110 protein-coding genes, 4 pseudogenes and 1 other annotated feature (2 of these 115 cut by a window edge) are annotated in these 115343 nt (G+C 39.9%); of the genes and pseudogenes, 80 read left to right on the forward strand and 34 right to left on the reverse strand.

Features of this window, described 5'->3' with window-relative positions:
• The 5 genes in view from AAHB15_RS14680 to AAHB15_RS14700 are tightly spaced (at most 15 nt apart) and all read left to right on the forward strand, a layout consistent with a single transcriptional unit that may run on beyond the window.
• A protein-coding gene (locus AAHB15_RS14680; RefSeq protein ID WP_342042680.1) for a carbohydrate ABC transporter permease crosses the window boundary here: on the forward strand, positions 1-772 show its 3' portion. It extends 152 nt beyond the left edge of the window; the window shows 772 of its 924 coding nt (coding positions 153-924); the start codon falls outside the window, past its left edge; its stop codon occupies positions 770-772.
• Between the two features lie 15 nt (positions 773-787).
• Positions 788-1633 carry a carbohydrate ABC transporter permease gene (locus tag AAHB15_RS14685; protein WP_335573079.1) on the forward strand — a complete coding sequence of 282 codons (846 nt, stop codon included), beginning with the start codon at positions 788-790 and terminating at the stop codon, positions 1631-1633.
• The gene (locus tag AAHB15_RS14690; RefSeq protein ID WP_342042681.1) at positions 1633-2619 is read left to right on the forward strand and encodes a carbohydrate kinase family protein; all 987 of its coding nucleotides are present in this window, start codon (positions 1633-1635) and stop codon (positions 2617-2619) included. The genes AAHB15_RS14685 and AAHB15_RS14690 overlap by 1 nt, the downstream gene beginning before the upstream one ends.
• Positions 2612-4033 carry a glycoside hydrolase family 32 protein gene (locus AAHB15_RS14695; protein ID WP_342042682.1) on the forward strand — a complete coding sequence of 474 codons (1422 nt, stop codon included), beginning with the start codon at positions 2612-2614 and terminating at the stop codon, positions 4031-4033. The genes AAHB15_RS14690 and AAHB15_RS14695 overlap by 8 nt, the downstream gene beginning before the upstream one ends.
• A 15-nt stretch (positions 4034-4048) precedes the next feature.
• Positions 4049-4699 carry a YesL family protein gene (locus tag AAHB15_RS14700; RefSeq protein WP_342042683.1) on the forward strand — a complete coding sequence of 217 codons (651 nt, stop codon included), beginning with the start codon at positions 4049-4051 and terminating at the stop codon, positions 4697-4699.
• Between the two features lie 130 nt (positions 4700-4829).
• On the opposite strand, the gene AAHB15_RS14705 is transcribed toward AAHB15_RS14700, so the two are convergent.
• Entirely contained in the window at positions 4830-4964 is a 135-nt protein-coding gene (locus tag AAHB15_RS14705) for a BA3454 family stress response protein (RefSeq protein ID WP_098531297.1), read from the reverse strand.
• Positions 4965-5082: 118 nt separating this feature from the next.
• Positions 5083-5172, reverse strand: a pseudogene (locus AAHB15_RS14710) (HPF/RaiA family ribosome-associated protein); the annotation flags it as partial.
• 321 nt (positions 5173-5493) lie between these two features.
• Between AAHB15_RS14710 and AAHB15_RS14715 the strand changes: the two are divergent.
• From AAHB15_RS14715 to tatC, 4 genes are all read left to right on the forward strand, one after another.
• Entirely contained in the window at positions 5494-6414 is a 921-nt protein-coding gene (locus AAHB15_RS14715; protein WP_335571777.1) for a LysM peptidoglycan-binding domain-containing protein, read from the forward strand.
• A 799-nt stretch (positions 6415-7213) separates the two neighbouring features.
• Positions 7214-8962 (forward strand): alkaline phosphatase D family protein, encoded by a 1749-nt coding sequence (locus tag AAHB15_RS14720; protein WP_335571776.1) that lies wholly within the window; start codon positions 7214-7216, stop codon positions 8960-8962.
• Positions 8963-9000: 38 nt separating this feature from the next.
• On the forward strand, positions 9001-9207 hold the full coding sequence (locus tag AAHB15_RS14725) for a twin-arginine translocase TatA/TatE family subunit (RefSeq protein ID WP_144565837.1): 207 nt from the start codon (positions 9001-9003) through the stop codon (positions 9205-9207).
• Positions 9208-9281: 74 nt separating this feature from the next.
• On the forward strand, positions 9282-10010 hold the full coding sequence (tatC, locus tag AAHB15_RS14730) for a twin-arginine translocase subunit TatC (RefSeq protein WP_342042684.1): 729 nt from the start codon (positions 9282-9284) through the stop codon (positions 10008-10010).
• Positions 10011-10070: 60 nt separating this feature from the next.
• On the opposite strand, the gene AAHB15_RS14735 is transcribed toward tatC, so the two are convergent.
• Positions 10071-10742 carry a hypothetical protein gene (locus AAHB15_RS14735; protein ID WP_342042685.1) on the reverse strand — a complete coding sequence of 224 codons (672 nt, stop codon included), beginning with the start codon at positions 10740-10742 and terminating at the stop codon, positions 10071-10073.
• A gap of 487 nt (positions 10743-11229) precedes the next feature.
• Between AAHB15_RS14735 and AAHB15_RS14740 the strand changes: the two genes are divergently transcribed.
• Positions 11230-11364 carry a hypothetical protein gene (locus tag AAHB15_RS14740; protein WP_335571771.1) on the forward strand — a complete coding sequence of 45 codons (135 nt, stop codon included), beginning with the start codon at positions 11230-11232 and terminating at the stop codon, positions 11362-11364.
• Between the two features lie 96 nt (positions 11365-11460).
• Here the strand turns inward: AAHB15_RS14740 and AAHB15_RS14745 are convergent, their stop codons facing one another.
• Together AAHB15_RS14745 and AAHB15_RS14750 are read right to left on the reverse strand one after the other, a co-directional pair.
• Complete coding sequence (locus tag AAHB15_RS14745) at positions 11461-12273, reverse strand: alpha/beta fold hydrolase (RefSeq protein WP_342042686.1); 813 nt, start codon at positions 12271-12273, stop codon at positions 11461-11463.
• 177 nt (positions 12274-12450) lie between these two features.
• Positions 12451-13038 (reverse strand): AAA family ATPase, encoded by a 588-nt coding sequence (locus AAHB15_RS14750; protein WP_335571769.1) that lies wholly within the window; start codon positions 13036-13038, stop codon positions 12451-12453.
• Positions 13039-13293: 255 nt separating this feature from the next.
• Between AAHB15_RS14750 and AAHB15_RS14755 the strand changes: the two genes are divergently transcribed.
• The 16 genes and pseudogenes from AAHB15_RS14755 (at position 13294) to AAHB15_RS14830 (ending at position 28849) form a co-directional block, all read left to right on the forward strand.
• Complete coding sequence (locus AAHB15_RS14755; RefSeq protein ID WP_144565821.1) at positions 13294-14085, forward strand: IclR family transcriptional regulator; 792 nt, start codon at positions 13294-13296, stop codon at positions 14083-14085.
• A gap of 38 nt (positions 14086-14123) precedes the next feature.
• Positions 14124-14780: a bifunctional 2-keto-4-hydroxyglutarate aldolase/2-keto-3-deoxy-6-phosphogluconate aldolase gene (locus AAHB15_RS14760; protein WP_335571767.1), complete on the forward strand. Its 657-nt coding sequence runs from the start codon at positions 14124-14126 to the stop codon at positions 14778-14780.
• A gap of 210 nt (positions 14781-14990) precedes the next feature.
• A complete protein-coding gene (locus AAHB15_RS14765; RefSeq protein ID WP_342042687.1) occupies positions 14991-16280 on the forward strand; it encodes an MFS transporter in 1290 nt (429 codons plus the stop codon).
• 312 nt (positions 16281-16592) lie between these two features.
• Positions 16593-17072: pseudogene (locus AAHB15_RS14770) on the forward strand (cupin domain-containing protein); the annotation flags it as partial.
• Between the two features lie 99 nt (positions 17073-17171).
• The gene (locus AAHB15_RS14775) at positions 17172-17735 is read left to right on the forward strand and encodes a cupin domain-containing protein (protein ID WP_446715869.1); all 564 of its coding nucleotides are present in this window, start codon (positions 17172-17174) and stop codon (positions 17733-17735) included.
• Positions 17736-17952: 217 nt separating this feature from the next.
• Positions 17953-18300 carry a hypothetical protein gene (locus tag AAHB15_RS14780; protein ID WP_342042688.1) on the forward strand — a complete coding sequence of 116 codons (348 nt, stop codon included), beginning with the start codon at positions 17953-17955 and terminating at the stop codon, positions 18298-18300.
• Positions 18301-18367: 67 nt separating this feature from the next.
• A complete protein-coding gene (locus AAHB15_RS14785) occupies positions 18368-19246 on the forward strand; it encodes an FAD:protein FMN transferase (protein ID WP_342042689.1) in 879 nt (292 codons plus the stop codon).
• A gap of 1 nt (position 19247) precedes the next feature.
• On the forward strand, positions 19248-19784 hold the full coding sequence (locus AAHB15_RS14790; RefSeq protein WP_342042690.1) for a ferric reductase-like transmembrane domain-containing protein: 537 nt from the start codon (positions 19248-19250) through the stop codon (positions 19782-19784).
• A 144-nt stretch (positions 19785-19928) separates the two neighbouring features.
• The gene (locus AAHB15_RS14795; protein ID WP_335571762.1) at positions 19929-20657 is read left to right on the forward strand and encodes a GntR family transcriptional regulator; all 729 of its coding nucleotides are present in this window, start codon (positions 19929-19931) and stop codon (positions 20655-20657) included.
• Between the two features lie 390 nt (positions 20658-21047).
• Positions 21048-22439: a purine-cytosine permease family protein gene (locus tag AAHB15_RS14800; RefSeq protein WP_342042691.1), complete on the forward strand. Its 1392-nt coding sequence runs from the start codon at positions 21048-21050 to the stop codon at positions 22437-22439.
• A gap of 83 nt (positions 22440-22522) precedes the next feature.
• On the forward strand, positions 22523-23536 hold the full coding sequence (locus AAHB15_RS14805; RefSeq protein WP_335571760.1) for an SIS domain-containing protein: 1014 nt from the start codon (positions 22523-22525) through the stop codon (positions 23534-23536).
• Positions 23537-23623: 87 nt separating this feature from the next.
• On the forward strand, positions 23624-24484 hold the full coding sequence (locus AAHB15_RS14810; protein WP_342042692.1) for a PfkB family carbohydrate kinase: 861 nt from the start codon (positions 23624-23626) through the stop codon (positions 24482-24484).
• A gap of 99 nt (positions 24485-24583) precedes the next feature.
• Complete coding sequence (locus AAHB15_RS14815) at positions 24584-26014, forward strand: ethanolamine ammonia-lyase reactivating factor EutA (protein ID WP_342042693.1); 1431 nt, start codon at positions 24584-24586, stop codon at positions 26012-26014.
• Positions 26015-26026: 12 nt separating this feature from the next.
• Positions 26027-27391 carry an ethanolamine ammonia-lyase subunit EutB gene (locus AAHB15_RS14820; RefSeq protein WP_342042694.1) on the forward strand — a complete coding sequence of 455 codons (1365 nt, stop codon included), beginning with the start codon at positions 26027-26029 and terminating at the stop codon, positions 27389-27391.
• Positions 27391-28086 (forward strand): ethanolamine ammonia-lyase subunit EutC, encoded by a 696-nt coding sequence (gene eutC / locus AAHB15_RS14825; RefSeq protein ID WP_342042695.1) that lies wholly within the window; start codon positions 27391-27393, stop codon positions 28084-28086. The genes AAHB15_RS14820 and eutC overlap by 1 nt, the downstream gene beginning before the upstream one ends.
• A gap of 223 nt (positions 28087-28309) precedes the next feature.
• Positions 28310-28849 (forward strand): CBO0543 family protein, encoded by a 540-nt coding sequence (locus tag AAHB15_RS14830; protein WP_342042696.1) that lies wholly within the window; start codon positions 28310-28312, stop codon positions 28847-28849.
• 93 nt (positions 28850-28942) lie between these two features.
• Here AAHB15_RS14830 and AAHB15_RS14835 read toward each other — a convergent pair whose 3' ends face one another.
• Positions 28943-30046 (reverse strand): 5-methyltetrahydropteroyltriglutamate--homocysteine S-methyltransferase, encoded by a 1104-nt coding sequence (locus AAHB15_RS14835; RefSeq protein WP_342042697.1) that lies wholly within the window; start codon positions 30044-30046, stop codon positions 28943-28945.
• Between the two features lie 235 nt (positions 30047-30281).
• Here AAHB15_RS14835 and AAHB15_RS14840 point away from each other — a divergent pair, with 235 nt between their 5' ends.
• The gene (locus AAHB15_RS14840) at positions 30282-31244 is read left to right on the forward strand and encodes a bile acid:sodium symporter family protein (protein WP_335571753.1); all 963 of its coding nucleotides are present in this window, start codon (positions 30282-30284) and stop codon (positions 31242-31244) included.
• Positions 31245-31540: 296 nt separating this feature from the next.
• The gene (locus AAHB15_RS14845) at positions 31541-31966 is read left to right on the forward strand and encodes a CBS domain-containing protein (RefSeq protein ID WP_144565798.1); all 426 of its coding nucleotides are present in this window, start codon (positions 31541-31543) and stop codon (positions 31964-31966) included.
• A gap of 443 nt (positions 31967-32409) precedes the next feature.
• Here the strand turns inward: AAHB15_RS14845 and AAHB15_RS14850 are convergent, their stop codons facing one another.
• The 4 genes from AAHB15_RS14850 to AAHB15_RS14865 form a co-directional block, all read right to left on the reverse strand.
• The gene (locus tag AAHB15_RS14850; protein ID WP_342042698.1) at positions 32410-33072 is read right to left on the reverse strand and encodes an amino acid ABC transporter permease; all 663 of its coding nucleotides are present in this window, start codon (positions 33070-33072) and stop codon (positions 32410-32412) included.
• A 12-nt stretch (positions 33073-33084) separates the two neighbouring features.
• Complete coding sequence (locus AAHB15_RS14855; protein WP_335575314.1) at positions 33085-33723, reverse strand: amino acid ABC transporter permease; 639 nt, start codon at positions 33721-33723, stop codon at positions 33085-33087.
• 79 nt (positions 33724-33802) lie between these two features.
• Complete coding sequence (locus AAHB15_RS14860; protein WP_335575313.1) at positions 33803-34609, reverse strand: transporter substrate-binding domain-containing protein; 807 nt, start codon at positions 34607-34609, stop codon at positions 33803-33805.
• A 14-nt stretch (positions 34610-34623) separates the two neighbouring features.
• Positions 34624-35352, reverse strand: a complete 729-nt coding sequence (locus AAHB15_RS14865; RefSeq protein ID WP_335575312.1) for an amino acid ABC transporter ATP-binding protein — start codon at positions 35350-35352, stop codon at positions 34624-34626.
• A 333-nt stretch (positions 35353-35685) separates the two neighbouring features.
• Between AAHB15_RS14865 and AAHB15_RS14870 the strand changes: the two genes are divergently transcribed.
• From AAHB15_RS14870 to AAHB15_RS14890, 5 genes are all read left to right on the forward strand, one after another.
• Positions 35686-36450 (forward strand): sulfite exporter TauE/SafE family protein, encoded by a 765-nt coding sequence (locus AAHB15_RS14870; RefSeq protein ID WP_098531266.1) that lies wholly within the window; start codon positions 35686-35688, stop codon positions 36448-36450.
• A 145-nt stretch (positions 36451-36595) separates the two neighbouring features.
• Entirely contained in the window at positions 36596-37003 is a 408-nt protein-coding gene (locus AAHB15_RS14875; protein WP_335575311.1) for a hypothetical protein, read from the forward strand.
• A 2-nt stretch (positions 37004-37005) separates the two neighbouring features.
• Positions 37006-37683 (forward strand): PspA/IM30 family protein, encoded by a 678-nt coding sequence (locus AAHB15_RS14880; RefSeq protein WP_342042699.1) that lies wholly within the window; start codon positions 37006-37008, stop codon positions 37681-37683.
• A gap of 28 nt (positions 37684-37711) precedes the next feature.
• A complete protein-coding gene (locus tag AAHB15_RS14885) occupies positions 37712-38005 on the forward strand; it encodes a hypothetical protein (protein ID WP_342042700.1) in 294 nt (97 codons plus the stop codon).
• The gene (locus AAHB15_RS14890) at positions 38006-38383 is read left to right on the forward strand and encodes a hypothetical protein (protein WP_342042701.1); all 378 of its coding nucleotides are present in this window, start codon (positions 38006-38008) and stop codon (positions 38381-38383) included.
• 574 nt (positions 38384-38957) lie between these two features.
• Here the strand turns inward: AAHB15_RS14890 and AAHB15_RS14895 are convergent.
• Positions 38958-39872, reverse strand: a complete 915-nt coding sequence (locus tag AAHB15_RS14895) for a nuclease-related domain-containing protein (RefSeq protein WP_342042702.1) — start codon at positions 39870-39872, stop codon at positions 38958-38960.
• Between the two features lie 245 nt (positions 39873-40117).
• On the opposite strand from AAHB15_RS14895, the gene AAHB15_RS14900 reads away from it, so the two are divergent.
• From AAHB15_RS14900 to rpiB, 11 genes are all read left to right on the forward strand, one after another.
• The gene (locus AAHB15_RS14900; RefSeq protein ID WP_342042703.1) at positions 40118-40807 is read left to right on the forward strand and encodes a FadR/GntR family transcriptional regulator; all 690 of its coding nucleotides are present in this window, start codon (positions 40118-40120) and stop codon (positions 40805-40807) included.
• A 215-nt stretch (positions 40808-41022) separates the two neighbouring features.
• Positions 41023-42048, forward strand: coding sequence for a zinc-dependent alcohol dehydrogenase (locus AAHB15_RS14905; protein ID WP_342042704.1), 1026 nt, complete (start codon positions 41023-41025; stop codon positions 42046-42048).
• A gap of 119 nt (positions 42049-42167) precedes the next feature.
• Positions 42168-43499: an MFS transporter gene (locus AAHB15_RS14910; protein WP_342042705.1), complete on the forward strand. Its 1332-nt coding sequence runs from the start codon at positions 42168-42170 to the stop codon at positions 43497-43499.
• A gap of 225 nt (positions 43500-43724) precedes the next feature.
• Entirely contained in the window at positions 43725-44576 is an 852-nt protein-coding gene (locus tag AAHB15_RS14915; RefSeq protein ID WP_335573381.1) for a transketolase, read from the forward strand.
• On the forward strand, positions 44576-45529 hold the full coding sequence (locus AAHB15_RS14920) for a transketolase family protein (protein WP_342042706.1): 954 nt from the start codon (positions 44576-44578) through the stop codon (positions 45527-45529). Before AAHB15_RS14915 ends, AAHB15_RS14920 begins: the two co-directional genes overlap by 1 nt.
• Before the next feature lie 24 nt (positions 45530-45553).
• Entirely contained in the window at positions 45554-46312 is a 759-nt protein-coding gene (locus AAHB15_RS14925) for an SDR family NAD(P)-dependent oxidoreductase (RefSeq protein ID WP_342042707.1), read from the forward strand.
• Between the two features lie 68 nt (positions 46313-46380).
• Positions 46381-47091, forward strand: coding sequence for a FadR/GntR family transcriptional regulator (locus AAHB15_RS14930; RefSeq protein WP_342042708.1), 711 nt, complete (start codon positions 46381-46383; stop codon positions 47089-47091).
• A gap of 355 nt (positions 47092-47446) precedes the next feature.
• Positions 47447-48778: an MFS transporter gene (locus tag AAHB15_RS14935; protein WP_342042709.1), complete on the forward strand. Its 1332-nt coding sequence runs from the start codon at positions 47447-47449 to the stop codon at positions 48776-48778.
• 65 nt (positions 48779-48843) lie between these two features.
• The gene (pfkA, locus tag AAHB15_RS14940; protein WP_335573376.1) at positions 48844-49800 is read left to right on the forward strand and encodes a 6-phosphofructokinase; all 957 of its coding nucleotides are present in this window, start codon (positions 48844-48846) and stop codon (positions 49798-49800) included.
• A gap of 69 nt (positions 49801-49869) precedes the next feature.
• On the forward strand, positions 49870-50016 hold the full coding sequence (locus tag AAHB15_RS14945; protein WP_342042710.1) for a GapA-binding peptide SR1P: 147 nt from the start codon (positions 49870-49872) through the stop codon (positions 50014-50016).
• A gap of 28 nt (positions 50017-50044) precedes the next feature.
• The gene (gene rpiB, locus AAHB15_RS14950; protein ID WP_335573374.1) at positions 50045-50512 is read left to right on the forward strand and encodes a ribose 5-phosphate isomerase B; all 468 of its coding nucleotides are present in this window, start codon (positions 50045-50047) and stop codon (positions 50510-50512) included.
• A gap of 111 nt (positions 50513-50623) precedes the next feature.
• On the opposite strand, the gene AAHB15_RS14955 is transcribed toward rpiB, so the two are convergent.
• From AAHB15_RS14955 to AAHB15_RS14965, 3 genes are all read right to left on the reverse strand, one after another.
• Positions 50624-51865, reverse strand: coding sequence for an MFS transporter (locus AAHB15_RS14955; protein WP_335573373.1), 1242 nt, complete (start codon positions 51863-51865; stop codon positions 50624-50626).
• A 30-nt stretch (positions 51866-51895) separates the two neighbouring features.
• Positions 51896-52843: an L-lactate dehydrogenase gene (locus AAHB15_RS14960; protein WP_098531249.1), complete on the reverse strand. Its 948-nt coding sequence runs from the start codon at positions 52841-52843 to the stop codon at positions 51896-51898.
• Positions 52844-53087: 244 nt separating this feature from the next.
• Positions 53088-53804, reverse strand: a complete 717-nt coding sequence (locus AAHB15_RS14965) for a HoxN/HupN/NixA family nickel/cobalt transporter (protein WP_342042711.1) — start codon at positions 53802-53804, stop codon at positions 53088-53090.
• Between the two features lie 269 nt (positions 53805-54073).
• Between AAHB15_RS14965 and AAHB15_RS14970 the strand changes: the two genes are divergently transcribed.
• From AAHB15_RS14970 to AAHB15_RS14995, 6 genes are all read left to right on the forward strand, one after another.
• Positions 54074-54559: a hypothetical protein gene (locus tag AAHB15_RS14970; RefSeq protein ID WP_342042712.1), complete on the forward strand. Its 486-nt coding sequence runs from the start codon at positions 54074-54076 to the stop codon at positions 54557-54559.
• A 699-nt stretch (positions 54560-55258) separates the two neighbouring features.
• Positions 55259-55960, forward strand: coding sequence for a GntR family transcriptional regulator (locus AAHB15_RS14975; RefSeq protein WP_342042713.1), 702 nt, complete (start codon positions 55259-55261; stop codon positions 55958-55960).
• A gap of 165 nt (positions 55961-56125) precedes the next feature.
• A complete protein-coding gene (locus AAHB15_RS14980; protein WP_335573369.1) occupies positions 56126-57145 on the forward strand; it encodes a zinc-binding alcohol dehydrogenase family protein in 1020 nt (339 codons plus the stop codon).
• 15 nt (positions 57146-57160) lie between these two features.
• Positions 57161-58261: a mannonate dehydratase gene (gene uxuA / locus AAHB15_RS14985; RefSeq protein ID WP_342042714.1), complete on the forward strand. Its 1101-nt coding sequence runs from the start codon at positions 57161-57163 to the stop codon at positions 58259-58261.
• Complete coding sequence (locus tag AAHB15_RS14990; protein ID WP_342042715.1) at positions 58237-59070, forward strand: SDR family oxidoreductase; 834 nt, start codon at positions 58237-58239, stop codon at positions 59068-59070. Before uxuA ends, AAHB15_RS14990 begins: the two co-directional genes overlap by 25 nt.
• 126 nt (positions 59071-59196) lie before the next feature.
• On the forward strand, positions 59197-60462 hold the full coding sequence (locus AAHB15_RS14995; RefSeq protein WP_342042754.1) for an MFS transporter: 1266 nt from the start codon (positions 59197-59199) through the stop codon (positions 60460-60462).
• Between the two features lie 27 nt (positions 60463-60489).
• Here AAHB15_RS14995 and AAHB15_RS15000 read toward each other — a convergent pair whose 3' ends face one another.
• A complete protein-coding gene (locus AAHB15_RS15000) occupies positions 60490-61905 on the reverse strand; it encodes an aminotransferase-like domain-containing protein (RefSeq protein ID WP_342042716.1) in 1416 nt (471 codons plus the stop codon).
• A 228-nt stretch (positions 61906-62133) separates the two neighbouring features.
• Here AAHB15_RS15000 and AAHB15_RS15005 point away from each other — a divergent pair, with 228 nt between their 5' ends.
• Positions 62134-64413: an EAL domain-containing protein gene (locus AAHB15_RS15005; RefSeq protein WP_342042717.1), complete on the forward strand. Its 2280-nt coding sequence runs from the start codon at positions 62134-62136 to the stop codon at positions 64411-64413.
• 88 nt (positions 64414-64501) lie between these two features.
• Entirely contained in the window at positions 64502-65422 is a 921-nt protein-coding gene (locus AAHB15_RS15010; protein WP_335573388.1) for a DMT family transporter, read from the forward strand.
• Between the two features lie 66 nt (positions 65423-65488).
• Here AAHB15_RS15010 and AAHB15_RS15015 read toward each other — a convergent pair whose 3' ends face one another.
• The 4 genes from AAHB15_RS15015 to AAHB15_RS15030 all read right to left on the reverse strand — a co-directional run bounded on the left by AAHB15_RS15015 (position 65489) and on the right by AAHB15_RS15030 (position 68823).
• Positions 65489-66949: an alpha-amylase gene (locus tag AAHB15_RS15015; RefSeq protein ID WP_342042718.1), complete on the reverse strand. Its 1461-nt coding sequence runs from the start codon at positions 66947-66949 to the stop codon at positions 65489-65491.
• 137 nt (positions 66950-67086) lie between these two features.
• The gene (locus AAHB15_RS15020; RefSeq protein ID WP_342042719.1) at positions 67087-68223 is read right to left on the reverse strand and encodes a zinc-dependent alcohol dehydrogenase; all 1137 of its coding nucleotides are present in this window, start codon (positions 68221-68223) and stop codon (positions 67087-67089) included.
• A gap of 15 nt (positions 68224-68238) precedes the next feature.
• A complete protein-coding gene (locus AAHB15_RS15025) occupies positions 68239-68598 on the reverse strand; it encodes a spore coat protein (protein ID WP_335573362.1) in 360 nt (119 codons plus the stop codon).
• Between the two features lie 15 nt (positions 68599-68613).
• Positions 68614-68823, reverse strand: coding sequence for a spore coat protein (locus AAHB15_RS15030; RefSeq protein ID WP_205180216.1), 210 nt, complete (start codon positions 68821-68823; stop codon positions 68614-68616).
• A gap of 133 nt (positions 68824-68956) precedes the next feature.
• Between AAHB15_RS15030 and AAHB15_RS15035 the strand changes: the two genes are divergently transcribed.
• Together AAHB15_RS15035 and AAHB15_RS15040 are read left to right on the forward strand one after the other, a co-directional pair.
• Complete coding sequence (locus AAHB15_RS15035; protein WP_335573361.1) at positions 68957-69160, forward strand: hypothetical protein; 204 nt, start codon at positions 68957-68959, stop codon at positions 69158-69160.
• Entirely contained in the window at positions 69160-69471 is a 312-nt protein-coding gene (locus AAHB15_RS15040) for a spore coat protein (RefSeq protein WP_342042720.1), read from the forward strand. The genes AAHB15_RS15035 and AAHB15_RS15040 overlap by 1 nt, the downstream gene beginning before the upstream one ends.
• Positions 69472-69899: 428 nt before the next feature.
• On the opposite strand, the gene brnQ is transcribed toward AAHB15_RS15040, so the two are convergent.
• A complete protein-coding gene (gene brnQ, locus AAHB15_RS15045) occupies positions 69900-71252 on the reverse strand; it encodes a branched-chain amino acid transport system II carrier protein (protein ID WP_335573359.1) in 1353 nt (450 codons plus the stop codon).
• 184 nt (positions 71253-71436) lie between these two features.
• Positions 71437-71664: a binding site (T-box leader), on the forward strand.
• A gap of 167 nt (positions 71665-71831) precedes the next feature.
• On the opposite strand from brnQ, the gene AAHB15_RS15050 reads away from it, so the two are divergent.
• The gene (locus AAHB15_RS15050) at positions 71832-73127 is read left to right on the forward strand and encodes an amino acid permease (protein WP_335573387.1); all 1296 of its coding nucleotides are present in this window, start codon (positions 71832-71834) and stop codon (positions 73125-73127) included.
• A gap of 164 nt (positions 73128-73291) precedes the next feature.
• On the opposite strand, the gene AAHB15_RS15055 is transcribed toward AAHB15_RS15050, so the two are convergent.
• Genes AAHB15_RS15055 through AAHB15_RS15070 form a run of 4 tightly spaced genes read right to left on the reverse strand, consistent with a single transcriptional unit; the run spans position 73292 to position 76693 of the window.
• Positions 73292-74728 carry a glycoside hydrolase family 1 protein gene (locus tag AAHB15_RS15055; protein WP_335573358.1) on the reverse strand — a complete coding sequence of 479 codons (1437 nt, stop codon included), beginning with the start codon at positions 74726-74728 and terminating at the stop codon, positions 73292-73294.
• On the reverse strand, positions 74721-75083 hold the full coding sequence (locus tag AAHB15_RS15060) for a PTS lactose/cellobiose transporter subunit IIA (protein WP_335573357.1): 363 nt from the start codon (positions 75081-75083) through the stop codon (positions 74721-74723). Before AAHB15_RS15060 ends, AAHB15_RS15055 begins: the two co-directional genes overlap by 8 nt.
• Positions 75084-75106: 23 nt before the next feature.
• Positions 75107-76357: a PTS sugar transporter subunit IIC gene (locus tag AAHB15_RS15065; protein WP_335573356.1), complete on the reverse strand. Its 1251-nt coding sequence runs from the start codon at positions 76355-76357 to the stop codon at positions 75107-75109.
• Positions 76358-76384: 27 nt separating this feature from the next.
• Positions 76385-76693, reverse strand: coding sequence for a PTS sugar transporter subunit IIB (locus AAHB15_RS15070; RefSeq protein ID WP_144565697.1), 309 nt, complete (start codon positions 76691-76693; stop codon positions 76385-76387).
• Between the two features lie 161 nt (positions 76694-76854).
• Between AAHB15_RS15070 and AAHB15_RS15075 the strand changes: the two genes are divergently transcribed.
• Positions 76855-78756, forward strand: coding sequence for a BglG family transcription antiterminator (locus tag AAHB15_RS15075; protein ID WP_342042721.1), 1902 nt, complete (start codon positions 76855-76857; stop codon positions 78754-78756).
• A 102-nt stretch (positions 78757-78858) separates the two neighbouring features.
• On the opposite strand, the gene AAHB15_RS15080 is transcribed toward AAHB15_RS15075, so the two are convergent.
• From AAHB15_RS15080 to AAHB15_RS15095, 4 genes are all read right to left on the reverse strand, one after another.
• Entirely contained in the window at positions 78859-79560 is a 702-nt protein-coding gene (locus AAHB15_RS15080; protein WP_342042722.1) for an HAD family hydrolase, read from the reverse strand.
• 70 nt (positions 79561-79630) lie between these two features.
• Positions 79631-80446 (reverse strand): hypothetical protein, encoded by an 816-nt coding sequence (locus tag AAHB15_RS15085; RefSeq protein WP_342042723.1) that lies wholly within the window; start codon positions 80444-80446, stop codon positions 79631-79633.
• A gap of 216 nt (positions 80447-80662) precedes the next feature.
• A complete protein-coding gene (locus AAHB15_RS15090) occupies positions 80663-80881 on the reverse strand; it encodes a hypothetical protein (protein ID WP_335575474.1) in 219 nt (72 codons plus the stop codon).
• A 96-nt stretch (positions 80882-80977) separates the two neighbouring features.
• Complete coding sequence (locus AAHB15_RS15095) at positions 80978-81178, reverse strand: hypothetical protein (RefSeq protein ID WP_335575473.1); 201 nt, start codon at positions 81176-81178, stop codon at positions 80978-80980.
• A 381-nt stretch (positions 81179-81559) separates the two neighbouring features.
• Between AAHB15_RS15095 and AAHB15_RS15100 the strand changes: the two genes are divergently transcribed.
• On the forward strand, positions 81560-82804 hold the full coding sequence (locus tag AAHB15_RS15100; RefSeq protein WP_342042724.1) for a cation:dicarboxylate symporter family transporter: 1245 nt from the start codon (positions 81560-81562) through the stop codon (positions 82802-82804).
• A 187-nt stretch (positions 82805-82991) separates the two neighbouring features.
• Here AAHB15_RS15100 and AAHB15_RS15105 read toward each other — a convergent pair whose 3' ends face one another.
• The gene (locus tag AAHB15_RS15105) at positions 82992-83819 is read right to left on the reverse strand and encodes a TetR/AcrR family transcriptional regulator (protein WP_335575471.1); all 828 of its coding nucleotides are present in this window, start codon (positions 83817-83819) and stop codon (positions 82992-82994) included.
• 95 nt (positions 83820-83914) lie between these two features.
• Between AAHB15_RS15105 and AAHB15_RS15110 the strand changes: the two genes are divergently transcribed.
• The 8 genes and pseudogenes from AAHB15_RS15110 (at position 83915) to AAHB15_RS15140 (ending at position 94326) form a co-directional block, all read left to right on the forward strand.
• Positions 83915-86998, forward strand: a complete 3084-nt coding sequence (locus AAHB15_RS15110) for an efflux RND transporter permease subunit (RefSeq protein WP_342042725.1) — start codon at positions 83915-83917, stop codon at positions 86996-86998.
• A gap of 1960 nt (positions 86999-88958) precedes the next feature.
• Positions 88959-89049: pseudogene (locus AAHB15_RS30200) on the forward strand (NlpC/P60 family protein); the annotation flags it as partial.
• A pseudogene (locus AAHB15_RS30205) lies at positions 89043-89297 on the forward strand (C40 family peptidase); the annotation flags it as partial. The pseudogenes AAHB15_RS30200 and AAHB15_RS30205, both read left to right, overlap by 7 nt.
• Before the next feature lie 446 nt (positions 89298-89743).
• Complete coding sequence (locus AAHB15_RS15120) at positions 89744-90088, forward strand: lmo0954 family membrane protein (protein ID WP_342042727.1); 345 nt, start codon at positions 89744-89746, stop codon at positions 90086-90088.
• 25 nt (positions 90089-90113) lie between these two features.
• Complete coding sequence (locus AAHB15_RS15125) at positions 90114-90740, forward strand: PspA/IM30 family protein (protein WP_342042728.1); 627 nt, start codon at positions 90114-90116, stop codon at positions 90738-90740.
• A 101-nt stretch (positions 90741-90841) separates the two neighbouring features.
• Entirely contained in the window at positions 90842-92113 is a 1272-nt protein-coding gene (locus tag AAHB15_RS15130; RefSeq protein ID WP_342042729.1) for a LysM peptidoglycan-binding domain-containing protein, read from the forward strand.
• A 52-nt stretch (positions 92114-92165) separates the two neighbouring features.
• Complete coding sequence (locus tag AAHB15_RS15135; RefSeq protein WP_335575261.1) at positions 92166-93377, forward strand: chromate transporter; 1212 nt, start codon at positions 92166-92168, stop codon at positions 93375-93377.
• A 133-nt stretch (positions 93378-93510) separates the two neighbouring features.
• Positions 93511-94326, forward strand: a complete 816-nt coding sequence (locus AAHB15_RS15140; RefSeq protein ID WP_342042730.1) for an EcsC family protein — start codon at positions 93511-93513, stop codon at positions 94324-94326.
• A gap of 127 nt (positions 94327-94453) precedes the next feature.
• Here AAHB15_RS15140 and AAHB15_RS15145 read toward each other — a convergent pair whose 3' ends face one another.
• Both AAHB15_RS15145 and AAHB15_RS15150 read right to left on the reverse strand, forming a co-directional pair.
• The gene (locus AAHB15_RS15145) at positions 94454-95683 is read right to left on the reverse strand and encodes an NAD(P)/FAD-dependent oxidoreductase (RefSeq protein WP_335575263.1); all 1230 of its coding nucleotides are present in this window, start codon (positions 95681-95683) and stop codon (positions 94454-94456) included.
• 132 nt (positions 95684-95815) lie between these two features.
• Positions 95816-97258: a L,D-transpeptidase family protein gene (locus AAHB15_RS15150; protein WP_342042731.1), complete on the reverse strand. Its 1443-nt coding sequence runs from the start codon at positions 97256-97258 to the stop codon at positions 95816-95818.
• A 414-nt stretch (positions 97259-97672) separates the two neighbouring features.
• Between AAHB15_RS15150 and AAHB15_RS15155 the strand changes: the two genes are divergently transcribed.
• The 4 genes from AAHB15_RS15155 to AAHB15_RS15170 all read left to right on the forward strand — a co-directional run bounded on the left by AAHB15_RS15155 (position 97673) and on the right by AAHB15_RS15170 (position 102664).
• Positions 97673-100006, forward strand: a complete 2334-nt coding sequence (locus AAHB15_RS15155) for a YhgE/Pip domain-containing protein (RefSeq protein ID WP_335575265.1) — start codon at positions 97673-97675, stop codon at positions 100004-100006.
• 154 nt (positions 100007-100160) lie between these two features.
• Positions 100161-101471, forward strand: coding sequence for a S8 family peptidase (locus AAHB15_RS15160; RefSeq protein WP_335575266.1), 1311 nt, complete (start codon positions 100161-100163; stop codon positions 101469-101471).
• 129 nt (positions 101472-101600) lie between these two features.
• Positions 101601-102446, forward strand: a complete 846-nt coding sequence (locus AAHB15_RS15165; RefSeq protein ID WP_342042732.1) for a tellurite resistance/C4-dicarboxylate transporter family protein — start codon at positions 101601-101603, stop codon at positions 102444-102446.
• Between the two features lie 35 nt (positions 102447-102481).
• Entirely contained in the window at positions 102482-102664 is a 183-nt protein-coding gene (locus AAHB15_RS15170; protein ID WP_342042755.1) for a hypothetical protein, read from the forward strand.
• A gap of 190 nt (positions 102665-102854) precedes the next feature.
• Here the strand turns inward: AAHB15_RS15170 and AAHB15_RS15175 are convergent, their stop codons facing one another.
• On the reverse strand, positions 102855-103202 hold the full coding sequence (locus AAHB15_RS15175; RefSeq protein WP_335575268.1) for a helix-turn-helix domain-containing protein: 348 nt from the start codon (positions 103200-103202) through the stop codon (positions 102855-102857).
• Positions 103203-103387: 185 nt separating this feature from the next.
• On the opposite strand from AAHB15_RS15175, the gene AAHB15_RS15180 reads away from it, so the two are divergent.
• The 7 genes from AAHB15_RS15180 (at position 103388) to AAHB15_RS15210 (ending at position 110342) form a co-directional block, all read left to right on the forward strand.
• Positions 103388-104389, forward strand: coding sequence for an asparaginase (locus tag AAHB15_RS15180; RefSeq protein WP_335575269.1), 1002 nt, complete (start codon positions 103388-103390; stop codon positions 104387-104389).
• Between the two features lie 132 nt (positions 104390-104521).
• On the forward strand, positions 104522-105319 hold the full coding sequence (locus tag AAHB15_RS15185) for a fumarylacetoacetate hydrolase family protein (protein ID WP_335575270.1): 798 nt from the start codon (positions 104522-104524) through the stop codon (positions 105317-105319).
• Positions 105320-105741: 422 nt separating this feature from the next.
• Positions 105742-107043 (forward strand): pyrimidine-nucleoside phosphorylase, encoded by a 1302-nt coding sequence (locus AAHB15_RS15190; RefSeq protein WP_342042733.1) that lies wholly within the window; start codon positions 105742-105744, stop codon positions 107041-107043.
• A gap of 145 nt (positions 107044-107188) precedes the next feature.
• Positions 107189-107587 carry a cytidine deaminase gene (locus AAHB15_RS15195; RefSeq protein WP_335575272.1) on the forward strand — a complete coding sequence of 133 codons (399 nt, stop codon included), beginning with the start codon at positions 107189-107191 and terminating at the stop codon, positions 107585-107587.
• Positions 107588-107637: 50 nt separating this feature from the next.
• Positions 107638-108819 (forward strand): NupC/NupG family nucleoside CNT transporter, encoded by a 1182-nt coding sequence (locus tag AAHB15_RS15200; protein ID WP_335575273.1) that lies wholly within the window; start codon positions 107638-107640, stop codon positions 108817-108819.
• A gap of 101 nt (positions 108820-108920) precedes the next feature.
• On the forward strand, positions 108921-109559 hold the full coding sequence (locus AAHB15_RS15205) for an AmiS/UreI family transporter (protein WP_335575274.1): 639 nt from the start codon (positions 108921-108923) through the stop codon (positions 109557-109559).
• 117 nt (positions 109560-109676) lie between these two features.
• Entirely contained in the window at positions 109677-110342 is a 666-nt protein-coding gene (locus AAHB15_RS15210; protein ID WP_335575275.1) for an SDR family NAD(P)-dependent oxidoreductase, read from the forward strand.
• A 223-nt stretch (positions 110343-110565) separates the two neighbouring features.
• On the opposite strand, the gene AAHB15_RS15215 is transcribed toward AAHB15_RS15210, so the two are convergent.
• Both AAHB15_RS15215 and AAHB15_RS15220 read right to left on the reverse strand, forming a co-directional pair.
• Positions 110566-110742 carry a hypothetical protein gene (locus AAHB15_RS15215; RefSeq protein WP_342042734.1) on the reverse strand — a complete coding sequence of 59 codons (177 nt, stop codon included), beginning with the start codon at positions 110740-110742 and terminating at the stop codon, positions 110566-110568.
• 25 nt (positions 110743-110767) lie between these two features.
• Entirely contained in the window at positions 110768-111808 is a 1041-nt protein-coding gene (locus AAHB15_RS15220; RefSeq protein ID WP_335575277.1) for a YeiH family protein, read from the reverse strand.
• 149 nt (positions 111809-111957) lie between these two features.
• On the opposite strand from AAHB15_RS15220, the gene AAHB15_RS15225 reads away from it, so the two are divergent.
• The 4 genes from AAHB15_RS15225 to AAHB15_RS15240 form a co-directional block, all read left to right on the forward strand.
• Positions 111958-112833: a LysR family transcriptional regulator gene (locus tag AAHB15_RS15225; protein ID WP_335575278.1), complete on the forward strand. Its 876-nt coding sequence runs from the start codon at positions 111958-111960 to the stop codon at positions 112831-112833.
• 128 nt (positions 112834-112961) lie between these two features.
• On the forward strand, positions 112962-113489 hold the full coding sequence (locus AAHB15_RS15230) for a DUF3231 family protein (RefSeq protein WP_335575279.1): 528 nt from the start codon (positions 112962-112964) through the stop codon (positions 113487-113489).
• Between the two features lie 388 nt (positions 113490-113877).
• Positions 113878-114177, forward strand: a complete 300-nt coding sequence (locus AAHB15_RS15235; RefSeq protein ID WP_342042735.1) for a hypothetical protein — start codon at positions 113878-113880, stop codon at positions 114175-114177.
• A gap of 32 nt (positions 114178-114209) precedes the next feature.
• Positions 114210-115343 carry the 5' portion of a DUF4153 domain-containing protein gene (locus tag AAHB15_RS15240; RefSeq protein WP_446715870.1) on the forward strand. Its footprint extends 279 nt past the window's final position, so 1134 of the gene's 1413 nt are visible here — the first part of the coding sequence; it begins with the start codon at positions 114210-114212; its stop codon lies off the right edge, out of view.

Here is a 115343-nt window from a genome sequence, read left to right on the forward strand (position 1 = left end):
AGCATTTGTTTATAGCTTTATGAATTACAATATGTTAAACCCCGATGAAAAGGTGTTTACTGGTTTAGATAACTATGTAAGGCTTTTCCAAGATGCCATCTTTTTCACGGCATTAAAAAATACGTTATATTTTACCGCTCTTGTTGTTCCTCTTCAATGTGGGGTTGCCCTTTTTCTAGCCATTCTCGTTAATAAAAAGGTAAAGGTGGCTTCCTTAGGACGGGTATTCTTCTTCAGTCCGGTTGTTACCTCCATGGTGGTCGTCGCGATTTTATGGACCTTTTTGTACAACGTGGATAATGGACTCATCAATCATACCTTGAACTTTTTTGGAATCAAAAACCAGCCGTTTTTGTTAAGTCCTAACCAGGCGATGAACAGCATTATCTTTATGTCAATCTGGCAGGCGGCCGGATTTCAAATGATGATTTTCCTCGCTGGATTAAAGGATGTGCCTGAGGAATTGTACGAAGCAGCTGAAATCGACGGGGCCAATGTATGGCAGAAATTTAGAAATGTTACCTTGCCGTCTATCCAACATGTCACCGGCTTTGTCTTGATCATCACAACGATTCAAGCGTTTCGCTTATTCATCCAGCCATATGTTATGACTAACGGCGGACCTAGCGATTCAACTAAAACACTTGTCTTTATGCTTTATGAAAACGGGTTCCAATTCCGGGATGTTGGTTATTCATCTGCGATTGCCGTTGTCTTTTTCCTAGTGGTACTTATTACATCCATGGTTCTTAAGAAACTATTAAAACAATAAAGGGGTGGACTACTGATGACAAACCGTACGAAAAAAAGAATGGGAAAAATAGGGATTACGATAAGCATCCTTGTACTTGGGTTTTTGTTTATCTCGCCGCTCCTTTGGATGATTATTGCTTCAATCAAACCTGAAACCTTAATTTTTAAAGATATGGGATTTGAAGCGTTTATTCCTAAACAAATGACGTTTGATAACTATTCAAAAATTTTATTCTCCGATAATATTAATTTCTTTCATTATATGGGTAATAGTTTATTTACAGTTGGTATGATTGTGCTATTTGGTACCATTGTGAATTCGATTTGTGCCTATGCGCTCGTAAAGTTGAAATTCCCTGGCAGTGACTATGTATTACTTATTATCATTGCTTTGTATGTCGTTCCGTTTGAGAGTGTCTTGATTCCCCTCTATATTGTCGTCAATAAATTTGGGTGGATTAATCAATATCCGGCACTGATTGTTCCGTTTATCGCCAGCGCCTTTAATATCTTTTTGTTCAGGCAGTTTTTCATTGGCTTTCCAAAAGAATTGGAAGAAGCGGCCCAAATTGATGGGGCTTCCCCATGGCAGACTTTTATTAAGATTGTTGTTCCTAACTCGAAACCTGTCTTTGCGACAGCTGCTATTTTAACCTTTGTCACCCATTGGAGTGACTTTATGTGGCCGCTGATTGTGGCAACCGACCAGTCGATTCAAACGGTACAAATAGGGATTCAATATTTGTTCACCGATAACAACATTCAATATGGTCAGATCATGGCTGCCCTTACGTTAACAACTATTCCGGTCATTTTGATTTTCTTATTTTTCCAACGTTATTATGTCCAAGGAATTACGTCTAGTGGGGTGAAAGGATAATGAAAGAGGAAAATGGCAAGTGCGAAGTTGTATCCTTAGGGGAATTACTGATTGATTTAATTCCCCATCATGATTATACCGCTGATGCCCCTTCCTATGAAGCAAAGGTCGGCGGTGCGCCGATTAATGTATTGTCTGGATTAGCCAAGTGGGGACATACGACTGCTTATATTTCAAAGGTAGGGAACGATGCTTTTGGCGGCTATCTGAGGAAACAAGTAAAAGGTGCAAATATCAATGTCGATTATGTGCTGACTGAAAGATCAGCCCCAACAACAGTAGCGATTGTATCTTTGGATGAGGAAAAGAATCGGACCTTCGATTTTATCCGTAATCCCGGGGCAGACCAGCTTTTAACAAAGGATGAGATTCAATGGGGTCTAATTCGAGAGGCTGAGGTCTTTCATTTTGGTTCTTTGTCCTTAACCCATCATCCGTCAAGAGAAGCGACATTGGCAGCATTGAAATATGCCAAAGAGAACCATAAAACCATTAGCTATGATCCAAACTATCGACCGTTATTATGGGAGAATCAAGATGAGGCAAAATGGTGGATGGTCGAAGGATTAAAGTGGGCGGATATCGTCAAGATTTCGGATGAGGAAGTACAATTTATTACGAATGAAGAAGATGCCTTGATGGCTGCTCAAGTGCTGGCAGAAACCCACAATATTCCGTTGTTGGTTATGACAAAAGGGAAAGAAGGTGCGTTGGTCGTTTGTAACGGACACGTCCTTGAAGAAGACGGACATACGGTACAGCCTGTGGATACGACAGGGGCTGGGGATTGCTTTATGGCATCGGTGCTGCATCAGTTTTTAGTTAAAAATAAATCAATTCATGAATTAACGGAACAGGATTTAGCGGATATGCTGCAATTTGCCAATCGTGTAGCCGCTTATTCGACTACGGTAAAGGGCGGGTTCAGTGTCGTACCTCCTTTGGATGAATTAGAAAAAATAATTAGAGGTGTTCAGCATGTATGATGAGCAATATCGGCCCCAGCTTCACTTCAGCCCGAAAGAAAATTGGATGAATGACCCGAATGGATTGGTGTATTACAAGGGTGAGTACCATCTCCTTTACCAATATCATCCGCACAGTATGGTATGGGGGCCCATGCATTGGGGGCATGCCGTAAGTAAAGATTTGCTGCATTGGGAGGAGCTGCCGATTGCACTCTATCCAGATGAGTTAGGGCAAATTTTTTCAGGCAGTGCGGTCGTTGACACGCAGAACACAAGCGGCTTAAAGACGTCGGATGAAGATGTGATGGTCGCGATTTTCACCCATCATGGTGAGGATAATGAAAAGCAAAGTATTGCTTATTCCAATGATAGAGGAAGGACTTGGGTTAAATATGAAGGAAACCCAGTGATTCCGAATCCAGGACAAAAGGATTTCCGTGATCCGAAAGTATTTTGGCATGAAGAGTCAGAAAAATGGGTGATGTCGCTTGCGAGCGGCGACTGCATTCGTTTTTATGGCTCACCCAATCTGATTGATTGGGAGCTTCTATCGGCGTTTGGAAGTGAATACGGTGCGCATGGTGGAGTTTGGGAGTGCCCGGATTTAATTCAATTGCCGGTTGAAGGGGAGGACCAAAAGAAATGGATCTTGATCGTCAGTATTAATCCAGGCGGGCCGAATGGTGGTTCTGTTGTCCAGTATTTTGTTGGGGAATTCGATGGCGTAGAGTTTGTTTGTGATGATCGTCCGGAGGTTGTGAAATGGGCGGATTTTGGACGTGATTTATATGCTGCCGTTACATGGAGTAATTTTCCTGAACCGATTTGGATTGGCTGGATGAGTAACTGGCAATACGCTAATCAAGTTCCATCTGAGCCGTTTAGGAGTGCGATGTCGATACCAAGGAAGTTAGGACTGCGTCGGGTTGATGGAGAGTTCACCTTGGTTCAATCCCCTATTGATCTTTCTTCATTATTTAAGAAAGCGGTAGTATCAAATGAAACGATCACTCTAAGGCCTAGTGAGACATATCAGGTTAAATTGGATAACCGCCAATTATTTGCAAAAGCGAATGTGTTGAACAGTACCGCTTCCGAGTTTTTGATTACTTTTAGAGGAGAACAGGAACGGCTGGAGATTGTCTTTGATCAAGAGAGAAAAGAAGTACGGATCGACCGCAGGGATAGTGGTCAGATATCCTTTTCTGAGCTTTTTGCCAGCATTGATCGGATGCCGTTGGCAAGATTGAATGATTTTACCTTGATACTCGATAAAACCTCCATTGAGCTCTTTGTCAATCAGGGTAATCGTGTAATGACAGAGTTATTCTTTCCATTAGAGTCCGAATTTACCTTAGACTTCAGGGCTTTGGATGGGGAAGTTATTTTAGAAAATGTTGAGTTACGTCATCTTGAATCTACTTGGAAATAAGAAAGGGTGTTAACCATGAATCCTTGGGAAGGAAAGACCTCTATATTCTTGAAAACTGTTACGAACATCGTCATCCTAAATTTCTTATGGGTGATTTGTTCGCTGCCCGTATTGACGATTGGACCTTCCACTGCCGCGATGTATGGAGTAATTAGAAAGTGGCATTTGTATAAGGATGAAAGCGTCATTCGGAGCTTTATCCATGAATATCGGTTATTTTTTAAACAAGGATTTCTGGTGGGCAATCTATGGCTATTCCTTGGGATGCTGCTTTTGCTAGATGTTTACTTTTTCTTGCAGGTGCCTGGTACCGTAAAAGTGGTACTGATTGTGGTAACAGTGACAACGTTTATTCTTTATATGTTGACTTGTGCTATGTTGTTTCCGATTATGGTTCATTATCAGACAAAAAGACTTGAACTGATTAAACAGGCGTTTACATTTTCTATTATTGATGGGAAGACAACTTTTGCCATTATCCTGATGTGGATTGGGGCAGGTATGGTACTTTTTTATGCGCCATTAATGGTTCTTGTTATTGTTGTTCCTGTTTCGATGATCTCATTCCGGTTTTCGATGCTGGCGTTTGATAAGGTTGGGAAGCTGCCAAGGATACAATCGAGGTATATTCCTTTCACTACGGGATCTGATCCACGTTCTAGTTAATATTAGAGTGTTGGGGGGATTTGGTTGAAGACATTCTTTGCTAAACAAAAAGAACCCATTCTAACTTTAGAATGGGTTCCACTATTTAATCCACTAAGGGTTCTGTGGACTCTTTAAATCATATTATTATTTAATTTGCCCATTGTTTCAATACTTGCTCTTTTCCAATCCTGTGAATTTCTTCTTGTGTCAGGTTTTTATCAGCTATAACGTTAGTTTGATATAATTTTCCCTTGAAGGGTACATAGATGGTATACATGCACATGATGTTCTTTCTCCTTTTAGATAAGTTAATATTTTTTCATAGTTTGTTTACCCATATATCAATTTCCTAATCCTCTTAATAAGGGTTATATTAACGCGATTCGGTTATTCTTGATTAAATGACGATCTAGCTTTGATACTTTCTTTTCAACATATTCACGAATTGCAAAAGTTACCTCAATGTTCTCTCCCCGGATGTTAAATTTCATTTATGAATTCCTCCTAATTATTTATCAATTAATCGTTAGTAGAAATATAAGTTGATAATGTTTCTTTAACCATGTCTGTATTGTGCACGACTAACCTGAATGTTTCCTTAACTTTTAATAGGAATAGGAATGCAATTTTAAAAACATGAGGACTATTTGAATTCAAGGAATGGAGAAGCAATGTGTGGAAAGCAATCAAAAGTATTGTGCTAACATAAACATAAGTAAGAAGGTACAACATAGCAGATAGATTAATTAATTTAAAGTAGGACACGGCAGGAATGGAAATTCAAAATACTCTTAAAATTGGAGGGAATTCATATGAGGGAATTAAACGGAGTGGACTGTGCAACAAAGCTTAATAATAGATTACTAGCTGGACTTAAATCCAATGGTATTCAGTATGTAGCACGCTACCTCGGAAACAGTTGGAAATCAATGGACAAACCAGAGGCAGATGCCATTTTAGTTGCAGGGTTAAAGATCGTAAGTATATGGGAAACCAATCCGACGAACGTGGCTTATTTTACAAAGGACAAAGGGATTTCTGATGCAAAAGAAGCATCTTCTTATGCGAACACAATTGAACAGACAGAAGGAAGCGCCATTTACTTTGCGGTTGATTATGATGCTCAACCATCTGACATGGCCTCCATTTTAAACTATTTTTCGGGTGTGCGAGACGGAATGGACAAAAGTTATAAAGTGGGAGTTTATGGTTCCTATTCTGTGCTCCAATCGCTTTTTCGTTACCATGCCGTTGATTTTTATTGGCAGACAACTTCATGGTCCCGTGGCAATGTAGCTGATTTTATCCATATTCTTCAATATCAGCATAATACAACACTAGCAGGTATCCAAGTTGATTATAATGAATTTTCGAATAGTGCTGGATCGTGGAGCAGAACTGTCGCGGCTGCAGGTTCGCTCCAGCCTGCTATAACCACCTATACAGTTCAACCAGGTGATACATTAAGCGGAATTGCGACGAGATTTAATAAAACGGTTGATGAGTTGGTAAAAATAAATAAAATCGATAATCCTAACATCATTTATGCTGGTCAGATTTTGCGCCTTTCTATTAAAAAATCACCAGAACCTGCTTTTTACATCATAAAAGCGGGCGATACTTTGTCTCAAATAGCATTGGTTTTCGAAACTACAGTCGCCCAGCTGCAAGCTTGGAATCGTATTAGCGACCCGAATGTTATCCGGGCCGGTCAAAAAATACGTGTGAAATAATCCCGCGGTTCTCGACATTTCTTTTAAACGTTTGGATAGTGAAATACACTATTGATGCGGCTCATCTCATTTTTAAACAATCGTTTGGTTAGTGGTGAATAATCGGAAAAAGAAGAGAACGATGTCAGTCCAAACGAATAAAGGAGAATTTTCCGGGAAATTAAGTTTTTTTCTGTGAAATGTTCGACAAATTTTTTTAATAGTTTATAAGAGGAATTCTTGAAGGACGACCATTTTGGCTTTTTCAACCAAACGTTTAATTAGTAAAGCATATAGGGATTATGGTCGAATATATGTCGTTTTAAAGCATTAAATCGGCTAATTCTTTCTTTGATTATCACGTTCCTACCAGAGCTTGTTTTAAAATTGCACGTACCTGGAAGCATCGGCATCTGCTTTAAAACCATGTACTAATAGTGAACTACAATATTTAATTGAATTGTTTAGAAACGACTCTCAAAGATAAAGATGAAAATCGTTTTTTTTGCATTAAATATGGAAGTATGGGGAGGGTTCTTTTTATTCATAATGGAAGCACGAGAACCGTCCCCATGCTCCCATTTGTTTGATTTTTATGAAAGAAATATGAAGAAAGATAGGCTATTTGCAGTGGAAATAAAGCTAGGAGAAAAAGATTGAGTTTGATTTTATGAGTCTCTAAGTTTATTTTCCTATTAAATAATACCTAAAAATAGTAAAACACTAGATTTCCCCCTTTACATTTCTTTACATTCAATTAAAATTTCCCCTCTATAATGGAGACCAAGATTAAAATTTGATTAAAAAAGAGGGGATAAACATGGTGCGTGAGATACCTTTGAATGAGTGGATGAAGAACCTTGGAATGGATAGATTAGAAAAAAATATCGACCGCCGGAGTTTTTTACAGGGGGCAAGTAAAGTTGCAGGACTTTCACTGGGACTAGCCCTCGCTCAATCAATCGGTGGATTTGAAGTGAACGCGGATCCGTCCTTCAGTGACTATCCATTTACACTAGGTGTTGCCTCTGGTGACCCGATGCCCGATAGCGTCGTTCTGTGGACAAGACTTGCTCCAGATCCATTAAATGGTGGAGGGATGCCGCCGCATAGTGTCCCGGTCAAATGGGAGCTGGCAACCGATCAGAATTTCCGAAATATCATCCAACGGGGAACGGAACTGGCGAGACCTGATCTCGGGCACTCTATCCATGTGGAAGTGAATGGATTAAAAGCAAACGCAGTCTATTATTACCGTTTTAAATGTGGTAATGAATTAAGCCCGGTTGGAAAAACAAAAACCCTGCCGTCAGCTGGGACAAGTGTTTCTTCTCTCAACTTTGCATTTGTATCCTGCCAGCAATTTGAACACGGATACTACACTGCTTACCAGCACTTAGCGAAAGAGGATTTAGACCTCGTTTTCCACCTTGGAGACTACATATATGAATACGGACCAAATGAATACATCGCTTCAACTGGAAATGTGCGCACCCACAGTGGTCCCGAGATTAAAACCATTAATGATTACCGAAACCGCTATGCTCAATACCGTTCCGACGAGCATCTAAAAGCCGCTCATGCCGCTTTTCCATGGATCGTTACATGGGATGACCATGAGGTCGAGAACAATTACGCTAACGTGATACCGGAAAAGGGTCAGTCGGTGGAGGAATTCATTGTCCGCAGAGCCGCAGCCTACCAGGCTTATTATGAGCATATGCCGCTTCGAAAATCTACTATGCCGCAAGGGGCAGATATGAAAATCTACCGTGATTTCGAATACGGAGATCTCGCTTCCTTCTTTGTCCTCGATACACGTCAGTATCGTGATGACCAGGCAAACGGGGATACAAGCTCCCCTCAGACTGCTGAGTCGCTTGATCCAAAGCGGACATTGATGGGAACCGAACAAGAACAATGGTTATTTAATAAACTTGATCAGTCCAAGGCGGGTTGGAATGTGCTTGCCCAGCAAATTTTCTTTGCGCAGAGAAATTATGGAACGGCTGCTAAACCTAAATACAGCATGGATGCATGGGACGGTTATCCTGCAGCGCGTCAGCATGTGTTGGATTACGCTAAATCTAAACAATTAAATAACATGATGGTTTTAACAGGAGATGTTCATGCGAGTTGGGCAGCAAACTTAATAGAAGATTTCAATGATCCAACCTCAAGGATCTTTGGTGCTGAATTCGTCGGCACGTCGATCACTTCAGGTGGTGACGGTGCTGATAAGCGGGCAGATACGGACAAAATTCTAGGCTTGAATCCACATATTAAATTCTTTAATGACTATCGAGGTTATGTTCGCTGCCGGGTTACCCCTGAACGCTGGCAGGCAGACTACCGTGTGGTTCCTTATGTGTCAGTAACTGGTGCTGATATATCGACACGAGCATCGTTCGTTTTTGAAAAAGATGAGCAGGGGTTGAAACAGGTTTCAACCACGCAAGTACCATTAGGCATACAGCTTTCAACTGAGGTGGAAGAGGATCGAAATAAGGCTCATAGCCGTGCCCATCTAAAGCAATTAGAGAAAAAAGGAGCTAAGGTTCCCAATTAAGCACTAACAAATGACTATTATTAAGGAGTTGGCCTTTGATGTTTTCTAATATTGGTATTCCCGGTTTAATCCTTATCCTTGTGATTGCGCTGATCATTTTTGGACCGTCTAAGCTGCCGGAAATTGGCCGCGCCTTTGGCCGGACGCTGTCCGAGTTCAAAACGGCGACAAAGGAATTAGTTTCAAGTGATGAAAAAGAGGAAGAGAAAAAGCCTGCTTTAACAGCTGTAAAAAAAGAAGGATAACAGGGGTTTCGTTTTAATGTGTGGACGGGGAAACTCGTCCTCTTTTTTTTATAATCGAAAAGGGGGGCATAAGAATGGACCGAAAAGAGCTGAATGTTATGGAGCATTTAGAAGAGTTACGGGGAAGAATGATTAAAACCTTGTTAGCCTTTCTCCTTTTTTTTATTATCAGTTTTATTTATGTCGAACATATTTATCAATGGCTGATTAAAGACCTGGACCAGAAACTGGCGGTACTTGGCCCAAGTGATATTTTATGGGTTTACATGATGATCGCTGCTGTTTTTTCGCTGGCAGGAGTGATTCCGGTAGCTGCCTATCAAATATGGAGGTATATTGCGCCTGCCTTGAACCGCGAGGAACGAAGGGTGACTTTGGGCTTCATTCCCTTTCTTTTTCTGTTATTTATGATTGGGGTTGCGTTTGGCTATTTTGTGTTGTTTCCTACTGTATTAGGATTTCTGACCTCCTTATCCCAGGGGCAATTTGAAACCTTATTTACGGCAGAAAAATATTTTCGGTTTATGCTGAATCTTACTCTTCCGTTCGGATTGCTGTTTGAAATGCCGTTAGTGGTGATTTTTTTAACGAAATTAGGAATCTTAAATCCTTTGAGACTAGCTAAAGCGCGGAAGATTTCCTATTTTGTTCTGATTGTCATATCGATTTTGGTGACACCGCCGGATTTTATGTCGGATATTCTTGTGACGGTGCCTTTGCTCATTCTGTATGAGTTGAGTGTCACCTTATCAAAAATCGTCTATCGAAGACGGCTGGTGAATGAGGGCCTTTCGGTTACATAATGAAACAAAGGATACCGTTTTATTATGGTATCCTTTGGGAGTTTTAGAAGGATATTATTCTTAAAACTTAAGTGACATTTTAATATCATATGAATAAATGGTACCTATACCTTGTATAAATATCACGTAAGAAAAAGTACCTCTACCGTAAGCTGTTCCACCAGTTTTGCTAGAATTTAAGATAGCATAGGCATTCTTTTCATCCCAAGCAAATCCTAATGTAATTCCTGTAAGAGTTGTCCATACATCGGTATCAGTAACTTTCCCTTTTGAATTACGGTTTACATCTGCATAAAGATTTAATTTAGATGCTCCATGCCATTCACTGTACTTATATGTTTTCATTGCTGCGTCTGCTGTTTTTATACCAAATAAAGATGCAAAAAGCTGATCATTTTCTGATTTATGTTCATTAATTTCAATTTCAGTAGGTTTATTAGTATCTTCTAAGAATTTCTTAAATTCTTCAACACTATCAAAATTAACAACTGGTGTATTAGCAGGTAACTCTGTTGTTAATGGTTCAAGACTATATTCTTCAAATAATTGTTCAATTTGTTTTTCTTCTTTTTTTGTTGCAACTTCTTTATCAGCTTTAGCTTCTGTAGTAACTTCATAATTTGCATCAGTTATGCCATCTAATATATCTGATTCTTCAGCCTTAAATGGTGACACTAGTGATAAAAACATTAAGCTAAATACAAGACAAAACGAGATAATATATTTTTTCATATGATGTAACGCCAGCCTCTGCTATTTTTTAGATTTTTTAATTTTCTTAGCTACATAAACAATTAAACTAATAATTGCTATAAGGCCCACAAAGTTTAAAATTTGCCATAAAATATCACCCATTTGACTACCCCTTTTTTTATTTTTAACTTTACTTGGATAATTTAACATAATATTACTATTTATTTCAATGAGAAATTTTTTTATAGGCATAGGCATGGAGCATCTTTTTGCATTTTGTTAATCGGCTTTGCTAGAGGGGAATCATGGGGACGGTTCTCCTGCTTCCGAAGCAAGAAAACCGTCCCCATGATTCCAAATGAAAAACGAAGAAAAACAGCGAAATAGTGAGAAAACATTATAAAATGTGCGCTTACATTGGAAATGTACCCGTTTTTATGAGGAATGTTTCCGTTTTCTAGATCTTTGCCAAAATACACCATTCTGTTTGATAATCAATATATAAATTATGGAAGGTGGTAATAAAATGAAAAAAGCAATGGAAAACTTTATGAATGTTTATGGAAAATACATGGCAGCATCCGCTTTCGCTTTAAAACCATGCACTAAAAGTGAACTACAATATGTGGTTGAATTATTTAAAAACGACTCTCAAAGATAAAGATGAGAATCGTTTTTTTTTTGCACTAATATGGAAGTATGGGGAGAGTTCCCGCTATTCAAAATGGAAGCACGAGAACCGTCCCCATGCTCCCATCTATCCAATAAAGTGCGCCAACTCTCGATTGAGTTTATCCCGTTCATCCCAGAATAGTCCGTGGCCGCTGTTTTGAAATGGTACCAGTTTGGAATTTCTGATTCCTTGTTTTTGTGCTTCAGCTAAGGGGAAGAGGCAAACTTGGTCATGGACACCATGGAGAATGAGTGTCGGAACGTGAATCTGTGCTAAATCATAAAATAGTTTTTCTTCGTATAGCCAAGTGTTTGCGATGGCCGCAGTCGACCAGCTTGCGGCCTGCAATCCTAATTGGAAAAACCAATCCGAGAATGCTTGGGTGGTATGCTGGAAGAAAAATGTGTCTCCAAATCCTCGCAGCATGTTGGGACGGTCATTATAGGTTCCTTTAATGATGTTGAGTACATCTTCTTTTTTTATGCCGTGTGGAAAGTAGGGACGTTGGATCAAACTTGGAGCTGCCGCGGCCATTAGGGCGAGCTTGGAAACCCCATAACCACCGTGGCGGGCCATATATCTGATGGCAATCGCTCCTCCGGTGGAGTGTCCTGCTAGCGTGATATTTTGTAAATGAAGTGCTTCGATAACAGCCCTCAAATCGTCCGCAAGTCTGTCGTAGTCATATCCTACCCATGGTTTATCTGATTTCCCGAATCCTCTTTGATCCCAGCCAATACAACGATAGCCCATTTTTGGCAGTTGGTTAAACTGGTATTCAAACAACTGAAGGTTTCCCGGCCAGCCATGAAGGAACAAAATGGTCTTATTGCTCCCTGGATTAATGTCTTCTACATAAATGGACACGTTTGCTTCCACTTGAATATAGTAGCCCATACAGATTCCTCCATTAGTTGAGTAGTCTTTTAGACTATATTCCAGATGGCAAAATAATATATCCATGGATTGATCAAGGAACGTTCCATTAATAAATTAATTTAAACGTTTAATTAGTTAGCAGATATCTTAGATTTACTGCTTTTTAGTGTGAAGACTAATCTTTTTGTGTCTAGCTCAAAAAGCTAAGCAGCTCTCTAATTGCATAGTTTGAAATAGTTTCTCAGCATCAACTGTATCACTGCTATTATCAAAAGGGGTAATCTGAATATTCTCCCATAGACACTGTTTTTCCTGGATGCTTTGTACATAGGTATCCCAGTTGGCCAATTTCCAGGTGTCTCTTTCTAGCCCTCTAGCTTGCATCCTATGTTTTAAAATGGAAAAATCAATCGTAACCTGAAGGACCCGTTTGTTTACAGCTTGCCAGTTATATTTTTCTATCAATCCATTTATGTAATGCTTGTTTGAAAAATAACCAAGGAATGGAGCGTCCAGTATGACGGAATTTCCTAACTGGAGGTTGTCATCTGCGATGTCTAGTAAGGTTTGATATTCAAGATCCATTACAACATCAGTATAAAAGGAACAGCCGTCACGGTCATGAGGGGAATATCCATTGGATTCTAGTAATTTACCTGTAAACTTGTTACAAATGATATCTTTATCTAAATAGCACCAATTATAAGTAGATGCCAGCAATTTTCCGACCGTTGACTTTCCAGAAGACGGGGTTCCGATTAAAAAAATAACAGTGGGTTCCATGACAATTTCCTCCTAGTTAATAGCTAAAACGTTTACAATTTAGTTCGCATATACGAACCACGTTCCGAATGACGAATTATATTTTTAGAATATCTCACCTTTTCATTCATTTCAATCCCCATTTTTATAAAAAACTTTTTAGAATAAATTTTCAAAAAACTATTGTGTTTATTTTTTTTGCTCACTATACTTGAGCTATAAATTCGATATGTTGAATGCGGTTCGTATATGCGAACTTAAAGCGAAGGAGTCATTATGGAAAAGATTCGTATCAATAAATCAGCAGAGCGAGCCTTAGATCTTCTCGTATTGCTTGCTAAAACAAGTTCCCCCTTAACACTGAATGAAATCTGTAAAGAGATGGACATGCCGAAAAGCAGCGGGTTTGAATTGGTACAGACATTACTATATAAGGGATTCATAGAAATGGATGATCCCCGTCTTAAAACGTACCGATTAGGTTTATCCGCTTTTGAAACGGGGATGGCGTATCAATCAAATATGGAGATTACCCAATTAGCCAGACCTTTGCTATTAGAGTTGAATAAACAAACTGGAAGTACCGTGTTTTTAGGAGTAGAAGATAAAGGTAAAGTCGTTTATCTAGATAAAGCCGAAAACTTCTCGGTGATGCGTCCGACTGCCAAGCTTGGTTCTCGCCGGTTTTTACATACTACTGGTGTGGGAAAAGCGCTTCTCGCCGCTATGCCTGATGAAAAAATTGAATATTTGTATAGTGATGGTGAGATTCCAAGAAAAACACCTTTCTCCTTGGTAACCATGTCCGATATTTTACTAGATATGAAGGAAATCCGTGAACGAGGTTACTCGATTGATGACCGTGAAGACAATGAGGAAATGTATTGTATGGGATCTGCGATCTTTGACCAAGCGAATCAGCCAGTAGCTGCCATCAGTATTGCCAGCGTTTATTCGAGTTTGACAGCTGAGAGAAAAGAACTGGTGAGTAATTTAATTACTGAAACCGCATTGAAACTATCTAATCAACTTGGATATAGCGGGAAAAGGTTATATGTGAATATTTAGAGATTCTAAATAGATAAAACAAAATAGGGAGGGATTCCATGCCTAGGAAACTAGAAAATTTAAAAAAGATCTATGAAAGCGGTATCGTCTTGATCATCCGTTCAGAAAGCGAAGAAGAGGCATTGGCCGTTTCTGAAGCAGCCATAAAAGGAGGAATCAAAGCATTAGAGATTACAATGAGTGTCCCTAACGCTTTAAATGTCATCCGCATCCTATCGGATAAGTATAGGAGCGAAGGGATTTTAATCGGGGCAGGTACAATCTTAGATGGTGAAACGGCTAGAGCAGCTATTCTAGCAGGGGCAGAACTATTAGTCAGTCCACAGTTGAACCCAGAGATGATCAAAATGGCTAACCGCTATCAAGCGATCACCATTAGTGGGGCCTTTACTCCAAGGGATGTGATCGAAACGTTAGAGGCTGGTGCTGACATTGTTAAATTATTCCCGGCCGAAGTAGTAGGGCCCAAATATGTAAGTGCGATTATGGCTCCAGTTCCAGAGGCACCGATTGTCCCAACGGGCGGCGTTACACCAGAGAATGTTCATGAGTGGCTCAAGGCCGGCTGTATTGGTGTTGGAGTGGGAAGCTATATTTCAAAAGCAGCCCAAAAGGATGGGGATTATCAAAAGGTTACTACTGCCGCAAAAGAATTTATTCAAGCAGTAGCTAATGCGCAATATACCTTGGTTTAACCACTTGTAGGATTGGGTTCATAGCACTCATTCCTACTGACCGTCGTGGTTGGACATACTTTGCAGAAAACATCACAGAGATATCCACAACTATTACAAGAAATGCAAACGCGTTCAAAAGTGTGGGTCGGTCAGGCTAAATAAGGCGAGACCATTTTGTTTGGTTATGTAAGGGTATTCACATGTTTATTTGAAAGAGGGGGTTATATTATGGCTAAATTACAGCAAGAAGTCCTTCAAGGCACTAAAAAGGTAAAAAGTATTAATCAATTCCGTTGGACTTTTGTTTTTATTATCTTAATTGGAGCAGTGGTAAACTACTTGGACCGAGCGAATCTAAGTGTAGCGAATCCTTTGATATCTAAGGAGTTTGGTTTATCTCCATTGCAAATGGGTGTACTATTGTCCGCGTTCCTCTGGCCATATGCTCTGGCAAACCTCCCAGCAGGCTGGCTTGTCGATAAAATTGGTCCGAAAAAAATGTTTACAGGGGCGATTGGCTCATGGTCTATTGTTTCATTGCTGACCGCTTTTACTAGCAGCTATTCTATTTTTTATACTTTACGCGTATTGCTTGGTATTTCGGAATCACCGTTTTTTCCATCGGCTACAAAGGCTATTAATACTTGGTTTTCTAAAAAAGACCGCGGAACACCGCTTGCCGTTGTTAATACCGGTTCACAAATTGCGAACGGGATTGCACCTCCACTGCTAACAGCGTTGATGCTCGCTTTTTCTTGGAAGATTATGTTTTTCGTCATCGGTGCAGCTGGGCTTGTGGTCATGGTTGTATGGTGGTTCATTTATCGTGATCCAAGTAAATTTGAATTAATTGAAATCAATAAAGATGAGCAGGAAGAAGTCCAAGTTCATTCTACAGAAAAGCAAATTGGCTGGGGAAGTTTATTTAAATATAAATCAACATGGTTTATGATTTTCGGTAACTTTGGACTTGTGTATACAATGTGGACATTCTTAACCTGGCTGCCAGGTTACTTAGTGGCTGACCGTGGGTTAACTATTTTAAAAACAGGCTGGGTTGCTTCCATTCCGTTCTTAATGGGGATTATTGGTGTACCTCTTGGCGGCATCATCTCTGACTACTTTATTCGTAAAGGCTATCAACCAATTAAGGCGCGCAAAATTCCTCTTGTATGCGGAGCAATTCTTGCAGCGTGTGCAGTGATTCCAATTCCATATGTATCAGGGGTTAATGCGGCGATTACCTTAATTACAATTGCTTATTTCGCTTCTTCTGTACCGACCGGTGTCATCTGGACACTTGCCACCGATGTTGCACCGAAAAACATGGTCGCATCATTAGGGTCCATCCAAAATTTTGGCGGCTTTATTGGAGCGGCGTTAGCACCAATCGTTACGGGTGCGATTGTACAAGCAACAGGATCGTTTGAATTTGTCTTCCTTATTGGGGCTGTATTATTGATTGTTTCGGCTGTTAGCTATGGTATCTTCTTGAAAAAGCCGATTGAGGTGAAGTAAAATGTTATCTTTTAAAAAAAGAAAACCACCCTATACTTTGGCGAGCAAAAGGATGGTCCTTTAAAGATATTTGAATAAACAACCATACTTGGCGGTAGTGGTTGCAAAGAGAAGTGTTCACAGCACTTCTCTTTTTATTATACAATAGATTCCCTTTTAAAAGTAAGTTTCTATAAATCGTAGGAGGTAACAGTAACACTAATTGTTCCCGGGCAGTTAACCAGTCAAATGGTTCCAGCTAGCATATGTATACATAGCGGGTCTATTAGGAAGAAAGCCTTAATACCTGTATTTTGGGACAGGAGGTTAAAAATGAAAAATAACCAAATTAGTAACACAAAATCATTGACAGGGAAAAAGACAACAAAATCCTCTAATCTTTTCTTCGATTCAAGAGAAAGCGTATTTTTTAAAAGAAATTCTGAAAATATTATTTTCCAAGTTACCTCAGCACAACTACCGGTCTTGAGGAATATTGGTTTGGATAACATCTTTCTTAGTAGGGACCACATTCTAGAACCACATTGGCATCCAAATGCGGCTGAGCTGGATTATGTCGTTAGTGGGGAAGCCATTATCTCTGTTCTTGATCCTTTCACACCACAATTGCTTACTTATCGTGTGAAACCGGGAGACGTTGTTTTTATCCCAATTAACTGGTGGCATTGGATCATATCCATTACGGAAGAAGCCCATATTGTTGCGATATATGACAATGAACAGCGTGAAAATATCTTTGGCTCCGATATCCTGCGAAAAACTCCTCCAGAGGTTTTCCAACTAGCATATGGTGTAAATGCGGAAAAATTAGCAAAGGTATTGGCACCAATTACAGAGACAGTAGTAATCGGACCGAAAAATGCTGCACCATTAAAAGATTTGTTTAGGGAAATGTTTATACCCATGAATAGAAGAAGGGAAGGAATGTGGTGGGGTTCCACGACTTCTCCAGAACTATTTTTTGATGTTAGCGACAATGTGGGCTTTCGAAGGAATCCCGAAAACGTTCTATACGAAGTTACCACTGCTCAAATCCCGGAGATGCAGGATTTAGCTTTAGGGGACCTCTTTCTAAGCCGGGCTCATATTCGCGAGCCACACTGGCATCCAAATGCGGATGAACTTGATTTCATTATCTCTGGAGAAGTAATTATTTCGATTCTTAATCCGTCTACCTTAGAGTTGCAGACCTATCATGTTAAGCCTGGTCAGGTCACATTCCTGCCAAAGGGATGGTGGCACTGGATTACTTGTGTTACCGAGGAAGCACATCTTTTAGTTGCCTTTAATGATGGTCAAATCCAATCGATTGAGGGTTCAGACGTATTAAGATTAACGCCGCCAGATGTTTTTGAACTCGCCTATGATGTTAATGCAAGGAAATTAGTCAAAGTATTATCCCCGATTGATGAAACTGTTGTCATTGGACCTCCTGACTCTGACGATTCTAACTGAAATCGAAGCATGGGGACGGTTCTCTTGCTTCCGAAGCAGAAGAACCGTCCCCATGCTTCTTCTAAAGCCACTTCCTCGATAACAGGAATTGGCTTTTTTCAATATAAACACATTATTTATCTTTTTTAACTCCTGTTAAGACTTAATTAAGGTTGGAGTATCATAATGCAGACATGGACTTAAAGAAAGCATCTAAAAATTGAAAGGAGTCATTCAAATGGCCAAAAAGAAATTTACCTCTTGGGGAGTGAGCTTTGCGAGTCTTGCTCTCGTCGCTGGAATGATGTCATATATGGGAATTAAAAAAGATACAACAACCAATACAACTGCAGTCGCGACAACACAATCATCTCAAAGTGGGAGTAGCCAAAATTCATCGATCACCTACGAGGTCCCTAGTCAATCTACAGGTACCACTGGATCTACAAATACCAGCGGTTCTACTGATACTAGCGGGACTACAGACACAAGTGGAACTGGGCAGTCAGATGATCAATCTGTTTCACAAGACAATTCGTTTCCAAGTCAACATGGGGGCTTTGATACTACAACCGGGGGAACCTGATGAAGTATAAGTATCATTTCAATAATTACGATAGTGCATTTGATACTACTACAGGAGGAGCCTTAACATGTATAAGTATAACTTCAATTCAATGAGTACAATGGTACAAATATTGATAAATAAAGAATTGTTTGTCAATGATCTCATGCCCGTTTATAAATTATTCGCATCTGTCGAAGACACCTGCAGCCGGTTTAAAGAAGATAGTGAGTTATCCAAATTAAATCAGCAGCTAGAAAAAGAAGTCGAGGTATCGGATCAATTTTTTAGCATTTTAAAAGAGGCACTTAGATTTTACGAAGAAACAAATGGAGTGTTTAATCCTGGTATATTGTCAGCAATTGAAAACAGCGGCTATACAAAATCAATTGAATTTATCAAAGGGCAGGAGTTAGCGACTCCCTCCCTTACAGCTCCAGTGTTTACGAAACTCAGACCTTATCAATTAGATGAGGATAGACAAACGGTGGTTTTGCACACTGGTATTGATCTAGGTGGAATCGCTAAGGGCTGGGTGGTTGATTGTGCAGCTGATATCTTATCGCAATATGGCTATGGGTTTGTTAATGTCGGCGGAGATATTCGGATTTTTGGAAGACTGCCGCGGCCCTTAAATATTGGCATTGAGGATCCCCTTGATTCATCAAAAATGCTCTCTTCCATCCAGGTATCCGAAGGGGCTGTAGCTACTTCTACTTCGATGAAAAGAAGGTGGAAGGTGAATGGCAGAAGTAAACATCATCTTATTGATGCGACAACAGGCGAGCCATCTGCGAGCACCATTATCTCTTCTACTGTAACGGCACCAACGGCTGTAGAAGCGGATGTATTAGCAAAAGTGGTTCTTTTATTGGGAGAAGAGCGCGGGAAGGCCTTGCTTTCTGTCAAAAAAAATCCAGCGGTTATCATAAATGAAGCAAAAGAAATCTGGAGAGGTGGCGAATAAAATGGAGTCATTAGAATGGTACGCAATCCGGGCGACTGGGGTTGTGGCATATCTATTATTATATTTGGCGGCATTAACAGGACTATATTCCGCTGTACAGAAGAAACGGAAAAAGAAAGTGAATAATCTCCTGCATTTTCATGAGGTCGTGTCAGACTGGTCATTGATTATGACGGCCGGTCATTTAGGAATTTTATTGATTGATGCATACATGAAATTTAGTTGGTCTGATATACTGATTCCATTTAGCAGCAGCTATGAAACCATTTCTATGGGATTAGGATCTATCGGCTTTTATTTCTTAATTTTAACGATTGTCACATCGAAATTCCGTAAGAAAATTGGTTATCAAAGATGGCAAAAACTGCATGCCCTTAATCCTATTCTGTATATTTTAGTAACAGCACACGGGTTAATGAGTGGTACGGACTTCCAAGGGACGGTTTTGGCTGTTGTTAATATCGTGCCAGTTGTTCTTATTTTGGGCATGTTTCCTTCTGATAAGAAGAAGCTAACTGATGGGAATCCTGTAACTTAGGGTTTCTATGGGTTTGATAGGTTCAAGGCTGCCAATGTTGACAGCCTTTTTATCTCTTGCTTTCAATAAACAGTAACATTGAGCTATTCCATTTTTTATACTATAATTTTAAAACAATAGTTTTTAAGATGGAGTGAAGTCTTGATGGAGAAAACAAGCGGTACGCCTTATTATGAGCAGATCAAGAGTTATTTTATCGAGGAAATCGAAAGTAAAAACTTGAAGCATGGTGATAAGCTTCCATCAGAGAGAGAACTTGCGGAAAGATTTAACATTAGCCGGATGACCGCAAGGCATGCGATTTCCATTCTGGAGCGGGAAGGGTTTGTTGAAAGAATTGTTGGGGCAGGAACGTTTGTGACCAATAAACGAATTCAAATGGACTTTATAACCTTTAGCAGTTTTACCAATGTATTACTGAACAAGGGTTTAGTTCCTTCCACCAAAATGCTTGAAATCAGCAAGGAAAAAGCAAAGGCTTCTGTGGCAAAGGCCTTAGAAATTAATACTGATGAGGAGATTATTATTATTAAAAGGTTAAGGCTGGCAGATGGAATGCCAATTTCGATTCAAGTTTCCCATATTCCTTATAAGTATTGTGATGGAATTGAAAAGCACATGGAAGAAAACGCTTCCGTCTATGAAGTCCTTGAGAAGTACTACGGAATTAAACTAGTGAAGACAAAGCAGTTTATGCGCGTATCACTGAGTAATGAGGCGGAGAGCAAACTATTAAACATTCGAAATGAGAGCCCGTGTATCTTCTTTGAAGAAACGACTTCAGATTCTCTTGGAAGGATCATTGAATTTTCCCAGTTAACGACTCGATCGGATATTGTAAACTATTATTCAGAACAAACCTTATCAGACTAAACTAGTTAGACCCCGTTTCCATTGAAAGAAATTTTTGTTAAAAAGTTGTTGAATTTTTAGAATTTATAATTTATTATATATTTTAAGTAAGGGCTTTCAAAAAAGAAGGGGGGGAGAATCTAGTTTAGTTAATAAGCTTAGTTATAATGGTATATACCATTTATGTTTTCTAACAACATCATCCTTGTTTAATACCCCTATAGAAGCGGATTTACGCAAAATCTATTAGTTGTTTTTTACCATTCGAAAATATGTCAGAGAATCTTACAAAAAATGAGAAAAGATTGATAAAGTGAATTATAATCACATTATAAATGGTATATACCACTAAGGCTCGAGTGGAAAGCTTTTGAATGATCATTCAACTATTAAAAATAGGGAGGTATTGCGATGAATGTTGAACAACGAAGTATTGAGTTTATTCCGCATAATGAAAGACATGGAAACGTAAGAAATTTGTTTTCGATTTGGTTCAGTGCAAACACAAACGTTATGCCATTACTCAACGGTTGTATGGGAATCGTGTTGGGTCTCAACATCTTTTGGACGTTAATTGCAATGATTCTAGGAAACTTAATTGGCGGCCTTTTTATGGCATTCCATTCCGCCCAAGGACCTAAGCTTGGGATCCCGCAGATGATCTCGAGCCGGGTACAATTTGGGGTTATCGGGGCAGCGATTCCGATCATTATGGTTTTTGTGGGCTGTCCGCTATTTGGTGCTGCTGAATCACTATTAGTAGTTGACGCGATTAAGTCCGTAGTGTCTGTACCAGAAGTAATTGGATTAGTGATTTTTGGTGTTTCCACCATCTTTATCACCTTTTTTGGCTATGATTTTATTCATAAGTTTAGTAACGTTATGACCATCCTATCATTAATTACCTTTGCTCTTACAACCGTTTTTGCTCTTCAACTTGATTTACCTGCTGGTGCATGGTCCGCTTCCCAAGGATTTAATCTAGGGGCCTTTTTAGTGGTCATGGGTCTCGGGGCATCTTGGCAAATCGGCTATGGCCCATGTGTAGCGGATTACTCTCGATATCTTCCAGCCCATACATCGACTGCCTCTACTTTCTGGTATACGTACACGGGCACGGTATTATCTGGTATCTGGATGCCATTGGTAGGAGCAATTATTGCAGCCGGTATTCCAAATGCAGCGGATCATATTAATACTAGTATTGCTACTCTTTTTGGACCATTTGCACCATTAGCCTACATTTCTCTCATCTTAGGAATTATCATCATGAATACCGTTATTACTTATAGTGGATACATGTCATTAGTAACTTGTTTTTCCTACAATAAGCAGCATATATCAAAAAACAGCAAGTTTTGGATTATTACGTTTATTGTAGCGCTTGGAACCATTATCGCAATCACGACAAAAGATCATTTCAACGATTATTTTGGTGATATCATGGTTTTCCAAATGTATTATCTAATCCCTTGGACTTCTGTCAATCTGATTGACTTTTATTTCTTCCGTAAGGGTAAATACAATATTCCGGAAGTTTATGATGTGAATGGAGTCTATGGTAAGTATAATTGGTCTACCATGGCAGTCTATATTGTAAGTTTCTTCATTCAAATCCCGTTTATGAGCTTTTCCTTCTACAAAGGGCCTATGTTTACAGCACTTGGCGGAGCTGATATTACTTGGATTGTTGGGTTAGCCGCTTCAGGCATACTTTATTATTTCTTCATGGGATCAAAGGTTAAAAACCGATTAAGTAAAGAATTTAATGTAGAGAACGATGAAAAGAGAGTGGCTCAGTAAATTCCATTAATTGGGTGCTTTGTGATTTGTTAAATAAAAAATATAAATAAAATGGTATATACCATTAATCAGGAGGAATTCAAATGTTAAATTTTAATGAAGAAAACTATCTAAGTGTATTAAATGGAGCTGTTCATGTAAGAAGTCAGATTGAAAAAATTGCGGATGAAGTTTCTGCGGCTGGATATAAGAATGTCTTTTTAATTGGATCAGGCGGTACGATTGCCCTGAAGTATCCTTTAGAGTACATTTTAAAAACAAATTCAGATATCCCTGTTTACGCAGAAATTGCTGCTGAATTTATTGTAATGGATCATCAACGCCTTAATGAAAAATCATTGGTTGTTTTGTCTTCTTTATCGGGTACCACAGAGGAAACCGTAGCGGCCGCAAAGTTTGCCAAGAAACAAGGGGCAACAACGATTGGTTTTGTTGGAGAAGAGAATACACCACTTGCCAATGAAACGAAATATACGGTCATCAACCATGCGGCAAACGATACTCTTTGTGAGGAAATGCATATCCAGTTGTATACGTTGATTTTCCGCTTAATGCATCTTCGCGGAGAATTCCCTGAGTATGAGGCATTGATGGAAGATTTAGAGAAGCTACCTTACGAGTTACTTTTAGTAAAAGAAAGAACCGAGCGAAGGGCAGAGGAATTTGCCCTTAAATATAAGGACGAGACTTACCACATGATCGTTGGCTCGGGGAATCTATGGGGAGAAACCTACCTATATGGCATGTGTGTATTAGAGGAAATGCAATGGATCCGGACAAAAACCATTCATGCGGCGGAATTTTTCCATGGCACGATTGAATTAGTGGAAGAGGATACAAGTGTGATCTTATTGTATGGTGAAGATTCTACCCGTCCATTAATGGATAGAGTGGAAAATTTCGTTAATCGTTATACAAAGGAAATTACCATCTTTGATACGAAGGATTATGAGCTAAATGGTATTAGAGAACAATTCAGAGGATTCTTCTCTCCAATCGTCATGGCTGCGTTACTGGAACGAGTAAGTGTTCATTTAGAAGAAAAGCGAAACCATCCATTAACAACCAGAAGATACTATCGTGTGGTTCAATATTAAAACAGAATAGATTTATAGGTGCTGCTTAAGTAAACTAAAACTTAAGCAGTACCAGTTTTAAGCCACAGAATGGCAGGAGGATCTGAGATGAAAGTGATCGGCTTTGGAGATAATGTCGTAGATAAATATGTTCATATCGATACCATCTACCCTGGTGGAAATTGTGTTAATTTTGCTGTAAATGCGAAAAAGCTAGGTGTGGATTCTGCTTACATGGGCGTTTTTGGTAATGATGAGGCAGCCAAGCATATCATAGACACGTTAACGGAAATAGGGATCGATCTATCTCAATGTGTTCAGTATCCAGGGGAGAATGGTTGTTCAGAAGTAGGGTTAATAGATGGAGACCGTGTCTTATTAGGCTGGAATAATGGCGGAGTTGCCAATGAAAAGCCGATGGTTTTAGAGAAAAGCGAACTGGACTATTTTGGCGAATTTCAACTGATCCACTCAAGCTGTTACTCCAAGACAGAACTAGAATTAGCAAAGCTTAGGAGCCTGGATTCGATCGTAAGCTTTGATTTTTCTGAAGATGAGATGTTCCGTCAGGAGGATTATTTAAAAAGGGTTTGTCCAAACATTGATTTTGCCTTGTTTTCAGGAGGCGGCTCATCAGTGGATCAAATTAAAGAGCTAATGATGAAAATTGTAAGTCATGGTACTTGTTATGTTCTAGCTACTCGAGGAACTCAGGGGTCACTCTTTTTTGATGGAGAAACCTTTTATGAGGGAACAGCGAAAATTGTCAAACCGATTGATACGATGGGATGCGGCGACTCTTTTTTGACGGCGTTTCTTATTCACCTACTGCAGCATGGATGGAGTAAAACGGAACCACCTAATGAGGAAACAATTCGGGAAGGTTTGAAAAGGGCAGCAGACTTTTCCGCAGAGAATTGCTTTATTGAAGGTGCATTTGGATACGGAAAAAAATATACAGCCGTTTAACCGAGGAAGCAAGGGGACGGTTCTCATGCTTCTGAAGCATAAGAACCGTCCCCTTGCTCATACCTTTTTCATATATAATCTTGATTTAGGGGGGCGAGGATGAAGGAATACTGGATTAAGAGTATCGGGCTTGATATCGGAACAAGTTCAACGAAGTTCGTTGTCAGCCGCTTGCAGGTAAAGGAGATAGGAGGGCAGTTTAGTTTACCGAGCTGCCAGATTGTTGACCGCAAAGTACAGTATGCTAGCCGCATTTATACCACTCCTTTAAAGAATCACTATGAGATTAATATCGAACAATTAAAGGATATTTTGAACTATGAATACGAGAAGTCGGGAATTGACCTGCATGATATAAAGGCAGGTGCCGTGATAATCACAGGGGAAACGGCAAGAAAAGATAATGCCGAAGCGATTATTCATTATTTAGCAGAACGTGCTGGTGATTTCGTGGTAGCGGCTGCCGGTCCGGATTTAGAGGGGATTTTAGCTGGAAAAGGCTCCGGGGCGATGAACCGTTCGAAAGAAATAAAGGGTGTGGTGGCCAATGTCGATATTGGCGGAGGTACGGCTAATATCGCCTTATTTCAACAGGGGAAAGTCCTGCAAACCCTGACTTTCCATATTGGAGGGAGACTTATTCGCCTACAGAAGGATGGAATGATTGACTATATTTCAGACCATATCGTGCCGTGGTTAACTGCCAACCATTTTCACCTGGGAACAGGAATGTCCGTTGATTATGATTGTATTCAACGAATTTGTCACCGGATGAGTGAAGCCTTACTTTCCTTATTATGTGGTTCTCCTGAATATGCACCAGAATTATTACTCCTTCAACCAACCTCTATTTCCCTTCCTCCCATTGATGAAGTTATTTTTTCAGGAGGGATTGGGCAGATGCTGACGGAAGAGCCTCCTGAGTTTTTGGAAGAGGTAACTAGGCATGGGGATATCGGGCCATTGCTTGCCGCTGCATTAAAAATAGTTGCTGATTCCTGTCCTGTACGAGTTGGAGTTGCAAGTGAAACCACAAGAGCGACCGTGATTGGAGCGGGAATGCAGAATACGGAGATTTGTGGCGCAACCGTTTATGTGAAGGAATCGCTTTTACCAAAACGAAATGTTCCGATTGTCAAAGTGAAGGTTGATCCTTTGGCAGATCTTCGTTTACGGATTAGTGAGGCAATGAAACAGGCGAGAAACTCCTTTGATACGAAACAAGAAACTCCGCTTGCACTTGGTTTAACCAGAGTTGAAGAGTGTACGTATGCTATTTTACAAGATATTGCGGACTCGATTTATTACCCATTTATTCAGCATTTCCCAGAGGCGCAATGCTTGATTGTCATCTGTGAAAGCGATATGGCCAAAGCACTTGGTCAAGCTTTAGCTAAACGCTGTAAGGAGCGGTTGGAAGTCCTATGTATTGATCAGATTGATTTTACGTATGGTGATTATATTGATTTGGGCTTGCCTGTTGCAGGGGAGGCGATTCCGGTCTCCATTAAAACTCTAGCTTTTGTCTAACGAGGTGTTCAAATGGATAAGAAAACAACGATATTAGGGAAAACGTATCAATTTCGTAGTTTAAAAGAAATTATGGCGAAAGCAAATGAAGAACGGTCTGGTGATGAGCTGGCTGGGATTAGTGCTGAAAATATGAAGGAACGCATGGCAGCAAAAATGGTATTGGCTGATTTAACCTTGGCGGATTTTCGGAATCATCCTTTATTACCGGCAGAGGAGGATGAGGTTTCAAGGGTAATCGAAGAAAGTATCGACGAGAGTATATATAGAAGGATTAAGAATTGGTCGGTAGCGGAGTTGCGGGAATATATCCTAAGTGATGGTCCGGATTTATTGGGTATTAGTAAGGGTTTAACGAGTGAAATGATTGCAGCGGCTGCAAAAATTATGTCCAATTTAGATTTAATCCAAGCCGCTTCAAAAATTAAGGTGGAAACCCATTGTCAAACAACGATTGGACAGCCGGGCGTTTTGGCGTCAAGGGCGCAGCCTAATCACCCCGCTGACCATCTTCAGGGTATGCGGGCATCTTTATATGAAGCTTTAAGCTATGGGATTGGGGATGCGGTTATTGGGATCAACCCAGTTATTGATACGACCGATAATATTTATACTTTATTAAAAGAAACGAAACAGATCATTAACGATTTTTCGATTCCGACACAAAATTGTGTGTTGTCTCACGTGACAAGTCAAATGCGAGCCATTGTGAAAGGAGCGCCAGCGGATTTGATTTTTCAAAGCTTAGCTGGAACACAAAAGGGAAATGAATCATTTGGGATTTCTGTATCCTTGCTGAATGAAGCTAATGCTCTAATCAATGAACTTGGTACAGCAACAGGGGAAAACAGATGGTATTTTGAAACAGGTCAAGGATCAGAGTTATCGTCTGAGTCTCATTTTGGGATTGACCAGGTCACGTTAGAAGCAAGATGCTATGGACTTGCAAGGATCTATAAACCGTTTTTGGTAAACACGGTTGTTGGGTTTATTGGACCTGAGTACTTATATGACAGCAAACAAGTGATTAGGGCTGGTTTGGAAGATCATTTTATGGGGAAGATGCACGGACTGCCAATGGGTGTGGATGTTTGTTATACAAACCATATGAAGGTCGACCAAAATGATATGGATAACCTGAGCGCCCTGTTAGGCGCAGCTGGTGTGAACTTTGTGATTGGTGTCCCGATGGGGGATGATTGTATGTTGAACTACCAATCGTTAAGCTACCATGATATTGCGACATTGCGCAGTGTGTTGAGGTTGAAGCCTGCTCCTGAATTTGAATGCTGGCTGGAGAAAGTAGGGATTATGGAAAGTGGCAAGTTAACGACTTTAGCCGGTAATCCAGCTCTTTTTATGGGAGGGAAATCGTGATGAATGAATTAGATTTTTTAAAACAACATACTCCTGCCCGGATTGGAGTTGGCCGCACGGGGACAAGGCCGTTAACAAAGGATTCTTTATCATTTCGGATTGACCATGCGGCCGCGGTGGATGCCGTGTATGGTGAGGTATCGCAAGACCTGTTAGATCAAATGGGTTTATTTACGGTTGAAACGCGTTATGGTTCGAAGGAGCGGTATTTGAAAAGACCAGATCAGGGGCGGCTCTTATCCGAAGAAGGGGAGAAGCTGATTATTGAGAAGTGTATATTGCGTCCCCAGGTTCAAATAGTGATTTCGGACGGGTTAAGTGCGAGTGCGATTCAAAAAAATATTCTGGATGTGTACCCGACGTTACTGGATTCCTTATCGGTCTATAATCTTTCAGCCGGTACGGCTTTCTTTTTAAAAGGAGGAAGGGTTGGGTGTATGGATGCGATTGGTGAGCTTTTGCAGCCAGAAGCCTTTGTTCTTTTGATTGGGGAGAGACCTGGGTTGGTTAGTGCGGAATCCCTAAGTGCCTATATGTGTTACAGGCCTCAAAAGGGGACGAAGGAATCGGACCGGATGGTAATCTCTAATATTCATCAAAGAGGGACGCCTCCTGTTGAGGCTGCCGCTCATATCGGAACAATGATTCATAAGATGCTTGAGCAAAAAACGAGTGGGGTCGGTCTAGATATTTAGGATGAAGGGAAGGGGAAAACTCCAGTTTTTGGACTGGGGTTTTATTCTGTGGAATCATTGGGTCAACCTCTAAGCATTTGCTACTTGTTAGTCCCGTATCAGCCGTGGATTCGGGATTTTTTAGCATGAAGATTAAGACAGTTATTTTTCAAAGAGTTTAAACCTTCTCATAATGAATAATAATAATAGTTGAAAGAAATTAGGTTATGGGAGGGGAGACATCATGTTACATACAGTTGTATCGTACTTAAGAATGGTGCTTCCCTTTATCTATATAATTAGCACTTGGCGGTTTGCTGATTGGAGAAATTGGAGGAAATACTATCCCACCATCCTTTTCATTATAAGCGTTGATTTTTTTATTTCTGTCCTTATGTACGAATACCCATTATGGACTTTTCGTGGTTCATTAATTATAACCAACCATACTATTGCTGATTTCTTTTTAACATTTATCATCTTCCCCAACCTGACCTTACTGTACTTATCCTTATACCCGTATCAATCACATCTGCCTAAGCAAGCTTTATATATTGGCAGCTGGTTTATTTTTGAGACGATCATGGAGTATCTGTTTATGAATGCGAAACTTATCACCTATCATCATGGTTGGCATTTTGGCTGGTCTTGCGTGGTTTGGCTATTTCTGTTTATTGGACTGCGCCTCCACTATACGAGGCCGCTTTGGGCATGGTTACTATGTTTTGTTTGTACCTCGTTTTTAATCCTATATTTTCACATTCCGGTTACGAAGTTTAGATGAACTAATTGAAATTCTCGGAAGCGTGGGGAAGCGTGGGGACGGTTCTCATGCTCCGGGATCAATCCGGAAGCAAAAGAACCGTCCCCGCGTCTCTTATTTCCACACATCATTCGCAATAGAAATCACATGTCTAACTTTATCCCATTGCTGTTCTTCTGTTAGCAGGTTGCCTTCTTCAGTGGAAGAGAATCCACATTGCGGGCTTAGGCAGAGTTGATCTAAATCTACATATTTAGCAGCTTCTGCAATACGTGCTTTGATTAATTCTGGATCTTCTAATTCACCGAACTTCGATGTAATCAGTCCAAGAACAATTTGTAAATCCTTGCGATTTACGTGCTGAAGAGGAGCAAAGCCGCCAGAGCGCTCATCATCAAATTCTAAGAATAAGCCATCTACCTTTAATTCACCAAAGATATATTCAGATGCATTATCGTAACCGCCGCTTGCTGTATAAGTAGATTTAAAGTTACCGCGGCAGATATGCATGGTGATGACCATATCTTCTGGTTTGTTGGCAATCGATTCGTTGATGGCACGAGTGAAAATTTTAATTAACTCTTCAGGTGTATAGCCTTTGTCGGCAATTTGCTGCTGGCCTTTCTCTGAGAAGAAAACTGCCCAAGATGTATCATCTAATTGCAAATAACGGCAGCCTGCATCATAAAATGCCTGAATAGCTTTTTGGTAGGCTTTAATTAAATCATCAAAGAACTCATCTTTGTTTGGATATGCCGATTCCTCGATCACCCCTCTAAAGAAGAGCATATTTGGACTTGGAATCGTGAATTTCGCAACATGGTCACCTTTGATGCTGTCCAAAAATTTATAGTCTTCGATAAATGGATGCTGACCGAAGTCTAATTTGCCCGTTACTTTTACTCCGTGTGCTCTTGTTTGAACCCCATTAAATTGAATACCTGACTCAGCTTCATAAAGCTCAACGCCCTCTAGTCCTGCTAGGAAGTCGAAATGCCACCAAGCACGGCGCAATTCTCCATCTGTTACAGCTGAAAGACCTACTTCTTTTTGTTTTTCTACTAATCTAATGATTTCTTCATCTTCGATGGCACGAAGCTGTTCCGCTGTGATTTCTCCGTTTTCTTTTTGAAGACGTGCTTGCTTAAGTCGTTCCGGACGCAGGAAGCTTCCGACATGGTCGGCCTTGAAGGGTGCTCTAGTAAGTGTTTTTGTCATTATTTGTATGCTCCTTTTAAAATATAATTTTAATTATATATAAAATTTTCAAAAAATGCACAATTGAAATATCTACTAAAAATCCTCTTAAAAGCTGTAAGCCTTTGCATTTCGCAGTGATTTTTCAAAAAATAATTATTGTATGGAAAATATTGATTTTTTTAAATATTTATTCTAATATATTAAAATACTGATTATTTGGAAAAACGAAATAATTTCGAGGGGGTATTATATTATGGGAGTCATCGAGAAAATCAGCGGATTTGCCGGAAAGACCTTTACCTTATGGGTATTAATCTTTGCTGTTGTTGCTTTTAATTTTCCAACTCACTTTGTGTGGCTGGGAGGATATATTGTTCCTTTATTAGGAATTGTTATGTTCGGCATGGGGCTGACACTGGAGTTATCGGATTTTAAAGAAGTTTTTAGAAGACCAAAAGAAGTGGCGTTAGGGGTCATCGGTCACTTTATCATCATGCCGCTGTTGGCCTTTTTATTGGCGGTCGGTCTTGATTTACCAAAAGAAGTTGCGGTTGGGGTTATTTTAGTAGGATGCTGCCCGAGCGGAACGGCTTCGAATGTTATGGTGTTTCTAGCAAGAGGAAATGTAGCGCTGGCAGTTGCGATTGCCTCTGTTTCTACGATTCTAGCACCAATTGTCACACCCTTGCTAATTCTTCTGTTTGCGAGTAAATGGGTGGATGTTAGTGTGGCGTCTTTATTCCTATCGATTGTACAAGTTGTCATTGTTCCATTGGCGCTTGGCTTTATTATTAAAAAGTTCTTTGGAAAGCAGGCACAGGCTGGTGCAAAAGTATTGCCGCTAGTTTCTGTTATTGCGATTGTGCTAATTGTTTCCGCGGTTGTTGCAGGCAGTGCGGCGAAGATTGCTGAAACTGGTTTACTAATTTTTGGCGTTGTCATTCTTCACAATCTGTTAGGATTCTTGATTGGATTCTTCTTTGCCCGTTTATGCGGGATGGACCTTGCGAAACAGAAGGCTGTCGCAATGGAAGTCGGCATGCAGAACTCAGGTTTGGGAGTGGCTATCGCCACGGCTCACTTCTCGCCATTAGCAGCTGTACCTAGTGCGATTTTTAGTGTGTGGCATAATTTATCTGGTTCGGTTTTGGCGAATATTTTTAGCCGGATGAAAGATAAAGGTCAAACCGATCAAAGTATCAAACACGTCGGTTAATTCTGATCACCTCTCAGCCTAATTGGGCTGGGGGTTTTTTTGTTTTGGGATTTTGTTTCCAATTTTTGTGGAATTAGTTCTGATTTTCGTAGAATACTCACCTACTTTTGTAGAATTCTTCCTTTATTGCGTAGAATCCGCTCGTACTTCTGTAGATCCATAGCTAAATTACGTAGAATACCCCTTGTTTTCCTACTCTTAAAAGAGTATCGCGGCCTGTACCGATTATGTCCAATGTTTAACAATAAAATAGCACGGGTATGAAACAAATAAGAAGTAATAAAGGAGGAATTAAAGTGAATGTTGCTAGTGTAATGACAACCGACGTTGATAGCTGTACTCCTGAAAGTACTTGTAAAGAAGTAGCGATTAAGATGAAAGAACTTGATGTAGGAGTGATTCCAATTTGTGAAAATGAAAAATTAGTGGGAATCATTACCGACCGCGATTTAGTGATAAAGGGATTAGCAAACGACCTTTCGGAAGAGTCACCCGTTTCTGAATTAATCACAAATTTGGTAGTAAAAGGTACCAAAGACATGTCCATTGAGGAAGCTGCAAAAATTATGTCCCACGAACAAATTCGCCGCCTTCCTATAGTGGAAAATGAAAAATTGGTGGGAATGGTCTCTCTTGGTGATTTAGCTGTAAATAATCAGTCGAGTGAAAAGGCCGGGGAAGCCCTTAAAGATATTTCGGTTCCATCCGAACCTAATAAATAAAGCGCTTCTTAGAAAGTTCAAAGTATTCATTTAAAGTGAAAGAAATCCGGCTCAATTAAGGAGCCGGATTTCTTATCAGGTAAGAAGGTATAAAAGTTTTACATAGAGAATTGTCCAGCTCCAGCGCCTAGCCCCTCGAGGTCACAAGCCTATCCAGTTGCGGCTCCTTGGGACTAAAGTCATAAGCCATCCCCTGAAGAAGGCAAAAAGCGCCTTCTTACAGGGGCCGTCTTAGCCTAGAGTCCCAGGGCAGTCGCCTCCACATTTAGGCCAATCCGTCCAAAAGGTTAAAGAGCAACCTTTCGGCCGGCTCGTCTTGTGCTTGGCTACAGAAAGCTATTGCTTTCTGTACGCATTAAGGGCGACTAGTCTCTGGCCTTGCTTTTGCTGGCCAGTCGACAAGTCGCCCTATATCGGGGCTGACCAAGGCGCTTGCGCTTTTCTTACGTCTGCTTTATTTCTAACCTTCGTGCAACTAGTGACAAAGCATAATTCACGATAAAATACATGAACGCTACAATGACAAAAACAGGTATCACATACGATCCCTTTTGCGCGTAAATAATTTGTCCATTGTGCAATAAATCCGGCAATGCAATGACGACAGCTAACGATGTATCTTTAAGCAGAGAAATAAATTGACTGACAATAGGTGGAACCATTCTTCTCAGAGCTTGGGGCAAGATGATATAGCGTAAGGTCTGGATGTAGTTCAGTCCAGACGCACGTGCTGATTCAATTTGTCCCTTTTCGATCGAGTTTAAACCGCTTCGGATAATTTCCGACAGCATGGCTGATTCAAAAACCGTCAATGCTGCGATGGCTGCAGTTGTTATTTCCATTTCAATCCCGATCTCAGGCAATGCAAAATAGGCGAAGAAAATGATCAGCAGCAAAGGAAGATTCCGAATCGTCTCGACTAGCACGGCAAGTAATGGAGATACAACAGGAATCCGCGCATATCTGAGAGTGCCAATAAGACCGCCAATCATGAAGCTTAGCACAATTGAAATGGCAGCGACCTTAAGGGTGACCCCAAATCCTTCGAGCAAAAATTTAAAATTGTCCAGTTTATATACTTCAATGAACGGTGCTAGAAAATCCATCTAAGCACCTCCTCAATTACTTCTAGCCATTCGTTTTTCTAAAAATCCTACACCAAGACTTAACGGGATGGTTAAAACTAAATAAAATAAGGCAACAAAAACATAGGTATCAAAAGTTACGTATGTCTTTGCAGAAATTAGGTCCCCCTGATACATTAAATCCCCACCTGCGACCACTGCTAACAATGATGAATTTTTAACTAAATTGATAAATTGGTTGCCAAGAGGAGGGATGACGATCTTGATGGCCTGGGGGAGTATAACCAATCTCATTGCTTGGCCGTAACCTAGTCCTGTGGAGCGGGCTGCTTCCATTTGCCCGCTTGGAACCGACATGATTCCGGCACGGATTGCTTCAGCTATGAAAGCCGCTGTATAGATGGTCAATCCGATTGTTCCTGCAGCCATCCCGCCAAAGTTTCCAGACAAATAAGTGAAAAACACAATAACGAGTACAGGTATATTCCGAATAAATTCTACATATGCCGTACCAATCCAGTTAAGAGATTTAAACGGGGCGATCCGCATGACAGCAAGAAGTGTTCCCAAAATAAAGCTGCATAATAAAGCGATTAAACTGGAAATAATGGTTATTTTTAATCCTTGCAAAAACGAATCTATATTAGTTGTTAGTATCGAGAAATCGAGCAAGTGATCTCCTCCTCATGAATCAGGATGAGCAGGTCTGTAAACCCTCTGCCCATCCTGACGAGAAACCCGGTATCAATCCTTAATTTTTAATCCATTTATTCTTAATTTCATCATACTTTCCTGAATCCTTCAGGCTTTTTAATGCTTTATTCAGCGCATCGACAAGTTCTTTATTGCCTTTTTTAACAGCGATTCCATAAGGCTCTTCTGTGAACGTTCCTCCGACCAGTTCAAATGACGGATCTTCTTCTGCCATTCCATATAGGATGGCATCATCTGTTGTCAGGGCATCACCCTTACCTGCCTTTAAGGCTGTAAAGGCTTCAGCATAGTTTTCGTATTCCAGTACGGTTGTTTCAGGCGCTTTCTCACGAATATTGATCGCAGAGGTCGAGCCTTTAACCGCAAGCACCTTCGTTCCTTTTTTCAAATCTTTAATGCTCTGAATCTTGCTGCCTTTTTTCACAAGTAAGGATTGCCCAGCTTGAAAATAAACATCCGTAAAATCGACTTCTTTTTTACGTTCATCCGTGATGGTCATTGTAGCGACGACCGCATCAACCTTACCATTATTGAGGAGGCCAACCCTGGTTTTTGAAGTAACCTCAACGTACTCAGGCTTTACATCCTTGCCAAACATTTCTTCTGCCAATGCCTTCGAAAGATCAATATCGAACCCTTCCACCTCACCTGTCGAAGGATTTTTCAATCCAAACAAACGAGTGTCATTTTTTACTCCAAACACGATTTTTTTATGTTCCTTGATTTGGGCAAGAACATCCTTGCTGTTGCCCTTAGAGTCCTTGTCCCCGCCGCAGCCAGCAAGAAAAATGACAGCCATTATTGATACTACTGCCATTTTTACGAAAGTTTTTGTTTTGAACATTCCATTACCTCCAATTAATGATTTAATATACGACTGAGAAATAAACGAGCCCGTTCATCACGCGGATTCTCATAAAACTCAGCCGGAACTGCTTCTTCTAAAATTCGCCCCTCATCCATAAATACGATTCGGTCTGCCACCTCTCTGGCAAAGCCCATCTCGTGGGTTACCACGACCATCGTCATACCTTCTTTGGCCAGGGCTTTCATCACATCTAGAACCTCCCCGATCATTTCGGGATCAAGAGCCGAGGTTGGTTCGTCGAAAAGCATGATTTTTGGTTTCATTGCAAGGCCGCGGGCTATGGCTACACGCTGCTGCTGGCCTCCGGAAAGCTGAGAAGGATAAGCTTCAGCCTTATCTAAAATCCCAACCTTATCGAGAAAATGCCTGGCTGTATCCTTAGCCTCTGATTCGGATTGGCCCAATACTTTCATAGGAGCGAGAATGATATTTTCAAGGACGGTTTTGTGTGGATATAAATTAAAATGCTGAAAAACCATTCCTATATTGCGTCTTAGCAGATTGATATCTGTTTTTTTATCCCTGACAGATACCCCATCGACGGTGAGTGTCCCATCAGAGATGGTTTCCAGATGGTTGATACAGCGGAGCAAGGTACTTTTTCCTGAACCAGAAGGGCCTATTACTACTACGACTTCCCCTTGATGGATTGTTAGATTAATATCTTTTAAGACATGAAAATCTCCATAGAACTTATTTACGTGATTAAATACGATCATTTTGACCTCCTAATAAAAACTTATAATATATGGAAAATCCGGGATTCGTTAATTTATATTCTTACCTTGTCTTATTTAAACTAGGCCTAATTTACTTGTTTTTTTAGAAGGTCAGATTGGCACTGAGAATAAGTTCTAAGTGGCAGCGGATGAAATGGAGACGAGGGCAGACTGTGTTCCTTTTTTATTGTTCGAAAAAATGCAAACCGAAAAATGTGCGTTCATTAGGGAGGAATAATCAGAATCTAGTAAAAAGTTTGTATTTACAAGATGACAATTAAACTATATAATCCTATATAAATACTTGGAATTAAGAATGGGCGTGAGATAGATATGAGTATAGGGATTGCATTAATGGGTTTATTGGTCGGCTTTTTGGTAGGGTTAACGGGAGTAGGCGGGGCAGCACTTCTAACCCCTGTGCTAATTTTAATAGGGGTTAATCCTTCGATTGCGGTTGGGACAGACCTTGTTTATAACTCGATTACAAAATTGTTCGGTGTGTTTGGACATTGGAGACAAAAAACCGTGAATCTCCAGATGGTTAAGTATTTAGCGATTGGAAGTATCCCGAGTGCCGCGATTGCAATAGGGGCCCTTCATTTCTTTGAAGCGTCTTACCACAATCAAGAACAGATCATTCGCAATGCCCTTGGATATGTTCTCATATTTGTTTCAGTCGCTATCATCATCAAAACGTTTTTTGAAAAAAGATTACGACCTAATCGCATACAAGCCAAACCTTTGAGTGAGAAAAAGGGGCTAACAATCCTTATTGGCTGTATCTTTGGATTTATTGTTGGACTTACTTCATTAGGATCAGGTTCTTTGTTCGCTGTGGCGATGATTTATCTTTATAAAATGAAGACATCCGAGATGGTTGGTACGGATATTACGCATGCCTTTTTTCTAGTTACAGTCGCAGGATTGCTGCACATTGGTTTTGGTACGGTTAACTATATGCTTGTAGGGAATTTACTTATGGGCTCGATTCCTGGAGTGCTAGTAGGCAGTACGATTTCTGCTAAGGTTCCGACAAGACCGCTGCGGGCGGTGGTGGCGGTATTGATTTTTGTTAGTGGGATAAAGTTAATCTAATAGGTGCAAGGGGACGGTTCTTATGCTTCGGAAGCATAAGAACCGTCCCCTTGCTTTTTTTTGAAATCTTTTTCTCTTTTCACCAAGTTTTCACCATTCTCTATTAATATTCATTACATCAGGTAACGAAAGGAGGATAAAAGAGATGAATACAAAAGCAAAAAAGGGTATTTTCTGGGGAGTCATCATTGCTTCCACGGTGCTAGTAATCAATGTACTCCACTTTCTATTAGGAGGCAGCAGCGCATTTGTTGCTAGAGGTCCACATGGTGGACATGGTCTTGGTGGAATGGGGCACGGCGGCGGATTTGGCGGCCACCAAATGATGAATGGTGCTCACCATGGTGGCGGATTCCCTTGGCTCTTCCTTATTATTGGACTAGCAGTTCTAGTTCTTCTAGTAAGATGGCTAAGAAAGAAATCGAAAGCTTCTTCGATGCAACAGTTTATTGACACATCACTTGTAGGTTCACATATACCGGTAACAAACCAAAATGCTAACATTTTGGACCAATGGGAAAAAACTATTTTAACTAAAAAGGAGAATGAATAAAAATGGGTATTTTTAAACGATTAAAAACAATTACAATGGCAGAAATTAACGGATTACTAGATGGGATTGAAGATCCAATTGCAATGCTGAATGAGTACTCAAGGGAAATGGAACAAGAAATTGTCAAAGGTCAGAATGCGTTAGCTCGACAAATTTTTGTGGAGAAAAAACAAGCGGCACTCATTTCTGAGACCAGATCATTAGTGGACAAGCGTACTCGTCAGGCGAAGCTGGCACTTGAGCAAGGCGACGAGGCAATGGCAAAACTAGCTGTACAAGAAAAGCTCAGCAAAGAAAACCAGTTACAACTATACGTAGACCTATTAGCTTCTATTAAGGGACAAACCCAAATCCTTGTTGAAAAATTGGACCAGCTCAAGGAAACCTATAACCAAATGCAGCAAAAGAAAATTTTACTAGCATCACGTGCGAATGTGGCTCAGTCGATGAAGCAAATCCAGAAAGTAACGGTTTCTTTCAATACGGATGATATTGCTAGAGGAGTGGCTCGTGCCGAAGAAAAAATCCTCATGATGGAAGCGGAAGTGCAGGCGGGTAATCAGTTTTCGACTCCATTAGCTCAGTTTGATGCAGCATATGACAATTATGTGAGCGATGAAGAGTTAAATAAGGAACTTGAAAAGCTGAAGGGCGAAAAGGAAAAAGTGGCCGCATTATAATTCAAGGGAGGAGCACCGCCTTATAGGGTTGGTGCTTTTCTTTCTATCTGGTAAAGAGAGGAGGATTTACATTGAATACTACAACCTTGATTTTGATTTATTTAGGTGTAGCGTTGGTTGGGAGCGTGCTTCCTTTTTAGGGTCCTATTTTGCCCACTTCCATAACTTAGTTAACCTCGTAATCAGTGCTTGCCTAGAAGGTGGTAAAATTCATCTTTATCGGGATGGTTCAGGACAGACAACGGGGAGTGCTGCATCACCGTTTAAAAGAGCGCTTATCTCGTATGCCGGTTATACAGGCGCTTCAGTGGCAGCGATTTGATTGCTTTATTTAGTATTGAAAGGCCACTATGATTTGGTGATTTATTTGTATTTAGGGCTTAGTGTTGTTGCCTTATTGTTGTGGATTCGCAACGCCTATGGGGTACTTTGGGGCATTTCAACTGTGGTTTTGTTGGCTTTACTGGTTTTTATCCGTTATGGTAATGTTTTGGTTTTACCTGTCAATGTTAACTTAGAGACGATACTCGTTCATATTGGTATTTTCTTAGCATCGGTTCTATTTGTTCAATCGATGATTGGTGCGGTTCATGTGTGTAGACAAGCTTTTATGTCGAGAAGCAATCCGAAGAGGAGGGCGGCACTGGTCCAAACGAAGTTTATCCCAGCTGTTGTTTTGGGTATTATCCTGTTTGGATAGACCGTTTTAGCTGGCTACTTTTTTGCTCTTAATTTTATAAGTTTACCGTTTAGTTTGGATTTGGATTTACCAAATCAACTTCTTGCTGCGAAAGATGTAATTTGGTCCACAGTTAGTGGGAGTTTAAAGCAGTAAGAGATAACCTAGAAACAATATTATGGCAATAATCTCGCATTGATCGGGCTGTTTTTCGTAAAGAAAACAGCTCTATTTTTTGTAATGGGTTTAGACACTTATAGAATGATATTATGAAAGAATAACTGGAGCATAAGGTTAGTTGATAGATTTTATTGACTACCGGGTCGGTATAAAAATATGTACTTAGGTAGCCGATCGGCGGTATTGACGACCGAACAGGTGAAAAATGAGGTACTTGGGTAGTCAATCAGGCTTATTGACGACCGAACAGGTGAAAAATGAGGTACTTGGGTAGTCAATCAGGCTTATTGACGACCGAGCAAGAGAAAAAAGAGCAACCTGGGTAGTCAATCAACGGTATTGATGACCGAGCAAGAGAAAAAAGGATGCCCAGGGTAGTCAATCGAAGTAACTTAATAGAATATAAGATTATTTTTTATTCATAATAGGCCCATTGACCAAATCCTATCAAAGTATAATTTTGTTTAAGGATTCGACTAATTTGCTTTTTAGACTCAATCACCCTACACCATTCATAAACTATATTAGTAGTGATTTTCATATCAGGAAAAAGCAGCAATAACTCCTCTACACTCCGTAAGACAGCGGAATCAACCGTTTCCACATGACCGCATGTTTCACACACAATCTTCTCCCTTCTTTCCATCGAACAAATTAACGAGTGACACACTGCACAAATAGTTCCCTTTTGCAATCCATTAAAGGTATAAGAAGGTAAGCGAGTATAGGGAGAGTCCGTTTGATGCATTGAAATTAACTGATCAGCAAGCAATTTATGGCGGTTAGTTAGCTTTGACGGGACTTCGTTTAATTTTTTCATAAGGCTATTAAGCTGAGTGGGGTGAATAATCGGCTCGTTTAATGGGGCTTGGTATAAAGTGAAATTGGGGTTTACAAAGGTTAAGGAACCTTCAATAGGTAATTGAAAACCAAGATTTTTAAGTGAAGGGCGGAGAAGAGATTTACTGCGTTTTAATTGATCCAAAGGATTCTTTATTTCGTCCTTAGATAACTTAGGATAGAAATTTCCTAATTCATATCTATAATCACCTTCAAAGTTTTTAACTTCAAATGGGTAAATCGTTTGCTGAGAAATGATTAAGGTGTCAATTTGAAAAAATGATTTATTATGCTCAAGGCACAAATCATTTAAAATGTACAAATCATTTTGCAGCCTTGACGTTAACTCGTCAAAGACCAGCTCTCCCTGGTATCCTTTTTCAAGGTTAGCATAATGCTGCTTGTCTGTTGAAGATAACTCCATTCGTGCGTTTAAAGAGTCCAGGGCCCTCAATTCGTGTGACTTCAATCGCTGTTTATAAGGAGGCATATCAGACTTCCTTTCCCATAATTAATATACTACTCCACATCAATCTTATAAAAAATTACTAAATTAGTGTTTGAATACTTTGTTAACATTTATAGAATAAACGGATGAAATTTGGCAAATTAATAATTGGATTAAACCTTTAAATATTAAGTTCATTGCCCTTTTGAATAAATATCATTATAATTAAACATGTCTAATTACTCACTTAGGATACAACATACAAATCGTAAAAAGAGGTGAATATTATGAATTTTAATCCAGTATCTAGCAAGAAATTATATATGCAAATTTATAATCAAATTCTTTCAGAAATACAATCGGGTGCATTTAAAATAGGTGATAAACTGCCAGCTGAAAGAGAATTATGCGAAATGTTCGGTGTAAGTCGTGCTCCTATTCGACAGGCTCTAAGCGCTCTAGAACTTAATGGAATTATTTATTCCCGTCAAGGCGAAGGCGTTTATGTGAAAAGCAATCAACTTGCGACTGATCAATCCTTCTTTAAATCCATCACCCCTGAAGATATTGTTGAGGCAAGAATGAATATCGAGCCACTTATTGTTAAATTTGCGGCCCAAAGAGCAACTGATGAAGACATAGAGGAGCTTCGTTCAACCATAAAACAGATGGAGGACGAAACAAGGGCTGGGGTATACGTACCAGAAACAGACGAGAAATTACATTGTGGTATTGCCAAGGCCTCTCATAATGATTTATTTATCAACATCATGGCTGCTATTATCAATGCGATGAAACAACAGGAAATGTGGAAATTTATTCGAGATCGGACCGTAACTCGACCAGACTACCGGGACGTTAATTTCAGAGAGCATCAATTACTTATTAAAGCGATTGAGGATCGTAACGAAGAAGAAGCAGTGAAGATTATGACGAACCATATGCAAAATTTATATGATCGGTATTGGAAGGATTAGAAGAACCAACCTTTCAAAACTGTATAGTACCAATACTCGAAATTCCCCTTCAAAAAATGGGGAATTTTTTTGTTTTCTGAAGTTTCTTCATCATCCTATTTTTCTTATTGACAAACAAAAACAAGAAAAGTATATTAAATACATAACATCTTAGTAGACAAGTGAACAAGAAGACAAGTGAATAGGAATGAAAAACATTAAAAAAGGAGGAGATTATGAGAGCAGCAGTCATCGATAAACCATTTTCGATTCGTTTACAAAAGGTTAGTTCACCGGTAATAAAACTTGCTAATGAAGTCAAAATTCAGGTGGTCGTCACTGGAATATGCGGATCAGAAATTCATGCTTACCACGGGACACATCCTTTTCGAATCCCACCAGTCATATCAGGACATGAGCTTGCAGGGGTGGTTGTAGAAACAGGGTCAGAAGTCAAGGGGGTCTCGGTAGGGGATCGAGTTACAGTGGAGCCTCATTATGGATGTGGTGTTTGCAGATCTTGTAAAGCTGGAAACTATCATATTTGTAAAGAAAAAAGAGTGTTAGGTACACAAGAATGGATCGGTTCTTTCGGTGAATATATCGTTGTTCCGGAAAACACGATTGTAAAGCTGCCAGATAATATATCCTATGAACAGGGAGCCTTAATCGAACCCCTTGCAGTAGGCGTTCATGCTGTTAGAAAGGCTGGAGTAGGACCCGGCGATAAAATAGCTATTCTCGGAGCAGGCCCGATAGGTTTGGGCTTAATGATAGCTGCCAAAAACGCAGGTGCATCCAAGATCTACATAACAGATGCTTTGGATTATAATTTAGAAATTGCCAAAAAACTGGGTGCCACTTCTCCAATTAATACAAATGATGAGGATGCAGTTGAAAGAATATTGGAAGAGACAGATGGTGAAGGAGTAGACACAGTATTTATTGCTGTTGGAATTCAATCCGTCCTGAATGATTCTTTCAAGATCGTTAAAAGAGGCGGAAAAGTATCTGAGGTTGCTCTTTTTGGAAAAAAACCAGAAATTGATATTTCTTACATTCAAAATAAAGAAATCGAATTAATTGGCTCTAACATGTATGTGAGAGAGGATTTTGAGATTGCGGCTGAGGCAATTGCCACTAATTCATTTGATACCTCTTTGTTCATAACAAAGGTTATCCCAATCGATGATATCAAGAATGCTATGAATATAGTTGACCAAAAATTAGAGAATGTTATAAAAGTTTTATTGAAATTTTAAATGGTTCATATTTTCGTAGCTTTCATCTTTTATGGAGAAAAAAGAGAATAAAGAAATTTTTAAACTGTTTTATGTAAGGGGTTGCAATAAATTCAGAGGGAACGATAGGAGGAATTATTTTGGATATACTTCAATTAGAGCGTTCAACTACTAAAAAGGTTACGTTAAGATTAATTCCGTTTTTATTTTTATGTTTTACAATATCGATACTAGATCGGGTAAATATTGGATTTGCCGCACTACAAATGAACCAGGATTTAGGTTTTTCTAATGCGGTTTTTGGATTTGGGGCAGGTATCTTTTTCCTTGGTTATTTCCTTTTAGAGGTCCCGGGCAGTGCCATTATGACGAAAATTGGACCAAGAAAATGGATTAGTAGAATCATGGTTACATGGGCTATCATTGCCATTTTTATGGCTTTTGTAAAAACGCCCATGCAATTTTATACAGCACGATTTCTTTTAGGGGTTGCTGAAGCTAGTTTTTATCCATGCATGGTATTTTATTTAAGCGGTTTTTATCAAACCAAACATCATGCAAAGGCAATTGCAGGATTTATGATTGCTATACCAGGTGCGAATGCATTGGGTTCACCACTTTCTACTTTCTTACTGGGGGTCCACTGGTTAGGATTGGAGGGCTGGCAATGGATGTTTATTATGGAAGCGATTCCAGCTGTGATTTTAGGTATCATATGCTATTTCTATCTTGATGATAAAATTGAAGATGTCAAATGGTTAAATAAAGAGGAGAAAAAGTGGTTAATTGATATTACAACAAAAGAGAAACTTCAAAAACAGGAAGTCAAACACTACACTTTCTTGCAGGCTTTAAAGGATCGTGATGTTTTAATCTTATCTATCGGATATTTTTGCTGGATGATTGGCTATTATGGAATTGTCATGTTTTTACCAACCATTTCAAAAGGTTTAACGGAAGCAACTTCCCTTAGTACTCAATCAATGGGTTGGGTTTTAGGGCTCATGTATGTTTGTGCTATGGTCACGATGATTCTAGTTGGTAACCACTCCGACAAAAAGAACGAGCGGCGCTGGCATGTTGCCGCATGTTTAACAACTAGTGCTATTGCAATGGTCATTAGCAGCTTGGTTGCCAATTCTAGTATTGTTTTATCATTTGTCTTTTTAACCATCGCCCTTTGTGGAGCATTTGGCGCATACTCACCATTCTGGTCGATTCCTCCATCTTTCTTAACTGAAGCAGCAGCTGCAGGGGCCATTGCACTTATTAACAGTATTGGGAATCTTGGTGGATTCTTTGGACCTTACATTGTTGGATATATTAAGGATCTCACAGGATCATTTAATGCTAGCATGGTCTTCTTAGGGATAAGTTTGATTGTAGGCTCTTGTATTGTTGTTTTCTTAGTAAAACAGTCAGGCAAGGTTTTAAAGCCGAGTGTCGAAAATAAATTGGAAAAGTCTAGTTAAAAAGTTAATTAATCTGTGGCTTCTGGCCGGCTCAAACCTTCGGATAACAATATTTTGTTGCCCGAAGGTTTTTTTTTATATGTAAGGTGAGTTTATATGAATTTTCTAATTTATTAATTTTATAAAAAATCCGTATTGACAAATAATAGATAGGTGATATACTGAGTCCATAAGTTAACTTAGTAGACAAGTAGACAAGAAGATAACAAAGCAAGTTAATCAAAATTGAATGAGGTGACTGGTATGAAAAATGTTGGTATTGAAGAATTAAAGCAAAAAGCGATTGAGATGAGGAAAACCGCTCTCACGATGATACACGAAGCGCAATCCGGGCATCCGGGAGGCTCCTTATCAGCAGCTGATGTGGTAACGGCACTTTATTTTAGTGAAATGAACATAGATCCGAATAATCCTCAATGGGAAGATCGTGATCGGTTTGTTTTATCAAAAGGGCATGTTTGTCCGATCCAATATTCAGCATTAGCTTTACGAGGTTATGTACCTTATGACACCATTTACACGTTAAGAAAGTTCGGTTCTCCGTTCCAAGGACATCCAGATATGAAAAAGTGTCCAGGTATTGATATTTCTACAGGGTCTTTAGGACAGGGACTTTCTTGTGCAGTTGGTATGGCACTGGGAGGCAAAAGGGATTCAAAGACTTACCGAGTTTTCGCTATGTTAGGAGACGGAGAGTGTCAAGAAGGCCAAATTTGGGAGGCTGCACAAAGTGCGGTTAAGTATCAGTTAGATAATTTAGTTGTATTCGTGGATGACAATGGATTACAAATTGATGGTACAACTGAAGAAATTATGCCAAACCAGGATTTAGAAAAGAAATTTCAGGCCTTTGGTTTTGAAACGAGACGAATCAATGGACATTCGATGGAAGAGATTGTTGAAACATTAGATTATATTCGCGAAGCTAAAAATGACAAACCAAAGTGTATCGTTCTTAACACGGTAAAAGGCAAGGGAGTATCTTTTATGGAACATTCCGTTGGATGGCATGGTGTTGCTCCTAATGATGGCGAGTATTTGAAAGCAATTGAAGAAGTAGCAGGGGGGTTAAAATAATGAGCTTAATGGAAAAAGATATTGTAGTCAAAAAAGCTACCAGAGAAGCCTTCGGAGATGAAATTGTACGATTGGGAAAAAAGAACAAAAATATTTATGTGGTTGATATTGATATTGGTAAGTCTTGCAAGACGACAGAATTTGCAAAGCAATTTCCAAATCAGCATGTAAATGTCGGTATAGCTGAACAAAATGGTGCTGGATTAGCGGCAGGACTTGCGACAACAGGTAAAATCCCTTTTGTAAGCACTTACGCAGTATTTGGTTCACTAAGAATGGCGGAGCAAATCAGACAAGAAATTTGTTACCCCAACTTAAATGTAAAAATAGCCTGTTCTCATGGCGGACTTACTCCAGCGAATGATGGAGCAAGTCATCAAAGTATTGAAGATATGGGTGTACTAAGAACTATTCCAAATATGACGGTCATTATGGGTGCTGACTATTATTCTACTAGGAAATTAATCGAACAAGCAGCTGAAATGTATGGTCCGGTCTATCTTCGTTTTACTAGAGACACGGTTCCAGTTCTATATGATGAAAATGAAGAATTTACGATTGGGAAAGCAAAGCAGATCAAGGACGGGAAGGATCTCGCGATTATTGCAAATGGTGACACCGTCTATCTTGCCTTAGAAGCGGCAAAGCAATTAGAAAAAGAAGGTATATCTGTAAAACTGCTAGACATGCATACGATAAAGCCACTAGATCGAGAAGCAGTCGTTGATTGTCTAAATATTGGCAAAATCATTACAGTTGAAGACCATAATATTTTAAATGGTCTAGGAAGTGCGGTATGTGAAGTAGTTGCTGAAGAAGGCAAGGGGATTGTGAGAAGAATTGGGGTTCAGGATCAATTCGGGCAGTCGGCGCCATATGAAAAGTTGTTAGAGCTTAATGGTATTACAATCGAAAATATTGTCACTACAGCAAAAAATTTACTCAAAAACTAATAAATGACCGAGGAGAGAGAAAACATGTTTGAATTAGAAAATAGAGTAGCGATCGTTACAGGCAGTGGTTCAAAAAAGGGGATTGGACGTACAATTGCACTTACCCTTGCAAAACAGGGGGCAGCAGTGGTTATCGCTGACCTTAATATGGATGGAGTTCATGAAGTCGTTAATGAGATTAAAGAAGCTGGCGGAAAAGCTTTAGGAGTAGAATTAAACGTAACAAGCAAAGAATCGAATGAAGCCATGGTAGAAAAAGTTCTACAAACCTATGGCAGAATTGATATCCTTGTCAATAATGCTGGGATTTCACAAAAAGTAACCGTTCAAGATATGACTTTAGAGGACATCAACAAAGTATTTAATGTCAACATGTTTGGACTGTTCTTATGCACCCAAGCCGTACTAAAAACGATGAAAAATCAAAAGTATGGACGAATCGTAAGTCTTTCCTCCGTTTCCGCCAAACGAGGAGGCGGAGTATTTGGTGGACCGCACTATTCTGCCTCAAAGGCTGCCGTATTAGGATTTTCTAAGAATCTTGCTCGTGAAGTTGCTCTTGATGGAATCACTGTAAACTGTGTGGCACCAGGTCTTGTTAATACAGACATTTGGAAGTCCCTTCCTGAAGATGAAGCAAAGAAAGTGATCGACGGAATTCCAATGGGAAGACCAGGTGAGACTGAAGAGATTGCGGCAACGATTGCTTTCTTAGCTTCAAAAGAAGCATCCTACATTACAGGAGAAGAAATTGATATCAATGGCGGGTCACACATGGATTAATTTTATCCTTACTGTACAGGCATTCCAGTTAGGAATGCCTGTGTAATTTCAATGAACACTACAGAGGAGTGGTTGATATTAATTTTAATCCAGTGGCTAGTAAGAAATTATATATGCAAATTTATCATCAAATCCTTTCTGAAATAGAATTGGGTTCATATAAAAAAGGTGATAAACTGCCTGCCGAAAGAGAGCTGTGTGAACAATTTGGTGTAAGCCGTGTTCCCATTCGCCAGGCCCTAAGTGCATTAGAATTGAATGGAATTATCTATTCCCGTCAAGGCGAAGGAGTTTATGTGAAAAGTAATCAGATTACACCTGATCATTCTGAATCCGCTATTTTTTTTAAATCGATATCCCCAGAAGATATTGTGGAAGCAAGGATGACTATAGAGCCTCTCATTATAAAATTTGCAGCTGAAAGAGCAACTGATGAAGACATCGACGAACTTCATTCGACCATCGAAGAGATGAAGAAAGAAACCATGGCTGGTGTTTATGTACCAGAAACAGACCACAAATTACATTTTAGTATTGCAAAGGCCTCCCATAATGACTTATTTATTAACATTATGGCGGCTATAAGTAATGCCATGAAACAACAAGAAATGTGGGAATTTATTCGAGATCGAACTGTCACTCGATCGGATTATCGAGACACTAATTTTAAGGAGCATCAACTACTTATACAAGCCATTGAGGATCATAACGAAAAAGAAGCAGTCGAAGTCATGAATAAACATATGAAAAACTTATATGATCGTTATTGGAAGGATTAGACCTATTAAGTTTTCAATCCTAAATCTTATTGACAACCCTTACATGCGAGGATATACTTAATGCGAAAAAGGGAACTTAGTATACAAGTAGACAAAAGGTATAGGGAGCGGCTACGCAGAAATTTTATATATATAATAGAAGAATAGGAGAGTCGCCATATCTATTTGTGTTGAAGAAGTCAGTTTGAAGTTTTTTGGAAGCGTTTGATGTATGGGTTTACAAAAGTTTAAATACTAGTAATTTTAAATCTTTCTTAGGGGAACTATCTTTTCAAGGAGAATTTAATTCCCTGTAACCTTTAATGAGATGATGGCTTGGAATAAGGAAGGGACAACAACATAAGGGGGAATTATTTTGGATCAACTTGCACTAGAGCGTTCAACCACTAAAAAAGTTACGTTAAGATTAATTCCATTTCTATTTCTATGTTTTTCGATATCTGTACTTGATAGGGTGAATATTGGATATGCTGCCCTGCAAATCAACAATGATTTAGGTTTCTCGAATGCTGTTTTCGGATTCGGGGCCGGAATTTTTTTCCTTGGATATTTCCTTTTAGAGGTACCGGGCAGTGCGATGATGGCTAAAATTGGACCGCGGAAATGGATTAGCAGGATCATGGTTACATGGGGCATCCTTGCCTTTTTAGAAACCTTCGTCCATACTCCCATACAATTTTATACAGTACGATTTCTTTTAGGTGTTGCTGAGGCCAGTTTTTATCCATGTATGGTATCTTATTTAAGCGGTTTTTATCAAACGAAACATCATGCAAAAGCGATTGCCGGATTTATGGTGGCAATACCAAGTACAAATGCTATAGGTGCTCTATTATGTACTTACTTGCTAAACGTTAACTGGTTTGGTTTGGCAGGATGGCAATGGTTGTTTATTTCTGAAGCTATTCCATCTGTAATCTTGGGTGTTATATGTTATTTCTATCTTGACGATCAAATTGAAAAAGTAAATTGGTTGAACAAAGAAGAGAAAAAATGGTTAATTGACGTTACAACAAAAGAGAAACTTGAAAAGCAGCAGGTGAAACACTACACTTTCCTGCAGGCTTTAAAAGATCGTGACGTTCTCATTTTATCAGCCGGATATTTTTGCTGGATGGTTGGATATTACGGAATTAACATGTTTTTACCAACAATTTCAAAAGGCTTATCTGAAAAAATATCTCTTAGCACTCAAAGTATGGGCTGGATTTTATTTCCTATGTATATTTGTGCCATGGTGACGATGATTCTAGTTGGCAACCATTCAGATAAGAAGAATGAGAGACGCTGGCATGTTGCTGTTTGTTTAACCATAAGTGCTATTGCGATGATTGTTAGCAGCTATATTGCCAATGCAAGCATTATCTTATCATTTGTATTTCTAACCATTTCACTATGTGGGGCATTTGGAGCATACGCTCCATTTTGGGCCATTCCACCTTCTTTCTTGACTGGAGCTGCAGCTGGAGGCGCCATTGCCCTTATCAATAGTGTGGGAAATCTTGGTGGATTTTTCGGACCTTACATTGTGGGTTATATTAAAGATACAACAGGTTCCTTTAATATTAGTATGATTTTCTTAGGTGTGAGTTTGATTATAAGTTCTTGTATTATTGTTTTCTTGGTAAAACAGTCAGGAAAAGTCAAGAGTAGTAAATTTGAAAAAAAACTAAAAAAAATAAGTTAAGAAAATCTAACTATACTAAATTGAAACTTTATATAAATTGATATCGTGTATGAGGTGTATTGATCATGAAAAAACTAGGGGTCCTAACAAGTGGCGGAGATGCCCCGGGAATGAATGCTGCTATAAGGGCAGTCGTAAAAGCAGCAAGTCACTATCATGTGGAAGTAATGGGAATACAGGGCGGATTCCAGGGTTTAATTGATGGTAAAATTCATAAATTAACATCCCAAGAGGTAGAAGATATTGCCGATCGTGGCGGCACGATTTTAAAAACGTCACGATCCTTAGAATTCATGGAGGAAATAGGACGAAAGAAAGCTTTTAATATATTGAAAAATCTGGATATAGATTCCTTGATTGTCATAGGTGGGGAAGGATCTTTAAAAGGAGCCGAAAAATTACATAAACTAGGTATAAATGTGATCGGAATACCTGGAACCATTGACAATGATTTAGCTTATACAGATTATTCAATAGGATTTGATACCACTTTAAATACGGTATTGGAGTGTATCGGTAAAATTAAGGATACTGATTCTTCTCATGATAAAACAACGATTGTCGAAGTGATGGGAAGATATTGCGGCGATTTAGCCTTATATTCTGCTTTAGCAGGTGGAGGAGAAATCATCTCTACTCCAGAAAGACCATTAGATTTATATTCCATCTGTTCAAAATTACGTTTAAGAATGAGTAGTGGAAAAAATGACAATCTCGTCATCGTTACCGAAAGAATGTATGATTTGCAGGACTTGCAGAACTACATTGAAAAGAAGTTAAACATTAGTGTAAGAACTACCTCATTAGGGTTCATCCAAAGAGGGGGAAATGCATCTGCATTTGATCGGGTATTAGCAAGTAATATGGGCGTTAAGGCAGTGGAACTGTTGATGAATGGATATTCGGGTCTAGCTGTTGGGATGAAAGAAAATAAAATTATTCATAAAGAACTTGGCTGCGTAAATTCCGAGATAGCGGATAAGCAGGATAAATATAGATTACTAGAAAAGCTTTTAGGTTAGAAAAGTATATCCCTTTATTGTTGCGTGGATTAATAGGTTTTTATTTAACAAAAGTTAAGGGGGAAGCGAATGATGGGCGAGAAACTAATTGAAAAACAAGGTACGATTATATGTCAAGTGTGTGAAAAAGTAATTGACACTGTTGAAAGTACAGAAGGCGTTAAAACGTGGTATGGAATGTGTGAGGATTGTTCCGGGGAGAAGAAAGAAGATTAACGTTAATGGACTGTTGGAGGGAAGTACAATGAAAGTAGCGATTGCATCTGATCATGGTGGTATAAATATTCGTAATGAGATCATCTCATTGCTAGAAGAGATGAAAATTGAGTACTTAGATTTAGGGTGTGATTGTGACACCTCTGTTGATTATCCAGATTATGCTATACCTGTTGCGGAAAAGGTAGCAAGTGGTGAAGTAGAACGAGGTATCTTAATTTGTGGCACGGGGATTGGAATGAGTATTTCGGCAAACAAAGTAAAGGGAATACGCTGTGCCCTGGTGCACGATACGTTTAGTGCTAAGGCAACAAGAGAGCATAACAATTCCAATATCTTAGCGATGGGAGAGCGTGTCATCGGTCCGGGCCTAGCCCGCGATATCGCGAAAATATGGTTAACAACCCCCTTTGAAGGCGGCAGGCACGCAAATCGTATCAATAAAATAACGGAATATGAAGCGGGGGGATGGTTCTCTTGCTTCCTCCAAAGTTAAAAACAGACCCCCTTTCGCTTACTAGGCGAAGGGGGTTTTGCATTTAAGTTCCTTTATTTCTATAGCATGTATTCTAATTTCGAAGCACAAGAACCGTCCCCATGCACCCATTTATGCTGCTTTCCTTGCAGCGGCTTCCCTCTGTCTTGTTTCCGGGAAGGTCGCGACTAGGAAGATGTACAAGCTGGAGGCAGCGATGAAGAAGATCATGGCTGGTGTGTAACCGGAAGAGCCTAGGATAAAGCTCCAAATAATTGTTGCGATGGTTTGGCCTGCGTAGGCAATGGCCCAAAATAATCCGAACATAATTGTCAATCTTTGTGGTGTCATCCCTTTTAATTCATGAGGGAGATTCAAAAAGATTGGGTACTGGATATACATCGCAAATCCAGAAATCGAAATAAGCGTATAAGATAGGAGCGGAATTTTATTAGCGAAAACAATCGCAAGGGCAAACGATCCTACCATAACAATTCCTGAGAACAGAAGGGTTGGCTTCCTAGGCACTCCTTTATTCCCGATTGTAATACCGGCAAATGTACCGAGAATGCCGAACCCTGAAATTAACAGGTTCGTCACTGATCCATTTAACAATGTATATTGGTCAAAAATCGCTTTAAAGCTCACGAGCGATAAGACATACAAGGTTAAAAAGGAAGCAAACGCCAGGCCATAGCGCCAGAGAAATCCATCCTTGAGCGCATCTTTGTAACCATACTTTTCTGTTTTTTCACCCGTTTCTTTTGTCTCAAAGTTCTCCGCTTTCCAAAGCCAGCCGATAAAAAACAAAATCGTTAAAGAAGCAAAAAACGTTAAAGTTACACGCCAGTTGGCCACCATTTGCTTGGCAAAAACCGTGAATAAAACAGCCACAATAAAGGCACCAGCATTATAGGCGACCGTATTGGCCGCATTAATGCGCAGCTTTGTTTTTGAATTTTTTACATAGTGGGCAACGATTGGGTTCATGTAGACAATCACCATCGAGCCACCTACGGCCATGACCATCCGAGCGACTGTATAGGCCCAATAATTAGGCAGATAAATCGCGACAAGCCCCATCATTAACAGGCCAATCGCCGTGCCTGCTGCTTTTCTTGGTCCTAATTTCATGAGTACTATTGCTGCTAAAATGTTGGCAAATACACGCGCTGTCGTAATCGAATAGTTCACTAATTGAGAAATAATCGGATTGACCGGTCCACCGAAAAATGTTTCGGTTATTTGCGGTGTTAAGGAAGAACCCGCCACCCAGTTCATGGCAAAGGTTACATAGGCCAGCCATAAAACCGCCATCATAAAATAACCTTTTTTGGTATGATTTATCGTTTCCATATTTTCATCTGCTTTCATTAGAGAGTTCATCTCTGGCAAAGAGTCTATTTAAATTACAGGTTTCATTGTTTCCTTTAATACAGTAACTGAGTGATTAAATTGCTGTTTTTCTTTTTCATTTAAGTCGATTTCGATAACTTCGCGGATTCCGCCACGGTTAATGACAGCTGGAACGCCGATAAACACATCTTGTTGTCCATATTGGCCATCTAGATAAGAAGATACAGTTAAGATACAGTTTTCATTATTTAAAATTGCTTTTGTAATTCGAACAAGAGACATCCCAATACCATAGTAGGTAGCGCCTTTTCGTTCAATGATATGATAGGCCGCATCACGGACGTTAACGAAAATTTGCTCTAGGCATTCTTTGTTTAGTTTTTCGGCGGGAAGTTCTTCAAGTCTTTCCACACCTACTGAGGCGCGGCTCCAAACCGGAAGTTCTGTATCTCCGTGTTCACCAATGATATAAGCATGAACATTTCGTGTGTCCATGTTAAAATGCTGGCCAAGCGCAAAGCGGAGACGTGCAGAATCTAAGACAGTACCAGAACCAATCACTCGCTCTTTTGGGAGACCAGATTCTTTCCAAGTCACATAGGTTAAGATGTCGACAGGGTTTGTTGCGACCAAGAAGATGCCGTCAAAGCCACTGGCCATGATGTTTTTTACAATTTCTTTAAAGATTTTTGTGTTCTTTTCGACTAATTGTAAACGGGTTTCACCTGGCTTTTGAGCCAATCCTGCTGTAATAACAACTAGGTCTGCAGTTTCACAATCTTGATAAGAGCCGCTCCATACGTTGATAGGGGATGGAGCAAATGGGATTCCATGGTTGAGGTCCATTGCTTCGCCTTCTGATTTTGCCTCATTCACATCTATCAGCACTAACTCTTCTGCTACTCCTTGATTAATCATTGAATAGGCATAGCTGCATCCGACTGCACCTGTTCCAATTAAAACTACTCGATTCACTTTCTTATTTCTGTTTTCCATGATGTTCTCTCCCTTTTATATGAAATTAATAAAATGATATAAGCTATATTCTGGATGTAATGATTAATTAATAACTTGACGATGTTAGTATATCACCCGATTGTGAAGTTTTTCACAATAAATGTGACGTTACTATGAACCTTTTGTTGAAAGCCTTTACAAGTAGCGGGGGGGACGGTTCCCTGAAAAATACCCATTGAAAAAGTCCTCCTCCTATACAAAGGAAAAGGACTTTCTTTATGAACTACTGTAACCAAAGTTTATATAATCCCTCGGTTACTGCTAAGTTGTACATGTAATACATCCCAAAAGCGATGCTAATGACACCTGTCAGCCGGGTAAGGGTTTGATTTAGCACGCGTTTTTTAGCACTAAAAACGAAAGGTATCCCAATAATCGTGGTAAAGAAAAGCATACCCAAAATGGTACCTGCACCGAATATTAGGATATAAACAGCCGCCTCCCAAACACTCTTGACTGTACTCATCGTTAGTAAGACCATTGCACCGCTTCCGGCTAGACCATGGACTAAACCAATAAACAGGGATTTCAGGTATGAAACATTTTGATGTTGGTGTTTATGCTGATGCTTTCCGCTATGAGAATGGGAGTGGAGGTGTTTATGCTCGTCCCCGTCATGTTCATGCTGGTGAAGGTGGATATTTTTTAAAGAGAGTAGAGTGGTTAAACCAAGGTAGACAAGCATGATTCCTACTAAAAATTCTAATGACATCGCCCATTTTTCGGGTATTTCCCCCTTCATTAAAATGAGGATTACTCCAATAATGAATAATGTCGCTGTATGGCCAATTCCCCAGAAAACGCCTGCTAGAGTGGATTTGAATAATTTTTTACTTTGGCTGGCAATGGTAGAAACAGCGATAACATGATCGGGCTCGATGGCATGCTTGATTCCGAGAACAAATCCTAAAGCTAGAATGGATAGAAAACCTATCTCCATAATTTCCTCCTAATTAGTAAAGACTTTTTTTAAGGTATGAATTCTAGTAATGAAAAATGCTAAAATAGCTAATCGGAAAAATTATAGCACAGATCCAATAATTTGTTTACCAGACAAACTTAATATTTTTTTTATCGAATTTCTGTTCTAGAAGTTGTGAACTTTTTAAAAGGTTCTTCTCGGATCATGGAAAGGGACTCTCTTATGGTAGCTGCCGAGTTGAAATATTTACCTTGAATTAGGGGATATTAAAGCATGAGGTGAGTATTTTGGATTCATTTACAAAGAATTTAGATTTACATGCTCAGGGAAGCTGGCTGCCAATCTTACTCTCGCTGCTATTGTTTATATATGCTCTTTTTATGCCCAAGCAAGAGATTGGTTGGAGAGAATTTTATGTTACTTTTGGGATCGTTGGTTATTTTGCTTGGATTTCTGATTCTTTATTTGGTGAAATGATCGATCTTGTTGATTTCGGTAATCCTAATTTCGCAGGAATAGGAGAGTTTTTAAGTTACAGCCTCATTCCTTCTTCCCTTTCAGTTATTTATTTAAATTACTTAGAGAAGACAAATAAGTGGAAACTAACGATTATTTTCACCTTTATATCAACTTTAATTGAATGGGGGATGAGGAGTGTAGGTTATATGAAACCCCATGGCTGGAGTTTCTTTATCTCCATTCCTTTGTATTTTGTTGTATTTGCCTTTTTACTACCTTTTCATCGTAAGTTGATAAAGTGCAAGTCGGATTAGTCTTGCTTATAGAATAGAGCTGCGGCGGCAGCTCTTTCTGTTATGAAGAGGAATCAACCTAGAAGGAAAGGCGCCTCCAAACATACGCCCTCAAGGTAGTTAATGGACAGCATTGACGACCGAGCAGAGGCCCTCAGGGTAGTCAATAGACGCTATTGACGACCGAGCAGGAGAAAAAAGATCCCCGAGGGTAGTCAATGGATCCTATAGACGACCGAGCAGAGGAAAAAAAATCTCCCAGGGTAGCAATGGACGCTATTGACGACCGAGCAGAGGAAAAAAGATCTCCTAGGGTAGTCAATAGACGCTATTGACGACCGAGCAAGAGAAAAAAGATCCCCGAGGGTAGTAAATAGACCCCATTGACGACCGAGCTGAGGAAAAAAGATCTCCCAGGGTAGCCAATGGACGCTATTGACGACCGAGCAGGAGAAAAAAGAGCCCTATGGGTAGCCAATGGACGCTATTGACGACCGAGCAGGAGAAAAAAGATCTCCCAGGGTAGCCAATGGATGCCATTATCTACCGAGCAGAGGAAAAAAGAGTCCCTTAGATAAAAAGGGTTCAAAACCGCTAAAATATCAGATTAGAATGTCATTTTAATATATATTTATTCTATATAATAGATACGCTGTTGACTTGTATACAAGATACTAGTATAATCACTTTAAAGCGGTTACATAAAAGGTTGGGTGGGACATGAACTTACAAAATATATCATCAGGAAGAGAGACATTATCCAATCATGCCTATCAGGTAATAAGGGATGCTATCGTCACTTTGCAATTTGAACCAGGGCAGCAGGTATTTGAAGCGGAACTAGGAAATCAATTAGGAGTAAGCCGCACACCGATACGAGAAGCCTTTAGACGGTTATTGGCAGAAGAATTAATTGAAGTCCAACCTCAGCGCGGGAATCGAATTGCTTACTTATCAAAAAAGAAAATTAATGAGGCTCGTTTTGTCAGAGTGAGCTTGGAAGTGAGTGCCTTTAAGGAAGTGGCGAAAAAATGGGATCAAAATAATCCTATTTACCAAAACCTTCATAAGCAAATCGTCGATATTCTAGAAAACCAAAAGAAAATGGCGGAAGACCATAATTTCGAACTCTTTCTGCAACTCGATGAACAATTTCACTATACCATACTCGAAAGCACCGGCAATGCCACGTTAATTTCCATTATCAATCAAATGAGGGGCCATCTAAATCGCCTTAGATATTTGGAATTACAAGAGACCAAACACTTTATGCAGCTGGTCAATGAGCATAAGGCGATCTTTGAAGCGATTTTAACGAATGATGCCAGGAAGACGGAGGAACTGTTAACCAGCCATATCCGTTGGCTGGAGGATAGTACGCAGACACTTATTGAAAAATATCCTCATTTTTTCAAAGACTAAAACAGGATAATAGTAAGTACGTTTAATCAACAGAATCATCAGAAATGAACGTGCTTATTTTTATAGTTTAACTTGTATACTAGTATGCAGTAAATTTGCAGGAGGACGAAGGTCCTAGTCCCCCCAATCGTTACAAATAAATTTTAATAAAGAAGGTGGACAAAAATGAAAGCGGTACAAGTAAGTAAACCACATAAGCTGACCATTCAAGAAGTTGAAAAACCGCACATTGTCAATCCGAAGGATGTCTTGATTAAAGTAAAACGAGTAGGTATTTGCGGCTCAGATCTTCATATTTACCATGGCACAAACCCTTTGGCGACATTACCGAGAGTCGTGGGCCATGAAGTAGCAGGAGAAGTGGTTGAAATTGGACCAGAGGTTGCGAATCTGCAAGTTGGTGATCATGTTGTAGTGGAGCCGATCCGTTATTGCGGAGAATGTTATGCCTGCCGCAAGGGACAGCCTAACGTGTGCCAATCCTTAACGGTATTTGGGGTCCATGAAGATGGCGGGATGCGCGAATGGTTTGTCCTTCCTGAAAAACAATTGCATAAGGTGAATTCTGAACTCTCATGGGAAGAAATTGTTTTAGCCGAACCTTACACGATCGGCGCACAGGCTGTTTTTCGCGGACAGGTGGAAGAAGGAGACACCGTTCTAATCCAGGGAGCCGGACCGATTGGTATTTGTGTTCTCAAGATGGCAAAGTTCCATGGTGCAACGGTGATGGTCACAGATTTGAGTGATGAGAGACTATCCTTTGCGAAAGAAAATGGTGCAGATGTAGTGGTTAATGCAGGGCGGGAAGATGTTTTAACGGCTGTACAGGAATGGACAAATGGCGAAGGAGCAAACAAAGTGATTGATGCAGTTTGCCTTCCTATTACGTTTGCATTATCACTTGAGGCCGTTTCTGCTGCCGGAAATGTGGTCGTACTTGGTTTTGATGAACAACCGGCCGCAATATCACAGCTTCCTATTACCAAGAAGGAAGTAACGATTACTGGATCAAGACTACAAACCTATCAATTTCCGAAAGTAGTAGAGCTGCTTAACGAAGGAGAGCTTCGTCATAATGGGCTGGTAACCCATACCTTCCCTCTTGCACAAGTACAGGAAGCTTTTACGTTTGTCGAAGAACATCCTGACCTAGTTAGGAAAGCAATTATTACGTTTGATTAAAGGCGGAGGTGTGTTATGAATATTACATTTCGATGGTATGGACGAGATAATGATACCGTTTCCTTGGATCAAGTGAAACAAATTCCCGGGGTTAAAGGAATTGTTTGGGCATTGCATCATAAACCAGTTGGGGAAGTGTGGGAGAAGGACGAGATCCAAGCGGAAGTTAATTATATTCAATCGTTTGGATTCCATACAGACGTCGTTGAGAGTGTCAATGTCCATGAATCTATTAAACTAGGTAACAAGGACCGAATGAAGTATATCGAAAATTACAAGCAAACCATTCGCAATCTTGGCGAGTTTGGCGTGAAGGTTATCTGCTATAACTTCATGCCGGTCTTTGACTGGACGCGGACAGAAATGTTTCATCCTTTGGAGGACGGTTCAACGGCATTGTTTTATGAAAAGGCGAAGGTTGACAATCTAGATCCTGAGGAGCTTATTCGGACCGTTTCTGCGTCGTCTGACATGACACTGCCAGGCTGGGAACCGGAAAAGCTTGCCCGAATTACGGAGTTGTTTGATGCTTATAAAGAAGTAGATGAGGAAGCCCTATGGGGGAACTTAGCCTTTTTCCTAGAGGAAATACTCCCTGTTGCGGAGGAGGCCGGCATAAAAATGGCGATTCATCCCGATGATCCGCCATGGTCCATTTTTGGATTGCCAAGAATCATTACAGGGGAACAAAGCTATGAAAAACTGATTAGCATCTCCGATTCTCCGGCAAACGGTTTTACCTTGTGTTCGGGATCAATGGGGGCCAATCCGGCCAATGATATGGTGGAAATCGCCAAGAAGTATGCGAGTCGCTCACCATTCTCCCATATTCGTAATGTAAAAATCTATGAGAATGGTGATTTTGTAGAAACCTCCCATTATACACAAGATGGTTCTATTAATATTAAAGATGTCGTGGGAGAATTGAACAAACAGAATTATCAGGGCTATGTAAGACCAGACCATGGACGCCACATTTGGGGTGAAGTCTGCCGCCCGGGATATGGGCTGTATGACCGTGCCTTAGGCATCATGTATTTACATGGTTTATGGGATGCCTACGAATCTAATAAGGAAGCAGGTGAACTTCAATGCTCCCCATTCATGAAAATTTAACTGGCAGGGTGGCCGTCATTACAGGCGGAAGCGGTGTCTTATGTTCAGAGATCGCGCGTGAACTTGCCCGCCATGGCGTGAAAGTAGCGATTTTAAATCGAACGGCTGAAAAAGGACAAAAGGTAGTGGATGAAATTGTTCAATCAGGCGGAACTGCCATAGCGATTGCAGCGAACGTTTTGGATAAGGTATCCCTTGAGAACGCTCGAGAAATCATCCTTGAATCGTTTGGCAGTGTTGATATTTTGATCAATGGTGCAGGAGGCAATCACCCTGACGCGATAACCGGTCCTGAGACTTATGAAGACGGCAGCGGGCAGTCATTTTTTGAATTAGATCCAAAGGGTTTTTCTCAGGTGTTTGACAGTAACTTTATTGGGTCTTTTCTAGCTAGTCAGGTATTCGGAAAATCTTTGCTTGAGGCAAAGGCACCGGTGATTATCAATTTTTCATCAATGAGTGCTTATGCTCCAATGACAAAAGTACCTGCATACAGTGCAGCAAAAGCATCGATTAATAATTTTACGATGTGGATGGCGGTTCATTTTGCCGAAAAGGGCTTACGAGTAAATGCGGTTGCACCGGGGTTCTTCCTGACAAACCAAAATAAAAACCTGCTGCTTAATGAGGATGGAAGCTATACCGTACGTTCGAAAAAAATTATTACCGGAACCCCTATGAAACGGTTTGGGAAACCGGAAGATTTAATAGGGACCATGCTCTGGCTTTTAGATGAAGAGTATTCTGGGTTTATAACAGGTATCACGGTACCGGTGGATGGAGGCTTTTTAGCCTATTCGGGAGTTTAAGTGCTGCTGTGAACAGATATGGGAGTGCGAATGACTGGGGAGTCGTTCGCACAGGGATTGGATTTTTTAAAAAAGGAAATTGAAAGCGTTGACAAGATTCTAGGGGGTATATGAATGTTAGCCAAAATGTTTTCGAAAGATAAATTGCCTATCCTGTTGTTACTATTCTTAGCCGGCGTCATTAATTATTTAGACCGTTCTGCATTGTCGATTGGGGCTCCGTTTATAAAGGAAGACTTGCACTTGTCGGCCACTCAAATGGGAATTATTTTTAGTAGTTTTTCTGTTGGATATGCGATTTTTAACTTTATTGGCGGCATGGCTTCTGATAAATACGGTGCGAAACTTACTTTGTTCGTTGCGATGATCGTTTGGTCCTTATTTAGCGGCGCTATTGCCTTAGCCGTGGGATTTACTAGTTTAATTGTCATTCGTGTTTTATTCGGAATGGGGGAAGGCCCGCTGTCGGCAACGATCAGTAAAATGGTCAATAACTGGTTCCCGGCTGACCAACGTGCGTCTGCGGTTGGTTTGGCGAATAGCGGAACACCACTTGGCGGTGCGATTTCTGGCCCGATTGTCGGCTTCATCGCGATTACCTTCAGCTGGAAGATCTCCTTTCTACTTATCATGGTCATCGGTCTTGTTTGGGCGGTGTCATGGTGGAAATTTGTAAAAGAAAAGCCAGCTGCGGCTGCGAAAAAGGCGGCAGTGGTAAAAGCGGATCAGGTTTTACATGAAAGACGTCCATTAACTTTTTATCTAAAACAAAAAACAGTTTTATTTACGGCTTTTGCGTTCTTTTCCTATAACTATATCTTGTTCTTCTTCTTAACCTGGTTCCCAAGTTATTTAGTAGATGCCCGCCATATGGATGTGAAGGAGATGAGTGTGATTACCATGATTCCATGGATTGTAGGATTCATCGGTCTTGCCTCTGGCGGATTTGTTTCAGATTTTGTTTTTAAAAAGTTTACCAACAAAGGTGTTCTATTCTCAAGAAAAGTTGTGCTTGTTACTTGTTTATTTATTTCAGCTGTTTGTATCGGATGTGCCGGCCTTGTCACAACGACTGTCAGTGCCGTAACGTTGGTAGCGCTCTCGGTCTTCTTCCTATACTTGACAGGTGCCATTTACTGGGCCATTGTCCAGGACGTTGTCGAACCAGGCAGTGTTGGATCAGTGGGTGGATTTATGCACTTTTTGGCTAACACCGCTGGAATCATTGGACCGGCATTAACAGGGTACTTAGTGGATCAATCTGGTTCATTCACGTCAGCCTTTTTATTAGCAGGCGGACTGGCCGTGTTTGCTTCGCTTTCTGTCATCCGATTTGTTCGTCCTATCAAGTACCCCAACACGAAAAAAGCAGACGTAAATATGACTGTTTAACCTATGGCAAGAGCGAAGGGACGGTTCTCATGCTTCGGAAGCATGAGAACCGTCCCCTTGCTTGTTTATCAGTTCAATAAACTTTCGCATTCCCATCGAGATTTGTTCTTCATTGGCGAATGAATAGCTTAACCGCAGCCAGGAGGATGGCTCTTTTAACGGATCGCAAATTTGGCCGGGAACAAACGATATAGAGTGCTTTAAGCTCTTTGCCAGTAAGTCATCTGTTGAAAGCTGGTTTGGCAGCCGTACCCATAAATTCAAGCCGCCATTTGGGCTGGTCCATTGCCAATCCGTCGCTGACAGCTCCTCTTCCATGATTTCTTTCCGTATTTGTAAGGCAATTCGTAGTTTTTCAACATGCTGCTGCAGTCTTGACGAAGAATAATAATGCAGGAAAATCTTTTGATTGAGCAGCGGTGAACCGTTATCCACTAACGATTTTACTGAAAGCAGTGATCTCATTATAGAAGGTTGACTGTTCATCAAAAAGGCAATCCTTAACCCAGGTGAGATATATTTGCAAAAGCTTTTAATATAGATCACCATACCAGAGGTATCATAGGTGTACATGGGCGGCGGCGGCTCTTGGTCAAAATAGATGTCATAGTAGGCGTCGTCCTCGATTAAGAGACAGCGGTATTGCTCAGCTAACTGGACTAATTGCTTCCGTTGTTCTGCTGGTACCGTGTATCCGGTTGGATTATGGAAGGTTGGATTCAAATAGAAAAGACGTGGTTTGTGTTCCTTCATGATGAATTCAATCTGTTCTAAATCGTACCCGAAGGGATGAATGTCCACCGTGACAATATTGGCTCCTTGGGCTCTAAATACGTCTATGGCTGAACTGTAGCTCGGCCGTTCCAAAAGAATTGTGTCTCGTGCTTTCACAAACGCTTGAGCAATCAGATGAATGGCTTGCTGGGAACCAGCTGTAATTAATAGCTGATCAGGATTTGTAATCGTCTGATAGTGTTGATTGAAATAGTCGGAAAGCGATTGACGCAGCTCTTCGTCACCTTGAACGGTGGAGTAGGTGGACAGTACCTTTGGGTAGAGGTCAAACACTTTTTTTACATAATCAGAGATATAGCGATTCGGCAACAAATTGGGGTCAATTAATGCCTGTGAAAATTGATAGGAAACTGGTACTTTATGAATTTCCGATAAATGATTTTTTTGCACATAGGCAGAGACGATTGGGTTTTCAAGATTTTCTCTTTCACCGGATTGCACATAATAGCCGGATTTATCTTTTGAATAGATTCTATTTTCCTTTTTTAGAAGCTGGTAAGCTTTTAATACGGTTAAGCGGTGAACATCGAAGTCCACTGCTAGTTTTCTAATCGAGGGGAGCTTTTCATCTTCTCTCCATTCACCCAGTTCGATGCGGTTTACTACATAATCATAGATTTGATTAAAAAGGTAATCAGCTTTCCTCATTTTCTTCCCTCCATTCCTCATAATTTTTAGCATATTTCTATTGTATCTGGGCTCGCTGCTTATAGCGAAAATTAAGATACTTTTATCTATTAATCTTTTATTAAGGACTTAGTAAATTCCTACTTTAGTCCTGTTCAATTGGGGGGATTATGAAGCCATTTAATTTTAAAAATGTGATAAACTTACAATATGTTTTTGATTTTATCAACATCCAATGAGGTATAAATTGTGAATGAATCAAATTTTTTAATAGATAAAGAAATCAAAATCGAGCTGCAAAAGGCGATTGAACAGAACCAGTTTTTCCTTCACTATCAGCCGAAGCTGGATTTGAGAACAGGTGAACTAGTTGGAGTAGAGGCGTTAATTAGATGGAATCACCCTAGATGGGGAATGGTTTCACCAGAAAGTTTTATTAGGATTGCTGAAGAGACAGGTTTGATTATCCCGATTGGAGAATGGGTTTTACTAACTGCTTGCAGGCAAATGGTAAATTGGCAGCATGAAGGTTTTTACACAGTGGTCTCTGTCAATCTATCACCAAAACAGTTTAGTAACTCAAATATAGTTAAGACGATTGAAGAAGTTCTACAAAAAACAGGACTTGATCCGCACTATCTAGAGTTGGAATTAACCGAGAGTTTAAAGTCTGATATGGAGCATACCATTTCATCCTTACAACAACTGAAGCAACTTGGAATTTCTATCAGTATTGATGATTTCGGGACAGGATATAGTTCCTTTAATTATTTAAAGGAATTCCCGATTGATACATTAAAAATTGACCAGTCTTTTGTAAAAGAACTTCATCACAAACCGAATGATGCGGCGATTGTTAAAACGATTATCTCCATCGCTCACAATTTAAACTTAAAGGTTGTGGCAGAAGGAATTGAAACAAAGGAACAGCTCATATTTCTCCAACAGCATTTGTGTGATCAGGGGCAAGGATATTTCTTTAGTAAACCTATGCCGGCGACTGAGTTAAAAGAAAAACTTTTTGAGGTTCAACAAGTTGTAAATCAATACGGTATGCCCGAAGGTACAAGGAATCGTATCTGGTATGAGGAGCTATTAAAGCAAGCAAAAAAAGAGTTAGAAGATACCGTTCGGATGCAACAAGGAATGATCTTTAAGTATAAAAAAATAGGCGGCAAATTTGTTCATACCCTCTGTGATGGCGAATTACTATACCGGATGGGATCGACCCCTGCGCAAGTGGTAGGGAAAAGATTAGATGAATTTCTTCCTTTGGAAAAAGCCTTGAATAAAACAGCATACTACCAGAGGGCGTGGGAGGGGGAAGAACTTGTTCATTATGAGGACGAGATAAATGGAATTGTTTATCTAGCTAGTTTACGCCCTATTAAAAAAGGCGGAGAGATCATCGAGGTCATTGGGTCGTGTGTTGATATAACCGCGCGAAAACAGACAGAGATCTCTTTACGAGAAAGTGAGTCCAGGTATCGCCTTATAACGGAGAATATGAGTGATATCCTTATGTTGTTGGATAGCCTTGGCAAGATTTTATATGCATCTCCTTCACTTGGCAGGGTACTTGGGACGCCAACAAAATCCTACGAGGAGGGCAGCTTACTTCGATTAATTCACCCCGAAGACAGGGATGAAGTCATGAGACGATATCAACAAATTTTAAATAAGAACCCCTCCACTCGAATGGAAGCGCGTTTTTTACATGCTAATGGTAACTGGGTCTTAATTGAGGGGATCGGTACACCTGTGTTTAGCAGTCATGGTGAAATAAACCATTTTATTATTGTGGGACGCGATATTACAGATAAAAAAAGAACAGAAGAGCAATTAGCACAATCAGAGAAATTAGCCATTGTAGGAGAACTAGCAGCCGGTGTTGCGCATGAGATTCGAAATCCAATGACATCTATAAAAGGATTTATCCAGCTATTCCAGCAAGGGATCTATAAGCCGGAATATTTTAATGTTATTTTTGAGGAATTTCAACGGATTGAGGATATCCTTCAAGAATTTTTAAACCTGGCTAAACCACAACCATTCAAATCGAATAAGTCTGACTTGAGATCCATTCTTCAAGATGTTGTGACCTTGCTTCGTCCAGAGGCCAATCTGAAAAATGTTCAAATCTATCATGAATTTGACCATCTGCTCCCATCCATTATGTGTGATGTTAATCAAGTCAAACAGGTTTTCATTAACATCATGAGAAACAGTATGGAAGCTATGGTAAATGAAGGCAGTATTAAAATTGTTGGAAGTTTAGAAGATAAGCATGTCCTTATTAGTATTATCGATAATGGCATGGGGATAAGTGAAGAACGACTCAAAAGACTAGGAGAGCCGTTCTATAGCAATAAAGAAAAAGGTACCGGTCTTGGTTTAATGTTATGCTTTAGAATCATCAGACAGCATAATGGGACCATTACGATAAAAAGCATAGAAAATAAAGGAACAACCGTTGAGGTTAGGTTTCCCAAGATGCACGGGGACGGTTCTCATGCTTCCGAAGCATGAGAACCGTCCCTTTGCTTACAATCTGGTCTGCTCATCTTCATCTGTTCTATTCACCATCCCCTATAATGGAGCAAAAGGGGGAATAGTCTTGGTTATTATCGGTTATTTATTTATGTGTTTGATTTTCAGTACGACTTTTCTGGCAATAAAGATTGGGATTGATGCAGGTGTGCCGCCATTTTTATCGGCAGGACTTCGTTTTTTTATAGCCGGTTTGATTCTGTTTGCGATGATGGTGATAAAAAGAAGGGCCACTCTTGGTTTGTTTTTTCGTAAGGAGATGCTGCTCTCGGGGATTGGATTAACATTTGGTACGTTTGCGACTTTATATTGGGCAGAGCAGTTCGTCCCATCCGGAACGGCAGCCGTCTTATCAGCCACAGGGCCGATGATGATCCTGCTCATCCAAACCTTTATTTTAAAAATGAAGGCTGATTCAAGTTCCTTTATTGGATGTTTGGTAGGAATCGTGGGGGTTTTTCTTCTCCTTTTACCAAGCTTTACTTTTCATATGGATACGTTTGTGTTGGTGGGTTGTCTTTTAATTATCGTAGGTGAGGTCTTTTATGCATCGGGAACGATTTATTCAAAAAGAGTAATCAATCAGTTCGATCAGGTATCCCCGATTGCTTTGAATGCGGCTCAAATGATGCATGGCGGAATCCTGTTGATGCTCTTGTCTTTCATGACGGAAGATATTCATTGGGGTGCTATGGTAAGTCCGGCAGCGATTGGCTCTTATCTTTATTTAATTGTGTTTGGCTCTATGCTAGGGCATAGTCTCTATTACTGGCTTGTATCGAAAACAAATCCGGTTTTCCCTTCGACTTGGCTGTTTGTTTCACCGATTCTTGCAATGCTGCTAGGAGTGGTTTTTTATCATGAAGCACTTTCCTGGGTATCCGGAATAGGTGCATTAACGATTATCCTTGGAACCATCATCATTTCGCTGCCAAATTTGAAGTCATATCTTAAAGGCCCTATAAAACAAGGAAACCATCCAGCGTAAAAAATTAGTTAGAAAAATAAAAAGGCTGTTCTCCTGAAATTGGAATTCAAGGAACAGCCCTTTATTTTACTCTTTAGGAACGCAAGCCCAAACCGAAACACTTCCTCCGTTAACCGGGAAAGTCGCACATCCATCTTCATCGATGATGATTTGCTCATCCCTTGAGTTCGTCAGGTCTACCCATGTTTCGCCAGCTTTTCTCTCGCCAACGTACATTCTTTTCTCACCATCGTCTCCATTGGAAATGACAACAGCACATCCGGAATGCTTAAAATCTTTCACACCCAGCCGAACCCAGCCGATCGTATTTGGATGGTCGAAGTAATCTTGCTGTTCTCCGTAGGCTTTATGGTAGCGGGCAAAAAGCAGAGAATCGAGGATTTCCTTTTTTCCATCTGCCGGCTCTGGGCCTTTGATTCCATAATAATCTCCATAGAAGAGGCATGGATATCCATCTTTTCGAAGGAGAATCAGGGCATAGGCACTAGGCTTAAACCAGTCTTGGACCCACGATTCCAAGGATTCATGGGGTTGGGTGTCATGATTATCAACGAAGGTAACCGCATGCTCGGGGTGAGAACTTACAAGGGTTTTTTCAAAGATGCGGGTTAAATCAAAGTCTCTTCCTTCATTGGAGGCTTGATTCAGCTTATAATGTAAGGCGACATCAAACAAAGAGATATTATGGTCCACGTGATCAAGGTATTTCTGACATGCCTCTAGGTCGTGTTTCCAAAATTCGCCTACAATATAAAAATCCGCTCCTCGATGATTTCGCAGCTCATTTACAAACTCGTGAATAAACTCATGATTAATATGCTTGATGGCATCTAGGCGGTACCCATCACAATCAAGGTTATCGGCAAGCCATTTGCCCCATTTGATCATTTCTTTTTTGACTTCAGGATGGTTATAGTCAATATTCGCAAACATCAGATAGTCATAATTGCCAAATTCTTTATCCACATGGTGACTCCAATCCTTGCCCTCTCCAAGGATTTTATAGATTCCTAAATTTCCTGTCTTTTCGTCACAATCGGTTCCATTGAAATGTTCAAACCCCCATTGAAAAGAAGAATATTTTCCCGCACGTCCTGGGAAGGTGAACTTTGTCCAACCTTCGATCTCAATGGGTTCAGATATATCTTCTGTCCGGTCCTCCTGGTTGACTTCAACGGCTTTAAAAATTTGTGTTTCGTCAGCACCTGCTTTATGGTTCATCACTATATCTACATAGACTTTCATGCCAAGATTGTGGCATGCGGATATGGCTTCGATTAGTTCCTGTTTCGTTCCATACTTTGTCCGGGTGGATCCTTTTTGATTGAATTCACCGAGATCATATAAATCGTATGGAGCATAACCATTATTCTCCGGTGAGGACGCTTTTGTCACGGGTGGTATCCAGATAGAGGAGATGCCTTGTTCTTTTAATTGCGGGGCCATTTCCTTCAAACGGGTCCAATGAGTGCCATCCGGTTCTAGATGCCACTCGAAAAATTGCATAATCGTTTTGTTTCTTTCCATGCTCTGCTTCCCCCTTGTCATCAAATCATCAAGTATAGAATGTTTACCCAGTTAGACACCAGGTTAATCCAGGGGAGCAAGGGAGCGCGGGGACGGTTCTCATGCTTCCGAAGCATGAGAACCGTCCCCGCGCTTATTTATGGTTTTAAGACTACTTTTATACAGTCTTCTGTTCTGGTATCGAACACTTCATAACCATGCTTTGCTTGATCTAAGGGGAGGACATGTGTTACTACATCACTTGGGTCGATTTTTCCGGATGAAAATAAATCGTAAAGATAAGGCATATAAGGAATAACCGGTGCTTGTCCTGCTTTTATGTCGATATTTCGCTGGAATAAATCTCCGAGTGGGAAACCATTATAGCGCCCGCCATAGACACCGGTGATTTGAATCGTGCCGCCTTTTCGAACTGCTTGACTGGCAATGACAATGGCACCCATTGCTCCACCATGAAGCTTTAGCCCGCTTGCCAGAAATTCCATCGGTGTCCACTTACCATCCATCCCGACTGCATCAATGACGATGTCAGCTCCGCCTTTCGTGATTTCCTTTAAGTATTGTCCTGTGTTTTCATGCTGTTCAAAATTGACGATTTCCACGTTGTTGGTCCGTTTGGCATGCTGCAAACGGTAGTCAATATAATCAACAGCAATGACCCGTTTTGCCCCTTTATACCAGGCGAATTTTTGTGCGAGCAAGCCAACGGGGCCGCAGCCTAGAATGACAACTGTATCCCCATCTTTCACACCTGCATGATCAACAGACCAATAGGCTGTCGAGGCCGCATCTGCAAGCAATACCAGTTTTTCGTCTTCCACTTCACAATTTTCAGGGATCTTAAAAGGAGTGAAATTCCCGTATGGCACCCTCATATATTCCGCTTGCCCGCCAGCATAGCCTCCCGTTGTTTCGGAGTACCCAAAAAAACCTCCCATGTCCCCATGTGGATTGGAATTATCACACTGGCTTGTTAGGTCATGCTGACAATACCAGCAAGTTCCGCAGCTCACATTAAAAGGGATAATGACCCGGTCCCCCTTTTTTAGGTTTCGGACATCTGGTCCCACTTCTTCTACCACTCCCATTGGTTCGTGACCAATGACAAAATCTGTAGGCGTATTGGGAATCATGCCATGAATTAAATGAAGGTCGGACCCACAAATCGCGGAGGTTGTAATTTTTACAATGATATCATCTGAGTTTTTAATAGAGGGATCTTTTACCTCTCTCACTTCTACATTTTTAATCCCTTGGTAAGTAACAGCTTTCATCTAGTATCCCTCCTTTTATTCATTTGGTGTAGCAAACATTCCGCCCCTGTCCGTGTCATTAGGGAAAAGAGTCATTTGGGCAATTTGAACGGCGGTTTCTGCCCCTTTTAAGTCAATTGGGAACTGATCTTTAAAGTTATAAGGATGGAGCCATTTGTTTTTTATCATGAGTTCGGAGAGTTCACCATGTAAATCAAGAGCCGCTTCAAGTTGTTTTGCGAGTATTCTTCTTAGTTCAGGGTTTGTCGTCTCTGTAATGGCAAAGCCATAATTACGAATCCCAGTTTTTACAGATAGTAAAAAATCCATGGCAAAGGTGGAATCCGCTAAATTTGGCATACCCTCTGCATTTCGTGGATCTAGATAATCTTGCATCTTTTCACCTCCTGATTAATGAAGTATTTGGCTCTGTTTATAAAAGGGCAGTAGTTCATTTATATCCTGAATGGATTGCTTCACATCTTTTTCCATTAATTGTTTTAATTCATTATTAAAGCAAATTCCCTGCATTAATTTAGATCGAAGCAAACAGACGGTTTTAAAATTAATGATTTCATGCGTTTCTAATGTTTCATGTAAGGCTAACTTTTCCTGATCCATTTACCCACCTCCATTTCTTAACATAGATATTTTCTCCAAACGTACAAATTTAATCTAAGAAAGTAATGAATATAGATCACAATTTATTGAAAATATAAGAGAACGAAAATACTGAATTAATGGAGTGAACGGAATGGTAAAATTTTTGGGGCTTCATGAAACTCTTGATTTACATGAATTGTTGACCTTTAAGAATCTGTGTCTGACCAAATCAGCCACAATGGGGGCACTTGTTCAGGATGAAGAATTAAAAACCATACTAGCAAATGATGTAACTTTAGGACAACAGCATATTGATCAATTACAGCAATTTTTAACCAATCGGGAGGCGCAGTGATGAACTCATTTATTCAAAATATGATGGGGATGGGCGGGATGACCGATCAGGTAATCGCCACCGACTTTTTAATCGCTGCGAAAGCAGGGGTTCGAAACTATACAGTTGCTCTTACCGAAGCGGCTACTCCAGAATTACGAACTGCTTTAAGAGAACAGTTAAGAGATGCCATTCAAACCCATGAGAGTATTACCAACTTTATGATTGCAAAGGGATACTATCATCCACATGCGTTGAGTGAGCAGCTGCAGGTTGACTTGACTGCCGCAAGCACAGCGACAAACCTTGCACAAAAAGTAACAGAAAAATAGATTTGCTACACCTTAAAGAAACTCCCCTTCTAACAAAGATGGGGAGTTTCTTCATTTTATTGATGACAGTCTAGTGTGAAGGTTTTAATTATTTAGATAAATCATGAAAAAACTATTGAATAGCAACTAGATTTGGGTGTAAACTTTTAAACTATATGATAAAAAGAAGGAATGTTCATCTAAATTGAAGAAGCTATTACTCGTATTTTCAACAGTGATAATCGTTAGTTCTTTAGGACACCAAGCGAAAGGTGGATATAAAGATCTGCGTAGAACCCGAATTAGACCTTTTCATTTTCACGTGCAAAATAAACAGTTTTATTAGTTTAAAAACGTCCACAAAGGCCAACGGTTAAATCTGAAGACTAATTTTGAACAAAAAAAGATGCCCCTAAAAGTTATACTTTTGGGACATCCATTGATTACTATTAATTAACAGCCACTTTTTTAGAGCTCGTTGGCCAAAAATACCCGATAATCGCACCAACTACAGCTGGTAAGATCCAGCCAAGCCCAATACTGTAAAGCGGTAAATACTCAATATAGGCAGCTTTAATTGATTCGAACCATGCGTTAGTCGCTCCTGGTAAGCTGGCTGCTAATGTGCTGTAACCGTCGAAGAAGCTCACACAAAAAGTCAGAAACATAGACGCTGCATAGACACTTTGCTTATGTTTGAATAATGAGGAGCCGAGAGCCAACAAAATCAGAACAATCGCTAAAGGATATAATAACATTAGTACCGGCACTGCAAATTGAATAATATTGTTTAAGCCAAAGTTGGCGATGATAAATGATACCAGGCATAGGATTAGTACGAACATTTTATAGCTTACTTTTGGAAAAACACTATTGAAAAATTCACTGCACGATGTAATAAGACCAATGCTAGTTTTTAAACATGCTAGTACGATAATAATCGCAAGTAAAATCGCCCCGAATGGTCCGAAATAATGCTGAGCAACCTTAGCAAAGATCAACCCGCCATTATCGAATGTACCGATGGCCGATACGCTTGATGCCCCCATATAGGTGATGAGGCCGTAAATCAGCATCATTAGTGCCATAGCGAAGATACCTGATTTCCAAGTTGCTTTCGCAATCGTCTTCGTGTCGGTGATCCCTTGTCCTTTAATAGCATTGATGACAACAATCCCAAAAGCTAGTGATGCGAGGGCATCCATCGTATTATATCCTTCTTTAAAGCCCGTAATAAAAGCCAATCCGCTATAGTCGCCTGTCGGCTTATCGAAGTGTCCCATCGGCTTGACGATCGCAATAATAATTAAGAAGAATAAAAAAACTAAAAATGCCGGTGTTAGATATTTTCCAATATAGTCGATAATTTTTGCTGGATTTAATGAGAAATAATAAACGATGGCAAAAAATAGAAAACTAAAGAGCCCGAGATATAAACTGGTGTGCTCTGGATTAATAAATGGTTCGAAACCAACCACAAATGGTACGGTTGCTGTACGCGGAATCGCGAAAAATGGTCCAATGGTTAAGTATAGAGCCATTGCGAAGACGACGCCGAATATTGGATGGACACGGCCTGCTAAGTCACGTAGTCCGTTACTTCCGGATAAACCAAATGCCAAAATTCCCATAAACGGGAGGCCTATTGCTGTAACTAGGAAGCCGATTAAAGCTGGCCAAAAGTTTGTTCCGGCAAGTTGTCCCATTTGGATAGGGAAAATTAAGTTACCTGCACCAAAGAACATTCCGAACAGCATGGTACCGATGACTGCATAGGTTGAAAAGGATATTTTTTGTTGCATTATATGTGCTCCTTCTTGTTGAATTTGATTCATTTTAACACCTTTTTTAGTAGTAAGCTATAGGAGTTGCTGACAAAAATCTTTCCTAATATATTATTTTGAAAAATTATTGACAGAATAATAATTCAAATTCTATAATACAGAACATACTTGAAATTTGGAACTACTTCTTTAAAATTTACATAATTGAGCAATGAAGGGAATATTAGTAGTGCTTATCTCACTGTTTTTAGAGAGCTGATGGAAGGTGCGAATCAGTACAAAGATAAGGATGAACTTCGATCCCAGAGCATCTTTTTCGAAATAAAGTGGACCTTTATGAGGGAAAGACGGTCGATGGACCGTTAACAAAGTCGAGAGGCAGACTTTGTCTGCAACTAGGGTGGTACCGCGATAAAAAGTCGTCCCTACTGATTTGATCAGTAGGGACTTTTTGTATTTGCTGGGCGATTTTCATTGCCTGAGGGAGTGCCCGGCTACCCATCGCGGTAAATGAGCGACCCTTTAAAAAGTTATATTAAATAGGAGGAAACTATATTGGAATTACAAAAAAGATTATTGCCACGGCATATCCGATTGATGGCAATCGGGGGAGCGATTGGCACAGGTATATTTAAAGGGACATCGGAAACCGTATCGATTGCGGGGCCCGCTGTTATATTTTCTTATCTTTTCGCAGGAATATTGCTGCTTGTTGTCATGAGTGCCATTGCCGAAATGGCGATTGCCTATCCTGGGCTGAATATGAAAGGATTTATTCGATTAGCCTTTGGAGCTAGAGTTTCATTTGTCATTGGGTGGCTGTACTGTTTCATGTGGCTCACCGTTTGTGTGATTGAGGTAATAGCAGCAGGAAGCTTTCTGCAGTACTGGTTTCCTTCGATGTCTTTATGGTCATTGAGCTTTATTAGTGCAATTTTTATTGTCGCTATCAACTTTATGAATGTTAAGAAGTACGGAGAGTTCGAATTTTGGTTCGCTGGTATTAAAATTACCATGATTGTGTTATTTATTATCCTAGGTGCATGTATTTTGTTTGGGGTGATCCCTAGCAATGAAACTCACTATCTACAAAACTATTCGCAGCACCAGGGATTCTTTCCACACGGCTGGTCAGGCGTGTTCTCTGCCCTATTAATTGTTATCTTTTCTTATGGTGGTTCAGAACTGATTGGATTGACGTTAACAGAAACAAAGGATGCCGAAAAGGTATTACCTAAGGTGATTAAAGGAGTCATTTGGAGGATTGTGATCTTCTATACAGTCCCTATCCTGATCATTTGTGGGTTAATTCCGTGGGATGAAGTCGGCAATCAGGATAGTCCGTTCGTCCAAGTGTTATCGGCCGTCGGATTTCCAGGCTCTGCCCATATCATGAATTTTGTCCTTATTACCGCTGTATTGTCTGCAGCAAACTCAGGTATCTATGGCTGTACTCGGATGTTATATTCCTTAGCGGCTGAAGGGGAAGCGCCGAAACAGTTTTCATTTGTTGCTAAGAACGGGGTTCCGTTATACAGTGTGATCTTGAGTGCTGTCGTTCTTGTCGGGGGGACGTTTGTTGCATATTTTTCACCAGACCGTGTGTTTGGGTATTTGATGGCGATTCCGGGATTTACGGTGTCTTTGGTGTGGATTGCGATTTGTTTAGCTCAATTGAAGCTTCGTAAGACGTATAGCCAGCTGCCGCATTTTCATGTATGGGGATTTCCTTATGTGACAGCCTTTACGGCAGCGGCATTGACTATTAGCTGTGTGGTATTTGCCTTCAGCAAGGAGAACCGATTAAGTATTTTTGTTTGTTTAGGTATTCTGATCATTTTAGTCATTTGCTCGGTTATGGCCGGTAAAAAGCAGAGTAATCTTGGAGTTTAGGAAAAGAGCCGGTGAATTAACTTTAAAAGGTCTCTATCAAAGTTGATAGAGGCTTTTTGTATAGGCTATTATCCTTTTGAAAGTATGTAACTATAAAAATGGGAAAAGTACTCGACACAAAAAAGGACCCCTTTTTAAAGGAGTCTATAAAAATATTAAATTGATTAGGTTAAATCTTCTCCGTTCGTTTCAATCACCTTTTTATACCAATGATAACTATCTTTTAATAAACGTTTCTTGCTGCCATGGCCATAATCATCTTGATCAACATAAATGAAACCGTAACGTTTAGACATTTCCGATGAGGAGCAGCTGACAATATCGATAGGGCCCCAAGCATAGTAACCGCGTAAATCGACCCCGTCTTTGATTGCTTCCTTCATTTGTTCGATATGTGCCCGTAAGTAGTCAATACGGTAGGGGTCATGAATTTTACCGTCTTCTAATTTATCATAGTATCCCACCCCGTTTTCTGTGATGTAGATGGGACATTGATATCTATCGTAGAAGAGGTTAAGAAAAGTTCTCAACCCAACCGGGTCGATTGACCAGCCCCACGGGTTTGCATCTAATTGTGGGTTACGATGATCTTGATTTCCATTTGCATAACTTTCGGCATCACACATCCGAGTGTAGTAGTATGAGAAGGACATAAAGTCTGCCGTATTTTTTAGCGCTTCTTCATCCCCTTCGCCAAATACAATGTTAATGCCAATATCGTTAAAATATCGGAATGCGTAACCAGGATAGTATCCACGCAATAATACATCCGAAAAGAAATATTCCATTTGATTGTGGCGAACGGTCGCCAAAACATCATCTGGTTTAGGAGTTGCAGCATAAGTTGGTCCGCCACATAACATCATGCCAATTTGTAAATCTGGATAGTTGTCACGAGCATATTTTGTGGCATGTCCGCAAGCAACCATTTCATTATGAACACCTTGATATTTTGCCTGAAGCAGGTTATCGACTTTATCTTCTGCAATACCTAAATGGTTAAAGGACTCATGCACAATTAGGTTAATTTGGTTGATGATAATCCAATGTTTCACCTTTTCGTGGTAACGGTCAAACAAGACCTTGCAAAAACGATTGAATAAATCGATCAGTTCACGAGAATACCAGCCTTTGTAAGCCGTTGTTAAGTATAAAGGCATTTCATAATGTGAGATGGTAATCATCGGAACCATTCCATTTTTTATAATTTCATCAAATAAATCATCGTAGAACTGTAGTCCCGCTTCATTCGGTTCTAATTCATCCCCCTTAGGGAAGATGCGTGTCCATGCAACGGAAGTTCGAAACGTTTTAAGTCCCATCCCGGCTAATAATTTCAAATCTTCTTTGTACGTATGATAAAAGTCGATGCCCCAGCGTTTAGGAAAAATACGGTCGGTGCTATTTAAAGCTTCTTCAATGTATCGGGTGTCAATTTCTAGATTTGACTTTTTCTCAATCGGAATGTCGGCGCGATATTCGTTAATATCCGCTACGCTTAATCCTTTTCCATTAATGTCATATGCACCTTCTGCCTGATTAGCGGCAATAGCTCCACCCCATAAGAAGCCTTCAGGGAAACCTGTTGGTACTTTATTCATGGTCGTTCTCCTTTTCTGCTTTTTCTAATTTTGCTAACCTAGTATCATACATTTCGAAAATCTTAATCATTCGTTTGGCGATGTTTATCTCACTATAAATCGTCATTAATGTATCTTGTGCATGGGCAAAGAGGACGGAATAATCACCTTTTTCACCTTGTGTTTCTTCTGAAATGGCATCGGTTTGAATACGGTGGGCCTTAACGATCTCATCATTTGCTCGTTTCATCTCTGCTTTGGCTTTTTCAAAATTACTTGTTTCAATGGCTTTTAATACATTCATACAATGAACCCTGGCATCTCCAGCATGGAGTATGATTTGCATGGCATTCTCAGCAGTTTTTTCAGAAATCATATTTTCATATCTCCTCAGAATCATTATTTCGCTTTTCTTAGTTCCGTTTTTACTTCTTTTACATCGTTTTTTATTTCTTGTTTTTCATATACTTTAAAAAATGGATACCAGATCACGGAAGCGACCAGCACGCAGACAAACATTAAGATAAGCCCGGATATTGTACCTGTTGTAATCCAAGTTGAAATTGGGAAAGGAACATACCACAAATCAAATACAATTTTTGGAATTGGAGCAAAGTGAATGACCTTTGTGAAAACCCAAATGATGATTGGCAGGACAATTCCGATAATCCACATTGGGAACATCATGATGGGGTTCCAGGCAATCGCCCCAAATACGACTGGCTCATTAATATTGAAAATACTAGGAGTAATACTGGCTCGGCCAAGTGCTTTGAGTTTCGCACTTTTTGAAAAAGCCAGCATGATAACTAATGGCAATGTAGTACCGATGCCTCCGACCCACAGGTAAGCCGAATACATTGTTTCAGAAGTTACAAGATTTGAGGCTCCAGCAGTAGCATTCGCTGTAATCGCAGCTAAAAGAACAGGCTTTGTTACTGGAGTCAGCACCCAAGTGGATATTCCCATTGTGTATAAGAAACAGGTAATAAACATGATCAACGGGAAGCCCCAAGGTGATTCCATTACTTTTGCCAGAGGCATAAATATCTTCAAAATCGTGTTGTATAAATCAAAGCCAGCAATGTCTACAACTAACCACGTTGCCACAATCACAACCGCAATAGGAAGCATCGCATCAAACCAAGCGCGGACAAAATCAGGAATAACGGACTCTTCTTTAAAGAACGAGAATGATCCGAACAGTCCCATAATCCAGCCGGTAAATACACCTGCCACGATAGCGACGAACATACCACCAGAACCTAATGAAGCATGACTAAAACCAACCGTTTTATCTGCAATGACTTGAGGTGAAATAATAATTAAGAAAGTGATAAGACCAGTACACCCAGCAATCATACGTTGCTTACGCATACGTTTCTTCTCCATTAAGTTAAATGGAATTAGGAAAGAAACAAATAGCGATAACAACCCCATTGTCCAACCGAACAGTGTCCAGAAATTAGGGTAGTTTTTAATGTGGAATACATCTCCAGGGATGGTTAATAAACAAAATAAAGAACCTAATAAGATAAATGGAAGTAATTGCATGATAGAGTCTTTTAGCGTTATGACCCATACATTATGATTAATTTTGTTCATTCTTGGCGCGAAGTCTTTTTCTAGCCAATTAATCAGTTTCTCCATATATGGCTAACCTCGATTCGTTAAGTTTTAGAATTCCTTCAATAAATCTTCTAAAGCAGCCTCTCCATCTAAGGTAGAATAGTAGGAAGGCTTCATTAATAAAACTTTCACATCAGCATCACCGATATAATCCTCGATTTCGTCTAAGATATAGGCTAAGTGAGGGCCCACCATTAAGGCATCGATCTCATCAATGTAATTTTCAATTTCTGCCTCACCGCGTGCTTTAATGTTAATATCAAGGTTACGTTTCGCAGCAGCTTTCCGAATATTTGAAGCCATAAAACCAGAACTTGCCCCAGATCCGCATACTAGTAATACATTTAATTTTCCCATGAAAATAACCCCTCCAATATTTTGATAGCGTTTTCTTTTCTACAACCCTACTATAAAATTAATATTGGAATCTTTCCAATAATCCTTTACACTGGGGTGGTGCAAATATATATATTTAGTAGTGCAAATCGACCTTTTTAAGATGAAATGAGGCTAGATTTATGAATATAAAATACAGAAATATACTTCGTCATCTGAGTACTCAACAAGACTGGACTTCGTCAGCCCAGCTTGCTAACTCATTAGGTATTTCAAAAAGAAGTGTGAAAACCTATATTGCCGATATAAACGCAATGGAAAAAGAGTTGATTATATCATCAAAAAAGGGATACCGAGTAGAAATAGAAAAATTAACCCCATTTTTAAATTCGTTGGAAAAGTCGATACCACAAACACCAAAAGAACGAGCGGAATATTTATTAAAAAGTCTTGTGAATGCTGATGGTCCACGTAATATTTTTGATTTAAGTGATGAATTATATATCAGTGAGGTCACTTTAAAAGGGGACTTACGTAAGGTCAAAAAACGTTTAGCGGATTATAATTTGGAACTTAGGATGTCTGGTGACTCTATTGAAATGGTTGGACAAGAAAAGAGTAAACGAAAATTAATGAGTTCCATACTTTATAGTGAAACAAATGATAACTTTCTTGATATTGATAAGCTTAGGTCATCTTTTGAGGGCTATGATATCGACTATATCCGCGATGTCATTGCGGAAGTCTTTTCAAACTTTCACTATTTTACTAATGATTATTCCCTTACCAACATTATCCTTCACATTGCCATCGCAATTGACCGAATGGAAAACGGCTTTATTTTTTCAAAACAAGTGGATGGAGAAGCCAGTCTGGAAAAGGAATACAAAATCGCAATTGAGATTGCCAAAAGACTTGAGGAGCACTTTGGTGTAGAGTATTCCGAGGGAGAAATTCGTGACCTGGCTCTGCTTATTTCCAGCAGTGGGACAAGTGTTAACTTCATGCACTTGCAGCTGTCAGATTTGCAGGATGTAGCAGGAATACGATGCTTAAATCTAGTAGGGAAAATCATTGAAGACTTGCGAAGTAATTATTACATTGTGATTGGGGATCCGGATTTTTTGGTACGGTTCACCCTTCATATTAAAAATTTAATCATGCGTTTAGAAAATGATTTTGTGAGTAAAAATCCTTTGACTTCAACGATTAAGCTGAATTGTCCTTCTATCTATGACTGTGCCGTTCATGTATCCTATACGATTAAGGAAGAAACGGGATACACAATGAATGATGATGAGATCGCCTATGTGGCCTTTCATTTAGGCTATGCTTTAGAGATGCAAAAGCAGGCTCATTCCAAAATTACTTGCGCCATTCTTTTTCCGTTTTATTACAATTACAACGTGCAGATTACTGAAAAGTTGACCAAGCAATTTGGTGAAGACCTTCTAATTCAACATATAGTAACCAACGAGGGCGATTTGAACGTTTTAAATTGTGATTTAATTATCTCAGCTGTCCAACTAAATTCTGTTCCGAAGATTCCATATGTATTAATTAATCCATTTTTTACAAGCGTTGATCAAAACAAAGTGGCCCAAAAAATTAATGATCTTAAAGAATCGAAAAGAAAAAATTCCTTTAAGAGTAATATTGAGGCGATTACGGAACAGCAACTATTTGAAATGATTGATTTTACTGGGACAAAAGAGGAAATCCTCACTAGAATGTGCACAATTATGGAACAAAAGGAGTTCGTCGATTCTAATTTCCTTGCAAATGTAATAGAACGTGAAGCTATGTCGTCCACGGCTTTTGGCCGTATAGCAATTCCTCACGCAATCAAAATGAATGCGAAAAAGACGGGTATGTTTGTTCTGATCAGTGATAGGGGGATCAAGTGGGGTGATCTCACGGTTAATGTTGTATTACTTTTCTCCGTTAGTAAAGATGATAGGAGAATATTCCATGAGGTAGTGGATTCACTTGCCACCATTTTTACTGTAGATGGGAATGTTTCTCTAATCATGAATGCAGAGGATTACAAGAGTTTTGTTGATATATTAGTTTCATGTTACTAAATATACAATGACTAGAAGAAACCTGAATAATCCACAGCGATTTTTCAGGTATTTTTATTTTGGGACATTTTTTGATATAGTGGCTTGATCAGCTTTAAGAGCTTAAAATAGTAATTTTATCAGCCCTTCAAGCTGCTGATAGGAATTTGTCTCATATGTTGGATGAATATGTTCAATCGTCCTTGCTTTTTTCTTGTTATTAATCCATATTGAGCTCCAACCAGCATTATGGGCTCCTATTATGTCATTCTCAAAAGAATCTCCAATCATATAGGAATCGGAACCAGATGTATTGGTTTTTCCATTAACATAATCAAAGAAATCCTTATGCGGCTTTGCATAGCCCACTTCACTAGAGATATAGATATTGTTCTTTGGGAACCACTGTGAGAGATTTAGTGATTCTAGTTTTAACCGCTGATGGGCGGAAGGACCGTTTGTGGTTACATAAACAGGAATGCCCTTATTGCTTAAATATTGAAGGATATTTTTCATTTCTGGAATAAGGGTGACCTTGTATTGCTGATCTTTGTATTCCTTCTGAAAGTCATCTGCTTCCTCTGTCGTAATCGTATATCCGAAATCTTTAAAGGCATTGATCATGCGATATTGATGCATCTTTTCTAATGACATTTCTCCAGACTCTGTCAGCGCAAACACTTTATCACTATACTCGCGGCTCTTTTTAAAGAGTTCTAGAATCGAAATATCGGTGAACGTTGAAAAAACTCTAGTATACGCTTCTTGAAAGGGCTGGAGTTGGTCGTATAATGTATCATCTAGGTCGAAGAAAATCGATTTCATGCGCTACACTCCTATTCGTGGCATTCAACTCTTCTATTATAGTGAAATGCGGAACTCAAAGGAAGCCCTCTTAGGAAACGATTCTAAATTCGATCTCTTGATCGTTCAACTCAAACTCATCATGAAGCTTTTTATGAAAAAGGTTGCAAAATTTGATTTCTGTTATCCCGTAAAAATAGGCATATGGGTTCTTAATATTTCGGTTAAACTTTAGTTTCCGAATGAGCTGCTTAAAGGATTGAATGGCAATATCAAGGATGACCTCAGGATCATTTTCCCATGAATTGCGGTAGGCCGTGATTTTTGCTGTTTTCCAAAACTCTTCGATGGATTTTGCATCGTTAAAAAAGTAGTTAACTTGCTGAACAAAAGGCTGTGGAACACGATCGCTTACGTATGTATGATCTAATTTGGACGGTTCTTCTATACGTTCTTTTATCTTTTGATCTTTTTCAGTTTTTAAAAGATTACTAGCTTCTTTAGGGGAGTTCATTATTTCCTCTTTGGGTGGTTCATTTGAGGGAAAACGATTAAACTGGTATAGATTACTCGACTGTGAACCGTTTTTTCTTTCGGTCTCGAAGACAGTGAGAATGCCCAATTTCGTGGCTTTAAGGATCATCCGTTTAAAAGTAGAACGAGAGATGCCGAGGTCCTTATATTCTTCGTGGATGGCTTTTAAGATGGTGCCAATTTTGGCATTGCAAACGCCGGGGATTTTAGCTGCGTAACGTACCAATCTCTTTAATCCCATTAACTCTCCTTTTGAAAAATCTTGCTTATGTTCTAACATCCACATCTCGATATGGTGATTGAATTCCGGAAGTGAACTGAATTGCGAAAACTGTTCGAATCCTTCAATATTTCCTGACTTAAGATTGAACATTAGCTAACACCCTTTCATCGCAAAATTGGTGCCGTATGTCATCGAATCTGACATATCTGGCATCTCCACGATATCGGGTTTAGCTCGGTAAATCGAATTCCGCTTTTTCGAATTTGAAGGCGATTTTGGTGCTTTATGTCTCTATTTGGGCTTCAAATGTGAAATTTGGAGCCGTTTTTTGATATTTGAGCTGATTTTAGGATCATTTTGTTTTTTCTAAAACAATTTAAATCTAGCGATAATGATTGTCCAAATAATGAATGTTAATATTGGAAGTGAGACGAGTGTAACTAAAAACGACCGTTCGAATAGGTTATAGCCCTTTTTTTCAGCAAACCATTCACATAATAGGACAAGGATATAAAGTAAGATAAGTTGGACTGAAAGAGATATGAGTTTATATAGTAAAAATTGAAAGAAATCATGATTGTCCATTTTATTTCCCCTTTCACATATCTATAATTATTCAGCAGACGGGGGAAGTATTATTAAATGGAATGGAAAAAGGCCCCTTTCTAAAGGAGCCTTTCACTATAATAAAAGAGTTTCTTTTTTATCTAGATAAAGGTCGTACATTTCTAAACACTCAAGAAGTTCATGTTTATACACTAATAATGCCTTTTTCACAACCAAGTTGTTATTTTTGCTGTCGAGCTCTATATTACACTCTTCCAGTTCCTTGCTTTTTACTGTTTTTAACTCCCTAAAAATGCTCTCTAAATCTCTCCCCATTTGCATAACCTCCAAAACTATTTCTTTTTCTACTGAAAGTATGGACGGATTTCTCATATTTTATGCAGGCGTCTTACGGGGAGAACAATTTTTTTATAGACTTGGTCACACTTGTAAATCTAAATAAAATAGGTATAAATATCCATTGTAAATATCCTGAAATATCTAATTGTTACTTTGTTCACAGGGATTTAATACTATTGCTATATTATTAAAAACACTTAAATTTGGAGGCTGCCATTATTTTCAGTGTTGTGCATATCGAAAAAAATGTCTAGAATTATATTGTGATATCATGATATGATATTGATTAAACTTAATTTATGCTTTTATATATATAGTAATAATCTAAATACATTCTTAATGAGAAGGGGAGAGGTTATGAAAAGAATAAGTCTTGCATGGCAAATTTTCATTGGTTTAGCACTAGGTATTATAGTAGGTGCTATCTTTTACGGTAACACTCATATAGCAGATTACCTGCAGCCGATTGGTGATATCTTCATACGCTTAATCAAAATGATCGTTGTCCCAATTGTTATCTCAAGTATTATTGTAGGGGTTGCCGGTGTGGGCGATTCGAAATCGCTTGGTAAATTAGGCGGAAAAACCATTTTATATTTTGAAATTATTACAACTATTGCTATACTGGTCGGTTTAATATTTGCTAATGTCTTCCACCCAGGAACTGGTGTTGATCGTTCCCACCTTACGAAGACAGATATCAATACGTATGTGGAAACAGCGAAAACCACTGAATCTCATTCTTTTGCTGATACGTTTGTTAATATCGTTCCAACGAATATCATTCAGTCATTAGCAAATGGTGATATGTTAGCCATCATTTTCTTCTCGGTTATGTTTGGTCTTGGTGTAGCGGCGATTGGAGAAAAGGGCACGCCAATTATCAACTTTTTTAAAGGTACGGCCGATGCAATGTTTTATGTAACTAACCAAGTTATGAAATTCGCTCCACTGGGTGTTTTTGCACTTATCGGCGTGACAGTTTCAAAATTCGGCTTATCTTCGCTTATCCCATTAGGAAAATTAGTTATCGTTGTTTATGGCGCGATGTTCTTCTTTATTTTGGTTGTCCTTGGGATAACAGCTAGAATTGTTGGAGTAAATATCTTCAAATTCTTAGCCTACTTAAAAGATGAATTATTGCTTGGTTATTCAACAGCCAGCTCGGAAACTGTTCTTCCGAAAATCATGGAAAAAATGGAAAAGATTGGCTGTCCGAAGGCGATTACTTCTTTCGTTATTCCAACCGGTTACTCGTTTAACCTTGATGGATCCACGCTTTATCAAGCGATTGCGGCATTGTTCATTGCACAAATGTATGGAATTCACTTGAGTATTACTCACCAAATTACGTTAGTGCTTGTCTTGATGGTAACGTCTAAAGGTATTGCGGGTGTTCCAGGTGTATCTTTCGTGGTTCTACTTGCGACGTTAGGAAGCGTAGGAATTCCGGTTGAAGGTCTTGCGTTTATCGCTGGTATTGACCGTCTTCTTGATATGGCTCGTACATGTGTAAATATTGTTGGTAACTCTTTAGCTGCAGTTGTGATCTCAAAATGGGAAGGTCATAAGCTTAAGGATGAAAGTAACTTAGCAGCTTAATTGTTGGGGGGGACAGAGATGCAGATTGCACTCTGTCTTTTTTGTTTCTTAAAAAGGCGTGGATAAGGTTGTTATTGGGTTTTACGAAGGATTGTCTATAAAAGGTGGATGAAGGACAAAACGGCTTGAATCAGGGATGAATTGTCCTACATAAAAAAAGCAGAACACGTATAAGTGTTCTGCTTTTTTAAAAATTATAAAACCGACCAAGTAAAAAGGAGATCCATTTACAATGCTGAGATTTGCGGATATTCTCAATCAGCCCTTTAATGATTACAGGACGATAGGTCGGCTCCACCAGCTGCTCTTTCAGTAAAAGCAGTGATTCTTTCTCCACTGATTCCTCCATTTCCTCCATTTTCTGTTCAATGATTTCAAGAATTTGTTCCTTAGTGATTTCTTCATTTACCGGACTCTTAAACATTTGGATTAACTCTTCCGAAATAAACGGGACAGTCGTATGCTGCGCAAGCAAGTTTGTTTTTTCTACAAGTGACTGTGACAGTAATTCCAAATTGAGAGGGACGTGGTAAAAGAAAATTAAGTGTGAATAGGTGTGAATGAATCCTTTTATACAATACACCAAATCATATCTCGTTTCCGTGACTGCTTTACCATATAGTTGATCCACCATGTAAAGAATGGTGTTATCGAGTAAGCGATCATAGTAATGCATTTTTACCAGAAGGTCATTGTTAAAGGTGTGGGACTGCTCTTTCATCAGTAATCTCGCGAAATCTGAGTGCTGGTAAGAAGTCTGGAAGATGGTGAAGTAAAATTTATATAAAAGTTCGTCCTTGTTTGTATTTCTGACTACATAGTCAATATCAGAGGTCATTTGATTCATGAAGTGGTCAATCAACGCCAGAATCAATTCGTCTTTCGATTTAAAAGACAAATAAAACGCTCCTTTAGAAATGCCGCAATGTTCAGTTATCTGTTGAACGGAGGTTGCTTCGAACCCTTGCTTAGCAAAAAGTTCAAGTGCTTTTTCCATAATTAGTTGTTTTTTCATTGTACCCGCTCCTAACGTCATTTATTGACAAATGACTGATTGGTCATTATTATAAATAATTGAGCTAAGTAAGTCAATCAAGGGTAGGTGTAACAGTGAAAGGGATAGCGAATTTTGTACTTGGGAATAAACTAGCCGTCTGGCTGCTAACGATTATCATTACAGTATCTGGGATCTATTCAGGGACACGAATGAATATGGAAACGATTCCGAATATATCAATTCCGTACCTGATGGTGACAGGCGTTTATCCGGGGGCCACTCCTAAAAAGGTAATGGAAGATGTATCGATGCCAATCGAGAAAGCAGCTGAAGGTCTTGATCATGTGAAATCGGTACAGTCCAATTCATATTCGAACATGTCAAGTATTCAGGTCGAATATGAATACGGTATTGATATGGACGAGGCAAAACGTACCTTGAAATCAGCATTAGATGACGTGAAGTTACCAGATGGAGCACAAGAACCAAAGGTTACGGCCATCAGTATGAACATGATGCCGGTTGTGGCTCTCAGTGTGAGCAGTTCAAAAGAAGATATTGTAGATTTAACTTCAACCGTAGAAGATATCCTACTTCCGAAGATTGAAAAAATCGATGGGGTGGCTTCTGCCACTATTACAGGCCAGCATATCGATGAAGTTGACCTTACCTATAACCAAGCCAAATTGAAAGAATTTGGTCTAACGGAAGATAAAGTGAAACAAATGATTCAAGCCAGCAATATGGCCGTTTCTTTAGGCCTTTATCAGTTTAAAGAAGGGGAACAGGCTGTTGCTATTGACGGTAAATATATGACAGCGGATGAATTAAAGAATACGATCATTCCTGTTACACCGACTAAAACACATCCATCCCCATTTGTAAAATTAAGCGATATTGCTACGATTCAAACTGTTGGTAAAGTGCAGTCCGTTTCCCGCACCAATGGGAAAGAAGCAATTGCGATTCAAATCGTGAAAGAGCAGCGTGCCAACACAGTTGATGTCGTTAACAGTGTCAAGGATCTGGTAAAAGAGCAAAAGTCAAAAATCGATGGTCTACATATTGATGTGACCCTTGACCAAGGTAAACCAATACAAGAATCTATCTCCACCATGGTGGAAAAAGCTGTGTTTGGCGGTTTCATTGCCGTATTGATTATCTTATTATTTTTACGAAGTTTAAAATCAACGATTACGTCAATTATCTCGATACCAGTTTCGATTTTTATGGCGTTATTGATTCTCCACTGGCTCGATATTACGCTTAATATTATGACACTTGGAGCAATTACGGTAGCAATCGGCCGGGTCATCGATGACTCAATCGTTGTCGTAGAAAATATTTATCGCCGCTTGCATTTAAAAGAAGAGAAATTAAATGGCCGCGCCCTTGTGCGTGAAGCGACGATTGAAATGTTTAAACCAATCCTATCATCAACATTAGTAACGGTTGCGGTATTCGCACCATTGATTTTTGTAGGTGGAATGGTTGGTGAGTTGTTTGCACCGTTTGCCTTAACGATGACGTTTGCGCTGGGTGCTTCGTTACTCGTCGCTATTACCGTTGTGCCAGCTCTGTCCCATACCTTATTTAAGAAAAAGTTATATGGGGAAAAGACAGGTAAACGTCATAAAGAAGTTGGCGAGCTAGCGAAATGGTATAAGTGGGGGCTAGAAAAGGCGCTTAATCATAAGGTCATTACGTCCATCATTGCGGTGGTGTTATTGGCTGGCAGTTTGGCGCTGACGCCATTAATCGGCTTTAGTTTCATGGGCAGTGAACAAGAAAAGATGATGTATTTAACCTATACACCTAAAGCAGGTGAGTTAAAGGATGAGACTCTAGAGAACGTTAAATACGTTGAAGATAAGATGATGAAACGGGATGATATCGATATCGTTCAGTTATCGGTGACCGATAAAGCGGACACATCCACTGCCATGTTTGGCGGCAGCGGTGGCGGGGGCTTAATGTATCTAATTTTTGATCCGGATACAAAGGATTTCCCTAAGGTAAAAGAGGAAATTGAGAAGTATGTGAAAAATCTTGATCAATCGGGCACATGGAAGAGCCAAAACATGGGTACCACATCCGTTGGTTCCAATGAGGTAAGCTATACCTTCTACAGTGACAACCTAGATAAACTCTACCAATCGGTTGATAAGGTTGAAAAGGTATTGAAGAAGGATAAGGGTCTTAAGGATGTTACGTCTAGTGCAGAAGATCCTTATGTCGAATACACCTTTAAAGTAGCCCAGAATGATTTGATTAAATATGGGTTAACCACAGGTCAGCTTGTGATGATGCTGAATCCAACGAAGACACAGGATGTGTTAACGACGATCGAGAAAAACGGTGAATCCCTGGATGTTATCGTTCAGCAAGAGCAGTCGAAACAGCCGGCATCGATTGATGACATGTTAAAAACGCCAGTCCCAACAGCGATGGGTGCCACTGTTCCGCTTTCAAAGCTTGTAAAAGTGGAAAAAGGAACTACGTTAAATACACTGGCACGCAGCAAGGGTGAGTACTATGCGAGTGTTTCTGGAACTGTCCTTGGTAAGGATGTTAAAGCTGTAACGGATAGTCTCAAGAGAGAAGTAGATAAACTTGACTTGCCAAAAGGTGTTACGGTCGGCACTGCAGGTGTGCAGGCAGATATGACGGATACCTTTACGCAGCTTGGTGTTGCGATGCTAGCGGCGATTGCGATCGTGTACTTCATCCTTGTGGTAACCTTCCGTGAAGGTGTCGCACCATTTGCGATTCTGTTCTCGTTACCGTTTGCGGTAATCGGTTCGTTTGTCGGTCTGTTGATTGCCGGTGAGACGATTTCGGTTTCGGTTATGATGGGTCTCTTGATGTTGATTGGTATCGTCGTAACGAATGCGATTGTACTCGTGGACCGAATTATTCATATGGAACGTGATGGATTGACGATGCGTCAAGCGGTACTGGAAGCGGGGGCGACCCGTTTACGTCCAATCCTGATGACGGCGATTGCCACGGTTGGTGCGCTAATTCCGTTAGCGCTTGGCTCAGGTGGCGGCGGTTTAATCTCGAAAGGACTTGGAGTTACCGTTATTGGCGGTTTAACAAGTTCAACATTGTTAACATTGTTCGTGGTACCGATTGTTTATGAGGTATTATCGAAGTTATTTAAGAAAAATCGACGCGAAGAACAAGAAAACTAAGAAATGGCCCTGCAAGATGATGCGTCTTGTAGGGCTTTTTTAGCTGAGAAACAGTTTATCGGCGGTTTTTGGGAAGATATCAGCGGTTTTGATCCTTTTATCAGCTTTTTTAAAAATAGGTACCTAAGGTTTGTTTAATGTGAGTTAAATTTTGTTTGTTACATACATTAAATAAAAAGGTTTCCATTTTTTGAAAAGAGGGTGTTATAAATAACGACCATCCAAGAGATTTCTGAGGTCCTCACCGGTATTGATCATCCGCTTGCCCCAATCTGGAGCCAAAATGATATCATTAAAAAGAATATAGCGATAAGTTTTGATTATTGGTTAGTAGATACCGGGATACCCATTACCTTAGCGGAATTTGTGGAGCAGTATTTAGCGCATGCCGAGTATCTGGGAGAGATGTTTTCGTCTGGTATCGAACTAGATAATGGTTGATGTTACAGGGAGAAGTGTTCACAGCACTTCTCTTTTTATTTTGAGATAAGAAATTATAAAAGTTTTTAACTTTGAGAATTGTCTAGCTCCAGCGCCTAGCCCCTCGATGGTCTACTGCCACTCAGGGAATGAAGGCAAAGAACGCCTTCTTTCCCTGAGCGTCTTATGCTTGTCGGGGCTGACCAAGGGGCTTGCGCTTTTCTTATAGTTTTTAATAAAAGCGTTTTCTTTATAAAAAGTCCTACCTTTTCAGTATCTGTTCTAGCAAACTACCACTTTTGTCGGATGTTTTTTGTCGAAAATTGCATTAATATGACTATTGAAGTAAATAAAGGAAAGGTAGGAATTATTAAAAGTGAAGAAAAATTTAGTAACAGCCGCTGCAACTGCCGGGCTCGTTCTTACTGCTTTTGGGGCCACTGCAAGTGCACAGGAACCCGCATATACGGTTCAGCCAGGAGACAGCCTTTGGAAAATTTCTCAATCAAATCATGTGACTATAAATCAATTAAAAGAGTGGAATGCTCTATCAAGTGATACAATCTATGTCAATCAAAAACTATCACTTACTTACACGGTAAAAAAAGGGGATAGTCTTTGGGCGATTGCAAGAGATAATGGTACGACCGTAAGTGAACTAAAACGCTTGAATGGTATGACATCAAGTTTCCTTCGTGCTGGTCAGCAATTGAAGGTAGCAGAAACGAGTGTAAGTAATTCTTCTTATACCGTTCAAAAAGGTGATTCGCTTTCTGTAATCGGAGCGCGTTTTAATGTAACCGTTCCTCAACTTAAATCTATGAATCAATTAACCTCTGACACTATTTATGCTGGGCAGACGTTAAATGTGAGTAGTAATGGGGCTAATACTATCACTGTGACAAAATCAGATACAGCTGCAACAGGAAGCGCTACTACAGCTTCAAATACTACAGCAACTGAAAAAGCACCAGTGACATCCGGATCGACTGTGACACCGGAAAAAGCACCGGCAACTTCAGGGTCAACTGCAACACCGGAAAAAGCACCAGTAACATCCGGTTCAACGGCAGCAACTGAAAAAGCGACGGCAACACCGGCAACGCCTGCAACACCGGCAACGGCTGCAACACCAGCAGCACCGGCAACGGCTGCAACACCGGCAACGCCTGCAACACCAGCAGCACCGGCGACATCAGCGGCACCGGCAACACCAGCAGCACCGGCGACATCAGCGGCACCGGAAGCACCGGCAACATCAGCAACACCGGCAGCACCGGCGACATCAGCAGCACCGGCGGCACCGGCAACATCAGCAACACCGGCAGCACCGGCGACATCAGCAGCACCGGCGGCACCGGCAACATCAGCAACACCGGCAGCACCAGCAACATCAGGATCAACAGCAACAACAGCAAAAGCACCAACAACATCAGAATCAACTGCAGCGTCTAATTCAGCTTCAGTTCAAAAGCCAGCTACTTCTACTGAAGCAGCACAAAAACCAGCGACCGCATCTACTTCAGTTGTTGAAGGAGTTATCGCTGAGGCTAAAAAATATATTGGTTCCCCATATAAATGGGCAGGAAACACTCCAGCAGGATTCGATTGCAGTGGTTTTACAGTATATGTTTTCAATAAATTTGGAATCTCCTTACCACGTACAGCTGCAACACAATGGGATGCGGCAACACCAGTCAGTTCGCCACGAGTGGGTGACCTAGTCTTTTTTGAAACCTATAAAGTCGGACCATCCCATGTTGGAATCTATTTAGGAGACAACAAATTCATCAGCGCAGCATCGACGGGCGTAACTATTTCCGATATGACATCTTCTTATTGGAAAACTAGATACCTTGGTGCAAAATCTCCTTATTAATGGTGCCTGACACTGTAAGCCCTACAAGCATATTGCTTGTAGGGTTTTTGTGCATAAAGGAAACATCCTGGGTAATGTCAGTGAGCATTTTGTGCAGGTTGTATTGGGAAAATGTTCTCACATGGACATAAAGAAGAAATATTGTGCCCGTTCTTTTAGAAAATACTCTCAAAAGGTAACAAAAAGGATTAATTGTGCCCGTTTCGCCTAGAAAATCACTCACATAGTCATAAAAATAGATTATTTTGACGGTTCCTACCCAAACTCACCCTTCATGGGCAAAATTAATTCACCTCAATGCCCCATTTATCAGGTCTCATCTCAACTACGTCTCAGGTCTTATATAAAAATCAAGCTCTAGCGCAATTATGGAGATGAAAGAAAAAAGGTAAGATGATATCAAGATAAAGAAACAAATACATGAACAATTCCAAGGAGGAATTAAAATGAAAAAGTTTGGTTTATGTTTAGCAGGCGGGCTGGCTGCTCTTATATTGCTCCACTCCATCGGCCCAATGGTTGGATTACTGGTAAGTCTCGTGTTACTTTACTTCATCTTTAGACAGTTTCTCAAAACGGATTCGATTGCTTGGAAGATTGGTCTAGTCATTATGGGCTTAATTGTACTATCTTCCACCATCCACCACATCCCAGCTTTAATAGGAGCGGCCGCTGCTTATGTGCTTTACCTAGTTTATAAAGAATGGAACAAAACCAAAAAGGCACCCAAATTCAATGATAACGATCCATTTGTAAACTTTGAAAAGCAGTGGAATGAATTTAAAAAATAATTTTTATTAAAAGGAGAGATTTAACATGACAAACTTATTAACAAGAATTAAAGACATCATTATAGCGGATTTAAATGAGGCCCTTAATAAAAAGGAAAATCAAAACCCGATTGCCATGCTCAACCAATACCTGCGCGAATGCGAGCGGGAAACTGAGAAGGTCGGCAAGTTGGTGGGTCGTCAAACTCAGTTGCGAGATGAATTTACAAGAGAATATAGTGAAGCAATAAAATTGGCTGAAAAAAGAAAGCATCAAGCAGAGGTTGCCTCATCGGCTGGGGAAACAGAGCTTTACCAATTTGCTGCAGCCGAGCAACAGCATTATGAAGAACGGACCCAGCGCCTGCAAGCCTCACTCACTCAAGTAACCGAGCAGCTTGCTCAATTGGAAAAAAAGTATGAAGAGATGAAGCGAAGAGTGAAGGATATGCAAATTCGCCGGATGGAGTTAATGGGGAGGGAAAATGTAACCCGCGCTAACTTGGAAATGAACCAGATATTAGAACCGAATTCTTACGCGAATCCTTCCTTTTCAAAATTCAAGGAGATTGAAGGTTATATGGACAGACTAGAGCAGAAGGTGAAGAGTTCTTTCTTCAGCAGTACCATTGATGAACGAATTGCGCAGCTAGAGAAAAAGCTAGAGAAGTAGAATAAAGAAAAACGGGCTTGTGAAAAAAGTCCGTTTTTCTTTTGCATACACCAGTATATTAATTTCACTCGCTAATATGATGTTAGGGAAGAGGTGATTGGATGACGGTACATGTCGTTGGTACTGGTGAAAATCTGTGGTCTATTTCCCAAAGGTATAATGTGTCAATGAAAACCATCGTTAGTGTAAACGGGTTACCATCTACCCCAGCCCTTGTTCCCGGACTGGCTCTTTATATTCCGGACAATAGTCAGCCAATAAGGGCCTATCAAATAAAAGCTGGGGATTACCTATGGCAATTAGCCCAACAATTTAACACGAGTCCTTCCTTGATCAGTACGGCGAATCCAGGAATAGATATGAAACAACTTAAAATCGGCCAGGTGATTAACATTCCCTCCCCAAGCAAATTATCCATTCGTACTGTTGGGTTTTATGTTCCCTCAGGAACTAACCTTTCCATATTAGATTCACTATCCAATCAATTAACCTATTTAGCGATCGTGAACTATGCCTTTACCAGTGAGGGTTTCGCCTTCGCCCAGATAGATGATTCTGCCATCATTACTAAATGCAGACAACTAAATATTACACCATTATTAATGATCCGAAACTATACCACTAGTGGGTTCAGTGCTGAGTTAGCAGGAGTGGTTCTGGGAAACGCAACCTATCGACAGAATTTAGTTACAAGCATCGTTAATCTCACGACTAGTAGAGGTTTTGGAGGAATAAGTCTTGACCTTGAATTTATTCCTCCGGCAAGACGAGATGATTTTACTATGCTTTTATTAGAACTAAAGAAACAATTAGGAGATTTACTATTAAATGTTAACGTCCACGCCAAAGCAGCCGATTTACCGACCAATCGGATTGTGGGGGCTTATGATTATGGGGCAATAGGAACTGTTGCTGATCTTATGGCGGTCATGACAATCGATTATGGCTACCCGGGTGGCCCGCCTGATCCAATCTCACCCTACGAATGGGTAGAACAAGTGATTAAGTATGCACTTACTCAAGTTCATCCCCAAAAACTGTTAATGGCAATGGCATTATATGGCTATGACAAGGTGGTCACTACAAATGCAGCTCAAGGAATGTCTGTGCTGGCTGCCCAAAATCAAGCCATCTCTGTTGGAGAGCCTATTCAATTTGATCCTACAGCGAGATCTCCCTTGTATCGTTATTGGGCCGGGACGGTAGAGCATGTGGTTTGGTTCGAAGACATTCGAAGTTATATTGAAAAATATAAACTGATTGATATTCACAAGTTAGTTGGAACTACTTTTTGGCAAATCAGTTTACCGGCACCCCAGAATTGGGTATTTTTAAATAGGGATATAACAATTATTAAAAACAGGGGAAAATAACTTCTAATTACAGTGGAGCTAAGAGGATTTTGGATAAAAGGGGGGAGAATCAATGAAACATGAAGCTGTTAGAGAAGACAAGAGAAGGACTTCTATGCAGACTTTAGTAGAGCTATGGCTGGTATCAACAAAATTGGGATTAACCTCTTTTGGCGGGCCGATCGCTCATTTAGGTTATTTTCACGAGGAGTATGTTAGACGTAGAAAGTGGATGGATGAAAAAAGTTATGCTGATTTAGTGGCTCTATGTCAGTTTTTACCCGGTCCTGCTAGTTCCCAAGTGGGAATTGGAGTTGGTGTGATGCGTGCGGGTGTTTTAGGTGGCATTATCTCCTTTCTTGGATTTACGTTACCATCTGTATTAGCTCTGATTATCTTTGCGTTGATCTTGCAAGGAATAGACATTAAGAATTCTGGCTGGATTCACGGTTTAAAAGTTGTAGCTGTTGCAGTTGTGGCGCAGGCTATTTTAGGCATGGCCCAAAAGTTGACGCCCGATTTAAAAAGAAAAGCGCTTGCTTTATTCGCATTGATTGCCACGTTATTATGGCAAACCTCATACACTCAGGTAGTGGTCATCTTGATTGCAGCCATTTTTGGTTTTCTTATCTACTCTAAGAACAATGGAAATATAGATTCTAAAAATCAATTTCCTATATCGCGTAGGTTTGGCGTTATTTGTTTAAGCTTATTTTTTACATTACTGATCCTTCTTCCTCTAGTAAGAGAGGTTACTTCGTGGCATTGGATTGCGGTTTTTGATAGTTTTTATCGGTCTGGTTCCCTTGTTTTTGGCGGGGGACATGTAGTACTGCCATTGCTTGAACGGGAATTTGTACCGAACGGATGGATCAGTAAAGAAGTATTCCTTGCGGGATATGGTGCGGCACAAGCTGTTCCTGGTCCGTTATTCACTTTTGCCGCTTATTTAGGTGCGGTTATGAATGGGGGGATTGGCGGGCTAATTGCTACGCTCGCAATCTTTTTACCGGCATTCCTGCTTATTCTTGGGACCTTGCCTTTTTGGGAGGCTCTACGGCGTAATCAAAAAATTAATGGAGCGTTAATGGGCGTAAATGCAGCAGTGGTAGGGATCTTAATTTCTGCCTTTTATCAGCCAATCTGGACTAGTTCCATTATAGAACCAATGGATTTTGCTTTTGCCGCAGTTCTATTTAGTATGTTAGTTTATTGGAAGCTGCCACCTTGGGTCATCGTTGTTACTGGTGCAGCGGGTGGTTCGCTACTAACGTTTCTTTCATAAGGATTGTAAAAATCGTGGCCGATTTAACATAGATGCATGCACCATCCACCTTTCCATATATTGAAACCAAACAAGTTAGTTTACGTATGTATAAAACCGGCTATTTATAAAGATAAAAGGTGGCTATGTATAAATGGAAACTAGAGAACAATTATTGGACGAGCTATCTGTAATAGAAAAATGGGAAAAAAACCAAAGTGACTTGTGGTTTTGGGAGCGGCTGGGCCGACTGCCATTTAAGCTTCTGGATAAATTAACTCCTCAATTCATTCATAACAAAGTTGGCAGCTTACTTGAAGAAATCGGTTCTTATATACAAACTGGCGGCAGTTATTTAATTAAAAAAGAGACTATTTTTGAAAAAATAGAAAAAGAGATTGGGAAGCCAATCAACGATGTATCGGATATTAAAGAAATCCCTATTACGACAATGCATAAGTTAAGCATTGAGCTTACTGAGCAGAGGAAAAAGTTTGCTGCCATCCAAGGAGCCAGCACTGGAATCGGCGGAATTTTTACGCTTGCGATCGATATCCCGGCTTTAATGGCTATTTCTTTAAAAACATTACAGGAAATTGCGCTTATTCATGGTTATGATCCAGGCGAGCAAAGTGAGCGAGTTTTCATTGTGAAATGCCTGCAATTTTCATCTGCTGATATTGTCGGGAAACGGGCGATTTTGAATGAGCTTTCCCAGTATGGTCGACCAGAGAGCAGATCGGGTGAAATGGTTTCACAGCTGCAAGGCTGGCGTGAGGTTGTCTATACATACCGTGATCAGTTTGGCTGGAAGAAGCTTTTTCAAATGGTCCCGGTGGCCGGGATGATTTTCGGGGCATTTACCAACAGGTCAATGATTAATGACCTTGCTGAAACAGGGGAGATGCTTTACCGAAAAAGAAGGGTTTTGGAGAGGCTGGAGCAAGAGATGAAGGACCTGCGAGATTAGACAGGTCCTCTTTTTTTAAGAATTGTGCTATCCGCAAGTAAGCGGTCGCCATCAGCAAGCAAAAACGGGTTATCCGCTAGTAAACGGGTGCTATCCACGAGTGGAAGTGAGTTATCCACCCAATACACTATCTATGTCTTTTTAAAAGCGGTCGATTCTGCAAATACAACGCCATATCCTGGCTGCTTCCTTTGACGATATCTTCGACAATAATCTTCGCCAGCAGCTGACTGTAGACAGTGCCGTTATCACCAAAAGCAAATAGAAAATAGCTGTTTGGATATTCATCATAAACACCGATAATCGGCAGGCCGTCAACAGTGCCTCCATAGAAAGCAGCCAAATAGAATTCCGGCTGCACCCGGATATCAGGAAACTGCTTATTAAACTCCTCAATCAATTTATCCTTCTTGTGCATCAACTTACTATCCCGGTCATCAGGGTAAGTTGCATTATCATCAAGACCGCCGATGATGATACGATTGTCCGCTGTAGTACGCATAAATAGATAAGGACGGGCCGTCTCCCAAAGGAGTGTGCGGTTATACCATGTTGAAAAATCATCGACTGGATTTGTGGTAACCGTATAGGTACTTACAAAAGAAGCCTTTTTCTCTTTTTTAATATCGATTCCCTCATAGCCGGCAGTGAAAATAACATGGCGCGCTTTAATCGAGTGTCCCGTCTTCGTTGAAATGACCATCCGTTTCTGTTCCACATCGTAATGGTGACCATTCATTTCCGTATTTTCGTAAATACGAACGCCTTTTTTTGCGGCATAATCAATCAATGCATGAGTAAACTTGAAAGGATTCAGTTCGCCATCGTTGTATGAATAAATCGCTGCTTCTCGGCTAAAAGGATATTTACTTTCAATGTCGTCCTTTGTCCAAAAATCCAGCTCGCAGTTATGCTCCTTTAAAAAGTCATATTCTTTTTTTAGTTTCTCCACATCTTCTTTGCAGCTAGCAGAGTAAAGTGTATCCCTTCGGGTGAATTCACTATCGATTTCGGCAGCTTTTGAAGCGGCTTCCATTTCGTTGATCGCTTCTTTTAATAATTGTAAGTGGCGAGCGATGTATTCTTGCCCGAATGTATGAATGAGGTCAGTAAACATTTTTTCACCGGAATATTGAATCAGTGCCGTATTTGTACTGGTACTGCCGCTGCCGATTTTCCCTTTTTCGATGGCAATAACATTTAAACCGGTATCCGCTAGGTAATAGGCACACTGGGCAGCAGAGCTTCCACCGCCGATAATACACACATCACAAGTTAGATTCTCCGCTAAAGATGGATAGGATGGGGCGTCGGGAAAAGTCATTGGCCAATAATACGTTCCAGATTGTAAGTTCATTCATTTTCCTCCTACTTTTTACACGGATACTGTTACTATTTCCATTCAGGTGATTAGCATGCAGGAGATTGTTCAAGAAATGCAAAGGGACGGTTCTTCTGCTTCCGAAGCAGAAGAACCGTCCCCACGCTTTTAATAAATAACAACCGGCTCGTATGTGCTGAGGTTGTTATAGACTGTTTTCATCACACTAGATGGTGTGTTAACACAGCCGCCAGAACCTGCATTTAGGTAGGCTTTGCTTGACCAGTTTGACCGCCAGCTGGCATCGTGGAAACCTTGACCGCTGTTTGTAAATGGCGCCCAATAATTGACTTTCACTTCATATGACCCGCTGCCAACATGGCTGCCTCTGAGTGTGGCTGGTGTTCTCTTGTAGAGGATATACCACACGCCTTTATCGGTATCTTCACCCGTACTGTGTTTACCGGTCACGACACTCGTTGTGACGACTAATTTTCCATGTTTGTAAATCCATATACGCTGCTCGGCAATTGAAACTTCCGCATAGGTATCGCCAATACCATTGTTCGCGGTCGTTTCATAACCGTAGCCTTCCCCGCTCCAGCCATGTCCGACAGTACTAGAAGCAGAAATGGACGTTGTTCCTTTTTCAAAAGCCGCCTGGACCTGTGCAGTTTCTTTGTCCACATCTAATGCCCAGCCATAGCCTTGTCCTTTAACCGAAATCACTGAACCTGAATGGGTCTTAAATGTGAAGTTTTTATTTAACGTAGACTGAGAATCATTAATTTCAGTAATCTTGTTTTTAATATCATCTGTATCAATAGTAACTTTTAAATCTTTAGACACAGAAGCACTTTTGATTAATTCGCTGGCTTTTAATGAATAAACTTGATTCTGTACTTTATATTCAACGGTTTTCTGAAGGAGTTCTTGCAGCTTTTCTTCTTCTTTTTTTACAACCTCACTGTCTTCTTTGACGGGAAGTATAAACACAGGATCCAGACGGATTTCACTTGTAAATCCTTGCTTCTCGAAGGCCTTTACTAGACCAGCGACATCATATTGCTCCCCGTCAATGCTCTTTGAAACGACAATTTTACCTTGTTCCAAATGAGCTTGTGCATCTTGTGGCACTTTTAAACTCTTATTCATAGAGATTAGCTTTTCTTCCAATTGTTTTTTCAATTCTTGGCTGTGATACGTATCTGGTTGAGTAGGCATAAGTGAATAATTTTTTGCCTTTGATGAAGGGAAAAACGTCTGCTGGCTTTTTGCTATTTTTTTAACACCTGACAGGTCTTGATCCGTAAATCCCATCTTCGTATCTGATCCATCTAAAATTTGTTGTTGGCCGACATAGACTTCGTTTTTTAATACAGTTGTTTTTAATTTATTAAGTGCCTCATCTGCGGTTAGTCCACTGACATCAATGCCATTAATCTTGATGTTTGTATTAAAGTGGTTTGCCTGATAATAACTGATTCCGCCAAATGCGAGTGCAATGATAACGATGATGCCTGGTGTGATAAACTTCCGGTTTTTATACCATTTAGATGGCTTTACCCGTTGTTCACCCATTTCCACTGATTCATTTACCGCATTTTCCATAAAAAAATTCCCCCTCAACCCGGTGACCAAGCAATTAACGTCAACCGCCTGTACTTTTCACTTTTCCTTCAAACATTACAATTATATTACAACATTCTCAAAATAAACTTAAATTATTACAACTATTCTACTAAATTTTTTTTTTTGAATTTGTCGTAATTTGTAACTGTGTGAAATATTTAATAAAGTTGTGATAGTAGGAAATTATAGTTGAATCCAATAATAAGCCGTGGTATAGTAATACAGTCCAATAAATGACCGAAATACCAAAATGGTCAATTAACAGGAGATGGTTATGGCTGAATACGTAAAAGTGACTTGTATTTTATGAAAGGAAATTTTTTTTATAAAAAAATGACCGATTGGGGAATTTGGTCACTAAGAATTTAATAGAATAATAATGAGGTGAATCACATGAAAGCTTTCACATCGGTGAAAAGTGAGTTTCTGAAAATCCTTCGCACGCGTAAATTGCTAATCGCTATTATCGGTGTGATGACAATTCCGGTGCTTTACAGCGGAACTTATTTATGGGCCTTTTGGGATCCATATGCCCATTTAGACCGAATGCCTGTGGCGATTGTGAATAACGACCAAGGGGCTGTCTACAATGGCGAGAAGTTAACGATTGGTAAGGATTTAGTGGAGAATTTAAAGGAGAAAAAAAGCTTTAACTGGAATTTTGTTAATGCCAGTAAGGCAAAAAAAGGCTTAGAAAATCAAGATTATTATTTAGAGATCGAAATTCCGAAAAATTTTTCAAAAAATGCCACCACGTTACAAAGTGATCATCCTGAAAAACTAAATCTCATCTATACCGTTAATGAAGGGAATAACTATTTATCATCGAAAATCGGCGATTCGGCGATTGAAAAAATAAAAGAAGAAGTCTCCAGCTCTGTCACGAAAACCTATGCAGAGTCGATGTTTGACAGTTTAAAAGATGTTGCTGAAGGATTGAACAAGGCAAGTAACGGTGCCGGGGAGCTTCATAATGGAATTACCGAGGCCAAAGACGGTGCCGGAAACCTAGCGGATGGAATCAATACTGCCGGCAGCGGTGCGGCAAAATTAGCGGATGGTGCAAAATCCGTAGATTCCGGTACCAAAACCATTAAGGAGAATCTTGAAGTTTTAGCAAAAAAATCGGTTGACTTTTCAGAAGGGGTTGTATCGGCTTCTTCTGGCTCCAAAGAGCTTCAAAGCGGATTAGAGCAATTTAACACCGGCCTTACCCAAATGAAAGAGGCCAACACAAAGCTATTAACAGGTGCGACTCAAAGTGAATCCGGCACTAAGCAATTATCGGATGGCTTAGCTTCAGCCGCAGCTAATTTACCTAGTCTGCAAAATGGTTCACAGCGGCTTGCGGACGGTGCTTCCCAGCTCTCTGATTCCCTAGATCGATGGAAGACAGGAGCAGACCAAACAAAGGCTGGAGCCGATTCCGTAAGCCAAGGACTGGAGCAGCTGCTTGGTCAAGTAAGCAGCATGGCGGATAGTTCGACTGATCCAGCCGAAAAGGCAAAATTGACGGCCCTAAAGGACAGCCTGGCGCAATTATCACAAGGCACCCAGCAGGTCGCTTCAGGTGTGGGTAATTTGTCAAGCAGTGCTGGCCAAATCAAACAAGGAGCAGGTTCTTTATCTGCTGGCGCGGGTCAGCTAAATCAAGGTCAAGAGAAATTGGCAGATGGTATCAACCAATTATCAAGTGGAGCAAAACAGGTATTAAACGGTCAAGGACAGTTAAAACAAGGGCTTGCACAGTTCGGCTCCAAGCTTGATGAAGCCCAAACAGGATTCGGTCAAATTGTGAATGGCTCAAACAGCCTGACATCTGGTCTAGGCCAATTAGCATCGGGCTCCACTTTATTACAAGATGGGACGAATAAGCTTGCACAAGGCGCGAATCAATTAGCGTCTGGTACCACATCGCTTTATAATGGTGAAAAGGACTTGAATAACGGGATGACCAAGCTTGCGGATGGATCATCGGATTTAACCAGCGGTATGGCGAAACTGGCGGATGGCTCGAAGGAATTGAGCGATCAGTTAGATAGCGGAGCTAAAGATGCCAGTGATGTTAAAGCCAATAACAATGTGTTTGATATGTTTGCTAAACCAGTTAGTCTTAAAAGTACGAAGATGAATCATGTTCCCAACTACGGCAGCGGCTTAGCTCCTTATTTCTTGTCACTTAGCTTATTTGTCGGCGCTCTTATGCTGTCTGTTATTTTCCCAATGTTTCAACCAGCTTCAGAACCGAAGAGCGGATTTAGTTGGTTTTTAGGAAAAGCAGGGGTTATTTTGGCGGTTGGTATTGGCCAGGCGTTGTTAGTGGACGCGGTCATGCTTCTAGGCCTCGGGCTTGAAGTGAAGAGTGTTCCTTCTTTTATTCTGTTAAGTATTATTACCAGCTGGACCTTCTTGGCGATCATTCAATTCCTTGTGACGGTGCTTGATAATCCGGGACGTTTCTTAGCTGTAATTATCTTGATTCTGCAATTAACAGGCAGTGCGGGAACGTATCCGATTGAACTAGGACCAACATTCCTGCAGCATATTAGTCATTTCTTGCCAATGACCTATACGATTTCTGGTTTCAGGGCGGTTATTTCAACGGGAGACTTTGGATTTATGTGGGGGAATATCGGATATCTTGCCGTCTTCTTTGTTCTATTCCTAGCGGCAACCTTGAGTTTCTTTATCGTGAAATTTAAACGCCAGCCAGAAGTGCGGGTATAATAATATAATGATGAAAAATGGCAGCTTGAATACAGGCTGCTATTTTTTAATTAAGGCTTACCTTCGACTTTTTTTGACACCTTTTGGACAAGCGTTGATACCATATCTTTTTCCATTCATAGACTGATAGAGCAAAAGAATGGAGGGATATTGATTGTTTGGGTATTCAATGGTTCAAATGGTACGATCACATGCACATAAATTGGATCATTCATTACGTGAAAGTATCTTAAACCTCTATAAACCCTTCAAATGGACACCATGCTTTTTGCATACTTTTTTTGAAGGGTCTATAAAAAAGAGAAAAAAATTATCTGTTATTATTGAGTTCGAAGAGGGTTGCTTTGAAGACGGGTGCCAAGCATTAAATGAAATATCGAAGCGCCATAAGAAAAATGGGGTGAGACATCATTTTCACCGGATTTCCTGCAGCAGTGCCGACCTTACGCCTAATGGATTAGAAGAGCTTCTCGCAAATTGTAACCATATAAAGAGAATCTATTTAAATAGTGAAGTGAAGGCTTTTTTAAACGTAGCTGTACCATCAGCGAATGCTAAAGGAATCGTAAGAAACGGAAAAGAATTAACTGGCAGCGGGGTTAAGATTGCCATCGTCGATACAGGGATTTATCCACATCCTGATTTATCTGGCAGAATTACAGATTTTGTGGATTTTATTAATAACAGGTCCTCTCCATATGATGATAACGGTCATGGGACGCACTGTGCGGGAGATGCCGCTTCAGCGTCTTTAAGGTATACGGGGCCTGCTCCAAAAGCAAATCTAGTTGGGGTTAAAGTTCTGGACAGATCAGGTTCAGGTTCTCTTGAAACGATTATGCGCGGGGTCGAATGGTGTATTCAATACAATGAACAAAACCATACTAATAAGATCGATATTATTAGTATGTCGTTAGGAAGTACTCCCCGCACTTATCGGTTAGAGAATCAAGATCCAGTGGTTAAAATCGTGGAAAGTGCTTGGCAATCCGGAATCGTCGTATGTGTCGCAGCTGGAAATGAAGGTCCGGATCGGAGTACTATCGCAAGCCCAGGTATAAGTGACCAAGTGATTACGGTGGGAGCATTCGATGACAAGGACACGTTGCAAAGAACAGATGATGATGTCGCTAGTTTTTCCAGCCGGGGGCCAACGATTTATAATGTGAAAAAGCCGGACATTTTAGCACCTGGGGTTGATATTGTTTCATTAAGGTCACCTAACTCCTATTTGGACAGGGCTCAAAAGAGCAGCCGGGTAGGAAGTAATTACTTTACTTTATCGGGAACTTCTATGGCGACACCGATTTGTGCTGGTATTGTTGCTTTGATAAAAGAAAGTAATCCTCAATTAAGCCCTGATGAAATCAAAAACTTACTAACGTCCGGTACCGTTTTGTGGAAGGACAGGGACTATAATGTATATGGTGCAGGGTATATTGACGCTAATAACTCGATTCCTTAATCATGTTAGAGAGGGAGGGTGTTCTAGTAGAACGCCCTTTTATCTTTTCTACTCTCAACTTGTTTATAAGTTTCGCCTAGTACATATGTGATAAAATGATATAAAGAGAAATGGAAAAGGGGGGAGACCGTGATTTCTTTTTTAAAACAAAAAGCAGTTCATCTATTCCCAGGCTATTTTGCGCTGGTAATGGCCACGGGGGCCCTCTCCATAGGCACTTATCTGCTTGGAATGGATCTGATTGCTAAGATTTTACTATATTTTAATGTGGCCGCTTATATTAGTTTATGGGTCCTAACGCTTACTCGGTTATTTTGCTATTTTCCTAGAATGGCTGCCGATCTGATGAGCCATACCGTTGGCCCTGGCTTTTTTACGTTAGTCGCTGGAACCAGTATGTTTGGCTGCCAGCTTATTATTATTACTGATTTATATATGGTTGCCATGTATTTATGGGGGCTGGCGATTCTTTTATGGCTTGTGATTATGTATACTTTTTTTTCGGCGGTTACGATTCGCAAGGATAAACCGGCACTTGCTGAAGGGATTAACGGGGCTTGGTTGATTGTTGCAGTCGCAACGCACTCGATCTCCATTCTTGGTACATTGCTTGTGTCCCATGTGGAGCGTGGGCATGATGTGGTCTTATTCTTTACGCTATGCATGTATTTCCTTGGCTGTATGTTGTATCTTAATATCATTACGTTGATTTTTTACCGCTTTACCTTTTTAAAGCTTGATCATTCAGCCCTGACACCTCCCTACTGGATTAATATGGGGGCGGTTGCGATTACCACTTTGGCAGGTTCTTCACTTATTTTGAATGCCAAGTATTGGCCGTTGCTGGTTGAAATTACTCCCTTTTTAAAAGGGTTCACGTTGTTTTTCTGGATAATGGGTACCTGGTGGATTCCACTGATGTTTATTCTGATGATCTGGCGTCATCTTTATCATCGTTATCCATTATCATTATGATCCTCAGTTTTGGGGGAATGGCATTCCCGCTGGCGATGTATACGACGAGCACCTATCAGTTGTCTAAGGCACTGGGGGTTCCATTTTTAACGGTGATTCCTAAGTTTATGGTGTATATTGCACTTGCTGCCTGGATATTTGTGTTTTTGGGCATGATACACCACTTGTTTTTTCATCGTATTCATTACTCTAAGTCAGTGGAGGAGAGAAGCTTGTAGAGCGGTGTTTCTACGAGCTTTTTTTCAATCTTTTGTTCTCCATTCAGTAGGATCGGATCATTCTAAATTACTTAAGATACGGTGAACCCTATCATATTTAAATGAGGCTTTTCTGAAAAAAGTAACAGCACCTTCCAATTTTAATTTGGAGGTGCTGTTTTGTTATTGGAATACGTATTGATGATCATATCTAGGCTTCTTTATTCATTTCCGTTTCTCTCAACATTCTTTTCACCCTCACAAAAGAGACAAAATCGATTAATTCATCGGCTGACAAAAGTTCCCCATCTATTGAAAGTCTGTGAGAGCGGCTTTTTATAAGATTTGTAATCTCTATAAAATCGTCCTTTTCTGCTCCTAATAAATAATCAACCGTTGTATCAAATAAACGTGCAATTTGTAATAAGGAGTGGAGGGAGGGTTCACGGTATCCTGATTCGTAACCGGCATAAGTGCTTTTTGCTATCCCTAGTTTGTCGGCAGTTTCTTGTAGGGACCATTTTCGCTCTTTTCTTAATACAGATAAACGTTCCAGCATGCTCTCGAGGCCTCCAGCTTTTTAATATTGGATTTATTATACCATTGAAAATTGGCGAATACTAGAAAAATATACGCGAAACGAGAACAATATATTGATTTTTCATAATTTAGTTATATAATAGCTAATATAAATACGCGTTACGCGTAAATGTTGACCATCCTTTTTCAATGGAGATGTTGCTTGTGAAGAAGATTTTATTGCTTGCTACCGGTGGAACGATTGCCTCAGTGGAGAGGAATGAAGGGCTGGTTCCAGAATTATCTGTTGAAGAATTGTTGAACTTTTTACCAGAAACATCAAGTGACGTACATGTTGACGGTAGAATCTTAATGAATATTGATAGTACCAATTTGCAGCCAGAGCAATGGATAAAGATCGCTGAGGCCGTCTATACCCATTATCATGATTATGACGGATTTGTCATTACACATGGAACAGATACGTTAGCGTATACATCCTCAGCCCTTTCTTATATGCTTCAGGGTCTGGAAAAACCGGTTGTGCTGACCGGATCGCAGGTTCCAATCAGCTTCAAAAAAACCGATGCGAAGAAAAATGTTTCCGATGCCCTTCGGTTTGCTTGTGAGGATATTGGCGGAGTATTTGTCCTATTTGATGGCCGAGTCATTCTCGGAACGAGAGCAGTCAAAATGAGAACAAAAAGTTATGATGCATTTGAAAGTATTAACCATCCGTATGTAGCTTACGTAAATAGAAATGAAATTAACTACAAATGGAAACCGGTTCGTGCCTCCAAAAAGTTTTCTTTAAATACTAGCTTATGTACCGATGTATTTCTGATGAAATTATATCCTGGTATGAAGCCTGAGACTTTTGATTGTCTAAAAGATTTATATAAAGGAATAATCATTGAAAGCTTTGGAAACGGCGGCTTGCCTTTTGAAGGAAGGAACTTGCTTTCAAAAATCCAAGAGCTTACGGAAAAGGGAATTGCGATCGTTATCACAACGCAATGCCTGGAAGAAGGGGAAGACCTGCTTCTATATGAAGTGGGCCGCAAGGTAGCTCAGCATCAAGTTATTTTATCTGGGGATATGAATACAGAAGCAATCGTTCCCAAATTAATGTGGGCTTTGGGACAAACTGATTCTCTGGAAAAGGTTAAGAGAATCATTGAAACGCCATTGGCAGAAGACTTAACCGTCAGATCAGATAAAGAATAAGATACCGGAACCACTTACTAGTTTGCTTTAATAGAGGAGTTCGAAAAATAGGTCTATTATGAGGGCGATGTAGAATTCTGTCGTTATAAGGACACGTGACGAGATACATCCATAAATGGAGTGGGTACGCTAATGAAGGTTTTACAAAAAACACAAACGATCGTTCGTTATCAGAATGATAAAGGTAAAGTACTTTACGGAATTGTTGAGGGTGATGAGATTTTACAATTGTCCAGTAATTTTACTGAAATTGCAAACAATGAGCTAAAATATGATGGTATAAAACTTAAATATAGTGATGTCAAAGTTTTAGAGCCTGTAGCACCCTCAAAGGTGATTAATTTTGGCTGGACATATGCTGAACATGCAAGGGAGACTGGGGGAAAGGCTAACCTCAAAGAACCATTTATGTTTTTAAAACCAGCCTCTTCCTTGATTCCAAATGAAGAGGATATCATTCTTCCGTCAATTGATTTAACCAAGCAGGTAGAAATGGAGGGGGAAGTAGCCCTTATCATTGGGAAACGTGGTAAAAATATAAAAGAAGAAGAGGCATTGGATTATGTTTTTGGCTGTACGATCTTTAATGATGTAACGGCAAGAGACCTTACAAAAACGGATCCCCAGTTTACACGCGGCAAAGGTTTTGACACTTTTGGACCGTTGGGGCCGTGGGTTGTGACTGGCCTCGATCCAACTAATTTACGAATCGTTACAACTTTAAACGGAAAAATCGTACAAGATGGTAATACGAATCAGATGTCACTCTCCATTCCTTTTCTTATCAGTTGGGTTTCACAGATTATGACACTTGAGCCTGGTGATGTTTTGGCTACTGGTTCACCATCTGGCAGTTGTCCAATGAAGGCGGGCGATGTCGTAACTGTGGAAGTAGAGAATATCGGTAAACTATGTAATTATGTATTGTAGCAGATATAAGGGCCTAATTAGCCTCTAAGAAGCACGGGAACCGTCCCCGTGCTTCTTACTTTGATTGGAAATAGTTGATGAATTCATAAAACTAAAACAAATTGGAAACCTCTTTACAAAATAGGTTACTACTAATATAGTAATCACATGGATTAAAAAGATCTTTTCCAGTGGTAAAAAATGAAACTTTTACAAAAATGAAAGCGCTGGCGTAAAGAAACGAATCAATGTAAAGATAAACCCGCCTTAATTGCACTGGTTGAAATTACCATTAACTCCAAAAAAGAAAGGGTTTACAACTTTAGTAACAAAGGAGTAAAATGAAGTTGTTAGTTAGACGTCTGACATCCTACTTTCGTATGCAGGTACTAGGTTTCGATAAAAATAGTAGTTGATATTTATATAAAAAGAGGTGCGCTCCAATGAGAATGGTTGATTTAATTGAGAAAAAACGTGATGGTTACGAATTAACCAAAGTAGAAATTGAATTCTTGATAAACGGGTTTACAAAAGGAGATATTCCTGATTATCAAATGTCAGCTTTTGCAATGGCTGTGTTTTTTCAGGGAATGACAAAAGAGGAACGCGTTTACTTAACGGAGGCGATGGTTCAATCCGGTGATCAAATCGACCTCTCAGGCATTGTAGGGATAAAAGTAGATAAGCACAGTACCGGTGGAGTTGGCGACACAACAACCCTTGTGCTGGCACCGCTTGTTGCTTCTGTCGGTGTTCCAGTTGCAAAAATGTCAGGAAGAGGCTTAGGCCATACTGGAGGTACCATTGACAAATTGGAATCCATTAAAGGATTTCATGTGGAAATTTCAAATGAAGAATTCACCCAATTAGTGAATCAAAATAAAGTAGCTGTCATTGGTCAGAGCGGGAATTTAACACCTGCCGATAAAAAGTTGTATGCACTTAGGGATGTAACCGCAACGGTTAACTCCATCTCGCTGATTGCCAGTTCCATTATGAGTAAGAAAATTGCTGCAGGCGCTGATGCGATTGTTCTGGATGTCAAAACAGGCAGCGGAGCATTCATGAAAAATCTTGAAGATGCGAAAGAATTAGCTCAGTCGATGGTGGAGATCGGCAATGGCGTCGGGCGGAAAACAAAGGCGATTATTTCCGATATGAGCCAGCCGCTCGGCTTTGCAGTCGGCAATGCTCTTGAAGTAAAAGAAGCGATTGACACGCTTAAAGGACAAGGACCAGAAGATTTGCAAGAACTCTGTTTAACCCTTGGAAGCCATATGGTTGTATTGGCCGAAAAAGCTGTTGATTTCAACCAGGCTCGTGAAATGTTAAAAGAATCCATTCAGAGCGGCCTGGCATTACAAACCTTTAAAACCTTCCTTGCAGCACAAGGAGGAGATGCATCGGTTGTGGATGATCCTGCTAAACTTCCGACTGCTGCCTATATGGTTGAAGTTCCGGCAAAAACTTCTGGTTATGTGGCCGAAATTACGGCGGAAACGATTGGAACCGCTGCTATGATGTTAGGAGCAGGACGGGCCACAAAAGAATCCGTCATCGATTTGGCAGTAGGCGTTGTCCTTCATAAGAAGGTAGGGGATCATGTCGAGGAAGGAGAGTCCTTGGTTACAATCCATAGCAACAAAGAAAATGTTCAGGAAGTAATCGAAAAAATTTACTCGGCTTATAAAGTTACAGATAAAAAAGTAGCCGCACCTACACTCATCTATACAGAAATTCAATAATCGGCAAAGTAAGAGAAGAATGGCAAAAAATATAGTAAAGATCGTAAATTCAGAAACATCATCATCTGCATGCTAGAAAATATCTAAAGGCTGGTTTCAACGCCAGCCTGGATACTAAAAACATATTTGAAAGGATGACGAAACGATGGACATGCAAACATTACTCGATCAAGCAATCGAAGCCAGGAAAAAAGCGTATACGCCCTATTCAAATTTTCAAGTTGGCGCAGCAGTTTTGACAAAAGATCATCATGTCTTTCAAGGATGCAATATTGAAAACGCCTCCTATGGATTGGCCAATTGCGCTGAAAGAACGGCTATTTTTAAAGCGGTTTCTGAAGGGGAAAAGGGGTTAGATACAATCGTTGTTGTTGCTGATACGGAGGGCCCTGTTTCACCTTGTGGTGCCTGTCGTCAAGTAATGGCCGAATTCTGTGATAAAAACACAAAAATTATTTTAGCTAATTTAAACGGCGAAAAGATGGAGACCACCATTGATGAATTGCTGCCCGGCTTTTTTTCTTCTAAAGATTTAACAAAATAATTTATTGTTTGTGATGTAAACGAATACAACCGACTTTTGGAGGACTGAAAATGAAATACATCATTGCGATTATCGGACTGCTTGTTGTTTTCGGACTGGCATACCTGGCAAGTAATAATCGGAAAAACATCAAAATAAAACCGATTATTCTTATGGTCATTATTCAAGTCATATTATCAGCATTATTATTAAATACCACGTTAGGCCTGGATTTAATCAAAGTATTTGCCGGGGTTTTTAGTAAATTATTAGAATATGCAGGTGCCGGAATCTCATTTGTTTTCGGGGGAATTGCCAATAAAGGAGAGATGCCATTCTTCCTGAATGTATTGCTGCCAATCGTGTTTATTTCCGTGCTAATTGGAATCTTTCAGTATTTGAAAATCCTGCCGTTTATTATGAAAGCGATTGGGTTATTACTCAGCAAAGTGAACGGCATGGGGAAATTGGAATCCTATAACGCGGTTGCTTCGGCCATGATTGGTCAATCCGAAGTGTTTATTACGGTGAAAAAGCAGCTTGGTCTCTTGCCTGCCCATCGTTTATATACTCTTTGTGCATCAGCGATGTCTACCGTTTCAATGTCAATTGTCGGTGCCTATATGACCATGGTTGAACCAAGATACGTGGTCACGGCACTTGTTCTGAATTTATTTGGCGGATTTATCATCACTTCTATTATTAACCCTTATACGGTAAATCCTAACGAGGATATTCTTGATATCCAGGAAACAGAAAAGCAGAGCTTTTTTGAAATGTTAGGCGAATACATTATCGATGGTTTTAAAGTAGCAGTGATTGTCGGTGCGATGCTAATTGGATTTGTTGCCTTAATGGCTGCCATTAATAATATTTTTGATTTAATTTTTCATATTACATTCCAGGAGATATTGGGATATATCTTTTCGCCGATTGCGTTTATCATGGGAATTCCATTTTCAGAGGCTGTCCAAGCAGGCGGTATAATGGCCGAAAAGCTTGTAACGAATGAGTTTGTAGCTATGATGGACCTGGCGAAAATAGGGAAATCTTTCAGCCCCCGCACTTTAGGAATTATTTCTGTTTTCCTTGTTTCATTTGCCAATTTTTCATCGATCGGGATTATTGCTGGAGCAGTAAAAAGTCTTAATGAGAAAAAGGGTAACGTTGTCGCCAAATTTGGCTTAAAGCTTTTATACGGCGCCACTCTGGTCAGTGTGTTATCCGCTGTGGTTGTAAGTATTGTTTTATAATCTGTTGAAAAAGCATTTTTTCATCCAGTAAGGATGGAAAACTGCTTTTTCCTTTTTGAAGGAGGGGAATGTTGTGAAAAATTTTTTTCACAACAAAGCATATGAGTTTCGTCGGATTATTTCTTTCTGGTGCCGTTTTATTTCTTAATAGTTTGATGTTAACCGGAAAAGCAGAAGCAAAAAGTGTTGGGGTTTTTAATCTGTTTGTAGGAGTCATACAACTGATTATACCGTTTTATTTAATGATGGTATCTGGTCAACATCATTGGGAGTTATATAACTACGCATCTATCTTTTTATTTGGTTTAACTTATTTATATGTTGGGGTGACCGCATTAACAGGACTTGATGGCAGAGGGCTCGGCTGGTTTTGTTTATGGGTGGCGGTCATAGCGGTTGTCTATACGTTGACAGCCGTGATCCACTTCCATGATGCTGTCAGTGCGATTACATGGGGAATGTGGGCTTTTCTTTGGTTGTTATTCTTTTTATCCAATTCACTGCAAATGAAGATTGACCATTATCTTGGGCGGGTTGCATTTATTCAATCCTGGGTTACCTTAACGATCCCGTCTTTATTGTATTTTTTAGGAATTTGGAACACACCTGTTGTCAAAGAAATATGGCTGATTGTTTTAATCGTGTCCATCGTTTATTTTTGTATTAGCTTATTTCAATTCCGTTTGCCCATACAGAAAAGCAATGAAAGAATGAAAGAGACGGATTTGAGGAGGATTTAAAGTGGAAGGCAAATATCGGCAACCGTAGCTGACAATTTTAATGTTAATATGCCGGTGTACGGTACAAGCTTTTTAAAAAATTTGAAAGCAAAAACCGCTAATTTGGAGGTGTGAAGCATGAAAACGATCTTGATTACAGGGGCAGGTACAGGGCTTGGTAAAGAACTTGCCCTCGCATATGCCCAGGAAGGAAATCGGATCATTCTTGTGGGAAGAACACAATCTCATCTGGATGAAGTAAGACAAATGATAGGTAAGACAAACGGAAGTGCTATGTCAGCGACCTGTGATATTACAGACTCTAATAGGGTTGAACAATTGCTTTTCAATTTGAATAAAACAGAAAAAATTGATCAAGTGATTAATAATGCAGGTATCGGTTACTTTGGTCCACTGCAAGAAATCTCAGTGGATAAAATCAGTCACATGATCGATACGAATGTAAAGGGAACGATTTATATAACAAAAGCAATATTGCCGACCTTCTTGGAACGGAATGCCGGAAAAATTATGAACATTATTTCAACAGCTGGATTACGCGGGAAAGTTCATGAAACAGCCTATTGTGCAAGTAAGTTTGCCATTCGAGGGTTCACCGAATCCTTAGTGAAAGAGTTAGAGAGTACTTCGATTTCTGTTTCCGGTGTCTATATGGGGGGGATGGATACTCCTTTTTGGGATGAAAATAATTTTGTGACTGACCGTTCAAGATTAAAATCTGCAAAAGAAGTGGCATGGGAAATTTTAGAAAGGGAAACTGAAACCGAGTTGATTATTGATTGATTGTTTTATCCTTAACGGTATCCCTTGCTAACCACTTAACTGCTATCTTAAGTAAATCCAAATAAAAAGTACTGCCTTTAAAAGTTAATTTCTACTCCAAAGGGCTCTCAATTAAGAAAACCTCAATTAAATATGTAACGGTGAACCGTACCATAAGTAAATGAGGTTTTTTAAAAAAGTACAGCACCTTCCCTTAATTGTTGGAGAGGTGCTGTTTTGATGTTTATATGGTCAGATCAACATCGCCTCCGGTACTAAACAATAGGCGTAATTCTCTTTTGCCGAAACGTAAAGCACGGCACATGTCGGATGCGGCAAAGCTCCAAAGAATTCCCTTGTCCCTTTTAATGTATGCTTGGAAGAAGACGAGCCATCTTGTAGCGACTATAATTTTTTCCATTTGTGAAGCCCCTGATTATGATTAATTACATCGTAAAAAATGTGATGACTGATAGAAGAACGGATGTAATCGACATGACCAAAAGTGGTCTTAACGCCTTCGTACGTAGATCTCTGAGACTAACATTCAAACCTAATCCAATCATGGCCATCGTCAGAATAAAAGAAGTGGAGTAGGATACTCCATTCATGATACTAGCTGGAATGGTAATCGCATGACCAAGTACGTAGCTTCCGAATAAGCTCATGATAATAAATCCTATAAGAAACCATGGGAATTCAACTTTTGTATCGGGATTAGGTTCGTGTTTTCCTTTACGTTTCATCCAGTACATAAGAATAAAGCTAAGTGGAACAAGTAAGAAGACCCGGCCTAGTTTCGCTAACAAAGCGATTGCAAGGGCATCTGGACCTGCAGGTGCCGCGGCGAGAGCTACATGTGCAATTTCGTGTAAGCTTACACCTGACCAAACACCGTATTGCAGAACAGTTAAAGGAATAAATGGTTTAATAATGGTATAGGCAATGGCGAAAATGGTCCCAACCAAAGCAATGATGCCTGCACCAATTGCGGTATCTTCATCTTTCGCTTTTAAAATAGGTGAAACGGCAGCAATTGCGGCTGCACCGCAGACTCCTGTTCCAATTCCAAGTAATAAGGATAATGAAGCCTCCGCTTTGAATAATTTTGCTAGGAATATGGTAAGAAATATTGAAAAAACGATGGATCCAACATCTCTAACAAGTAATCCTAACCCTTGGTGAAAAACAACATCAATATTAAGTCTTAATCCAAAAAGAATAATTGCAAGCCTTAAAAGCCTCTTGGCGGAAAATTGTATACCTGTACGAAATTTCTCTGGGTATCCCCAAATTTGTCTATAAATAACAGCAATTATGATGGCACAAGCAAGTTGCCCAACATGATCTAGTCCAGGTACTTTGGATAATCCAAAACCGACCAATGTAATAATAAAAGTAAAGCCAATGCCCCAAAGCCAATGTACTCTTGAAAAGGACCCCCGCTGTTTGGTTAAATTCTGCTGTTTGACTAAAGTGTTTGTCATATTCAAAACCCCCTTTAATCGATGTGTCTTTATCATATTCTCCTTTCGATTATAAGTAAAATAAGTTATTGTAATAATTACAATAAGTAAATGGTTATTATAAATTCTATTTAAATAGGTCTTCAGTTAAATTTAAAGGAGGAGATGAAATGGACCAAACATTACATGTTTTTATTACGGTTGCGGAACAACAAAATTTCACACGCGCTGCTGAAATACTTCATATGACACAACCGGCGGTCAGTAATTATATACAGAACTTAGAGCGGTCAATGGATACAAAATTATTAGAAAGGACCAATAAGTTTGTCAGGCTTAATAAAGCTGGAGAGATCGTTTATCACCATGCAAAGAATATATTAGGTCTCTATACCCGGATGGAAAACCTTTTGGATGATCTAAAACATACTGCAAGCGGTACCCTGTCTATTGGCTCTAGCTATACCTATGGGGAATACATTCTTCCATACAAAATTGCCGCCTTACTTAAGTCTTATCCGCAACTAAATCCAAATATCACGATCAGGAATTCGAATGAAATTATTGAATTAGTTATGCAGCATCAAATCGACGTAGGGATAATAGAAGGAGAAATAAAGAGCGAGAAAATTCAGATTACGCCATTTGCATGTGATCATTTATCGATCACTTCAGCATCAAACCATCACTTATTAAACAGACACCAAATAAGCTCTTTTGATTTGAGCCTGGAGACTTGGCTCATTCGTGAGGAAGGTTCAGGGACGAGGGAAATGCAGGAAAAGGGCTTTCAACGATTAGGTTTTTACCCCAAAAAAATTATGACCTTTGGGAGTACACAAGTGATCAAGGAATCAATTGAAGCTGGTTTAGGAATTTCTTTACTTTCACATTCGGTTATAACAAATGAATTAGAGCTAGGAAAGTTAAAGTTACTAGATATCAATGGTTTTCCAATCACAAGAAATTTTTCAGTAGTAACTCCAAAGGTTAAATTTCAAACAAAAGCAACCCAAGTTTTTTTGGAATTATTAGTTGGAAATTGACATTAGAGTTAGGAGTCGATTTGGATTGCCAATCAAGTTTAATTGTCAATAGTAAGCATGTTTTATTATTAAATGGAAAAAATACCACCATAACAAAGAATATCCAAAGTTTGGTGGGATTATGAAACATGAAACTATTTGACATGATACATGATGTATTTGAGCCCTTTATGGATGGGGAGAAAAGACCATTGAATGTGATGGAGGTTTCGAACCTTTGGTTTTTTCTTTTAGGTACGGAGACCACTATGCGTAATGAAGAAATTGGTTACAATATAGCTCTTGATCAAGAACTGAAACAAATTTTAAAGGATATAAGAGAAACTGTGCATGTCCCAATTCGAGACGAGTTGATCGAGTTTCTAAAGATAGAAGGGATCCCATTACCGAAAACTACGACGGAAAAACCACTTGGGGATTTTCAGAATATACCGGAAGGCGCAAAGCTAAATGACGAAGAACTAGCTAACCTCATGTCCTATAATCTGGCGATGGGAGTCAATTATGCCGCCAAAGGCCTAACTGAATCGATACGGGCAGATGTAGGGTTACTCTTTTCAAAAATTATCATGAAGAAGACGATGGCGGGGTTAACCGTAAAAGAGTACTTAGACCGGCATGAGTGGCTTCGTGTTCCGCCCTATTACAAAGGTTAATTTTAAGGGAACAGATTAATTATGTAGAAAAACCTGCCTTCATTATGGCAGGTTATTTCTATTACTCCGATTATTTCTCCTCGTGAGGGTAGTGTTATTGGAGGGTTGGTAGATTCCTATTTTAAAAGTAGCATATGAAAAGAATTATCAGAAATTGGCTGTTCTTGGATTAAACTAGATCATATTGTTAATTACCCGGGAAATGTGAAGGGTTTTAGAGAAGTTTGTCGAAATCCTTTGGGAAATGCTGTAGATGGTTCTAATAATATAGAAATTGTCAGTTTTTAAAGTGAAGGAATAAGTAGGAGATGCCTATATCGGGTACCGATACATGATATAATTTTATTAGAAATAAATGGAAGTGTGTAAAAAGGGAGGTTGGAAATAGATGAAATGGTTGAAAAAGTTTAAAGAAGGACTTACTGGGTTGACTGATGCCATTGGACGTTTTCCTTTAACCACTTTATTTTTATTAGCTGCAGCCGTGGCTAATGCCTATTCGATTAACACAGAAAAGGATGATACGAAGTTACTTTTAACCTTTATCCTTGGTGCAATACTTAGTGCTGTCGCCCAGGTTGGTTATGAGCGATTCTTTTCTACATTTTCGTCCCGACTGGCATTAATGGGAGCGGCTATCATTCTAACGGGGGATACTTTTTCATTATTAGACCAGCTCCAAATTTAAGTACAGAGATTGAAATTAGAACCGTTGTGGCCATGTTTGCGCTGCTTTGGGCCTTCATCTGGGTGCCCGTAATCAAAAGCAGCTCCAGTTTTAATAAAAGCTTCATGATTACATTTAAGTCATTTTTTATTTCCCTCTTTTTCTCTGCTATTATCTACGGCGGGATATCGATAATCCTTGTAGCCTTTAATGAGCTGATTTTTAAGATTGGTTATACGGCTTACCCACATACTGCTAACCTTATATTTATTCTTTTTGCACCCTTGCACTTCCTATCGCTTATCCCTAATTATTCAAGGGCGAAAGACGACACGATTGATCAAGCTGCACATTGTCCAGCGTTTTTGAGAATACTGCTATCATATATTTTTATCCCACTAGTAGCGGTGTTTACACTCATCTTAGTGATCTATATTTTTAAAAATATCGGCGGGGCATTTTGGGCTGATAACTTACTTGAACCGATGCTTGTTTCTTATGCTATTACGGTTATTTTGCTTTATATCTTAGTTAGTGAGCTTGAGAATAAGTTTACGGTCTTTTTTAGAAAGGTTTTTCCCAAAGTATTAATCCCTATTGTTCTTTTTCAGATTGTCTCTTCGGTCATAAGTTTAAGTGAAACGGGTGTTACACATACTCGTTACTATGTGATTTTATTTGGTGTATTTGCTATAATCGCGGGTGTTTTATTGAGCTTTTTACCTGTACGGAAAAATGGCATGATTGCGGCCTTGTTGATTATTTTTTCAGCCATTTCGATTGTTCCTCCGGTTGATGCATTTACCATTAGTCGTAACAGTCAGATTGCAACCCTTGAGGATGAGCTCTTAAAGTATGATATGCTCGAAAATAATAAAATTAAGCCAAGCGATTCGGTTTCTGAAAAAGATAGAAGGATTATTACCAATACTGTACAGTACTTAGACCGCATGGGATATATAAAGGAGATTGTTTGGTTACCGAGGAATTTTGATGTTTATAAGGATTTTTATGATACTTTCGGGTTTCATGAGTATCAAGTGTCGGGGGATGAAAACCAGTCAGTCTATCTGACGGTGGAACCACCGCTGCCTATAAATATCGCAGGTTTTGATCAATTTATTCAAATTGCTGTTTTTAGATCCGATACCGATGGTGAAGAGGAGATTAGTGATTTTGAGAAAGAG

This window comes from Bacillus sp. OTU2372 (genome assembly GCF_038440275.1).
GTDB classification, from domain to species: domain Bacteria; phylum Bacillota; class Bacilli; order Bacillales; family Cytobacillaceae; genus Neobacillus; species Neobacillus bataviensis_B.

Bases quoted from the DNA above. Each gene is read 5' to 3' on its own strand.
- AAHB15_RS14685 (WP_335573079.1), top strand. From the start codon at position 788: ATGACAAACCGTACGAAAAAAAGAATGGGAAAAATAGGGATTACGATA.
- AAHB15_RS14690 (WP_342042681.1), top strand. From the start codon at position 1,633: ATGAAAGAGGAAAATGGCAAGTGCGAAGTTGTATCCTTAGGGGAATTA.
- AAHB15_RS14695 (WP_342042682.1), top strand. From the start codon at position 2,612: ATGTATGATGAGCAATATCGGCCCCAGCTTCACTTCAGCCCGAAAGAA.
- AAHB15_RS14700 (WP_342042683.1), top strand. From the start codon at position 4,049: ATGAATCCTTGGGAAGGAAAGACCTCTATATTCTTGAAAACTGTTACG.
- AAHB15_RS14705 (WP_098531297.1), bottom strand. From the start codon at position 4,964: ATGTGCATGTATACCATCTATGTACCCTTCAAGGGAAAATTATATCAA.
- AAHB15_RS14715 (WP_335571777.1), top strand. From the start codon at position 5,494: ATGAGGGAATTAAACGGAGTGGACTGTGCAACAAAGCTTAATAATAGA.
- AAHB15_RS14720 (WP_335571776.1), top strand. From the start codon at position 7,214: ATGGTGCGTGAGATACCTTTGAATGAGTGGATGAAGAACCTTGGAATG.
- AAHB15_RS14725 (WP_144565837.1), top strand. From the start codon at position 9,001: ATGTTTTCTAATATTGGTATTCCCGGTTTAATCCTTATCCTTGTGATT.
- tatC (WP_342042684.1), top strand. From the start codon at position 9,282: ATGGACCGAAAAGAGCTGAATGTTATGGAGCATTTAGAAGAGTTACGG.
- AAHB15_RS14735 (WP_342042685.1), bottom strand. From the start codon at position 10,742: ATGAAAAAATATATTATCTCGTTTTGTCTTGTATTTAGCTTAATGTTT.
- AAHB15_RS14740 (WP_335571771.1), top strand. From the start codon at position 11,230: ATGAAAAAAGCAATGGAAAACTTTATGAATGTTTATGGAAAATACATG.
- AAHB15_RS14745 (WP_342042686.1), bottom strand. From the start codon at position 12,273: ATGGGCTACTATATTCAAGTGGAAGCAAACGTGTCCATTTATGTAGAA.
- AAHB15_RS14750 (WP_335571769.1), bottom strand. From the start codon at position 13,038: ATGGAACCCACTGTTATTTTTTTAATCGGAACCCCGTCTTCTGGAAAG.
- AAHB15_RS14755 (WP_144565821.1), top strand. From the start codon at position 13,294: ATGGAAAAGATTCGTATCAATAAATCAGCAGAGCGAGCCTTAGATCTT.
- AAHB15_RS14760 (WP_335571767.1), top strand. From the start codon at position 14,124: ATGCCTAGGAAACTAGAAAATTTAAAAAAGATCTATGAAAGCGGTATC.
- AAHB15_RS14765 (WP_342042687.1), top strand. From the start codon at position 14,991: ATGGCTAAATTACAGCAAGAAGTCCTTCAAGGCACTAAAAAGGTAAAA.
- AAHB15_RS14775 (WP_446715869.1), top strand. From the start codon at position 17,172: ATGTTTATACCCATGAATAGAAGAAGGGAAGGAATGTGGTGGGGTTCC.
- AAHB15_RS14780 (WP_342042688.1), top strand. From the start codon at position 17,953: ATGGCCAAAAAGAAATTTACCTCTTGGGGAGTGAGCTTTGCGAGTCTT.
- AAHB15_RS14785 (WP_342042689.1), top strand. From the start codon at position 18,368: ATGTATAAGTATAACTTCAATTCAATGAGTACAATGGTACAAATATTG.
- AAHB15_RS14790 (WP_342042690.1), top strand. From the start codon at position 19,248: ATGGAGTCATTAGAATGGTACGCAATCCGGGCGACTGGGGTTGTGGCA.
- AAHB15_RS14795 (WP_335571762.1), top strand. From the start codon at position 19,929: ATGGAGAAAACAAGCGGTACGCCTTATTATGAGCAGATCAAGAGTTAT.
- AAHB15_RS14800 (WP_342042691.1), top strand. From the start codon at position 21,048: ATGAATGTTGAACAACGAAGTATTGAGTTTATTCCGCATAATGAAAGA.
- AAHB15_RS14805 (WP_335571760.1), top strand. From the start codon at position 22,523: ATGTTAAATTTTAATGAAGAAAACTATCTAAGTGTATTAAATGGAGCT.
- AAHB15_RS14810 (WP_342042692.1), top strand. From the start codon at position 23,624: ATGAAAGTGATCGGCTTTGGAGATAATGTCGTAGATAAATATGTTCAT.
- AAHB15_RS14815 (WP_342042693.1), top strand. From the start codon at position 24,584: ATGAAGGAATACTGGATTAAGAGTATCGGGCTTGATATCGGAACAAGT.
- AAHB15_RS14820 (WP_342042694.1), top strand. From the start codon at position 26,027: ATGGATAAGAAAACAACGATATTAGGGAAAACGTATCAATTTCGTAGT.
- eutC (WP_342042695.1), top strand. From the start codon at position 27,391: ATGAATGAATTAGATTTTTTAAAACAACATACTCCTGCCCGGATTGGA.
- AAHB15_RS14830 (WP_342042696.1), top strand. From the start codon at position 28,310: ATGTTACATACAGTTGTATCGTACTTAAGAATGGTGCTTCCCTTTATC.
- AAHB15_RS14835 (WP_342042697.1), bottom strand. From the start codon at position 30,046: ATGACAAAAACACTTACTAGAGCACCCTTCAAGGCCGACCATGTCGGA.
- AAHB15_RS14840 (WP_335571753.1), top strand. From the start codon at position 30,282: ATGGGAGTCATCGAGAAAATCAGCGGATTTGCCGGAAAGACCTTTACC.
- AAHB15_RS14850 (WP_342042698.1), bottom strand. From the start codon at position 33,072: ATGGATTTTCTAGCACCGTTCATTGAAGTATATAAACTGGACAATTTT.
- AAHB15_RS14860 (WP_335575313.1), bottom strand. From the start codon at position 34,609: ATGTTCAAAACAAAAACTTTCGTAAAAATGGCAGTAGTATCAATAATG.
- AAHB15_RS14865 (WP_335575312.1), bottom strand. From the start codon at position 35,352: ATGATCGTATTTAATCACGTAAATAAGTTCTATGGAGATTTTCATGTC.
- AAHB15_RS14870 (WP_098531266.1), top strand. From the start codon at position 35,686: ATGAGTATAGGGATTGCATTAATGGGTTTATTGGTCGGCTTTTTGGTA.
- AAHB15_RS14875 (WP_335575311.1), top strand. From the start codon at position 36,596: ATGAATACAAAAGCAAAAAAGGGTATTTTCTGGGGAGTCATCATTGCT.
- AAHB15_RS14880 (WP_342042699.1), top strand. From the start codon at position 37,006: ATGGGTATTTTTAAACGATTAAAAACAATTACAATGGCAGAAATTAAC.
- AAHB15_RS14895 (WP_342042702.1), bottom strand. From the start codon at position 39,872: ATGCCTCCTTATAAACAGCGATTGAAGTCACACGAATTGAGGGCCCTG.
- AAHB15_RS14900 (WP_342042703.1), top strand. From the start codon at position 40,118: ATGAATTTTAATCCAGTATCTAGCAAGAAATTATATATGCAAATTTAT.
- AAHB15_RS14905 (WP_342042704.1), top strand. From the start codon at position 41,023: ATGAGAGCAGCAGTCATCGATAAACCATTTTCGATTCGTTTACAAAAG.
- AAHB15_RS14920 (WP_342042706.1), top strand. From the start codon at position 44,576: ATGAGCTTAATGGAAAAAGATATTGTAGTCAAAAAAGCTACCAGAGAA.
- AAHB15_RS14925 (WP_342042707.1), top strand. From the start codon at position 45,554: ATGTTTGAATTAGAAAATAGAGTAGCGATCGTTACAGGCAGTGGTTCA.
- pfkA (WP_335573376.1), top strand. From the start codon at position 48,844: ATGAAAAAACTAGGGGTCCTAACAAGTGGCGGAGATGCCCCGGGAATG.
- AAHB15_RS14945 (WP_342042710.1), top strand. From the start codon at position 49,870: ATGATGGGCGAGAAACTAATTGAAAAACAAGGTACGATTATATGTCAA.
- rpiB (WP_335573374.1), top strand. From the start codon at position 50,045: ATGAAAGTAGCGATTGCATCTGATCATGGTGGTATAAATATTCGTAAT.
- AAHB15_RS14955 (WP_335573373.1), bottom strand. From the start codon at position 51,865: ATGAAAGCAGATGAAAATATGGAAACGATAAATCATACCAAAAAAGGT.
- AAHB15_RS14960 (WP_098531249.1), bottom strand. From the start codon at position 52,843: ATGGAAAACAGAAATAAGAAAGTGAATCGAGTAGTTTTAATTGGAACA.
- AAHB15_RS14965 (WP_342042711.1), bottom strand. From the start codon at position 53,804: ATGGAGATAGGTTTTCTATCCATTCTAGCTTTAGGATTTGTTCTCGGA.
- AAHB15_RS14975 (WP_342042713.1), top strand. From the start codon at position 55,259: ATGAACTTACAAAATATATCATCAGGAAGAGAGACATTATCCAATCAT.
- AAHB15_RS14980 (WP_335573369.1), top strand. From the start codon at position 56,126: ATGAAAGCGGTACAAGTAAGTAAACCACATAAGCTGACCATTCAAGAA.
- uxuA (WP_342042714.1), top strand. From the start codon at position 57,161: ATGAATATTACATTTCGATGGTATGGACGAGATAATGATACCGTTTCC.
- AAHB15_RS14990 (WP_342042715.1), top strand. From the start codon at position 58,237: ATGCTCCCCATTCATGAAAATTTAACTGGCAGGGTGGCCGTCATTACA.
- AAHB15_RS14995 (WP_342042754.1), top strand. From the start codon at position 59,197: ATGTTTTCGAAAGATAAATTGCCTATCCTGTTGTTACTATTCTTAGCC.
- AAHB15_RS15000 (WP_342042716.1), bottom strand. From the start codon at position 61,905: ATGAGGAAAGCTGATTACCTTTTTAATCAAATCTATGATTATGTAGTA.
- AAHB15_RS15015 (WP_342042718.1), bottom strand. From the start codon at position 66,949: ATGGAAAGAAACAAAACGATTATGCAATTTTTCGAGTGGCATCTAGAA.
- AAHB15_RS15020 (WP_342042719.1), bottom strand. From the start codon at position 68,223: ATGAAAGCTGTTACTTACCAAGGGATTAAAAATGTAGAAGTGAGAGAG.
- AAHB15_RS15025 (WP_335573362.1), bottom strand. From the start codon at position 68,598: ATGCAAGATTATCTAGATCCACGAAATGCAGAGGGTATGCCAAATTTA.
- AAHB15_RS15030 (WP_205180216.1), bottom strand. From the start codon at position 68,823: ATGGATCAGGAAAAGTTAGCCTTACATGAAACATTAGAAACGCATGAA.
- AAHB15_RS15035 (WP_335573361.1), top strand. From the start codon at position 68,957: ATGGTAAAATTTTTGGGGCTTCATGAAACTCTTGATTTACATGAATTG.
- AAHB15_RS15040 (WP_342042720.1), top strand. From the start codon at position 69,160: ATGAACTCATTTATTCAAAATATGATGGGGATGGGCGGGATGACCGAT.
- brnQ (WP_335573359.1), bottom strand. From the start codon at position 71,252: ATGCAACAAAAAATATCCTTTTCAACCTATGCAGTCATCGGTACCATG.
- AAHB15_RS15050 (WP_335573387.1), top strand. From the start codon at position 71,832: ATGGCAATCGGGGGAGCGATTGGCACAGGTATATTTAAAGGGACATCG.
- AAHB15_RS15055 (WP_335573358.1), bottom strand. From the start codon at position 74,728: ATGAATAAAGTACCAACAGGTTTCCCTGAAGGCTTCTTATGGGGTGGA.
- AAHB15_RS15060 (WP_335573357.1), bottom strand. From the start codon at position 75,083: ATGATTTCTGAAAAAACTGCTGAGAATGCCATGCAAATCATACTCCAT.
- AAHB15_RS15065 (WP_335573356.1), bottom strand. From the start codon at position 76,357: ATGGAGAAACTGATTAATTGGCTAGAAAAAGACTTCGCGCCAAGAATG.
- AAHB15_RS15070 (WP_144565697.1), bottom strand. From the start codon at position 76,693: ATGGGAAAATTAAATGTATTACTAGTATGCGGATCTGGGGCAAGTTCT.
- AAHB15_RS15075 (WP_342042721.1), top strand. From the start codon at position 76,855: ATGAATATAAAATACAGAAATATACTTCGTCATCTGAGTACTCAACAA.
- AAHB15_RS15080 (WP_342042722.1), bottom strand. From the start codon at position 79,560: ATGAAATCGATTTTCTTCGACCTAGATGATACATTATACGACCAACTC.
- AAHB15_RS15085 (WP_342042723.1), bottom strand. From the start codon at position 80,446: ATGTTCAATCTTAAGTCAGGAAATATTGAAGGATTCGAACAGTTTTCG.
- AAHB15_RS15090 (WP_335575474.1), bottom strand. From the start codon at position 80,881: ATGGACAATCATGATTTCTTTCAATTTTTACTATATAAACTCATATCT.
- AAHB15_RS15095 (WP_335575473.1), bottom strand. From the start codon at position 81,178: ATGGGGAGAGATTTAGAGAGCATTTTTAGGGAGTTAAAAACAGTAAAA.
- AAHB15_RS15100 (WP_342042724.1), top strand. From the start codon at position 81,560: ATGAAAAGAATAAGTCTTGCATGGCAAATTTTCATTGGTTTAGCACTA.
- AAHB15_RS15105 (WP_335575471.1), bottom strand. From the start codon at position 83,819: ATGAAAAAACAACTAATTATGGAAAAAGCACTTGAACTTTTTGCTAAG.
- AAHB15_RS15120 (WP_342042727.1), top strand. From the start codon at position 89,744: ATGAAAAAGTTTGGTTTATGTTTAGCAGGCGGGCTGGCTGCTCTTATA.
- AAHB15_RS15125 (WP_342042728.1), top strand. From the start codon at position 90,114: ATGACAAACTTATTAACAAGAATTAAAGACATCATTATAGCGGATTTA.
- AAHB15_RS15130 (WP_342042729.1), top strand. From the start codon at position 90,842: ATGACGGTACATGTCGTTGGTACTGGTGAAAATCTGTGGTCTATTTCC.
- AAHB15_RS15135 (WP_335575261.1), top strand. From the start codon at position 92,166: ATGAAACATGAAGCTGTTAGAGAAGACAAGAGAAGGACTTCTATGCAG.
- AAHB15_RS15140 (WP_342042730.1), top strand. From the start codon at position 93,511: ATGGAAACTAGAGAACAATTATTGGACGAGCTATCTGTAATAGAAAAA.
- AAHB15_RS15145 (WP_335575263.1), bottom strand. From the start codon at position 95,683: ATGAACTTACAATCTGGAACGTATTATTGGCCAATGACTTTTCCCGAC.
- AAHB15_RS15150 (WP_342042731.1), bottom strand. From the start codon at position 97,258: ATGGAAAATGCGGTAAATGAATCAGTGGAAATGGGTGAACAACGGGTA.
- AAHB15_RS15155 (WP_335575265.1), top strand. From the start codon at position 97,673: ATGAAAGCTTTCACATCGGTGAAAAGTGAGTTTCTGAAAATCCTTCGC.
- AAHB15_RS15170 (WP_342042755.1), top strand. From the start codon at position 102,482: ATGTATACGACGAGCACCTATCAGTTGTCTAAGGCACTGGGGGTTCCA.
- AAHB15_RS15175 (WP_335575268.1), bottom strand. From the start codon at position 103,202: ATGCTGGAACGTTTATCTGTATTAAGAAAAGAGCGAAAATGGTCCCTA.
- AAHB15_RS15185 (WP_335575270.1), top strand. From the start codon at position 104,522: ATGAAGGTTTTACAAAAAACACAAACGATCGTTCGTTATCAGAATGAT.
- AAHB15_RS15190 (WP_342042733.1), top strand. From the start codon at position 105,742: ATGAGAATGGTTGATTTAATTGAGAAAAAACGTGATGGTTACGAATTA.
- AAHB15_RS15195 (WP_335575272.1), top strand. From the start codon at position 107,189: ATGGACATGCAAACATTACTCGATCAAGCAATCGAAGCCAGGAAAAAA.
- AAHB15_RS15200 (WP_335575273.1), top strand. From the start codon at position 107,638: ATGAAATACATCATTGCGATTATCGGACTGCTTGTTGTTTTCGGACTG.
- AAHB15_RS15205 (WP_335575274.1), top strand. From the start codon at position 108,921: ATGAGTTTCGTCGGATTATTTCTTTCTGGTGCCGTTTTATTTCTTAAT.
- AAHB15_RS15210 (WP_335575275.1), top strand. From the start codon at position 109,677: ATGAAAACGATCTTGATTACAGGGGCAGGTACAGGGCTTGGTAAAGAA.
- AAHB15_RS15215 (WP_342042734.1), bottom strand. From the start codon at position 110,742: ATGGAAAAAATTATAGTCGCTACAAGATGGCTCGTCTTCTTCCAAGCA.
- AAHB15_RS15220 (WP_335575277.1), bottom strand. From the start codon at position 111,808: ATGACAAACACTTTAGTCAAACAGCAGAATTTAACCAAACAGCGGGGG.
- AAHB15_RS15225 (WP_335575278.1), top strand. From the start codon at position 111,958: ATGGACCAAACATTACATGTTTTTATTACGGTTGCGGAACAACAAAAT.
- AAHB15_RS15230 (WP_335575279.1), top strand. From the start codon at position 112,962: ATGAAACTATTTGACATGATACATGATGTATTTGAGCCCTTTATGGAT.
- AAHB15_RS15235 (WP_342042735.1), top strand. From the start codon at position 113,878: ATGAAATGGTTGAAAAAGTTTAAAGAAGGACTTACTGGGTTGACTGAT.